This is a genomic window from Paenibacillus sp. J31R34, from assembly GCF_059383715.1.
This window is the reverse complement of record NZ_JBXENU010000001.1, coordinates 461,371-576,713: the sequence shown is the minus strand read 5'-3', so window position 1 is coordinate 576,713 and position 115,343 is coordinate 461,371. Positions and strand designations below refer to the sequence as shown.

At 46.3% G+C, this 115,343-nt stretch carries 92 protein-coding genes and 2 pseudogenes (1 of these 94 running past the window's edge); 17 read left to right on the top strand and 77 right to left on the bottom strand.

Features of this window, described 5'->3' with window-relative positions; translation table 11 throughout:
• Positions 1–175 precede the first annotated feature (175 nt).
• Positions 176–1,225: an NAD(P)/FAD-dependent oxidoreductase gene (locus AC50YG_RS02415; protein ID WP_494824451.1), complete on the bottom strand. Its 1,050-nt coding sequence runs from the start codon at positions 1,223–1,225 to the stop codon at positions 176–178.
• Positions 1,226–1,477: 252 nt separating this feature from the next.
• Between AC50YG_RS02415 and AC50YG_RS02410 the strand changes: the two genes are divergently transcribed.
• The 6 genes from AC50YG_RS02410 to AC50YG_RS02385 all read left to right on the top strand — a co-directional run bounded on the left by AC50YG_RS02410 (position 1,478) and on the right by AC50YG_RS02385 (position 7,810).
• On the top strand, positions 1,478–2,365 hold the full coding sequence (locus AC50YG_RS02410; protein ID WP_494824449.1) for a serine hydrolase domain-containing protein: 888 nt from the start codon (positions 1,478–1,480) through the stop codon (positions 2,363–2,365).
• Between the two features lie 119 nt (positions 2,366–2,484).
• Positions 2,485–4,038: a spore germination protein gene (locus AC50YG_RS02405; protein ID WP_494824447.1), complete on the top strand. Its 1,554-nt coding sequence runs from the start codon at positions 2,485–2,487 to the stop codon at positions 4,036–4,038.
• Positions 4,039–4,090: 52 nt separating this feature from the next.
• Positions 4,091–5,260 (top strand): Ger(x)C family spore germination protein, encoded by a 1,170-nt coding sequence (locus AC50YG_RS02400; protein WP_494824445.1) that lies wholly within the window; start codon positions 4,091–4,093, stop codon positions 5,258–5,260.
• Between the two features lie 21 nt (positions 5,261–5,281).
• Entirely contained in the window at positions 5,282–5,527 is a 246-nt protein-coding gene (locus tag AC50YG_RS02395; RefSeq protein ID WP_494824443.1) for a hypothetical protein, read from the top strand.
• A gap of 27 nt (positions 5,528–5,554) precedes the next feature.
• On the top strand, positions 5,555–6,649 hold the full coding sequence (locus AC50YG_RS02390; protein WP_494824442.1) for a GerAB/ArcD/ProY family transporter: 1,095 nt from the start codon (positions 5,555–5,557) through the stop codon (positions 6,647–6,649).
• A 66-nt stretch (positions 6,650–6,715) separates the two neighbouring features.
• Positions 6,716–7,810 carry a GerAB/ArcD/ProY family transporter gene (locus AC50YG_RS02385; RefSeq protein WP_494824440.1) on the top strand — a complete coding sequence of 365 codons (1,095 nt, stop codon included), beginning with the start codon at positions 6,716–6,718 and terminating at the stop codon, positions 7,808–7,810.
• Here AC50YG_RS02385 and AC50YG_RS02380 read toward each other — a convergent pair.
• The 3 genes from AC50YG_RS02380 to AC50YG_RS02370 form a co-directional block, all read right to left on the bottom strand.
• Positions 7,800–8,939, bottom strand: coding sequence for an SGNH/GDSL hydrolase family protein (locus AC50YG_RS02380; RefSeq protein WP_494825271.1), 1,140 nt, complete (start codon positions 8,937–8,939; stop codon positions 7,800–7,802). The two genes, AC50YG_RS02385 and AC50YG_RS02380, sit on opposite strands and share 11 nt — an antisense overlap.
• 13 nt (positions 8,940–8,952) lie before the next feature.
• The gene (locus tag AC50YG_RS02375) at positions 8,953–9,372 is read right to left on the bottom strand and encodes a GNAT family N-acetyltransferase (protein ID WP_494824439.1); all 420 of its coding nucleotides are present in this window, start codon (positions 9,370–9,372) and stop codon (positions 8,953–8,955) included.
• Positions 9,373–9,472: 100 nt separating this feature from the next.
• Complete coding sequence (locus tag AC50YG_RS02370) at positions 9,473–10,081, bottom strand: metalloregulator ArsR/SmtB family transcription factor (protein WP_494824438.1); 609 nt, start codon at positions 10,079–10,081, stop codon at positions 9,473–9,475.
• Positions 10,082–10,336: 255 nt separating this feature from the next.
• On the opposite strand from AC50YG_RS02370, the gene AC50YG_RS02365 reads away from it, so the two are divergent.
• Complete coding sequence (locus tag AC50YG_RS02365) at positions 10,337–11,110, top strand: siderophore biosynthesis protein (RefSeq protein WP_494824437.1); 774 nt, start codon at positions 10,337–10,339, stop codon at positions 11,108–11,110.
• Here AC50YG_RS02365 and AC50YG_RS02360 read toward each other — a convergent pair.
• The 12 genes from AC50YG_RS02360 to AC50YG_RS02305 all read right to left on the bottom strand — a co-directional run bounded on the left by AC50YG_RS02360 (position 11,107) and on the right by AC50YG_RS02305 (position 27,698).
• Positions 11,107–11,898 (bottom strand): uracil-DNA glycosylase family protein, encoded by a 792-nt coding sequence (locus AC50YG_RS02360; protein ID WP_494824436.1) that lies wholly within the window; start codon positions 11,896–11,898, stop codon positions 11,107–11,109. The genes AC50YG_RS02365 and AC50YG_RS02360 overlap by 4 nt on opposite strands.
• A 19-nt stretch (positions 11,899–11,917) precedes the next feature.
• Positions 11,918–15,049: a hybrid sensor histidine kinase/response regulator gene (locus AC50YG_RS02355; protein ID WP_494824434.1), complete on the bottom strand. Its 3,132-nt coding sequence runs from the start codon at positions 15,047–15,049 to the stop codon at positions 11,918–11,920.
• 94 nt (positions 15,050–15,143) lie between these two features.
• Complete coding sequence (locus tag AC50YG_RS02350; protein ID WP_494824432.1) at positions 15,144–15,704, bottom strand: GNAT family N-acetyltransferase; 561 nt, start codon at positions 15,702–15,704, stop codon at positions 15,144–15,146.
• A gap of 88 nt (positions 15,705–15,792) precedes the next feature.
• Positions 15,793–16,104: a hypothetical protein gene (locus tag AC50YG_RS02345; protein WP_494824431.1), complete on the bottom strand. Its 312-nt coding sequence runs from the start codon at positions 16,102–16,104 to the stop codon at positions 15,793–15,795.
• 166 nt (positions 16,105–16,270) lie between these two features.
• Positions 16,271–17,239: an ETX/MTX2 family pore-forming toxin gene (locus tag AC50YG_RS02340; RefSeq protein WP_494824430.1), complete on the bottom strand. Its 969-nt coding sequence runs from the start codon at positions 17,237–17,239 to the stop codon at positions 16,271–16,273.
• A 254-nt stretch (positions 17,240–17,493) separates the two neighbouring features.
• A complete protein-coding gene (locus AC50YG_RS02335) occupies positions 17,494–18,183 on the bottom strand; it encodes a response regulator transcription factor (protein WP_494824429.1) in 690 nt (229 codons plus the stop codon).
• A 138-nt stretch (positions 18,184–18,321) separates the two neighbouring features.
• Positions 18,322–18,825, bottom strand: a complete 504-nt coding sequence (locus tag AC50YG_RS02330) for a nucleoside deaminase (RefSeq protein WP_494824428.1) — start codon at positions 18,823–18,825, stop codon at positions 18,322–18,324.
• A 145-nt stretch (positions 18,826–18,970) separates the two neighbouring features.
• Positions 18,971–20,032: an HD-GYP domain-containing protein gene (locus tag AC50YG_RS02325; protein WP_494824426.1), complete on the bottom strand. Its 1,062-nt coding sequence runs from the start codon at positions 20,030–20,032 to the stop codon at positions 18,971–18,973.
• Between the two features lie 448 nt (positions 20,033–20,480).
• Positions 20,481–20,894: a GNAT family N-acetyltransferase gene (locus AC50YG_RS02320; RefSeq protein ID WP_494824425.1), complete on the bottom strand. Its 414-nt coding sequence runs from the start codon at positions 20,892–20,894 to the stop codon at positions 20,481–20,483.
• 87 nt (positions 20,895–20,981) lie between these two features.
• Complete coding sequence (locus tag AC50YG_RS02315; protein WP_494824423.1) at positions 20,982–22,928, bottom strand: AraC family transcriptional regulator; 1,947 nt, start codon at positions 22,926–22,928, stop codon at positions 20,982–20,984.
• A gap of 374 nt (positions 22,929–23,302) precedes the next feature.
• Positions 23,303–25,489 (bottom strand): alpha-galactosidase, encoded by a 2,187-nt coding sequence (locus tag AC50YG_RS02310; RefSeq protein WP_494825269.1) that lies wholly within the window; start codon positions 25,487–25,489, stop codon positions 23,303–23,305.
• Positions 25,490–25,712: 223 nt separating this feature from the next.
• Complete coding sequence (locus AC50YG_RS02305; protein ID WP_494824421.1) at positions 25,713–27,698, bottom strand: beta-galactosidase; 1,986 nt, start codon at positions 27,696–27,698, stop codon at positions 25,713–25,715.
• A 115-nt stretch (positions 27,699–27,813) separates the two neighbouring features.
• Here AC50YG_RS02305 and AC50YG_RS02300 point away from each other — a divergent pair, with 115 nt between their 5' ends.
• Positions 27,814–28,656, top strand: a complete 843-nt coding sequence (locus AC50YG_RS02300; RefSeq protein WP_494824419.1) for a helix-turn-helix transcriptional regulator — start codon at positions 27,814–27,816, stop codon at positions 28,654–28,656.
• Between the two features lie 265 nt (positions 28,657–28,921).
• On the opposite strand, the gene AC50YG_RS02295 is transcribed toward AC50YG_RS02300, so the two are convergent.
• From AC50YG_RS02295 to AC50YG_RS02185, 23 genes are all read right to left on the bottom strand, one after another.
• The gene (locus AC50YG_RS02295; RefSeq protein ID WP_494824418.1) at positions 28,922–29,380 is read right to left on the bottom strand and encodes an OsmC family protein; all 459 of its coding nucleotides are present in this window, start codon (positions 29,378–29,380) and stop codon (positions 28,922–28,924) included.
• Positions 29,381–29,505: 125 nt separating this feature from the next.
• Entirely contained in the window at positions 29,506–31,062 is a 1,557-nt protein-coding gene (locus tag AC50YG_RS02290; protein WP_341277968.1) for an ABC-F family ATP-binding cassette domain-containing protein, read from the bottom strand.
• 154 nt (positions 31,063–31,216) lie between these two features.
• A complete protein-coding gene (locus AC50YG_RS02285) occupies positions 31,217–33,190 on the bottom strand; it encodes an ABC transporter substrate-binding protein (protein WP_494825267.1) in 1,974 nt (657 codons plus the stop codon).
• Positions 33,191–33,668: 478 nt separating this feature from the next.
• A complete protein-coding gene (locus AC50YG_RS02280) occupies positions 33,669–35,381 on the bottom strand; it encodes an ABC transporter ATP-binding protein (protein WP_494824417.1) in 1,713 nt (570 codons plus the stop codon).
• Positions 35,374–37,038, bottom strand: coding sequence for an ABC transporter ATP-binding protein (locus tag AC50YG_RS02275; RefSeq protein ID WP_494825265.1), 1,665 nt, complete (start codon positions 37,036–37,038; stop codon positions 35,374–35,376). The genes AC50YG_RS02280 and AC50YG_RS02275 overlap by 8 nt, the downstream gene beginning before the upstream one ends.
• A 112-nt stretch (positions 37,039–37,150) precedes the next feature.
• Positions 37,151–38,404 (bottom strand): ATP-binding protein, encoded by a 1,254-nt coding sequence (locus AC50YG_RS02270; protein WP_494824416.1) that lies wholly within the window; start codon positions 38,402–38,404, stop codon positions 37,151–37,153.
• Positions 38,401–38,655, bottom strand: a complete 255-nt coding sequence (locus AC50YG_RS02265) for a phosphopantetheine-binding protein (protein ID WP_494824414.1) — start codon at positions 38,653–38,655, stop codon at positions 38,401–38,403. Before AC50YG_RS02265 ends, AC50YG_RS02270 begins: the two co-directional genes overlap by 4 nt.
• A 14-nt stretch (positions 38,656–38,669) precedes the next feature.
• Positions 38,670–39,449, bottom strand: coding sequence for a helix-turn-helix transcriptional regulator (locus AC50YG_RS02260; protein WP_494824412.1), 780 nt, complete (start codon positions 39,447–39,449; stop codon positions 38,670–38,672).
• A 135-nt stretch (positions 39,450–39,584) separates the two neighbouring features.
• Entirely contained in the window at positions 39,585–40,784 is a 1,200-nt protein-coding gene (locus AC50YG_RS02255; protein WP_494824410.1) for an acyl-CoA dehydrogenase family protein, read from the bottom strand.
• A 24-nt stretch (positions 40,785–40,808) separates the two neighbouring features.
• Positions 40,809–41,987 (bottom strand): nucleotidyltransferase family protein, encoded by a 1,179-nt coding sequence (locus tag AC50YG_RS02250; RefSeq protein ID WP_494824407.1) that lies wholly within the window; start codon positions 41,985–41,987, stop codon positions 40,809–40,811.
• The gene (locus AC50YG_RS02245; RefSeq protein ID WP_494824405.1) at positions 41,984–42,925 is read right to left on the bottom strand and encodes a phosphotransferase family protein; all 942 of its coding nucleotides are present in this window, start codon (positions 42,923–42,925) and stop codon (positions 41,984–41,986) included. Before AC50YG_RS02245 ends, AC50YG_RS02250 begins: the two co-directional genes overlap by 4 nt.
• Positions 42,918–43,382, bottom strand: a complete 465-nt coding sequence (locus AC50YG_RS02240) for a hypothetical protein (protein WP_494824403.1) — start codon at positions 43,380–43,382, stop codon at positions 42,918–42,920. Before AC50YG_RS02240 ends, AC50YG_RS02245 begins: the two co-directional genes overlap by 8 nt.
• Positions 43,363–43,962: a D-sedoheptulose-7-phosphate isomerase gene (locus tag AC50YG_RS02235; protein WP_494824401.1), complete on the bottom strand. Its 600-nt coding sequence runs from the start codon at positions 43,960–43,962 to the stop codon at positions 43,363–43,365. Before AC50YG_RS02235 ends, AC50YG_RS02240 begins: the two co-directional genes overlap by 20 nt.
• 26 nt (positions 43,963–43,988) lie before the next feature.
• Entirely contained in the window at positions 43,989–45,170 is a 1,182-nt protein-coding gene (locus AC50YG_RS02230) for a glycosyltransferase family 9 protein (RefSeq protein WP_494824400.1), read from the bottom strand.
• Positions 45,160–46,020: a class II fructose-bisphosphate aldolase gene (locus AC50YG_RS02225; RefSeq protein WP_494824399.1), complete on the bottom strand. Its 861-nt coding sequence runs from the start codon at positions 46,018–46,020 to the stop codon at positions 45,160–45,162. Before AC50YG_RS02225 ends, AC50YG_RS02230 begins: the two co-directional genes overlap by 11 nt.
• Positions 46,021–46,051: 31 nt before the next feature.
• Positions 46,052–47,014 carry an ADP-ribosylglycohydrolase family protein gene (locus AC50YG_RS02220; protein WP_494824398.1) on the bottom strand — a complete coding sequence of 321 codons (963 nt, stop codon included), beginning with the start codon at positions 47,012–47,014 and terminating at the stop codon, positions 46,052–46,054.
• Positions 47,001–47,642 carry an HAD family hydrolase gene (locus AC50YG_RS02215; RefSeq protein ID WP_494824396.1) on the bottom strand — a complete coding sequence of 214 codons (642 nt, stop codon included), beginning with the start codon at positions 47,640–47,642 and terminating at the stop codon, positions 47,001–47,003. Before AC50YG_RS02215 ends, AC50YG_RS02220 begins: the two co-directional genes overlap by 14 nt.
• 4 nt (positions 47,643–47,646) lie before the next feature.
• Positions 47,647–49,122 (bottom strand): PfkB family carbohydrate kinase, encoded by a 1,476-nt coding sequence (locus AC50YG_RS02210; protein WP_494824394.1) that lies wholly within the window; start codon positions 49,120–49,122, stop codon positions 47,647–47,649.
• Positions 49,123–49,188: 66 nt separating this feature from the next.
• Entirely contained in the window at positions 49,189–50,136 is a 948-nt protein-coding gene (locus AC50YG_RS02205) for a ribose-phosphate diphosphokinase (RefSeq protein WP_494824392.1), read from the bottom strand.
• Between the two features lie 3 nt (positions 50,137–50,139).
• The gene (locus AC50YG_RS02200) at positions 50,140–51,174 is read right to left on the bottom strand and encodes a hypothetical protein (RefSeq protein WP_494824390.1); all 1,035 of its coding nucleotides are present in this window, start codon (positions 51,172–51,174) and stop codon (positions 50,140–50,142) included.
• Between the two features lie 41 nt (positions 51,175–51,215).
• Positions 51,216–52,166 (bottom strand): ADP-glyceromanno-heptose 6-epimerase, encoded by a 951-nt coding sequence (rfaD, locus tag AC50YG_RS02195; protein ID WP_494824387.1) that lies wholly within the window; start codon positions 52,164–52,166, stop codon positions 51,216–51,218.
• Positions 52,167–52,206: 40 nt separating this feature from the next.
• A complete protein-coding gene (locus tag AC50YG_RS02190; RefSeq protein WP_494824385.1) occupies positions 52,207–52,752 on the bottom strand; it encodes an HAD-IIIA family hydrolase in 546 nt (181 codons plus the stop codon).
• A 21-nt stretch (positions 52,753–52,773) separates the two neighbouring features.
• Complete coding sequence (locus AC50YG_RS02185; RefSeq protein ID WP_494824384.1) at positions 52,774–53,946, bottom strand: nucleotidyltransferase domain-containing protein; 1,173 nt, start codon at positions 53,944–53,946, stop codon at positions 52,774–52,776.
• Positions 53,947–54,290: 344 nt separating this feature from the next.
• Between AC50YG_RS02185 and AC50YG_RS02180 the strand changes: the two genes are divergently transcribed.
• From AC50YG_RS02180 to AC50YG_RS02165, 4 genes are all read left to right on the top strand, one after another.
• Positions 54,291–55,343: a hypothetical protein gene (locus AC50YG_RS02180; protein ID WP_494824382.1), complete on the top strand. Its 1,053-nt coding sequence runs from the start codon at positions 54,291–54,293 to the stop codon at positions 55,341–55,343.
• A gap of 90 nt (positions 55,344–55,433) precedes the next feature.
• A complete protein-coding gene (locus AC50YG_RS02175) occupies positions 55,434–57,029 on the top strand; it encodes a DUF1349 domain-containing protein (protein WP_494824380.1) in 1,596 nt (531 codons plus the stop codon).
• A 256-nt stretch (positions 57,030–57,285) separates the two neighbouring features.
• Positions 57,286–57,945: a bifunctional transcriptional activator/DNA repair enzyme AdaA gene (locus tag AC50YG_RS02170; protein ID WP_494824378.1), complete on the top strand. Its 660-nt coding sequence runs from the start codon at positions 57,286–57,288 to the stop codon at positions 57,943–57,945.
• Positions 57,942–58,475, top strand: coding sequence for a methylated-DNA--[protein]-cysteine S-methyltransferase (locus tag AC50YG_RS02165; protein ID WP_494824377.1), 534 nt, complete (start codon positions 57,942–57,944; stop codon positions 58,473–58,475). Before AC50YG_RS02170 ends, AC50YG_RS02165 begins: the two co-directional genes overlap by 4 nt.
• 57 nt (positions 58,476–58,532) lie before the next feature.
• Here the strand turns inward: AC50YG_RS02165 and AC50YG_RS02160 are convergent.
• The 15 genes and pseudogenes from AC50YG_RS02160 to AC50YG_RS02090 form a co-directional block, all read right to left on the bottom strand.
• Positions 58,533–58,730 (bottom strand): annotated as a pseudogene (locus tag AC50YG_RS02160) (ABC transporter permease); the annotation flags it as partial.
• Positions 58,708–58,974: pseudogene (locus AC50YG_RS02155) on the bottom strand (ATP-binding cassette domain-containing protein); the annotation flags it as partial. The pseudogenes AC50YG_RS02155 and AC50YG_RS02160, both read right to left, overlap by 23 nt.
• A gap of 11 nt (positions 58,975–58,985) precedes the next feature.
• The gene (locus AC50YG_RS02150) at positions 58,986–59,852 is read right to left on the bottom strand and encodes a pentapeptide repeat-containing protein (RefSeq protein WP_494824375.1); all 867 of its coding nucleotides are present in this window, start codon (positions 59,850–59,852) and stop codon (positions 58,986–58,988) included.
• A gap of 14 nt (positions 59,853–59,866) precedes the next feature.
• A complete protein-coding gene (locus tag AC50YG_RS02145) occupies positions 59,867–60,196 on the bottom strand; it encodes a PadR family transcriptional regulator (protein ID WP_341277974.1) in 330 nt (109 codons plus the stop codon).
• 155 nt (positions 60,197–60,351) lie between these two features.
• Positions 60,352–65,967 (bottom strand): X2-like carbohydrate binding domain-containing protein, encoded by a 5,616-nt coding sequence (locus AC50YG_RS02140; RefSeq protein ID WP_494824373.1) that lies wholly within the window; start codon positions 65,965–65,967, stop codon positions 60,352–60,354.
• 118 nt (positions 65,968–66,085) lie between these two features.
• Positions 66,086–67,753, bottom strand: coding sequence for an extracellular solute-binding protein (locus tag AC50YG_RS02135; RefSeq protein ID WP_494824372.1), 1,668 nt, complete (start codon positions 67,751–67,753; stop codon positions 66,086–66,088).
• Positions 67,754–67,851: 98 nt separating this feature from the next.
• Positions 67,852–68,775 carry a carbohydrate ABC transporter permease gene (locus tag AC50YG_RS02130; protein WP_473761458.1) on the bottom strand — a complete coding sequence of 308 codons (924 nt, stop codon included), beginning with the start codon at positions 68,773–68,775 and terminating at the stop codon, positions 67,852–67,854.
• An 18-nt stretch (positions 68,776–68,793) separates the two neighbouring features.
• Entirely contained in the window at positions 68,794–69,729 is a 936-nt protein-coding gene (locus AC50YG_RS02125) for an ABC transporter permease (protein WP_473761460.1), read from the bottom strand.
• A 351-nt stretch (positions 69,730–70,080) separates the two neighbouring features.
• Positions 70,081–71,724, bottom strand: coding sequence for an extracellular solute-binding protein (locus AC50YG_RS02120; RefSeq protein WP_494824368.1), 1,644 nt, complete (start codon positions 71,722–71,724; stop codon positions 70,081–70,083).
• Between the two features lie 33 nt (positions 71,725–71,757).
• Positions 71,758–74,067 (bottom strand): AraC family transcriptional regulator, encoded by a 2,310-nt coding sequence (locus tag AC50YG_RS02115; protein ID WP_494824367.1) that lies wholly within the window; start codon positions 74,065–74,067, stop codon positions 71,758–71,760.
• Positions 74,068–74,247: 180 nt separating this feature from the next.
• A complete protein-coding gene (locus tag AC50YG_RS02110) occupies positions 74,248–76,572 on the bottom strand; it encodes a glycoside hydrolase family 95 protein (protein ID WP_494824365.1) in 2,325 nt (774 codons plus the stop codon).
• 52 nt (positions 76,573–76,624) lie between these two features.
• Positions 76,625–77,542 (bottom strand): fumarylacetoacetate hydrolase family protein, encoded by a 918-nt coding sequence (locus AC50YG_RS02105; RefSeq protein WP_494824364.1) that lies wholly within the window; start codon positions 77,540–77,542, stop codon positions 76,625–76,627.
• Positions 77,543–77,583: 41 nt separating this feature from the next.
• The gene (locus AC50YG_RS02100) at positions 77,584–78,357 is read right to left on the bottom strand and encodes an SDR family NAD(P)-dependent oxidoreductase (RefSeq protein WP_494824362.1); all 774 of its coding nucleotides are present in this window, start codon (positions 78,355–78,357) and stop codon (positions 77,584–77,586) included.
• A 17-nt stretch (positions 78,358–78,374) separates the two neighbouring features.
• Complete coding sequence (locus AC50YG_RS02095) at positions 78,375–79,472, bottom strand: mandelate racemase/muconate lactonizing enzyme family protein (protein ID WP_494824360.1); 1,098 nt, start codon at positions 79,470–79,472, stop codon at positions 78,375–78,377.
• A gap of 22 nt (positions 79,473–79,494) precedes the next feature.
• Positions 79,495–80,274, bottom strand: a complete 780-nt coding sequence (locus tag AC50YG_RS02090; RefSeq protein ID WP_494824358.1) for an SDR family NAD(P)-dependent oxidoreductase — start codon at positions 80,272–80,274, stop codon at positions 79,495–79,497.
• A 219-nt stretch (positions 80,275–80,493) separates the two neighbouring features.
• Between AC50YG_RS02090 and AC50YG_RS02085 the strand changes: the two genes are divergently transcribed.
• Entirely contained in the window at positions 80,494–81,357 is an 864-nt protein-coding gene (locus tag AC50YG_RS02085; protein ID WP_494824356.1) for a helix-turn-helix domain-containing protein, read from the top strand.
• 143 nt (positions 81,358–81,500) lie between these two features.
• Here the strand turns inward: AC50YG_RS02085 and AC50YG_RS02080 are convergent, their stop codons facing one another.
• The 10 genes from AC50YG_RS02080 to AC50YG_RS02035 all read right to left on the bottom strand — a co-directional run bounded on the left by AC50YG_RS02080 (position 81,501) and on the right by AC50YG_RS02035 (position 94,976).
• Complete coding sequence (locus AC50YG_RS02080) at positions 81,501–82,376, bottom strand: aldo/keto reductase (protein ID WP_494824355.1); 876 nt, start codon at positions 82,374–82,376, stop codon at positions 81,501–81,503.
• Between the two features lie 97 nt (positions 82,377–82,473).
• Positions 82,474–82,890, bottom strand: a complete 417-nt coding sequence (locus AC50YG_RS02075) for an RrF2 family transcriptional regulator (protein ID WP_494824354.1) — start codon at positions 82,888–82,890, stop codon at positions 82,474–82,476.
• A 219-nt stretch (positions 82,891–83,109) separates the two neighbouring features.
• The gene (locus tag AC50YG_RS02070; protein WP_494824353.1) at positions 83,110–84,180 is read right to left on the bottom strand and encodes a polysaccharide deacetylase family protein; all 1,071 of its coding nucleotides are present in this window, start codon (positions 84,178–84,180) and stop codon (positions 83,110–83,112) included.
• A gap of 139 nt (positions 84,181–84,319) precedes the next feature.
• Complete coding sequence (locus AC50YG_RS02065; protein ID WP_494824352.1) at positions 84,320–86,365, bottom strand: beta-xylosidase family glycoside hydrolase; 2,046 nt, start codon at positions 86,363–86,365, stop codon at positions 84,320–84,322.
• Between the two features lie 674 nt (positions 86,366–87,039).
• A complete protein-coding gene (locus AC50YG_RS02060) occupies positions 87,040–89,142 on the bottom strand; it encodes a WD40/YVTN/BNR-like repeat-containing protein (protein ID WP_494824351.1) in 2,103 nt (700 codons plus the stop codon).
• Between the two features lie 70 nt (positions 89,143–89,212).
• Positions 89,213–92,341 (bottom strand): hybrid sensor histidine kinase/response regulator, encoded by a 3,129-nt coding sequence (locus tag AC50YG_RS02055; protein WP_494824349.1) that lies wholly within the window; start codon positions 92,339–92,341, stop codon positions 89,213–89,215.
• Between the two features lie 204 nt (positions 92,342–92,545).
• On the bottom strand, positions 92,546–93,415 hold the full coding sequence (locus AC50YG_RS02050) for an AraC family transcriptional regulator (RefSeq protein ID WP_494824347.1): 870 nt from the start codon (positions 93,413–93,415) through the stop codon (positions 92,546–92,548).
• 97 nt (positions 93,416–93,512) lie between these two features.
• Entirely contained in the window at positions 93,513–94,034 is a 522-nt protein-coding gene (locus AC50YG_RS02045; RefSeq protein ID WP_494824345.1) for a hypothetical protein, read from the bottom strand.
• A gap of 15 nt (positions 94,035–94,049) precedes the next feature.
• A complete protein-coding gene (locus AC50YG_RS02040; RefSeq protein WP_494824343.1) occupies positions 94,050–94,448 on the bottom strand; it encodes a DMP19 family protein in 399 nt (132 codons plus the stop codon).
• A gap of 3 nt (positions 94,449–94,451) precedes the next feature.
• Positions 94,452–94,976 carry an SMI1/KNR4 family protein gene (locus AC50YG_RS02035; RefSeq protein ID WP_494824341.1) on the bottom strand — a complete coding sequence of 175 codons (525 nt, stop codon included), beginning with the start codon at positions 94,974–94,976 and terminating at the stop codon, positions 94,452–94,454.
• Between the two features lie 140 nt (positions 94,977–95,116).
• On the opposite strand from AC50YG_RS02035, the gene AC50YG_RS02030 reads away from it, so the two are divergent.
• From AC50YG_RS02030 to AC50YG_RS02015, 4 genes are all read left to right on the top strand, one after another.
• The gene (locus AC50YG_RS02030) at positions 95,117–95,986 is read left to right on the top strand and encodes a hypothetical protein (RefSeq protein WP_494824338.1); all 870 of its coding nucleotides are present in this window, start codon (positions 95,117–95,119) and stop codon (positions 95,984–95,986) included.
• A 57-nt stretch (positions 95,987–96,043) separates the two neighbouring features.
• On the top strand, positions 96,044–97,090 hold the full coding sequence (locus AC50YG_RS02025; RefSeq protein WP_494824337.1) for an aminoglycoside phosphotransferase family protein: 1,047 nt from the start codon (positions 96,044–96,046) through the stop codon (positions 97,088–97,090).
• A gap of 71 nt (positions 97,091–97,161) precedes the next feature.
• The gene (locus AC50YG_RS02020) at positions 97,162–98,028 is read left to right on the top strand and encodes an AraC family transcriptional regulator (RefSeq protein ID WP_473761499.1); all 867 of its coding nucleotides are present in this window, start codon (positions 97,162–97,164) and stop codon (positions 98,026–98,028) included.
• A gap of 103 nt (positions 98,029–98,131) precedes the next feature.
• Entirely contained in the window at positions 98,132–99,238 is a 1,107-nt protein-coding gene (locus AC50YG_RS02015; protein ID WP_494824333.1) for a glycoside hydrolase family 88 protein, read from the top strand.
• 462 nt (positions 99,239–99,700) lie between these two features.
• On the opposite strand, the gene AC50YG_RS02010 is transcribed toward AC50YG_RS02015, so the two are convergent.
• The 13 genes from AC50YG_RS02010 to AC50YG_RS01950 form a co-directional block, all read right to left on the bottom strand.
• Positions 99,701–100,972 carry an IS110 family RNA-guided transposase gene (locus AC50YG_RS02010; protein WP_494824331.1) on the bottom strand — a complete coding sequence of 424 codons (1,272 nt, stop codon included), beginning with the start codon at positions 100,970–100,972 and terminating at the stop codon, positions 99,701–99,703.
• Positions 100,973–101,100: 128 nt separating this feature from the next.
• Positions 101,101–101,328: a DUF896 domain-containing protein gene (locus tag AC50YG_RS02005; RefSeq protein ID WP_494824329.1), complete on the bottom strand. Its 228-nt coding sequence runs from the start codon at positions 101,326–101,328 to the stop codon at positions 101,101–101,103.
• 21 nt (positions 101,329–101,349) lie between these two features.
• Entirely contained in the window at positions 101,350–102,486 is a 1,137-nt protein-coding gene (locus tag AC50YG_RS02000) for an NtaA/DmoA family FMN-dependent monooxygenase (RefSeq protein ID WP_494824327.1), read from the bottom strand.
• 1 nt (position 102,487) lies between these two features.
• The gene (locus AC50YG_RS01995; protein WP_494824325.1) at positions 102,488–103,516 is read right to left on the bottom strand and encodes an LLM class flavin-dependent oxidoreductase; all 1,029 of its coding nucleotides are present in this window, start codon (positions 103,514–103,516) and stop codon (positions 102,488–102,490) included.
• Positions 103,517–103,541: 25 nt separating this feature from the next.
• Complete coding sequence (locus tag AC50YG_RS01990) at positions 103,542–104,648, bottom strand: Gfo/Idh/MocA family protein (RefSeq protein WP_494824323.1); 1,107 nt, start codon at positions 104,646–104,648, stop codon at positions 103,542–103,544.
• Between the two features lie 111 nt (positions 104,649–104,759).
• Positions 104,760–105,185 carry a MarR family winged helix-turn-helix transcriptional regulator gene (locus AC50YG_RS01985; protein ID WP_494824320.1) on the bottom strand — a complete coding sequence of 142 codons (426 nt, stop codon included), beginning with the start codon at positions 105,183–105,185 and terminating at the stop codon, positions 104,760–104,762.
• Between the two features lie 506 nt (positions 105,186–105,691).
• Positions 105,692–107,890 carry a LamG-like jellyroll fold domain-containing protein gene (locus tag AC50YG_RS01980; protein ID WP_494824318.1) on the bottom strand — a complete coding sequence of 733 codons (2,199 nt, stop codon included), beginning with the start codon at positions 107,888–107,890 and terminating at the stop codon, positions 105,692–105,694.
• Positions 107,891–107,941: 51 nt separating this feature from the next.
• Complete coding sequence (locus tag AC50YG_RS01975; protein WP_494824316.1) at positions 107,942–110,611, bottom strand: LamG-like jellyroll fold domain-containing protein; 2,670 nt, start codon at positions 110,609–110,611, stop codon at positions 107,942–107,944.
• Between the two features lie 27 nt (positions 110,612–110,638).
• Positions 110,639–112,624, bottom strand: coding sequence for a glycoside hydrolase family 127 protein (locus AC50YG_RS01970; protein WP_494824313.1), 1,986 nt, complete (start codon positions 112,622–112,624; stop codon positions 110,639–110,641).
• Complete coding sequence (locus tag AC50YG_RS01965; RefSeq protein ID WP_494824312.1) at positions 112,611–113,846, bottom strand: NAD(P)/FAD-dependent oxidoreductase; 1,236 nt, start codon at positions 113,844–113,846, stop codon at positions 112,611–112,613. Before AC50YG_RS01965 ends, AC50YG_RS01970 begins: the two co-directional genes overlap by 14 nt.
• A complete protein-coding gene (locus AC50YG_RS01960; RefSeq protein ID WP_494824310.1) occupies positions 113,843–114,175 on the bottom strand; it encodes a (2Fe-2S)-binding protein in 333 nt (110 codons plus the stop codon). Before AC50YG_RS01960 ends, AC50YG_RS01965 begins: the two co-directional genes overlap by 4 nt.
• Positions 114,175–114,447, bottom strand: a complete 273-nt coding sequence (locus tag AC50YG_RS01955) for a (2Fe-2S)-binding protein (RefSeq protein ID WP_494824308.1) — start codon at positions 114,445–114,447, stop codon at positions 114,175–114,177. Before AC50YG_RS01955 ends, AC50YG_RS01960 begins: the two co-directional genes overlap by 1 nt.
• A gap of 110 nt (positions 114,448–114,557) precedes the next feature.
• Positions 114,558–115,343, bottom strand: the 3' portion of a protein-coding gene (locus AC50YG_RS01950) for an aldehyde dehydrogenase family protein (RefSeq protein WP_494825263.1). The gene runs 651 nt beyond the window's last position; only the last 786 of its 1,437 coding nucleotides appear in the window; its start codon lies beyond the right edge, outside the window; the stop codon is at positions 114,558–114,560.

The window sequence follows — 115,343 nt, the reverse complement described above, 5'->3', positions numbered from 1 at the left end:
TATATAAATGTTCAGCATATTCCGGTAAACGATATGAAAAGTAACAGTAGTCAAGCAGCTTCATGGCTAAATTCGTTATGCATTCAGCAGTTCATGCCTGTATGCAACAAAAAGAACGGTGTTCCAATGCTCACCGTTCTTTTTGTTCACTATTATTTTTAATCTATTCGGCTGGCTATTCGCTCTCTTCGTCCTCCGTTACGCCTAACGCGCGATTTTTTTCTTTAAACTTCTCATTATGCGAGGATACATAGGCCATCATCGGGGCTTCCGGGTCCAAATATTGCTTGGCGCTATTGAGTGCCATAATGCCATCCGTAAATGTGCCAGCGATCAGCTCAACTTTACTGCCATAGGTTACGAAATCGCCTGCGGCAAATACGCCCGGCAAATTCGTTTCCATATGTTCGCCGACGGTTACATGCCACGCTCCGAGGTCAAGACCCCAGCCCTCCACTGGCCCGAAATCGCATTTCATCCCGTGATTGACGATCACCGCATCGATCTTCAGCAGCTTACGTTCGCCTGTTTCCAAATGAGCGATGGTCACCTGATCAATGCTAGACCCATTGCTGCTTTGCAGCGCTTCTACGGTATATGGCGTACAAATTTTCACCGGGGAGCTTCTCATGTTCGAGACGTTTCGCTCATGACCGCCGAATTGGCTGCGGCGATGTACAATGGTGACGCTTGCTGCAATCGGCTCCAGTTCATTCGCCCAATCAACTGCCGAATCGCCGCCTCCCGAAATGAGCACATGCTTGCCGCGGAAGCCTTCCAGCTCCTGAACGGTGTAATACAAATTCGTTACTTCGAAACGGTCTGCTCCTTCGATTTCCAGCTTGACCAGCTTGCGGGCTCCATAACCTATGGCCAAAATAACGGTTTTCGTATGATGCTGCTCGCCGCTCGATGCCATCAGCACAATCGTGCCATCCTCCTGCCGCTCAAAGCCTGAAATTTGCTGGCCAAGTACGATCGTTGGCTCGAAGGTTTTCGCTTGCTCTACTAATTGAGCGATCAATTTTTCTCCACGGATCGGGGTTATACCCCCTACATCCCAGATCATTTTTTCAGGATAGGTTAAAATTCGTCCTCCGAGCTCCGGCTGTGATTCGATCAGCTTTGTTTTCAAGTCGCGCATGCCGCTATAAAAGGTTGTGTACAATCCAGCCGGACCGCCACCGATTATCGTTACATCATAAAGCTCCAATTGTTTATTCATCTTCTGCCGCCAGCTTCTATAAGTTCGCTGGTAGTATAGATTCATTTTCCGCTGCTGACAATGGACACAACTGCTTGCCTTAACCAGATAGCCAGCCTTAAAGTACAAAGTAGAAAGCATCGTTCCATTTGTTTCTTTTCCTCCAACCCCCTATAATCGAAAGAACATATAGATGAGGAAAGTAGGAAAATAAAGATGAACCTGTCATCATTGCTCCCGGCTATTGAGCCGCTGGATTTAAGGAGTTGCCTGGTGTCACATAATGGCAAGCTTATCATCGAGCATTACCGAAATGAGCGTACGAGAGAAGAAATTGCAAAAGTTAATTCCTGTACCAAAAGCGTCGTTTCTGCGCTGATTTGTATCGCGATGGACAAGCAGCTTCTGCCGGGGGCATCGACGCCCGCCGCTTCATTTTTCCCCCAGCTTGCTGAAGATTCTGATCTGCGAAAACAAGCGATCACGCTGGAGCATCTATTGACGATGTCTGCTGGCTTCAACTGGACGGAGTTCGGCGGGCAAAACTCCTTCCCCCGGATGACGCAAACGCCAAACTGGATTCAATTTGCCTTGGAGCAGCCTTTGTCGGAGGAGCCTGGCTCACGAATGGAATACAACTCTGGCATCTCACAAATGCTGTCCGCCCTTCTCGCACAAGCAAGCGGCATGACCACTGCTGCATTTGCCAAGCGTTACCTGTTCCAGCCTTTAGGCATTTCCCAATATGAATGGGAACATGATCCACAGGGCATTCATACAGGGGGCTTCGGACTAAAACTGCTGCCTGCCGATATGCTGAAGCTGGGACAGCTGTATTTGCAGCAGGGTGCATGGAATGGACAGCAGCTTATCTCTCAAGCTTTAGTAGAACGCTCCGTCTATCCTGCAATAGCCGCTGAGTCTCCTCGTCATGGCCAGTACGGCTGGCATTGGTGGGTCGATTCTTATTCAGCAGCTGCGGACTCCGCTTCGCCTTCTGCTTTCGATTTTTATTATGCTTTAGGATTTGGCGGACAGACGATTACCGTTGTCCCCAGCCTCCATATCGTCGTAGTCGTCACCAATGACAGGCTGAAAAGAGGCAAGCCTCCAGCGGATGTTTTCCGCCAACACATTGCGCCGCTGCTCATACAGCAATAATTTGAAAACCAAGACAACTTCCCTCGCGGACGTTGTCTTTTTATGTCGTATAGTTTTCCAGAGCGCAAGCCATACTGGTAAATGTAAGAAACCAGGACATGGAAACTAGGTGAGCGAACATGACAACCGAGAATGGACATACGGGGACCAGCACTCAGGATACGATGCCGTCCGTGCCACAAAGTGGACAATCAGGCAGCGGGGATGGGAAACAACCGATTAACTCCACATTGGAGGACAATCTTCGTTATCTGGAATCTGTCTTTGACCGCAGCTCCGACATCATCTTTATGCATTGGCACTACGGCCCCGAAATGAAGCATAAAGCTTGCTCGATCTACTACAGCTCGCTCATTCAGGACGATACTATTAACTATATGAAAATATCGCTGCAGGATCTTGTAGCGCATGAAGTCGGACCCGGGATGGAAGCCGGAATTGACGAGGTCCGTTTTTTTTTCGAAAACCATGGCCCTTCCGGTAAAAAAGTACAGCTCGTAAACGATTTAGATGCTGTCGTAGGCAGCATTTCCAGCGGACAGCTGCTCATTTTATTCGATGGATGGAATCAGGCACTCAGCTTTAAAGCCCAGTCCGTTGAGACGAGACAGGTCAATGAGCCCGTCAATGAATCGGTCGTGCAGGGGCCTCGGGAAAGCACCGTTGAAAACCTGCAGAAAAATTTAGGACTGCTGCGGCTGCGGCTGAAAACGCCGAAATTCAAAATTGAGCTCATGAGCGGCGGCGGCGATACAAACACAACGATCGCATTCGGTTATTTGGAAGGCAAAGTGGATAACGAAATGCTCGCCGAGTTTAAGAAGCGAATGGAGCTCATTAAGACGGTCGATGTACTGGAAACCTCCTATATCGAGCAGCTTATTGAAGATTCCAGCTATTCTCCTTTTCCCCAGCATCGCTATACAGAACGAACAGACATGGCTGTGGCAGCGCTATTAAACGGCAAAATCGTCGTACTCGTGCAAGGAACCGGCGGCATGCTGATTTGTCCAGGCATGTTTACTGAATTTTTCCAATCCAGCGAGGATTATTACCAGCGTACGGTAATTTCCACGATGATACGCTGGCTGCGAATTATTGCCTTTATTATCGCGTTGTCGCTGCCCAGCGTCTATATTGCGCTATCGACCTTTCATCCCGAGCTTATCCCGACCGTCCTGCTGCTTGCGGTACTGAATGCGCGTGAGGGATTGCCACTCCCCGCTTTCTTCGAGGCACTGCTGATGGAATTTTTCTTCGAGCTGATGCGTGAGGCTGGGGTGCGTCTGCCAAGAACGGTAGGCTCTGCTGTCAGCATAGTCGGGGCACTCGTCATTGGAGACGCAGCGATAAGCGCCGGGATCGCTTCCCCCATTATGGTTATCGTCGTCGCGCTGACAGGGATTGCCTCCTTCTCCATTCCACAATACGGCATTGCTATTGCGCTTCGCATTTTACGCTTTCCGCTTATGATCTCCGCAGCGCTGCTCGGCGGGTTTGGGATGATGATTTGCTTTCTGTTTATTTTGCTTCATCTATGCAAGCTGAGATCGCTTGGTCAGCCTTATATGGCTCCGCTCGCACCTTTTCGACTGGTCGAGCTTCGCGATGTCATTATGAGAATCCCGCTTAAAAGGCTGCTGCATAAGCCGCAAAAAATGCATCGGCAATAAGTACCTGCTGCCAGCCGCAGCAATCTAAAAATATGAAAAAGAATGGATCGATATGAGAAAACAAACGGGCGATTTCCCCCTTCCAGCCTCACTAATCATCATGCTGACACTACTCTCAACTGTGCTTACGGGCTGCTGGAGCAAATATGAGCTGACCGAGCGTGGATTTGTGATGGGCGTCGCACTGGATGAAACGAAGGATGGAAAAATCGAAATGCTGACGCAGATTTATCGGCCAGCCTCGGTTGAAACCGGCAAGTCAGCGACAACCCAAACGTCCAGCGTCAGCATTCGAACGCATGATGACACGGTGATGGAGGCGATTCGAGACATACCCATTCATTTGGGTCGCAAAGCCCAGTGGAGCCATACCAGAATCATTATTGTTGGAGAAAAGCTGGCAAGAAATCAGGATTTGGGCAAAACACTGGATATTTTTTACCGTGATCATGAGCCGCGCAGCAGCGTTAAGCTGCTCATCTCCAAGGGCCCAGCCCACAAAATGCTGGAGAAGCAGCCGCTTATTGAACAAACGACGGCGCAGCAAATTTTGCGAACAGAAGAGTTTTCTTATCTCAACGCAGCTAAAACGATGGACACCACTCTACTTAGCTTGCTGCTGCAAAGGGAAAGCGCTCATCCCGACGCTGTCCTCTCCTATGTATACAATGAAGCTAGCCCAGAGGAATCGATGTCCACTGCGGGGCTTGCCCTGATCAAGGATGGCAAGCTTAAAAAAATTATGCCCCCGGATAAAGTGGAAGGGCTGCTCATGCTGCGTAACGACTATCATTCCGGCGTGCTAGAGACACCCTGCTCAGGCATGAAAGGGGAAAAGGAAACCGCCGAAGTGCTCTCGCTTCAAACGGCGATGACAACGAAGATCCATGACGGTCGGCCCCAGGTGAGCTTTCATATTAAAGGAGAGCTTGCGATTACCGAACTGAAATGCTCATCGATTATATCGTTCGAGGATGAACAAAAATTTATTGAGAAATTTTCAGCAGCCATTCTTCGGCAAACGGGGGGAACGCTCCGTTTTTTACAAAAAAATAAGCTTGAGGTTATTGGTATTGGCAACCAGTTGTACCGTCAAAGCCCAAAAGAGTGGCTGAAGCTGCAGCAAGACTGGGATGAGCAGTTTGCACAGCTGCGGATTGAAGTTAAAGCGGAGCTTAAGCTTGTGACAGGCGGAACGATAAACAGCAGGCCATCCTCATAACTAGTAGAAAGGACAAATGCGATGTGGGAAAGAACGCTGGTTGTGGCAGTAGTTTTTGGGGGAATGCTCATTTATGACAGCATCACGCTGCGCGGGAAAACAACGAAGAAGGATAAGTGGATCTATGCCTTAATAGTATCTGCTTGCCTTTACATGGCCATTGATTATGTAGTAAACAAGGACTGGCCCGATTATTTTGACATCGTTGAGCAAATTTTGGACGGCCCCGCTAAACAGATTAATAGCATGCTGGGCGGACCTGGTTAAGAAAACAAGGAGAGGAGTTCCTTTGAATTGAATGTTCAAAAAGTCAGTTCTTTTCAAATAGCTGTGCTCCTCTATGTATTTTTGACTGGGGCTGCGGTCATATATGTACCTGGTCCGCTAATTGGCATAGCTGGTGCTGGCGCATGGATATCCCTGCTGTTTTCTGGCGCAATTGGCTTTATCATTCTCATGATGCTGTTTTATTTAAGCCGCCGCTTTCCTGGTCGGGATTACGTTGACTACAGCCGAGCGTTAATTGGCAACGTACTGACGATGCTTTTTGGTCTTGCAGCCATCTCTTATCTATTGCCTATGCAAGCTTCTATCATCGAAGGTGTTGGCTTGTTTATGGTTAGCGCCATGATGAGAGAAACGCCCTTATACCTTTTCTCCTCCCTTGTGTTTCTCATTGCCGCTTATACGGCACGCGCGGGAATTGAGGTAATAGCACGCATGTTCTCCCTCATCATGCTTGTGACTACTTTCTTCATCATCATCGTACTTGTATTTGCGCTCCCTGAATACCAGCCGGAACAATTGCTCCCCCTTTCTCCTAAAGGGATGCTGCCGATCACTTACGGAGCTTATTTTACGTTCGGGCTTCCTTTTGCCGAGGTGACTATGTTTGGGATGCTGCTGCCATTCGTAGCAGGGAACACGTCGACAAAGCGGCTGCACCTATCCCTATCGCTTGCTCTAGCTGCCAGTATAATCACACTTTGCGCAGTGACGGTATGCATATTAATGGTATTTGGTCTGACAGCTTCTTTCAACCCATTCGTTCTATATTCCGTAGCCCGGCTCATTGAATTTCAAGAAATTATACAGCGTATTGAATCCGTTATCGGCATGTCGCTCATTCTCGGTTCCTATATGAAGGCAACCATTTCTTTATACTTGCTAAGCTTGTACATCACGAAGCTTTTCCGGCTAAAAGACAACAATACGCTCATTATGCCGCTTGCGCTGTGCGGCTTGCTATTGGGGCTGGTCACTTACGATAGCAATACGCATTGGAACAATTTCTTAATGGAATTTTATCCACTATGGATCGTGCTTGTCATCGTTGCTCCGCTGGTCCTTGTCACCGTTGTGGCAATGCTTCGGCCAGCGAAGCGATAAAGGGCAGATTTAAAGCGAACATTCGTTGATAAAACGGGGCACAGCTAAGAAAGGAGAGAATTCGGCTTGAATAAACAAAAGGTCAGTTCTTTTCAAATGGGCGTGCTTTTCTTTGTGTTCATGACCGGCTCCTCGATCATTTTTGTGCCTGGGCCGCTGATTGGAAAAGCGGGTGCTGCTGCCTGGCTCTCCTTGCTGCTGTCTGGATCAATCGGGTTTGGCATTCTAATGATGCTGCTGTATTTAAATCGCCGATTTCCCAGCCTGGATTACATTGACTACAGCCGCAAGCTGATTGGCAACGTCCTGACGGTGCTGTTAGGGCTGCTGACCATCTCGTATTTGCTGGAAATGCAAGCGGCTATTGTCGTAGGCGTAGGCCAGTTCATGATTGGGGCGATGATGAGAGAAACACCGATGTACGCCTTTACTTCCCTTATTTTTCTTATCGCTGCTTTGACAGCACGTGCAGGGATAGAAGTTATAGCCCGCATGTTCACCCTGATTATGCTGTTAACTTCTTTTTTCATGGTCGTCGTGCTGCTGTTTGCCATTCCTGAATACCGACCTGAGCAGCTGCTTCCGATCCTGCCTAAAGGCATGACGCCCGTCATGGCAGGAGCCTACTATACGTTTGGCTTCCCTTACTCTGAAGTGTTTTTGTTCGGCATGCTGCTGCCCTTCACTGCGGGGAAAAAACTGAAAAAAAAGCTGATGACGACCTTGTCTATCTCCTACGCGGCAAACCTGATCGTACTCTGTGCTGTGACGGTGTGCACATTAATGGTATTCGGCACAAGCGCAGGAGCTGGGCCCTATATGCTGTACTCCATAGCGCGGCTCATTGAATTCCAGGAAATTTTCCAACGGGTGGAGTCCATTATTGGCATGTCGCTCATTCTCGGCTCATATATGAAGGCGACGCTTTCCCTCTATGTGCTCAGCCTCTTTATGGCAAAGCTTTGCGGCATGAAGGACAACAATGTCATCATTATGCCGTTAGCTTTGACAGGCTTTCTGATGGGGCTCGTCACTTACGACAGCAGTACCCAGTGGGGACACATTGTAACAGAAATTCATCCGATATGGACGGGACTCGTACTGCTAGTTCCGCTGCTTGTCGTATTGGTTGTCGCGATGTTTCGGCCAACTAAGACATAGAAGAGGAACGTAAAACTTCTTTTAAATAACCCGTCAGCTCTCGGGCTGCTTCCGCATGGGCTAATTTGCCGGGATGCTGTCTTGCTCCCCATGTTTCGTCCCTTGTATTGGGAAGCTGAAAAATGGATACCTGCTTATCCCCTGTTTGCATGCTATAAGCGTTTACAGCTCGGTAAATAGCTGGCATCATCGGTAGACCCAGCATGCCGTAGGCCCATATGATAGGCGCATTTGGGTTATATGCTCTAAGCTTAATAAGGAAGCGCACAACCGCCTCCTCAAATGTTATTAGATCCTCATCCTCAAATGTCCCATCTGTCTTTAATCGCTGCTTGTAAGCTTTGCCAGTCGCAGTGTCCACCCATTCCGGAGAATGAAAAGCGCCGCCATCATTCGATCCCAAATTCACGACGACGACATCCGGCTGCCAGGAGTCAAAATCATTTTTGTCAAACGCGCCTAAAGCTTTATTGTTCTCGCCAGTAAGAAGGCCGCAAACCTGTTCGTAATAATCAGGAAGATTGGCATGCGGATTGTTATCCCAGCTTGTAAGCACGCCCCATCCGCTTTGAGAAAGGACACGGTACTCTGCATTCAGCGCTTCCGCTGTCATTGCCGTATAATTGTCAACGGCGCTAAACCACATCGGAATCCAGTCCGTCTCGGCTCTCGCTCCAATGGCCCCTTCTCCAGAGGTAATGCTATCGCCTATAAATTCGATGCGATATGGCTTTGCTTCAATCGGGGCAAATTCGCCGTCAGCCTTCACAGCGTGAATCTGCAAGAGGCAGCTGGAATCGGCGCTCATCGCCTGTACATCCTTTACGATGCGAACATTTTTAATCGCGGCCTTGTTCATGCCTCTAAACATACAAACCCAGTACCTGCCCGCCGTTAACATTTGTCTGCTCACCGGCATACCGTTAATCAGGATGCTGATCCAAGGCTCATACTGGTCGTAATTCACCTCTACTTCTATCCAAAGCTCAGACCCCTGTGCATTTAATTCAACGGAGCTTCCCGTCCAAAATAACGTTAATGGAGAGAGTCTGCCTGTCGTTCTTCCATGAACCTTAAGATGAGCGATATCCGATAACGCTTGTACCTTTAACTGTTCCTCTTTTTGCATCATATGCGCCTCCTCATTTCTTTTTTTCGTAGATATCAATTTGATTATTATGATTATCCAGCCCATCGCTAATTTTATGAAAGCCATTCTTTTGCCAAAATGAAGCTCCTTTATGGTTGCCATGCTGAACACAAAGTCTGACTTTATCTATACGTTGTGCTGGCAATTCGTCATCTAATAATTTCAATGCTAGCGTTCCAATTCCTGCCCTTTCATGCTCCTTATGAATAATAAGCAGTCCAATCCACGGATGAAGATCATTCGGATTTTGCGGGAGATACGTAATCATTCCAACACATGCGTTATTTTCAATCAAGTGAAACATTTTTTCGCCATGTTCGAGATTTTTCTCATTTTCTTCCCTAATATCTTCGTCTGTTTGAAAACGCTTACCAATGACTAAGAGATTAAACTCAGGCTGTGAATTCATCATCGTCTTTTGAATTTTTATACTCTCTGTCGATAGAGGGTCAGTTACTAACTTTAAGTGAATCAGCTTCTACACCTTCCTTAGCTTAAAATGGAGCACGGTCTCACGCCAGCTTCTCCCATTTCGCCCACATTTCAGGCGGATTCAGTTCGTAAATTTCGTTTTCCCTGAACATGAATTGGTGCATGATAAATTCTCTGCGTATGGTGGCGAAATCCTCGTGATAGCTTTTAATGAACGCATTGATTTCTTTTTCGCTGTATTTTCGGCCTGTCTCTAGCTCTGATACCAGGTGCTCCAAGACAATTAGCTTTTTCTTGAGCTGTGCGGGGATGTGCTTCAATTTATTGTCTAGCGTGAAAAAGTTTTTAACAACAGAAAGCTGAAGCCGCTTGTTTTTGTCATCCTCCAAAATATCCGTACCTCCTTTTGTTTTTGTGTTTTTATAAATCAGCTCGGCAGCCGCTGTGGCACTGTTTTTGATAAAGTAATCATTTAAAGTAAAAAAGATCGTGTTTTTCTCTCTTCGCTCATTAATCAAGCTTGCTTCACGCAGCTTTGCTGCATGATGGGTAATCGTAGCCGGGGAGACGCCTAGCTTTTCGGCTAAAACCTGACCGTTAAGCTCTCCTTCCGATAGCAAAATTAAAATTTTGATCCTTGTTGGATCGGCAAGCGCTTTATGGTAAGCGACCACTTTGTCTAATTGCATTTTTTCACCTCCTGATCGAATAACTGACGCATGTCATTAAACTTATATCTAATTTCGCTGTTATATAATTTAATAAATGTCTAATTAGATATTATCTTAATTAGCTTCTCAAAGTCAACCGAAGAGGAAATTTTTGCGAATCTTTTGAACAGCCTGTTTTTATTTTAGCTCTGGTCGTTTAATATAAGAGGAGTTCCCTCTTTCCCCTTTATAATGAAATAAAACCTAATGAATAAGTTGGAGGTATGCTGCCGGATGAACATTCCTGAAGCCTTTATAAAACCGTTTCCCGCGTATGAGGATGTTTTCTATGACGATATTGAAAATCATCGCAAGCACTTTTTGCCCATTTGCTCCATTCATTTGAAATGCATCGATCCTGAGCTTGATGAATGGCTGCATGTCGTATCAGCCAAGGAAATTTATGAGGGCTGTGTGGGTGACAGCACGCAAAGCTACCATACCCTTTTTACGAAAGAAGATATGCTGGGGTTTGATGTCATAGATGGAAAATACAAATTTGAGGCAGACTGGAATTACTTCACCTTGCATCAGCAGCAGCATTCAGCAGACTCTGAGTTCGATGAGGGCTTGAAGGCGGCCTATGAGCAAAATGATCTGGATTATCTTATCCGAAAGCAATTTTACCAAAACAATCAGAAAATTTACCCCTATTCCCGATTTAGCGAAGAATTCTCCTCGGCCGAGGAACTGCTAGCGGATTTTAACAAAAAGCAAGCGGATGGTTGGGGACTGAGCTACCCCGAGATTAATGGAATATGGGATGATATCGCGTTTATGTCCGATGAAGCCCAAGAATTTATGCAAAAATATAATGAATCGATAGAAGAGCTGCGCAAGTTCGAAAACACCAATCTATTTCATGTTCCCAAAAAAGCAAACGGAGAGGTCTTTGATTATATCGGCTCAATAACCGGCTATTATTTTCAGGCCTATGGCGCAGATAATGTATTTTTGTTTTATGATAAAGAGCTGCGCAAGGCTGTCATTTGCTTTGAATACACCTAAGCCAGTCCCTCTCTTTCAGCAGCAAACGCGGCGACCTTCGCCTCCATCTGCTCTCTCTCATCAGCGAACTGCTTGTGGCGGTGGCCGTTAGCCCCGGAAGGATGGGGAAATCCCCACAAGCAGCGCTTTTCCTCTAGCATATCCCCCAGTTCCTTGCTGTCAACAAGCTCTTTGAGCATCGTTTCCACCGTTTTACCTAAAGGAATAATAAGTGGTTTATGCAACAGCTTCAGCTCAGCCTTAATAAATTTCAGCGCATAATCATGCAGAAAAACATTGCCCGCAAGCGGGGGGTTATGCCCCGTGTAATTTTTCCCAGCTACGAATACCGGATATTTGAGCAGCGAAGTCGTATGCAAGAGCGGATTATTTTCAGCAAATAGAGCCTCGCTTTCTGGAAGCCCAAAATACTCTGGCAGCTTCAAGCTGTCCAGCATGTGCATCAGGTTGCGGCGCATCGCACCGGAAAATCTGGCGGCGATTTTGGCGGCTTTGCACACCTCGTCCGAGGGTTTATTTTGCTCCAATGCGAGCTTTGCCGTTCGGTAGGCCAGTTCCATCTGGGTCCAGCCGGGCGTAATGCCGACAATTAAAAGGCTCGCCGATCCATTCCGATACTCATTATGAGGGGCGTAAAACATTTCAACCTCCCCCTCACGGTCGATAAGCAAATCCGGAACGAGCAAATCAGCAGGCTCATATCGGGACTTCAGCGGCAGCGATTTTATAAACGGCTCATAGTGCAAATACTCAGTGGATAAAGACAATGGCAAACCTCTCCTCTCCATTCCGCTGTAACCCTCCTGCTTACTTCCTCACCGTAAAAGACACCGTTGTGCCTTGGCCTGATACACTTTGAATAAACAAGCCTTGTCCATACATTTGCTTCAATCGCCGATCCACGTTTAGCAGCCCAATGCCTTGTCGCTCGCTGGCACTTCTATCCAATAGCTTATCCAATACCGCCGCATCCATGCCGACACCGTCGTCTATAATCGCAACCTCCACCTGATCATCGCGTTCGGACACTTGCACTGAAATACTTCCGCCCGCAGCACGCTTCATCACGCCATGCCTCACCGCATTTTCGACTAATGGCTGGATCGTCAACGGCGGAAGCATACTTTTCAGACTGGCCTCCACCTGCCAATGTAGCTGCAATTTATTGCCGAAGCGCTGCTGCTCAATATATAAATAGGAACGGACAAAATCCAGCTCCCGCTCCAGAGGAATCAGCTGCTCTGAATTTCTAAAATCAAAGCTCGACCGCAAGTAGTTGCTAAACTCCAAGAGCAGCACATGCATTTTGTCCAAATCAATGACACTCAGAGCCGCAATCGCATTCAACGAATTAAGTAAAAAATGGGGCTGGATTTGCGCCTGCAGCCAGGCCGCTTCCATACGAAGCCGCTCATTCATCGATCGATTCACATGGATTAAAGCGAGCACGCGCGATTTCAGCTCTAGCGCATTGGACGGCTTCGTCACATAATCATTCGCTCCCGACAGGAAGCCTGCGGCAATATCCTCCGCCCGATTGCGTGCGGTTAGCTGAAGAATCGGCAGCTCCGAGAGGGCATAACGCTCGCGAATGAGGCGCGTGAGCTCATATCCCGACATATGAGGCATCATAATATCGGTAATAACCAAATCCCACTTTCTCGAATCCAGCAGAGCTAGTGCTTCCTTGCCGCTTGTGAGCGACACAATGTCAAAATCTCGCACACCAAGCATATTTTCGAGCACCAGCAAATTAACCGTGTCATCATCTACCACTAATATAGCTGGACGATCTTTCGTTTGGGTTGGTAGGGGTAGATGCCTATCGCCATTGTGATCTATTGATTGCTCCCCTAGATAGGCTGTGCTTGTGACATTGGCCGCGGCAACGAGCATTTCCGCAGACGGAACGGACGGCAGAAGCTTATGATCATGGTCATGGTCGCTACTCTCTTCTACGGCAGCCCCCCTTTCTGCCAGCGGAAGCGTAAAAGTAAACACCGAGCCTTGCCCCGGCTGCGAGCGAACCTCAAGCGTGCCGCCGTGCAGCTCGACCAATTGCTTGCAAATGCTAAGTCCAAGCCCAATTCCGCCGCCAGGTGCAGCGGTCATGCCCGAATCTCCCTGCTCATACGGTTCAAAAATTGTGCGCTGCGTCTCCTCATCCATCCCCATGCCTGTATCAGCTATGCTTATGTATGCCATTCCGCCCTGCTGGATCGCATGGATCGTAATATGTCCCTCGCTCGTAAATTTAATCGCGTTGTGCAGCAGATTAAACAAAATTTGAATGAGGCGATTTTCATCAGCAAGGACATGGGGAAATGCATGCGGAATCGTATTGGTCAGCCGAATAGGCTTGCCTTCCACCATATAATGGAGCATGTCGATTACGCCAGCAGCGACGCTCTGTACCTGCTGGCTGCCTCGATTCAGCCGAATACGCTGTTCTTTCAGTTGGGTCAAATCTATCAGATCATTCAACATAAATGACATCCGGCGGCCAACCGTTAAAATAAGCTCCAATTGCTTCACGCTTTGGTCACTGAGCGCCTGCTTGTCTCTATCCAGCACAATTTGCGTCATATTCAGCATGCCATGCAGCGGATTTCGCAGCTCATGGGACGTGTTCGCCAAAAAATCATCCTTTTGCTTGTCCGCCTGCTGCAACTCCTCGGATAACTGCTTCGACTGGGCGAAGGTATGAATGTATTGCTTAAACCAATACGCTACGAACCCGAGAAAGGAGACGACCAGATCGACAGGGTAGTAGGAGCTTTCTACGCCAATTGCATCCTTCGCAACGCTCCAAATGATATTGTTCGACATCGCAGCCACACCGAGCAACAGCGCAATCGCATCCTTATCGCTTCTCATCGCGGTTCGCAAGGTGATGACCGGATTGACGAGGAAGGGAAGCAAAATATAAATACCGAGCAAGCCAGCTACCGCTAATACATAAGAGGCTGGCGCAAACAGCACATATACCGCCAACAACATGCCGAGCGATGTATACCAGCGAAAAATTCGCACATTCCGGTATTCGGTTAATAAGCGCTTCGTAAATTCCAGCATAAATATTGCAGCACCCATATAGGAAAGAAACTGGATTTTTAAGCTCCAATCATCGTTCATTGGCAGCCAGACCATCAGCAGCATATCGTCCGATACTAGGAGCCAAAGTGCAGAGAAGGTCATAGCGCCGGCGAAAAACAGCAACCCCGGCTGCCGCAAGCCAATAAAATACAAAATAAAAGCATACACGGTATGCAGTAAAAAAATAATAACGACCATCATTTGCAAATGGAGGCCAACTGCCGTTTCCTTGCTTACCGCTTTCTCCGTGCCAAATGAAATGAAACCAAGAATGCCTCCGGAGCTCGCTGAATCATAGTTCGCGACTTGAATAGCAATATCGATCACTTGCTTGTCGGATGTGAAGGACGCTGAATAAGGCACGTTACGTGCTATGTAGCTTTCCTCCTCTGGTGCTGGCTGTCCTGCTTGAGCCACAAGCTCTCCGTCCACATACACGGCGGAAGCCGACGGAATGTTCTTCAAGCGGATGCCGTACGTTTGGCTTTTAACTGAATCGATGAATATACGCAGACGATACGTTCCGTAACCATACGCTGAATCCGCCTGCGGGGACAACACCGTATTCCAGTTTCCAGGCACCTGAATGAACGCCTGCCCTTCGGCTGCTGCTTCCGCCTTTTCTGGGCCACGCATTCGTAATTGATGAGCATAAAATTCCCATTCGCCATCCAGCCTGATGGCCTCCGAGTCTGCCAGATTATACCCGCGCAAATCCAATTGCCCTTGCACGATAGCAGGATGATCAGGAGGGATGGTCATATAAATCCAAATTAAACGGATCGATATGAGCAGACAGAGGAACAGGCCAGTGACGAGAACTATTTTTCGTTTAGTTAGCATAATTTCACAGGTATTCGACAGAATTTGCTAATTTCCTTCTTATTAGCCTGCCTGCATTAGAATTACTTTTGACCTATTCATAAACAGCCGTTATTTAATGGATTCTTACATCTGGAAGCAGCTTTTCATAAATGCTCCAGCCACTCGCTTCGCCTTTATACGTATAACCACATTGCTTGTAGAAGCGGTTAAGCTTTTCATTGTTTGCGATACAATCCAGCTTAATCCGGTCTTTGCCGGAATATTGGATACCCCGTTCAACCCAAGCCATCATATCGCTGCCAAGTCCTTTGCCGGAAAACTGGCGATTAACGACTAACCGGTGCAAAAAGATCGCGCTTCCCTTGCCTGCTTCCGCTTCCCCCCAAAGCTTCCGATCCCAATCGCTAGGCTGCTGCTGCAAAATAACAGACCCCGCCAGCTCCTCTCCCCCTGCTTTGCGAAATGCAAAAACCTCGCCACGCGCTATCGCCCCTGCAAGATTGTGGCTATCCTCTCCTTGAAGCAGGCCGCCCCACTGCGTTGAGCCCATACTGCTAAGCCAGCGAGCCGTTTCCATAATCAGCCCACGTACCGCCTCCTCATCCTCGGGACCCGCTTGAAAAGCATATATGTCGTCGTTAACGGACGGATTTATTATTTTTAAACTTTCCATTGTGCACCTCGTTAGTAGGAATTTTTCGAGTTATAGTTCTATACATTGAATAGGAGTTTAATATAACATAAGACGATCAACGAATAAATTACTTATCCTCCTGTTTTTCAAGCTGCTTCTCCAATTGCTGTTCAATTTCTTCATTAATTTCTTTAATTTCCTGCTCGCTCAGTTGATTGACTTTGTTCAGCTCCGCTTCAATTTTAAAGTCCTCTGCTTCTTCCTTGCCCATAAGTCCTAAATAGCTTCTAATTTCCTGCAAATCCTTGTGAATATGAAGAGTTTTGCGATAATTCAAAATCACAATAGCAAAAGTGATGCTCCAGATCAAAATCGCACCCATGGGTACATAGCTTGAAATCAGCAGCCCAATTAAACTTAACACCACGACATACATCACAAACCTTCACCTCTTTTTCCTTTTTAATGATAGTTTAACTTAATTTATATGTAGGAACTACCCACTTCCTTACGGAGAAAAAAACGAAAGCAGACAAAAAGAAGCTACCGCCTCCTTCTGCCTGCTATCGTTCAGCTTTATTTTATGATGACATGGCATACATAAGCTATACGATCGTTTTATACTCGGTATTAACAGTAAATGTGTTCACGCCGGTATATTTCCCTGAAGCCGTTTCGGTTGTTTTCCCATTCGGGTACTCCACTTCAAACGTCACCGTATAGGGCACATCGATAACGCCCTGCAATAAAATAGCGGAAACCTCGATCGTTGCACCTGCTGGCAAAACGACTGGAACCTGCAGCGAAACCTCCTGGGACTCGTCTTGTGTCTTGGATTCCGAATAGCTGCGCGAGCCCTCTACCGAGATTTTCACACCTGTATCGCCTACAAGCGGCAGCCCCGCTTTAAACTCAAGCGTTTCCGATACCTTCAGCCCTCTCTCCCATTTGAAATTGTACGTTTGGCTTTTGGAAAATTTCAATGTAACTTGCTGCGTTTGCTGGACATTTGAATGATTGGTCACAAGCTGTTTGGCTGCTACGATTGGTACACTATTGATCACAATTTTGCTGTCCATTTGAAATTCCATTTTCTTGATTGTAATCTTCTTGCGATCGGGTACGAAAACCCATAATTCATTGATCTGACCGTGGCACCATTCCCACGTCACAAGCGAGTCGCCGCTTTTAAATGGGCCGTTGCCAGGAATATTAAGCTTCTGCTCCCAATCCACATAGCTGTTAATCGCATTGTGCGTTCCGGCAACATTGTCGTCACGCCATACCATAAGACCGTTGACGTCCGCTTCCGTAACGAGCGCCTGATAAATCTTTGAGCCCTGCGTGGAGTCCTTTCTTCCAATGCACTTGCCCGTCGCTTTGTTAACGAGTGCATAGGCATTGTCATCTCCAGCGCGCACCTTTCTTTTTTCCCACAATTGATGTTCATTTCCGTACACCTGTGGCAAAATCGTTATGCCTTCCCCACTCTCAGCCGCTGTAATAACAAGCAGCTTATTATCCGAAGTCCTCGCCTTAGAAACAATTACCTGATATTCAATTACATCCGCCATAATCCTTCATCCACCTTCCGCTCTATTTGATAAAGAATCCTCTTCGTTATCTATTCAACGTTTGCAATCGTGGATGCTCGCAGCTCTTTGACTTCTTATCATTAGCTACATCTTGGAGTAGATCACTCAGAGAATCTAACCTTTACAGAATAATGGCAGAATGTGTCAGGGAAATGGCAAAAAAATATAGACATTACATTTGCTTGGCTTAACCCGACATTTTATGAATGGACGTGCAAAGCAGCAACCCTCGCTTACTCTTCTCGTTTGGTATAAAACTGGTACCCCGTTCTCCGCAAGGTGCGGATTTCTCCTTCATCCGGAGGCAAATGCAGCAGCGCCTGACGCAAGCGTTTAATGGCATGATCCACTGCCCGGTCGCTCCCGTCGTAGCCCGTGCCCCATACCTGCTCGATGATTTGCTCCCGATGAAAAATTTGATTAGGATGCTCCGTCAAAAAAAGCAGCAGCGCATAGTCCTTCGGCGTTATCGATAGACATACATCGTATAAGTAGACGCTTCTGTCGTTTAGATTGATTTTCAGGCTGCCGTACTGGATTTGATTTTCCGCAATTAAAGCATGCGTGCCTCTCCGCAACACAGCTTGAATGCGTGCTACTACCTCCTGCGGCTCGAACGGCTTGGTGATATAATCATCCGCTCCACTGTTCAGACCTGCCAGACGGTCAGCAATCTCCCCTTTAGCTGTAAGCATAATGACCGGACAGACGCTGCTCCTCCGCACCTCACGAAGCACCTCCCAGCCGTCCATTTCCGGCAGCATGACATCGAGCAAAATAAGCGCGGGCTGAAGCACAGCCAGCTGCTCCACCGCCTCTTTCCCTCTGTCAAAAATAATGCTCGCAAAGCCTGCCTTTCGTATATACGCCGCCAAAACGCGGGAAATAGCCGGCTCGTCTTCGACAATCATGATCGTTTGCAAGATTAGGCCTCCTTGGGGGAGCAATGTTACTTTCGGATGCGATGGTAGCGTTGTACTCTTCAACAAATAGGGAGCAGATGCCTCAGCAGCTTGCTCCCTAATATTCTAAATTTCCCAATCGCTGCTTACTGGAATTTTTCAGCCCTTTGTGTTGTGCGAAAAATAGGCAGCCAATACACTAAGACTTTCCTCCCGTAATATCCCAGCTGTGAGATCAGGCTTATGGTGAGAATTTTCAAATACGATTTGAGAGCAAGGGCTTCCTTGCTCGCCCAATATACTGCACAATTCCATGTTGCTGGCGCTATATACCAGTCGCCCCACATTTGTCCAAACCATCGCACCGCTGCACATATAACAAGGCTCACAGCTCGAATATAATGTGTATTCATGTAAATCCGTAATGTGGGTTTCTTCGCAAAATCGCCGCAGCAGCCCTGCCTCTGCATGAAAAGTTGGGTCGGTTGCCGAATAAATTTGATTTTCATTTGTAAATACAATTTCCCCGTCTTTAACGAGTATGGCTCCAAAAGGTTCGTTTCCGTGCTCAACCGCAAGCTTAGAAAGCTTGATTGCTTCTCTCATAAAAAACTCGTCTTGACTCATATTCATTTCTCCTTTTATGTAGCGTTCCATCACCATTCATTGAGCTCAAATACTATCTATTTTAACACATACAAACCATCCATTTTGCATTAGTTTCGAGGATTGGAATAGTCGGCTATTAACAAAAAAATAAGGGGCCTTCATGGCCCCCTCGTAATGCTTAAGTTATATGCCAGTCCTCTTATCCGACAATTTCAATTATTTTAATATCATCAAACTTACTAAGATCAATAAACTGATTATTTTCAAGCGCTATAAATGGTCGAGTCGGGTAGTTATAGTTGTTTAGTAGAATCGTTCCTCTTCTATTGTCTGATAAAACAACCTCACAACCGATTTGGGTGGAGAGAAGCATATCCAGAAACGTCAGCCCAATGCCCGAATCAAAGCGATTTAAAATAATTTGTTGATGAATTTCTTCGATGGCTTCAAAAAATTGCAGCGCAGCCCGATAAGGTCTTTCTGAGATGATAGCCATATAAAAATCTGTCAAACCTACAATTTTGCTAAAATGATCCAGTTCATCCCCCTTCAGACCACTTGGATAACCGCTGCCGTCCTCTCGTTCATGATGCTGAAGAGCGACCAGAGCAACCCGAGGCTCAACGCCCGATTGGAGTAATAGCTCGTGTCCGAGAATCGTATGCTGCTTTATAATCGCGTATTCATGAGGGTCTAGCCTTGACTGTTTGGAAACGATTGCAGTTGGCAGCTTGACCAGTCCAATATCGTAAAGACTCGCCGCAGTCGTTAGCAAATCCAATTCGTTTTCTTTCAGTCCAAGCCGCTTACCTAAAGATGTCGCAATAACGGCCGTTCCTATACATTGCCTGTACCGGTAATCGTCCTGTTCCTTAAGCTCGGAAAATAACTGAAATAGATTATATCGCTTCGCTATTTCCTTTATAAAGGGAAGAACTTCTCGTTCAAGCTCATCGACAGGAACAATGCCGTTTTGGCGAACGAACTGATCCATATCGTTAAAATGCTGCTTAGCCCTTTCATATGATTCTCGGATGGATGGCTTTTGTTTAGGTGTATGCTCAGTAACCTCCTGATTCAGCTCAGAAGCATTCGCATCGATAGTTGTGACTTCCCCAATTTTGATCCTAAATTTAGCAAGTCTCTCGGTGTGACTTTTTAGAAGAATAGTTCCCTTTCTGATTAAAAGCGTTCCCTTTGTGTCGCGGATGCTTTTCGTTAGTATTTTACCGATTAATTGTTCATAATCTTTAACTAACAATGATAGTTCCTCCCTAAGTGGATTACCTATTCTCTAATGTGGATTTCTGAACACTGGTTAAAAAAATATTCGGAAATATATCTGGAATACATTAGCAAAATAACAAAAATGATCTATAAGAATCATATTTCTAGAATTAATCACCAGTTAGAACATGACTTTAAGACCATTTCCTTATTTTTTTATAGGTATTAGGAACCAATCTATAAATTAGAGCTGCACCTCGCAGAGGAAGCCTTCATAGCAAATTTATTTTAGGGCCGTCGTCAATCCAACTCCCTGCTCATTTCTAAAGTTTAATCTGCTGCACCGGATTTTAGGTAGAGCGATGCTAGTTGCAACAACTAAAATAAAGAAAAAAACAGGCTTTTCTCGGTAACAATCCGCAAAAAACCTGTCCTCATATAGAAAATATTAAGTTCCTCGTTGGCGTAGTCGAGCCTTACTGCTATAACTTCAGGCTCTTAGTAAGGATGATTTCCAAAGGCTCATCTTCAAGTATTAAGCATCCTGAATCTCGATAACCTAATTTTCTATAAAAATGCTGAGCCCCTTCATTAGCTAAAGTGGAGGTCATAACCAAGTTAAAACCGAGCTTCTTCATTTCATCTTCCCAAAAAAGAACTGCTTTCTTCCCTAATCCTTTACTTCGATATGTATCATCGATCCAAATCATATTCATAAAAGGTGTGTTATCCCAAAAATAGCTGTGCCGCATCCACCCAACGATACTATATTCTTCATTCTGTAGAATATATATCTCATTTCCCCTAATTTTCGGTAATATTAAGTTTTCTAATATATGGTGATCATGTTTTCTAATATATTCGTAGTGTGAATCAGTTGCAGCAATAATCCTCATTATAATTACTCCTCTTCATTATTTAATTGCAATTTTAATACTCTCCTGCTAATACTACTTGCAGAAGCTTTAATACCCTATTCTTTATCATTTGGTTTGAGGTACATTCGTCAGCCAATCAGCCAATTCTTCTGTCTGCATCAGCACCGACAACGGGTCAATAAAATAAGAGCGGATGTTAGGCCAGGCATAAAGTCTGCCATTTTTGACTGCTTCCAGCCCTCCCCAAATCGGGTCCTCGCGAAGCTCCTCCACTGATTTCTCGGTAGTCAGGATAATATAGTCTCCAGCATATTGCTCCAATACTTCCATTGAGATATCCTTGTATTTAGCTTCCTTAACTGCTTCATCATAGGATGGAGGCGAAATCCGTCCTAGATTCTCATAAATAACTTTTCCGCCACGGCCAAACTCACTGCCATAAATACTTAATGTTTTGTCTGTTTCCTGCATGATACTAAAGGTTGCATCGGCAGGTATCACTGCTTGGACCTTGGCACTTGCAGCAGCGATTCGCGCATTATAATCGGCAATCCATGAAGAGGCCTCCTCGTCCCGTCCAAGCAGATCTCCAAAGAATTTCACTTCCTCCTCAATGGACGTGAAGTTCCCATAGGGAATAGCAATCGTTGGTGCAATTTTACTGTACTTTTTATATTCTTCCTCATCCGATGTCATGACGACAATCAAATCGGGATTAAGCTCTATCAGCTTTTCAAAGGAAACATCGCTGCCGGAAGAACCAACAATCTCAATATTGTCCGTTAAACCGTTAAAATACGGGTTGTCCATGATACGCGTCGTAGAGGCGATGGGATTAGCCTTTACGGCTAGAAGACTGCTCAAATATTGAATCGCCACAATGCGTTCCGGCTTTTTGGAAACTTCCACCTCGCCGAAAGCGGTATTCACAATTTTGGTATCTGTTACCGGCGTCGCTTTCTGAGTTAGTGCTGAAGAATTAGAGCCAGCAGTTGCTGTTTCCGATGGGGACTGTAGATTCACATTCCCCCCTCCGCAGGCTGTAATCAATAAAGCTATACAGATAAGAAGTGCTGCCATCATATTTTTTCTGGATGCTCGGTACATGTAAGACTCTCCCTTTTCTTTATATTGATAACAATTATCATTATCACTATAGCATGGAGAAGTAGACTCTGACATGGACAATCCCCACTTTTTATATGGATAATACCGAACACCATCGTTATCTGACAGCTTTTTTTTAAAATGGCTGGGAGAAAGACCAACGTTTTTTTTGAAAATACGATTAAAATAAAACACATCCCCATAGCCTACACTCTGGGCAATATCACCAATCGAAGCATCTGTGTTTTGCAGCATATGACACGCTTTTTCAATACGAAGCCCTATTAAATAATCAATTGGGCTGTGCATCGTTAATTCCTTGAATCTACGGGCCAAATATTGGGGGTTGTAGCCAAATTTCTTCCCTAGCAGCTCCAGCGTCAATGGCTCATCCACATGCTCATGCATATACTGAGCTACTTGCTTCACAACTTCTGTCGGAAGGAGGTTCATTCCTAGCTGCTGCTTTTGCTGAAGCATTTCCAGAATAAATGGAAAGAAGAGTGTTTTCGCTAAAAATTTATCTTTCTCCGTCGATCGATTCCAAGCATCCTCCATCCGCTGTAGCATCTGATAGAGCCCTACAGGCTGAGCGGGAGCAAAAGCAAATATTTGCTGAAAAGGTGGAATTCCGCCCTTGTCCAGAAATTGCCTTCGGCGCAGCGGAAAGTCGCCACGATATAGCACCATATAATATTCCAAATATTCCGCTGCTTCAATATCCAGTCGCATTCCCTTGCTGCCATGCAGACAATGAAAATGCTCAACAGGATGAATAAGTCCATCCATCCGTATCGTCGCTTTGCCCTTATACAGAAATAAAAAGGCACTTGCAGGCAAACGGTAGCTGCTTCTGGACTCTCCCACATCTAGAGTATGCAGGCGGATGTCAGCCAGCTCAATATGTATGTGATTCCATGCCTTGTACTCTTCTTGCTGCTTCATCCTGTGACAAAAACTCCTTCCGTAATCGCTTTATTAACTTGGATAGATCAGTCTTGCATACCTGCCCTGAGTATAGCAGTTTCAGCAAATCTTTCAAAGACTGCGCTCATATACGGTTATTCGACTAGGACGTGTCTGAAAACTCATTAATGAGTTTTCAAACACGTCCTAGTATTCTCTAAATACTTAGTTTTCCGATGTATTTACCTATAGTATCAATCATAACTAAATCGGGATAATTGGTATTCGTTTCCAAACTATTTTATAATAAGCTGAACAAGTAACCTATCGATACTAAAGAAGTCAGCATAGAATAGTCTCTATTTCTGACTACTAGAAAAATTGTTTTGTTACTAGTTTTTATTCCATAGGGATTACGTATTGGATGCCTTAACTGCTTTAAGTCTGAACCATCCACTTTCATAATCTTTCTGCAGATAAGCAAGATGCAGTCCCAACTGCATGAGCCTGTCTCCCCCATAATAGCTAGACTCTTCCCCACGATCACTTGACCAAACTTCGTAATCAAGTTCCGGGTTAAGCCCATCTAGCCGTAAGGTTTTTCGCGGTGCGTTCGGCACGGCCATCACTTGGAAATAGTACACAACGGCTTCCTCTTTGTCTTCGGATACAAACATCCAAGCCGATTCGTTCCCTTCAAACGGACTCTTTAGGCGATACAAGTCGCCCTTCTGAACTAATCCGCGAATCTGCTTATAGGATTTGACTTGGTTTTTGACAATCTCTTTTTCTTCATCACTGAATTTGGTTAGATCAAGCTCATATCCAAAGTTCCCGGACATGGCGACGTTCCCTCGAAAATCAAGTGGCGTTATCCGGCCGACTTGATGATTCGGAACGGCTGATACATGCGCTCCAATTGCGCTTATAGGGTAAACAAGGCTGATACCATATTGTATTTTTAACCGTTCTACAGCATCCGTATTATCGCTTGTCCAAGTTTGAGGCATGTAGTAGAGCATTCCGGGATCGAAACGGCCCCCTCCGCTTGAGCAGCTCTCAAACAGAATATCCGGATATGCCGTGGTGATGCGTTCCAACAGCTCGTACAATCCTAGAACATAGCGATGGGCCGTCTCCGATTGACGTTCAGGCGGCAACATTGCGGAACCGATTTCCGTCAGCGCACGGTTCATGTCCCATTTTACATAAGAGACAGGCACGCTTGAGAAGATCGCTGAAAGGGAGTCGTAAATGTAATCTCGAACTTCCTTGCGAGTATAATCCAGCACGAGCTGCCATCTTGCTTCGCTGCGCCTGCGCTCAGGAACATGAAGACACCAGTCCGGATGCTTTCGGTAAAGATCGCTGTCCGGCGAGATCATCTCGGGCTCAAACCAGAGTCCGAATTTAATCCCTAGCCCATTAATGCGTTCCGCCACGGCCGAAAGTCCGTCAGGCAGTTTCCGGCGATCCTCGTACCAATCTCCAAGTGACGAATTGTCGGAATCCCGTTTCCCGAACCAGCCGTCATCCAAAACAAACAGCTCTATTCCTAGCTTTGCACCCTCATCTGCTATTGATACCAACTTATCGGCATTAAAATTAAAATAAGTAGCTTCCCAGTTGTTGACTAGAACTGGCCGTTCTTCATCCCGGTATTTCCCTCGGCATAGCCTTGTACGATATAAACGATGATAAGTACGCGACATCTCTCCCAATCCTTGCTTGGAGAAAACCATAATAACTTCCGGCGATGTGAAACTCTCATCTGGATTTAGCAGCCATGTAAAATCAAAGGAGTTTATTCCCATACTAATTCGCGTAGAGCCAAATGAATCCACTTCTGCTACCGCTTCAAATCCGCCGCTGTACACCAGACTGAAGCCGTAAGCTTCACCATTGTGCTCAGTCGTTTCCGGTGTGACTAACGCAGAAAATGGGTTTAATTGATGGCTGCTCATTCCTCTCTTACTGTCGATTCGGGTCTCACCTTGATGAAGCGCTCTACGGGTAATATTGCCTTCCCGAGCCCAGGCTCCGGAAAGATAGATGATCTCCAAGTTTCCTTTGCCACCGAAGTCCACACTTGCGCTTAGAGCACGGAGTAGCCGAAGCTTCTTGCCCCCCTCATTGCTCAAACGTGCAGAACGGACGATGACATTTCGATCAGCGAAGATCGTATAGATAAGGACAACTTTTAGACCCGAATAAGCATCCTTCAGCTCCAACTCCAATGTCTCTGCTTCGTCTTCATTCTCTACATAAACGGCCGGAAGTCCAGCTAACAACGGTTTTCCCTTAATGAGCTTGTAGCCTGCGTACTTTAACTCCGTAATTCTAGTTCCATCCTCAAGTTCTACTTGATAAGCCGGGTTGCGAAAGTCCCCGCTCCCATATTGAGGGTATTCTTGAAGCAAGCGATCCAATCCGGCCTTCTCGGGAGTGTGAATTAATAAATCCGTCATGGATTCCCGATGCTTCAGTTTGTCTCCCCAATATACATGAATAGGATATCCGTCCACGATTTGAATAAGATAACTCATTCCGGTGGACTGCAGGTGAAATATCCCCCTATTCTCTTGAACAATGATGCCCATATAAAATACTCCTCTCGCACTATCCATTAAAAGTTAATCTCCACAAAATAAATATGGTTTTAAGCTGGTTTAGATTAATAGAAGCTTCGCCAACTATACAGTACTAATATATCAAAAAGCATTTCCGGACAGAAAACCCATGATAAACCATAGTGATAAAGAGCCGTCTCTCAGGTGTTACGCCCAGTGAGACAGCCCTTCGCAAAGATGCAACCCGCTGATCTTATAAAGTTAGAATATCTACTCCTAGAGCTGGGAGCGTCATTTTCTGCTCCAATTTCTCGCTGGTTAACAAGCTGCGATAGGGAGTGTCAAGCGTAATCTCACGTTCCTCGTTCGTCAAGTTGATCAGAAACAGGAAGCTTTCCTCCCCCTTTGTTCGAATCGATAGCTCGACACCTTCCGGCAACTGGAGCTTAGGCGCCAAGTCCTTTTCCTTTAATATGCCTTCGAACAGCTGATAGAAATACGATGGCTCCGGCCAAGTGCCGACATAATATACTTCACCTTCACCAAGCTTATTGACAGTAATCGCCGGCACCCCCTCGTAAAAGTCGTTGTCATACCAGGCAATCGGTTCCGCTCCTCGCAGTTCCAGCAGATCGCACCATTGCTTCGCAGCGAATGTCTGGCCCTCCGCGTTCCGAATCCGGTGCTCGCTGTTGCCAATTGCATCATATTCACTAACGACAACACCCGCCGCTTCCGCCAGCAGCCCCGGCAGAGGCAGCATCTCACATACATTCCTCATGTTCTTCACGCCTGTCCGATTGGAGAGGACGACTGTGCCGCCCCCGGCTGCGAATCGCTCCAGCCGCTGCGCTGCTTCTTCACTTAACAAAAAGAGGGAAGGGACAATGACCAGCTTGTAGCCATCGAGCTCCTCGGTCCAGTTGATAACGTCCGTACCGACGCCCATTTTCAGAAATGCATTATGCATGGAGGACAAGTTGTCGATATAGTGCATTCCCCCCTCCGCTTGAGCCTGAAGGGAAAGCGCCGTATGCTGATCATGCGAATGTAGAATCGCAACCTGGGTAACGATTGTTGAGCCGGCCAGCCGTTCTCCTAGCCGGTTCACCTCGCAGGTAAGCTCCGCGAACTCCCTGAACCTGCGTCCAGGAACATTGCTATGGTCGATAAGCCCATGCCAGAACTGTTCGGCTCCGACGGCAGCACTCCGCCAGCGGAAATGGACGACCATATCGGCGCCGCGGGCGATTGTCTGCCAGGAACGGGCCCGGATCAGTCCAGGATAAGGAGTGCGCTGAATCGGCATCCAGGCACCCTGCGCTCCGCTCAGCTGCTCCATTACCCAGAAATTGCGGCGCTTGATGCCGCGAACCAAGTCCAGCGTCAGCGCTCCGTTCCTCGGAAACCGATCGCCATAATCGCGATACAGCTCATTCGGATAATAATCAACAGAGACGAAGTCCAGCTCTTTGTAGAGATCATAATAGTCAAGGTTATTCGGGTATTGCCACATGTTATGCGTAACAAATTGGCCTGGACAGTTGCTGCGTAGAATTTCAAGCTGCCATCCCAACAGATAGCCTACGCTGTCCGAGCAGAACCGCTTGTACTCCAGTAGATAGGAAGGATTCATCGGCTTGCTGGTACCGAGCGGCGTCGTTACCTCGGCCCAACTGCTGTACTCCCCGCTCCAGACGACCGTACCCCACTCCCGGTTCAACTCTTCCAGACTGGAATAACGCTTCTGCAGCCAAGCGACAAATGAACGATTGCACGTATCGCAATGGCATTCCTGGTAGTGCATCTCGTTATCGATTTGCCAGCCAATGACGGCTGGATGCTTCGCATAGCGCAGTGACATCGCTTCCACAAATTTGGAGCCCAGCATTCTCAAGGAATAGCTGTTGTTGCAACGATGTCCACGCACACCCTTCCGGATTATTTGACGGTGCTCATCCATTGGCAATACATCTGAATAACGGGTTGTCATCCAGTTGGGCGGGGTATTGGTAGGTGTGCATAAGACGATCTCCATGCCGCGCGCGGCAAATACTTCTATAGCCGCATCCAACCATTCAAACCGATAATCACCCTCGTTCGGTTCCATTCGGCTCCAGGCGAACTCCGCCATTCGTACAACAGCAACACCCGTCTCTTGCATAAGCGCTGCATCCTTCTCCCATAGCTCGGGAGCCCATTGCTCTGGATAATAATCAATTCCAATCTTAATCGCCATCCTGAGATCTCCTTTATTATCAATATATTGCGATTATATGATATATTAATTGGAGTGAATATCTTAAATAATTAATACGATATAATAATATTAAGAAAATAGGAGGATTGGTGACATGCCTCACCCTAATCGTGCTTTCCCGGTACTATCCTCCCGAGACAAGCTGCTCCCTTTTTATTTGCTTGGCATCGGTCTGCATCATGAACAGGAGCATATACGCCGAGACCCAGGTATCCTGGACTATCAGTGGATTCAATGCCGCAGTGGCGAGGGCAAGCTCAAGCTAAGTGAAACGGAGCATATCGTCAAGCCAGGCATGGGCATGCTGCTGTTCCCCGGCCAGCAGCACGAATACTATGCTTTATCGGGGAGCTGGAAAGTCGATTGGATCATCTTCGATGGCAGCGGGTCAGCGGGCTTGTTTGAAACAGTCGGCATTGTAGACACATGCGTATTCACGCTCGCATCGCCCGAATACCTTCTTTCCCGAATGCGGGAACTGCTGCAAGCTGCTCTTACGCCGCAAGAGCAAACGTTAAGCAATTACGCCTGCTCCGCCATCCTCTATACCTTATTGACGGAGATTATTCAGCGCGTCTCTGTCGAGGGCAGCGATACTGTCGGGCAGCAGTATGAGCGGTTAAAGCCGGTCCTGGACTATATTGATCAGCATTATGCCGAAGAGATTACCTTGCAGACGCTCGCCGGACTGATGTGCGTTACACCGGAATACTTCTGCCATTTGTTCAAGAAGACGACAGGCATTCGTCCCATCAGCTATGTCAATCAGGTAAGGGTTAACAAGAGCAAGGAACTGCTGCTCGACAATGTGCAGCGTGGGATGCAGGATATTGCTCATCAAGTCGGCTTCGAATCTGCCAGCTATTATGGAGCAATCTTCAAGAAGCTGGAACGGCTCACACCCGGCGCCTTCCGCCGCAGCTATCAGAAGTCGTAACATATATAGGATATCCATTTTTTACTGGAAAGAACTTTAGTCTTAGATTCGAACAAAGGCGATCATCCCCGAAGGAATGATCGCCTTTATTATCAATCGAACCTATATTTCAAACAAAAAACTCCCGCCAACATACCAGCAGAAGGTTCTTTGAATAATTGATTCACGCAAACATCCTTTCAATGGAAGGTACCTGTAAATCAAAAACTAGCTGACCCCCTATGATTCCGTTTGTCTTTCAATCCCCTTTGACAAATACAGCACATTACACCGCATTAACCCCTATTATCACAATACTAGGCTGCGTCTCTATCAAGACATTGCCTGCAACTGCTCTCGAGATCATACAGGACTCTTCTGCCCGATGTGCCAGCCGCTCTACCTTCATCCGTTCTGCCTCGGACGTATCCACCTTTAGCACAATTCGCGGTTTGTGTACAATCCGTTCGTATGTAAACACATTATTCGTTACATCTACAATCGCTTCAGACTCCAGAGTCAGCTCCTGCGGTGTAATATCCGAACGCTCGAGCATCGCTGCAAGGGTAATCAGATAACAGGTCGCTGCTGCCCCCAAAAGCATTTCGTCAGGGTTGGTACCTGTTCCTGGCCCGCCCATCTCCTGCGGAATCGAAATGATCGTTTTTAACCCGCCGGCATTGATATGTCCTTCACTGTTACGCCCACCATTCCATACCGCTTTCAGATGAAAAGGGTGTTTCATCTCCCTCATTCCTTTCGATAGCTTTGTTTCAAGCTCGGATTCATCGTATAAATGGTTCATTCCTCCAGTAAAAAAAGGCCGCCTCTATGAGGGCAGCCCTGTATTCCTGTATTCCTGTTTTACCATTAAAATACTTTCGTTGTCCAATCTTCGCAGTTCCACGTATCCGTCACAATATCGCGGTAAAATTCGGGTTCATGGGAAATCAGCAAAATGCTTCCCTTATATGCTTTCAGTGCACGCTGCAGCTCATCCTTTGCATCCACGTCGAGATGGTTGGTCGGCTCATCCAGCACGAGCAGATTCGTCTCGTGGTTGATCAGCTTGCACAAGCGGACTTTGGCTTTCTCTCCGCCGCTTAGCACCACGATTTTGCTCTCGATGTGCTTGGTTGTCAGGCCGCATTTGGCAAGAGCCGCCCGTATTTCAAACTGTGTAAAGGACGGGAACTCCTTCCAAACTTCTTCGATACAGGTGTTGTTGTTCGTTTCCTTCATTTCCTGCTCAAAATAGCCGATTTCTAGCAGATCCCCTAGCCTTGCTGAGCCTGAAATCGCTGGTATTTGGCCGAGAATACTGCGCAGCAGCGTTGTTTTACCAATCCCGTTCGAACCGACCAACGCTATTTTTTGTCCCCGCTCCATGCTCAGATTCAACGGTCTCGACAGTGGTGAATCATAGCCGATGACGAGATCCTTCGTTTCAAAAATAACCTTGCCGGAAGTGCGCGCCGGCTTGAAGTTGAACTGAGGCTTTGGTTTTTCCCTAGCGAGTTCTATAACGTCCATCTTATCGAGCTTTTTCTGCCTAGACATCGCCATATTACGCGTAGCCACGCTGGCCTTGTTGCGTGCAACGAAGTCCTTCAATTCCGAGATTTCCTGCTGCTGCCGTTTAAAAGCAGATTCAAGCTGGTGCTTTTTCGCCTCGTACACCTGCTGGAAATACTCATAATCCCCCACATAGCGCGACAACGACTGATTTTCCATATGGTAGATCAGGTTAATGACGCTGTTCAAGAACGGAATATCATGCGAGATTAAAATAAAGGCATTTTCGTATTCCTGTAAATATCGGGTAAGCCATACGATATGCTGCTCGTCGAGATAATTCGTAGGCTCGTCAAGCAATAGGATATCCGGTTTCTCTAGCAGCAATTTGGCCAGCAGTACCTTGGTGCGCTGACCTCCACTGAGATCATGAACATCCTTGTCTAAACCGATATCCGTAAGTCCAAGACCGCGAGCCGTTTCATCGATTTTGGCATCAATCATATAAAAATCCTGATTCGTTAGCGTGTCCTGAATCGTTCCGACATCCTCCAGCAGCTGCTCCAGCTCCTCTGGAGAAACATCACCCATTCTGCCATACATATCGTTCATTTCCTGCTCCATATCGAACAGATATTGGAACGCACCGCGCAGAACATCGCGCATGGACTGTCCCTTTGTCAGCACAGCGTGCTGATCCAGATAGCCCGTCCGCATGCGTCTTGCCCACTCAACTTTACCATCGTCCGGCTGAAGCTTGCCTGTGATGATGTTCATAAAGGTGGACTTCCCTTCACCATTGGCACCAATCAGACCGATATGCTCGCCCTTCAGAAGGCGGAATGATACATCGCTGAAAATTGCCCGGTCTCCGAAACCATGGCTCAGCCGCTCTACATTTAATATGCTCATCAATAACACCTATTCCTTTATTAAAGTATTCTCGTCAAATTATAAAGGTTATAGCCCCACAACTCCATACCGATTTTAAAAAAAATATAGAATATGGGATAAAAAAGCCAGAACCGCATACTCACGGCTCTGGCTTCTCCCTGTCAAACACCAATCATTTCCCAATAAAGCTCTTCACAACAAACTCCAACTGAGCGTCCAAAGACAAAGGGTCGCTGAACATAAAGCCTCTTCCTTCTTCGCGGAATACGCGATTGTTTTTGACTGCGTCCAGTTGCTCCCACATGCTGCCTTCAAAAACAGCCTCTGGATTTTCCTTGCCCGTCCACTCGCTTATAAAAATATAATCTCCTGCATATTCGGGCAGCAGCTCCAAAGACAGCTTCGCCCAGCCTGTACCACTGTCGATCGCTTCTTTCTGAATAATAGGCGGCGCCTTCAACTGGAACTCGCCATAAATAATCTCGCCGCCTCTTCCCAGCTTATTGCCGTAAGCATAAAACTCTTTAGCGCTGCCAGAGTCAAAGATAGCAACGGTTTTGTCACCCACAGCCGCTTGCACCTTCGGCTTATAATCGGCTATCTTTTTATCCCAAGCCGTAATCCAGGCATTTGCCTGCTCCTCCCGGCCCGTCATTTTCCCGAATTCCAGCAGCTGCTGCCTTACAGGCACGCCATAATCGACAACTACCGTCGGAGCAATCTGGTTCAGCTTGTCGAGAACAGCTGGGTCGTTCCATACGATAATGAGATCCGGCTGCAGCTCTAAAATCTTTTCATACGCAATCCCATCGCCTATACTTTCGACCCCATCCAGCTTTCCTTCCGTATAGCTGTTAAAAGCCTCTTCTCCCGCACCAACCGGCTTAATGCCGAGTGCCAGCAAATGGCCAACAAAGGCGCCCGCTATAATAACGACACGCTGCGGATTTTTGGGAATTTTAACTTCGCCATTCACTGCCGAATAAGTCACCATTTCCGCTGCGCTCGCTGCACCACCGTTAGATGCTGAGGCCTGCACTTGAGTGCTTCCATCTGTCGTTGCTGCTGGTGTAGATGACGCAACTGGTCCATTATTAGAGCTGCCTGTTCCTGAGCACGCGCTAAGTAACAGCGTAAGGCATAATAGTAAAGTGACCCCCATAGATGATTTGTGTCTGTACATCGATAAATCTCCCTCTCTTTTATATCGATAATGGTTCTCATATCCACTACCAATATAACGTTGCAGTCTGCGCGGGAAAAGGGACGATCCAACCCTAATGATAGGATAATCGAACCCTGCTTTCTTTGCTTTATCCTGATCCTTGAATTGCTTGGGAGTCATCCCGGTATGTTTTTTGAAAATTCTCGTGAAATAGGATACATCGTCATAGCCGACACCGGCAGAAGCCTCTTGCACAGTCATATCTGTTTTCTGCAGGTATTCCATGGCTTTGTTAACACGCTCTCTTATCACATAATCTATCATGCTTATCCCCGTTTCCTGTCTAAATTGTCTGGATACATAGGGGACGCTGTAGTGAAAAATCTGCGCGATCGATTCGCGGGTTACAGGCTCATGGTAATGCTCCTGAATATAGCGAACGACCTGAGCTGCAAGATCAGGTCTTTTCATGCCAATTTGCTGATGCTCCAGCTGCCATAGCAGTTCATAAACAAATTGATAAAACAACGTTTTAACATGAAATTTTTCTAACGCGCGCGAGCTCTGCCATTCTTTCAGCATTGTATCCACCTTGTCAAATAAAACAGCAGCATGCAGTGGAGCCAAACTATATTGCAGTTGAAACGGATTATACCGCTCCATGAGCTGCAAGATTTCTCGCCTGCCAGTCGATGGAATCGTTGCTTTATAGAAGATCAAATAATATTCAAACTCCGATTCCGTTGGAAAAATATCCAGACAGGTCCCTTTTCCACCGTGCCATAGATGGAAGCGCTTCGCGGAATGTTCGATCCCGTCCAGCAGCACCTGAGCCTCGCCGCGAATGGCATATAGGAAGACACTTGACGGAAAGAGGTACGACCGCAACTCCTCGCCATGCATCATGCTGAAGTGCCTTACGTCGATCACCTTGATAGCAGCAGCATTCCATAGCTGGATATGCTCTTCCGCATTAAGCATGACAGTCAAGTGATAAGCCCCTTTTTATGTAGAATCTTATGTCGCATATATAATTATTGATAACTATTATCAATAACGAGAATTATAATTCATTTGCCCGCAAACCTCAATGGATTCGGCTAGACAAAAAAAGAAAACAGGATGAAATTTGGATGCATTTAGTGAATCTCGATAATCTCACTTTATCAAAGGAAGCGGATGTTCAGCAGCACACCGCCGCGGGCAATCTGCAGGTATACGTTGAAGATATAGATTATCTTTAGCGGGATGAGCGGGAGATTGTAGTGAGGATTCAGTGTTAGCGTTATTAAGTCTGAAAGAGTCGCGGAGCGAATAAGCCCGCCAGTTCAGAGGGTAGGATCAAGCGAGCGCAGACGGCAGGGCTGTGCTCGCTTGATGACGCGAAGATCGTTGAACAAACAATTCTGCTTCACCAAGACCGGCAGATTGACTTCATATTCTCTTTTGCTGCGCACTGTCAATAACCGGCCTGGGCCGAAACCAGTCGAGTGTAGGCTTGCCCCTGGCTCAATAATTGCTTATGCGTTCCCTGTTCTGTGACGTAGCCGTTCTCCAACACATAGATAATGTCTGCATTCAAGATTGTTGATAATCTGTGCGCGATAATAATCGTTGTTTTTCCTTTGCGCAACTGATCCAACTGCTGCTGCACCCGCCTCTCCGTCTCCATGTCCAGCGCAGAAGTCGCTTCATCCAAAATTAGGATTTCGCTATCTGTAAGCAGCGCGCGGACAAGTGCAAGGCGTTGGCGTTGGCCGCCAGATAATTGAATTCCCCGTTCTCCCACTTTGGTTTCGTAACCTTCTGGCAATGAAATGATAAATTCATGAATTTCCATCCTTCTGCACATCTCCTGCATGATGCCCTCTGCAATATCACGCCCCATCATCAGATTATGACGGATAGTATCTGGGAACAAATAAGCCTCTTGAAAAACAATCGTTATTCGTTTGCTCCAATCTTGGTGTTGAATCCTAGACAACAGTTGTCCGTTAACTGCAATTTCGCCCTGATTCGGTTCATAGAAGCGGACAAGCAGTTGTGCAATCGTCGATTTCCCGCCACCGCTGGTGCCTACAAATGCAATTTTCTTCCCGATCGGCAAGCTAATGTCCAGTCCCTGAATAACTGGCCGATCTTCCGCATTGTATTGAAATACAACATGCTTAAAGACAAGGGTGTTAACAGAATCCTCTAGCACTTCCACGCCATCCAGCAATGTTTCTCCTTCCAGAACTTCACGCACACGCTCCACATATGCCATACTTCCAGCAAGTCCCATAAAAAAATTGTACACTTTTTCATAGGATTGCATTAGTTGAGTGGAAAACTGAAAGATAACAACCAGCCAGCCGATGGAGAGCTCTCCCTCTATAACCTTGACTCCCATATATCCCAACACAAGCAGTCGAATTCCCCAAAGCATCATCATGGACAGCAGCGCCTGTCGGTTCGAGAGGCCAACCTGCCTCATGAGATTGTCAAAATGGATAAGCAGCTTATTGCGGAAGCGCTGGCTCTCCCATTCCTGACGATGGAAGGCAATAACTTCACGCGAGGATGCTACCCCTTCTTCAATAGCAACCAACACCTCTGTGCTGCTTCCAGCACTCTCTTTCTCAGCATGCTTTATTCTGGGGGCAAAGTATTTGCCTAAGGCGATATAGGTAGCACTAACACCTATAATGATCAGGAGTAGCAATGGACTCGCTAGTCCAATAATAATCGACAAGATGATTGCTCCGCTTATTTCCATGATGCCGTTAGGCAGCGTGTTGCCCACCAGATCCGCACATCGATTAATATCATCAGTTAAATGTGTCACATACTTCCCTGTTCGCTCTTCACGAAAACGTCTCACGGGAATGCGGTGGAGATAATGCAGCATATCGTTAAGCTGCATTCTTTGCAGCCTGAATATGGCTTTATTTCGAACCAATGCCGCATAGAGATGCAGTACATTATACAAGACAGCCAAGCAAGCAAGACCCGCCATTAAAACAAACATCTTATCAAAATTGCGTTTCACAAACAAATCGTCAATAATAAATTTTTGGATGCCGACAACACCAATATTGGCGATCATCTCCAAAATAAACAACGAAGTCGCAAAGGCCAAGTATCCCTTGACTTGACTGGCATATTTCCAAATCCATGCTCGATTACTCACAGGGAGCCTGCTCCTTCCCGGCAGCCAATTGCCAAAATGCTCCTTGTTGCTGCATTAACTGCTCGTAGCTTCCTTGCTCTACAATTTCTCCATGATCAAGAACTACAATGGTATCAAAGTCTTTAATTGTAGATAATTGGTGGGCAACAGCAATGATGGTTCTTCCTTTAAATAAACGATGGAGAGCTTCATGCACCACCCGTTCACTGATATTATCAAGCGCTGCTGTCGCCTCATCCAGCAGCACAATACGCGGGTTCTTTATGAACATGCGAGCAATGGCAATACGCTGCTTCTGTCCTCCGGACAGCTTCACTCCCCGCTCGCCAACATAGGTTTCGTAGCCTTGAGGGAACTGCTCAATGAATTCGTGAGCAAATGCTGCCTTGGCGGCGGCTTCAACCTCCTCATCGGTTGCATCAGGAGCGCCAAATCGAATATTCTCTTTAATTGTTGTCCCGAACAAATAGGTTTCCTGGAATACAAACCCCATCGATTCTCTAACCTGCTTCAGCGTCAATTGGGTCAAGGGAACATCGTCCAGCCTGATTTCGCCTTGCGTCGGGTCGTAGAAGCGGCCAATTAGCTTGAGCAGCGTGGATTTGCCATTACCGCTTTTCCCAACAAAAGCTATCTTTTCCCCTGGCCTGATTTTTAACGAAAAACAACGAATCAGTTCCGACTGCGCTGGGTAACGAAACGCCACTCCTCTAAATTCAAGCTTACCTCGTATCACCGGGAGTTCTCGCGTCTCCTTGCTCTCCCTGATCTCCGGCTTCTCTCTTATAAAGGAGAAAAGCCTTTCAACTTGGTTCATAATGACCTTCTGTTCGGAGGTCATGGTTACAATGAACGTAACATCTTGAATCACACGGAAATAATAGAACATAAAGGCCACCAATGCACCGGTGCTGATCGCATCCTTGCTCAAGAGGTAGGAACCATATACGAATACAGCGATGGCTCCGAACTGCACAGACACACGGCGCACAAGTCCTCTGGCATAACTCATCAGATGTAGCCGGTTTGTTTTTTGCTGCATTTCACTTTGCCTAGTTATGGCTTGATGCCGGTCCCAATCCTGACCATTGAAAACCCTTAATTCGAGTAGAGCAGACACTGTATCATAGATTTTTTTATGAAAGGCTGTTCTCTTGACCTGCGCTTCTCTCCCTAGACGAGCTGCTTGCTTTTCAAAATAAGGACCAATTAAATAATAGGACAAAAAACATGGAATGACGACCAAGCTTAAACCAACGTGAATAGAAATCATTAATACAGAGCAAACCACAAAAGTTACTCCTGTTATCACCAGACGGGGAAAGTAATGATGATATATTTGTTGCACCGCACCAACTTCAGAATTGAATAAAGATAATGTTTCCCCAATCGGATTTTTCTCGTAATATGAAAAACCCAGCTTTCGCAAATGTGTAAATAATGCAAATTGCATATCCCGTGCTGCCTTTTCCTGAATAAAGCGCTGCAGTTTATTGCGCAGGAGTGTTGCCAAAATCATAAACAAGACGAGCACGGATACAATACCTAGCGCATGCAGCCATACATCAAGCTTTCCTTCTGGAAGAAGGCTGTCAATAAAATACTGAATAAACTTTGGAACGAGCAGTTCGACTCCAATGATGAACAGGCTAAGAATAATAAATGCAGCAACTTTTCCCTTATAAGGTTTCAGAAAACGAATAACCCATAAATACGACCGGACTGAGGGTGAAGGATGAATTACAGACGCCTCCTTGCAAGCTTGAATCCTACTCTACTTTAAAGGTATGCAAAAGCTTGATCTGTTCCTGCAGCACTTCCCTATCGCTTCCGCAGAACAAAACACATATACGATAAATAGTTTTAAATGGATTCTGCAATTTTTTGGTGGCAAACGTGTAGATGAACTTTTCATAGCCAGGAAGAGTTGGAATATGCTCATCCAGCAAGCGCTGGATGCTTGTGAAATCATGGCTCGTCTTCGATTCAAAACGGGTATAACTGCTTACAACGTATCGATACGCTTGAAAAACCTCACATATGAGAGGCAATAGATATGTAACTTGAGTGAAGCGTGCATTCAGTTCAATAATTGGAAATAATTTATTGTCCCGGTCAATAATCGAATCGACGCCACAGATTCCTTGGTATCCTAAGTTGCATAATATGTGACCAAGCCGAATCATCTCCGACTTATAGTTTTCGATGATGGCACGATCATAGACTGGAGAAAAGTTCGTGCCCAAATACACCCCCTGGTCGTCCACCTGCTGTTCGGTTATACTTAGAATCGTTGGGCCGCTTTGATCCAAATATAACTGACAATTAATACTTTGCTGCACCGGATGCCAGCCCTCCAATAACAGATGGAACTGTCTGCTCCTCTTAAGCATAAACTTCAAGAGCATCTCAAAAGACGTATCACCTTCAATAACCTTCAATCCTTTGCCGGATGAGCCATAGGGGACCTTCACCACACAACGTTCAAACCCACGACGCCTGAGATGGGTGTAGGCTTCTCTCAAGCTTAGTTCATCTGTACAGAAGAAGCCTTCGGTTACAGTAAAATCATTTGCCTGGGCGAGCTGCCGCGTATAGAATTTATTGTTGATCCGTTTCACTAGGTCAGGTTCGGAGCCAAATAGTCGCATCCCTTCCGATGCATTGCGGATACTAGTAAACACTTCCTCAGAATTAATATAAGGAATAAAACATGTATCCGCTTGCAGATATCGGCTAAAACTTTCTTCTCTAGGAATGACCTTAATTTGAGGAAGCTTGATTCCGAAGTCCGATACATAAATTAAAAAGCCATCATCTGGATGATGGCGAAAGAGTACGGTATCATCACGCTGCGCAATAAATAAAAGCTGCTGCTCCTGTTGAATAACGAGCTCCAACTGATTTGGATCACTGATGCTTGGAAATACAACGGCATCATTCCAATATTGCTCTTGATTCACGTTATAATACCAGAGGTTGCGATTATGAAACAGATGTTTAGGATTCGTGTGCCATGTCATGAGATCAACACCAATTTTTCTGTTACTCGGTCTGTAATCTTCTCCACGGTGGAGAAATTCTCGAATAGCAGCTCTTCATCCTCAAACACAATATTAAAAATATCCTCTAATTCAACGACGAGATTAACGGATCTTAATGAGTCTAATCCCAGTTGGCTTAAATCCTCCTGCTCACCTAGCTTCTTTCCTTGTAGTTCCAGCAGTTCATCCAACATTTCTAAAACCTTTTGTTTGACCTCATCTAAATTCATTGAAAGCCCCCTAATTACCTCAAAATGGTTTTGTTGAGCATGTATTTTACTCGAAACTGGCTTGGCGTGATATGATAATATTTCTTGAACAGTTCTGAAAACTGGGAGCCCGAAACATACCCGAGCCTATTTGCGATTTGTCCGATAGTCAGACTTTCAGCAATCAGTAGCTCCTGCGCCTTTTTCATCCTCAAGTGCTGAACAAACCTCATAGGTGAAACCTTAAAAACCTTGGAGTAGGTATTGCTCAAATAAATCGGATTGCACTCAATCAGCTCGGCCAACTCCTGCAAAGTAAGCGGTTTCTGAAAATTATCGCGTATATAGCGATTAACCACGATTAAGCGCTTATCCATTTTACCTGAGCTTTGTTTGGCAAAGCATTTCTTGTCGGAACTATGAGTTGTCATTTGCTCGAGAATAGCCGGAATGGATTCTGATAGCTTCCTGTTCATCTGTACGGGACATGTAACATGATCAAAAACAGCAGACACCTCATGGAAGATGTGAGGATCTTTATAAATATGGCACTGATTTCTTGCAATTTCAGCTCCCGTATAGTTGAAGACAAATCCTCTTAGAGAGAGGAATTGGTTCCGGTAATTATCTATCATAAACTTGCTTCCAACTATAATCGTTCCTTTTTGAACTTGTTCAGCCTTATTACTCCATTTCACAGCGCCTGCGCTTCCAAATTGTAAATACGCCAAGGTGCCGTTATGTAAATCAAAGGACATTGTGCTTGATGGAGTAATGAACTCTTGTTGCTTTATTGAACAAATTTTCATTTCCATTTTGATCACCCTGAATAGTAGCATACAGTATAAGCTCAATTGTAGCAGGTTATGGAAATACAAACAACGACTCACTCTTTATTACCCGATGTTATCTGTGAATTTAGATAAATTACATATTATTATTTTTGAAAATCATACCCAGCGTACTTTAGGTCTAATAATACCAAAAGACCTTTTAGCCAGTACCTCCTTCAACAAATCTTCTGAAGGCTGATGAAACGTCGCGGCGCGAACATCTCTATATAGTTTCTCAAGGAAACTTGACTCCAGCATTGAGGCAGAACCTTCAATTTCCATAGCTTTCCATACGATATCATTAGCATTAGTAGTTACAAAATACTTTGTCATAGCTGCCTTCTGATGCAACTGATCTGAGAATTTCCCGGATTGGTTTTCTTCTTCTGCTTGTAAAGCATACATATACAACTGATTATAGCTTGCTTCAAATTTAACCTTCATATCAGCATACCTAAACTGATGACCAGGCAAGAAAGCTATACTCCTTTGAGAAATAGGATCTTTTTTTTCCTTCATGAGCGTGGTAACATACTCAATCGCTGCCTGGGCAATTCCCAGATATACAGATGAGATGGCCAGCCTTGACCAGAAGAGCATACTCGGTGTATCTTCGATTCCAAAGCCTTCCCTTCCTATACGTCTGCTCTCTGGGACAAATACATTGTTTAGTTTAATATTATGACTTCCTGTCGAGCGCATACCTGATAATTTCCATGTTGAATCCACCTCTACACCTGGATCATCCCTATCCAATATTAACGCTGTGAGTCCGAATTGGCTGCCTTTCACACCATGATGGCAGCCAAATACAGGTAAGTATTTAAATCGCTGAGCACCAGATACTGTCTTTTTAACACCATTTACAATATACCCCTGATCTACACTCTCAATCCGAATAGGGGTACAGTTCGTAAAGTCTTGATCTCTCTGTACAAAAGTAATATTCGGCTGGTTAAATGACGACATAAAATGACCATTATTACTAATATCGGTAAATATCTCATTCAGCTTTGAATGATTCTTGAACTCTCTCAACCCTGCCAAAGTATAGTAATGCATTGCCAAACATAAACCTGTTGAAGGGCATGCTGCCGACAGCTTCATAATGAAATCGCTTGTATCACGAAAGGAATAACTCCTCCCTCCGAATTGATGATCTAAAGTAAGGCAATGCAGTTGATGTTGAATAATGTCATCAAAATTTTCATCTGGTAATTGCTCATGCGTATCATACTTGAAAATATTATCTCGAAATTTCTTTATAAGATGCGAAATAATGTCCTTTGTATGCGTTTGTTCTGATAGCTTCACCATTGATAATCCCCCAGATATATAAGTTTAGGAAGAGAACTCATTCAATCCTTTTTTAAATTTGTTTGATTCCGCATATAAGATCTCATCTTGTCCTTTTATTTCATCTCGGTGTTTTTCTCCAAATAATCTCTCATGAAAAGGGGTCTTCCAAAAAAATTCGCCCTTTTCCTCAAACCCATATCTTTCAATGAAAAATTCATCATCAAGTGCAATCTCATCCAAAAACCATTGTGGTATGGGAGTATCATAAATATATCGAACATAGTACAGTGTGTAGTACAGCAGTTGATTTACTTCATAATCTAAAGAAAAGCGGCACAGTGATGCCCAATCCACATTCTGATTCATAATGCATAAGTGAATATCTAGAAAATGAATAAGCTTTAAATCTCGACCAGTTGCAATATCCTGAATACGTGTCATATCTCTAAATAAATGCGCACATAACTGCAGCAATGTGAACTCTGTTGACAAAACATTAATTGTAGTCGCTCCGCCAAAATGAATCGGTATTTTCTTAATATCTTCAAAAATAATATCATGGGGCACTACTTTTCGAATGAGTTTCGATCGACCTATAATATCAAATTGGATATCAATATTGATGACTGGACAGAAAGGCTCCTGAGTCCGTTTTATAAAGGGTACCAACTCATGGGTTGACAACCGATAGAACTTTTTTAATTTATTTGATGCAGGCTGCATAGTTTCTGCATTCAGCGATTGAACAAATCCAATATCCATCAATCGCTGGGCAACCTGACTAAGTCCCGACTCCTCGACTAGCAAATCAATATCGTTATTATATCGAAGAGAGTAGTCTGGATATAAGGAGTGATTAAGGTGCAGTCCCTTTAATGCTGCATAACGCAAACCCTGCGCTTCGAAATCTTTTAGGATGGGAATAACCTCTTGATATAAAAAATGATTACGTAGGGCATTTGCTTTCTTCTGGTTTGCAAACAAGCTGGCCCATGCTTTGTTTTTATAAATAGAAATATTGTACTTCTGTGCAGTGTAATGAATGACATTGCATATTTTATGTTTAACCGCATAATCATATAGCTTTAACCACCTGAATTCATCCATTTCTCTGCAATTATGTTCAATGTGCTTGAGAGTATCTCCATCTATATGCATCTTGGAGAGCAAAATTAGTAACTGCTCCTCAGGTCTAAACAAATGAATAGTTGCTGTATTCATGCTTTTCCTCCGCCGTTATTGGATTCACAGGCTAAATACCATTTCGTTGGTAGTATCCTAACATATTGTTGATACCACTGAATTTGAGGGCTGTTCAAACTTCCGATAAAACTCTGGTTTAAAATGGATGTTGGCGGTCTGAATTTGTTATTCCCATTAATAGCGTGAAGAAGCCAGCCTTTAGTCAATTCAAAATCCAATCGGCATAACTCTTCAAGTGGATCTCCGGATTTCGCTCTTTCCCAATCAATAATCCCAATGATTCTCCACTTATCTCCAATGCGATCGACAAGAATATTATTAGCTCGAACACCCAGATCATTATGAACAAGTGACTGTGCCTCATAGTTGTCTGGAAATATAGTGAAGGCCTGATCTATTAGCTCATGTATTTGCGTCCGGTAGTTGGTACGAGGCCTTTTTATTAAATACATTTGCAGTTTATCGATGAGATAGGCTCTCCATGGTCGAAATGGCCTATGGTCCAAAATATCAGCAGTAATCTCACCTGAATATGGCAAACGTACATCATGAATTTTACGGAGCAATTGCTGCAACTCTTGCATCAATTCAAGCCGCTCTTTTCCAGATATTGTCCAAAATACCGAGTCCAACGGAATACCAGGAAGACATTCCATGACGATAAATGACTTGCCTTCAATCTCGCCAACCTCACTCACTTTCGGAACGAAAAGCTCCTTTTGACGCAGCAACGTTAAAATCCCGGCTTCTTTCAAGAATGCATTACTCCCCACTTCACACTCCTTCACCTTTTTGTCCTTCTCCATTTTCACTATCCATTTTCCTAATCGCGAGCTAACAATAAAGACTTCATTGTAAGGTCGATTGGCAAGTAGCTCAATGGAAGGTGAGGCACCATAAAGAGAACGGGCTAATCTATGAATGGGATGAGACTTTTCCCGGCTCCAGCTACTCATCTCCACACACCCCTAAAATACATTGCAGCCCCTTGTTAAGTATTAATTGTTCATCTACCCCCTCGATCAAGAGACTGTGTTTTGTTTGTACCATCCAATATTTATCGGTCATATTCCACTCATACCGTCCTTCTTCTCGATCAATCCGTCCATATTGTTGGGGTTTAGTTATAAAATCAGGAAGAGTTAAATCCTCACATTGATGAAGAAATAAAGTCAGCTCAGCTCCAAAATCCTTCTGGGTCTTATGGACAAATGAAATAGGAAAATTAGAGAGCACTTCAATTTCTTTTGTTAATTCATGGAATATTGTCTTATATGTGTATGGATAGACTTCATGCAAAGAGCGGCCTAGGAGCGTATTCTGTATAGCCAATCGCTGAGCTGAATTAAGAAATCCCCAAAAGTAATGAGTCTCCATAACCCCCAGCATTTCATCAATCTGATTTACTGACATTTTGAACCCTACCTTTTATAGCATAATTAAGTTCAGTTTCTATTGACTCGCACATGATATGACCGATAAGAATATGCATCTCCTGAACACGAGCTGTCGTTCTGGAAGGAATACTAATTATAAGATCACAATATTTCCCCATCCTGCCTCCGTCTTCGCCTGTGAGCCCAATTACGAAAGCACCTAGTTTCTTTGCTGTTTGAATGCCTTCAATAATATTAGGACTATTCCCAGAGGTTGATATGGCAATGAGAACATCTTGATCTGTGACAAGTGCACGTATTTGTCGTGAAAAGATCGCCTCAAACCCATAATCATTCCCAATAGATGTAAGAATTGATGTGTCTGTAGTGAGCGCTATAGCAGGCATAGGTGATCGCTCCTTCTGAAACCGCCCAACAAGTTCAGCTGCAATATGCTGGCAGTCGGCAGCACTCCCACCATTTCCAATTAAGTAAATTCTATTGTTGTTTTCAATAGCTTGTTTACAGATAGAGCATAGTTGTTCTATTTCTTCTATTTTCTCTATTTTAATTTTATTCGCAAGTTGAACATGTTCCATTATTATTGTAGTCAACATATTTACAGAGCCTCCAACGATATTAGCTAACCGATCGACTCGTCAATTATTTGAGATACTTTACTCCACACTTCATCGACTTGGATGCAAGAAATACATGGCCCGGGCTCCTCTTCACCAACTGGGTAAACACAGTTCCAGTTGCAGCCAAAACATTCCCAATTTTTCATCACAACTTTTGTCACCGGCTGGTTAGTTTTATTTTCCGGATCATAAGGCAAAAACCGATGAGGGTGAAATCCGCCAACAATACACACGGCCGATGTTCTCACTGCCTCCGCAATATGAACAGCACTCGAATCATTCGTAACGATCATTTGAGCATTTCCAATGATATTCGTTAGATCAGACAAACTGGTTTTTCCAACATAAGATACTAAGGGGGGGATATTATTCAATTGCTTTCCTTCCAACCATTTCTCTTCCTTCTCCCCTCCACAAATCACACCAAGCCAGCCCGTTTTTTCATGAATTTTTGCTGCCACCTCTAGATAGCGATCAAAGGGCCACTGTTTAATCGGCCTTCTGCTTCCAGGAAATAAAACATAGTATGGAGATGAACCAATTTCCGGATAGCTGCTAGCATCAACTGGATCTTTTCTCATAACCTGAATGGATGACTGAAATGATGTATCTCCTAGAGCTCTTACAAATTCTGCATTTCGTCGCAGCTCCATTAACTGTTTTTCAGAGCTTTGAATTAATTGTGTGTACCATCGGTTTGAAATAGCTCGTTGCTGTTCCGTGATATTGTTTGTATCTCCTTCGAATCCAATGCTCAGCTTTGAAGCTGCCATTCTAACAATTGCATCTGAATATGAAAATTCCCTGGAATACATGGGATTAATGACAATATCGAATTGACTTCGCCAAATACAAAACAATACTTTGAATCGATAACGTATAGACTGATTAAATAAATTTCGATTAATAGCAATGATGTTGCTTATGAATAGATTTGAAGAAAAAACTTCTTCACACTCTCGATCACAAATAAGGGTTATTTCATATTTATCTTCAGGAAATATATTTCTGTATGCTGAAAGAGCATCCAGCCACAGTATGCAATCTCCGATTGCATCCAAACGAACTAAAAGCAGTCGCTTCCTGCTCTTTTTAATCGAATAAAAATTCTCGCAAAAAGATAATACATTTCGTAATAACGTATCCATGTAGTACCATTTATTTGCAAGTTTTCTAGGTAGCATTGCTAAAAGTATCCCCTTTTCCATGAGAGCCAAAAGCCTTGATTTTTTCCGTTACTTTTATCCTCACAGCCTCTTTAGCTGACATTAAGTACATTCTAGGGTCATAGCAATCCGGCTGAGTTAACATCTTGCGTAAAATTTCTTTAGAATAAATACGCTTCAATTCACTTGAAACATTTATTTTACTAATACCACATGTAATACATTTTCTTATTTGAGAATCACTAACTCCAGATCCACCATGTAAAACTAATGGCAATGGTAAATGGGAAGCAAGCAGTCGAAGACGCTCAAAATCAATTGCAGGCTCTTGATCATGAATACCATGCACTGTTCCAATTGCCGGAGCTAGTGCATGAACTTGAGTTTTTTGCACGAATTTAATACAATCATTCACTTCTACAAGCAGCGACTCCCCCCCTTCTCCTTCAGAACGAATTTCCCCAAGCTCCGCCTCAACACATACATCAAAATACGATGAAACCTCTACTACTTTTTTCGTAATGTACACATTCTCATCAAATGATTGAGTTGAGGCGTCCACCATAACAGAGGTGTAGCCAGCACGAATACAGGCCATAATGAGATCAAAATTAGTTGCATGATCCAAATGTAAGGCAATCGGCACTGTCAATTTTTTAGCTGCACTTTTAACAGCTGCGACGATATAGTCCATTCCAAGATGCTTAATCGTTCCTTCTGATGTCTGTATTATGACAGGAGCCTTCGTTTCTTTTACTGCTTCTTCAATGGCAAGCAGCATTTCCAACGTATGAATATTGAAAGCGCCAACCGCATATCCTTTCGATTTGGCATGCTTTAAAATAGGTTGGGCTGATATTAGCGGCATAATCTTCGCCTTCCTTCTTATCTAACTATACTCACTGATTAAGAGTTGTCAGTCCTACTCGAAGCCCCCCTAACTCCTGTGCTAATCTTATTATCCGCTCCGTTTCTTTTACATAGCGGCAGATATGTAGGGGCAACGATTCTGGTGTATGAGTTCCGCATAATACACCTACAATGGAACAAATCGTATCTGAATCCCCACCATATGAGATTGCAGTTTCAATACCAAGCTTCGCATCCCAACAACTAGCTGATACAGCTAATGCAAAGGGAACTGCTTCCGTAACTTTCTCCCCAAAGTCCTCGTAGAAACGATTAGTAGACCGAAAACTATCATGACCAATACAACATGCATGTTCAATCTCTTTCCACAAAGGTGGATCGCCATCTTCCTCTCCATATCCAAATTTATGTGCCTCGAACGCCCCCTGTATAGCGAACTCAATGACTTCATATTGTTTATGCCCTTCAAGCATGGCACTAATTGCAAATGCAATGGCTAATGCTCCAGCGATGCTTGATCGGCTGTTATGTGTAATTTGCGTTGCTTGCAGTACCTCGGTAATTAATCGGGCTCGATCATTTATAGTGAATACCATTCCAATCGGAGAAATCCTCATTACTCCACCACAAGAGACTGAGAGGCGGTTCAAGAAAGGGTCTGGATTGACTCGCAAGCGGCCACTTGAGGAGTCATTCTTCATGTAACGATGCGGTAAAGACAAAAGACGGTCAACCAGTTCAATTCGATTAATAGAATGGCAAGCTACAAGAGTTTCTGCTATCATCAATGTTTGATAGGTATCATCTGTAACTTCAGCATATTTCCATTTCGTACGAGCCGGCGACGAAGGAATGGGTTCAAGCAGCACTGTCGGTACTGAACCATAGGCTTGAAGTAGTGTCTCAAAATTGTACCCAACACCTAAGACGCCGAGTGCATCACCACATGCAAGGGACAGCAACCCAGAAGTGATTTGATCAACAGTCCTCATGGCTCCTCCACAGATTATGTGAATGTTGTTTCTTTATTCGAATTTTGATTGTACGCATATTAGCCCTAGCAGCGGCCTCTAGTCCAATTGTTGTATCCTCAAAAGCAAGACAGTCGGAAGGATCTACATCCAATAATTGTGCTGCTTTCAAATAAATTTCTGGATGCGGCTTGGAATGTCTCACTTCGTCACCAGTAACGATGACATCAAACAGATCGACGACATTTAACAGATTAAGTATTTTGAAGACCGATTGCTTTGATCCATTAGAGGCCAGCGCAATTCTGTATTTTCTGCGAAAACGAAATCGCAGCTCGTATAATAAAGCTGAATTCGCAATGACGTATTGGTCAGCAAAATGATCAAATATTGCTTTTTTATCTTGGTGCAGCTGAGAAATATCCACCCCACTATTTCCATCTGTTAGCACCTGAAGCATTCTTTTGCCACCACTACCCGCATACTTGTGAAATAAAATACGATCGAATTCTATACCATGTTTATGGAATGCATAAGCATACGCCATCTCATGAGCTGTCATTGTATCCGCAAGAGTTCCATCACAATCAAAAATCATGGCTGCCGCCTCTTCCGAACTATTCATCTTCGATCTAAAACGGCTCCTCATTCAGTTATACCTCCATACATCTTTCATTAATTTGAATAATTCTATCGATGATATTAGTTGTAGAATACTCGCTTTCATATTCAATTAGCTCTACACTTGCAGCATATTCCCGGCCTACAATCTCATTTATGCTATAATCACCACCTTTAACAATAACATCCGGTTCGATTTGCTGAATGAGCTTTAAGGGGGTTTTACTATTAAAGATCACTACAGCATCAACTATACTTAATGCGCTTAAAAGCTCCGCTCGCTCCGTTTGACTGTTGATGGGGCGTGTAAGTCCTTTAATGCTTTTTACAGATTCGTCTGCATTCAAAGCAACCACCAGCCTATCCCCTAACACTCGTGCTTGTTTCAAACATTTAAGATGTCCGGCATGGAGCAGATCAAAGCATCCATTTGTAAAAACAATCTTCTCATTATTCGCTCTCCAACATTTCAGCCAAATGGAGAGTTCCTTCATGTCAACAATTTTATTTTGTTCGCCTTCCATCTCATAAAGCGCTTTCAATAGTTCATTAATATGAACGGCTCTTGCTTCATGTTTACTAATTGATAATCCTGCCGCAATATTAGCTGCAGTAAGAGCATCTAGTAACGGTAGTTCACAACTAATCATAAATGTCAGCGTGGCTACAACGATATCTCCAGCACCTGTGACATCAATAATCTTAGATGCAGTAGCTGATAAGTGTCTTGTCGGTTCATCATTCAACAGGTACATGCCCTGCTCAGATTGTGTAACCAATATATTTTCAACGCCAAGATTTCTTCTTAATTTATCAATTTCCTTGAAGTATTCAGAATCACAAATGGAGGCTTCCGATTTCAATGCCTCTAGTATTTCCTTTCGATTGGGCGTGATACAATACGCTCCGGCATACTTGGTCCAGTCTGTCCCCTTAGGATCAATAATTACGGGTTTATCATACTGTCTTGATAACTTTATTATCGTTTGAACCACCTGTGATGTGCATACTCCTTTACCATAATCAGAAATGATTATGGCCTTAACATCAGCATGTTCTTGCAAGCAGCCTGTTATCCAGTGAATTAAATCTAATTGCTCATTTTCATCAATATCACTGCAGCTTTCTTTATCCACTCGCAAGACTTGTCTATTTCCCTCAATAATTCTATTTTTATTTGTTGTACTTCTTGAAAAGCGTCCAACACCAGAACCATTCATACCCAAATCATTGATCATTGAATTTAATTTTTTCCCCTCTTCATCCTGACCAACATATCCACCTACAAGCACATTGCATCCCAATTTACGCAAAATTGCAGCTACATTAGCGGCTCCTCCAGGTAAAAATTCTTCTCTTTGAGTGTGAAAAATAGGCACGGGGGACTCTGGAGAAATTCTTGTAGCATTTCCATATGTATACTGGTCTAGTATAAGATCCCCTACAACGATAATTTTGAAAGGCCCTGATTCCTGCATAGCTTCTATTATTCTCCTAGTTTGGCTCAAGCACGATCCCCCTTATCATTTCATTAATTAGTATTTAATTAATAAAACAAATAATAACAATTTTGATTAGACTTTTTTTATATTAAATAATTCGCTAATTGATCCACCGCATATATTCGTTCGAATTGCCTCTGCTAACAGCCTCGACACAGATATTGTTTTAAGCCAATGTGGCGCCTCGTCTGGAACAGCTATAGAATCTGTAACCACGACTTCTGCAATATTTTCTTGGTCTAACAACCGCAGTGCCTCACCTGAGAACAGGGCGTGTGTTGCACAAACATATGCCTTATTTGCCCCGCGCTGTTTTAGTCCATTTACTACATTAACAATCGTTGAGCCGGTATCGATCAAGTCTTCAATTATGATTGGCGTGCAGCCTTCTACATCTCCAATAATATGGGTGATTACTGACTGGTTGTGAAGGGGTCTTTTTTTTATCATTATTGCAAAGGAGCAATGAAGAGAATTAGCTAGTTTTTCAGCAACCTCTGCCCGACCTGCATCTGGTGATACAATTATGGGATTAACAAGATTTTCATTTTGAATATATTCGCTAAATAAATCTATAGCTGTTAAATGATCGACAGGGATATTAAAAAAACCCTGAATAACAGGAGAATGCAGATCTAATGTAATCACACGATTGGCCCCTACATTGGATAAAATATCTGAGACCATCTTAGCTGTAATCGGTTCACGCGGCGCAGTTTTTCTCTCCTGGCGCGCATACCCGAAATACGGAATAACAACATTAACTGTTTTTGCTGAAGCACGCCTGGCCGCGTCAATCATGATGAGAAGTTCAATCAGATAATCATTGACTGGGTACGAAAGGGACTGAATAATATACACATCATGATTGCGCACACCTTCCTCATAATTGACATAAATTTCTCCATTTTTGAATCGGGATAATTTCACTTCTCCTATAGGTTGATTCAAGAAAGAGCATATTTTTCGAGCCAGCTCTGGATTGGATGAACCAGAAAAAATCTTAACTTCATGAAACATTGTTTAAACCACCTTTTCTAAAAAGCTCCTAATGATCAAATAAGCAGCATCGGAATCCGAGCCTAATATGATTTCGAAAAATTCTACATTATTAAACAAAGAATCCAAGTCATTTTTCTTCATATTTTCGCCTTCAGTGCGTAAAAGCAGCCAATCAGGATGGTCTTTATCCTCATCAATGATATGCTCACCTATTCTACTCAGGCCCTCACTTCGATCGAGCACCTTTATTTCCGAGTTTGCTTGCTTCAAATTCACTTGGGGATACCCGATTAGCTTCAGCGTCGAAACTGCTGTCATACGGGTATCCAAAGCCTTTTCAATATCCTCCATCGATATTGCTATTTTAGGCTTGCTTGAATCATGGGCGTTTATCTCCTCAGGAAGTAAGCCGGAATAACGTCGAATAGAATGCAATGTTCCTCGTCCAATGAGACATATTGTTGGCCAGCCGTTAATTTGTAAAGCATCGCTTTTCGGCCTTACTTCCAAAACATCATTTGTTATATAAGATGCCTCTTTATGAGCTATCATTGTTAATAGAGCTGTAGTCTTTCCTGCCCCTTTGTGACCAAGAAATGCAATACCATTTTCCTTATACTCAAATGAGCTGGCATGGAGACGGAGTCCCTTCCCTTTCTCTAGTTCAAAAGTAAACAATTGCCTAATTGCTTTTCTTACTAATTCATAGATAATTGTAAGGTCGCTTCCTTTAATATAAATATCATTTCCAGTTCTTTCGAGTAAAAACTCTTCTTTCTTCCATATGTGAAGACTGTTTTCTTTTACCAAAATGGAAGCTACCTCACCGTGCTCAATAAAATGAAGTTGAAATTTTTCTGCATTCAAAGGAGTGAATGGAGTTTGGACCAACTCGACACGAATATTCCAATCGCTGATTTTATTAATGGTTTTAACAACTGAATAGCTTAAAAGCATTTTGTTTATTATTTTTTCAAATAGTTTTTCATTATTTACGATTAGACTGATAGAACAATCCAAATTTGATACAATAGCTTGTCTAGAAACTTGAGACATTATATCTCATCCTTTCATTCATGCAATTTTATCCATTTAATTTAACCAACATGATGCTGCAAGTAATAGACATAGTCCTCAACCGCACCCTTTAAAGGAGTGAAGCCATCCTGATACCCGTTATTCACCAAATTTTCGTTGATAGATTTTGTGAAAAATTGATATTTATCACCTAAATGCTCGGGAAAATCAATATATCTTATGCTCCCTTTCCCTATTTGCCGAATAAGCTCATTGGCCACTTCATTGAAGCTCGTCGCCATTCCTGACCCACAATTGAAGATGCCGCGGACTCCAGGGTTCTCTAATAGAAACAGATTTACTTTCACAACATCTTTTACATAAATAAAGTCCCTTCGCTGTTCGCCTGGTTGAAATCCGCCTGCTGCTCCAAATAAGTTGATCACTCCGTTATTACGTAGTTGGTGATACATTTGAAAAATCATTGATGCCATCTTTTGTTTGTGATTTTCCCGTGGTCCAAACACGTTAAAATATCTGAGCCCTACTATTTGGGATTGAGTCTGAGGGAGCATACGTCTTACATAATTATCAAATAAAAGTTTCGAAGCACCATAGGCATTGAGATAACCTTCATTTTGCTCATTTTCCTTAAAATCATGGGTAGAAGTATTATAAACTGCAGCTGAGGAAGCATAAATCAAAGGAACATGCTGACGGATGCAATAATGCAACACATCCTTACTGTAGTGATAATTTCGTTCCAGCATTAAATCTGCATTGGTTTCAAGCGTATTTGCACATGCTCCTTGATGGAAAATGCCTTGTATATGCAATACATCATTCCGAATTATTTTTTCTCTAAATTGAACCGGATCAATAACATCGCAAAATTTCAATGAGTTTAGGTTTTTGTACTTATTACCGCTTTCAAGCCAATCCACAATTAATATATTTTCATAACCCGCTTCATTCAAACCTTTAACAAGATTGCTTCCAATAAATCCCGCTCCTCCAGTAACGACAAACATTTCAAACACCCATCCTTATTATCCGAATAAAACTAGAACGTCAATCATGAACGATATACTTCACCGCTTCTAAAAGGTTATCTGCAATGTAGTCCGGTTCCGTTTCCAGCCATGCTGTTCTGTAAGCATTTAAAGACTCTTCTCCCCAACCTGTTCTCACAAGTATTTTACTGCAGCCAGCTGCGTGAGCAGCTAGCATGTCGGTTGATCCAACATCTCCGATGACAATACAATAATTCAAATTGAGTTGAAAGTTTTCTGCTGCTTGATATAACATACCAGGGGAAGGCTTTTTACAATGACATGTCTCCTGCTGCCCGTGTGGGCAAATATATTCGCCATCAAACCCCATACTTCTAAACTCATTCTCAAAATCACCAATCGAGGCCCTGCCTGTGGAGATACGATGCTGATTAGTAAAAGCAAATATCTTTATATTATGTTCTTTCAAAAGCTTAATTGCAGTTTCAGCAAATGGGAAAGGAGTAAATTCCCGAGGATGTATAAAATGTCCTGTACCTCCAATTGTTCCGTCTCTATCAATAAATACTGCCTCAATGTCCTTTAATGCAGGCATTTTTCTCATTTCATCAACTCCATATTTAGTTCAAGTAACCTTTTGATTTTTATTAATCCACTTTAGATAAACAGCATACTCATGTGTAAACGGACAAGTATTTAGAGTGAGTTTCTTATTTTTTTCGTTTGCTCTGTGATAAAGATAATAATCAAGTACTTGGTAGCCCGCTGGAGATAAAGATTTAATCGTATGAACTTGCAAATCGCTGGTTCCGTATTCTAGCAATGCCAAAGCAATAATTTCATTTTTCAATTCCAAAAATACAATTTCTTTCGATTCCTCAAAATATAAAAAAGGATTTATTTGTATGTATGATAATTTATTTTCGTTCAAAAATTTTCGAATGCGCTCTCTATCCCCATCACGATAATGCCATGATTTTCTTCCGCGTAAAAAAATCATGTTATCAAGGTCGCAATCCTGCTTGGTTTGATCCATAAACCATTCCAATACAGGAGGAAGCCCCTCTGCTATGAACGTTAATTCCTCTAACTTGGAATTAGAATTCCAAGCTTCTCTAAGTTTAAAAGCTGAATCTATTTGCGGGAAAATATGAGGATATATCGATCGAAACTTTAAAACCGCTTCACTCTTATTCACTGGAATCCCGTGTTTCACTAAAAGTAGTGTTCTTACCAATTGAATATATAAAAGCGGGATAACTTTATATTTCCCATGCGGCGCATACTGATTAACTGAACCTCGCTGGCTAGAAATGGGTTCATAAATATTGTGGTAGAGATTAATACGATCATAACAGCTCTGCAAGAAAACATTTCCAATCATTTCACGACTTAATTTAAAATAAGCATTCTTTAGCCATTCAATACGATTTAGACCGTATAGCAACTTACCATGCATAACAATTTCAAGTGTAAAAGCAATAATTCTATACTTCTCAGCAAAATAAAACTCAGAATCGGTAACTGCATGATAGTCCTGCTTAAAAATAGGAATGAGATCGAGGATTTGGTCCCCTCCCCCAGCCATTACACCTTTATATCTGCTATTTGCTTCCTCCATAATAAAATTCAATTCCTTCAACAAAGCAACATCTCTATCTTCAGAAAATACTACAATATCCAAGTCACTCCAGTCTGGATTATATCCTTCATAGGCCGCACTCCCAACAAGATACAAACTAATATTGGAATATTTTTCAAGACGTGTAGTAACAAACTTCAATAGTTCGAGTGGCATATCCTCACCTCACGGATTGTCGGTTTCTCCAAATGATTGAATTGAGAACTAATATAGTATTTTTTTCTTTAAAAAACAATACTCTTTTGTATAATTAGATACAATATGTATTTTTAGATGATAAATGCATAGATCGGATCTTTGTTATCAAGTAAGAATGAGCACCTTGAGGATTATTTCAAGAATTTATATTCTCAATTAATCAGAAACAAGTTTCATGAAATGGGTTTCATTATAGCTGTTTACATTCACATATTATTAGTATATTATGATGCGAAAGGATTTCTTTAGAAATTTTTTACCTAATTTTTAATGTATAGAATATCTATCTGGAGGTGGTCCAATTGAATAAACATACTCTCCCTATAGCCGTCCCCCCTATTTATGGCTACCTTTGCAATGCTTACCCACTTGCCATTGCCCTGCAGTACCAGAAAGCGGAAGCTTGGTTTTTCAGCAACTACATTCAACTCATATGTTCCGGCAATTTTCCTGAGGGCAAATTTTTCACCTTCTACAATTCCTATTTTGAATGGGATCGTCTATTTCTGAGTTGTCCCTTCATCCAGTTTCAAAAAATCCATTATAGCTTTATTGAGAAATATGATGGGAACTTAATAAATTTTATATGCAATTCTATAGACAAGAATGGCTATATCTACATGTATATAGACGAATACTACATACCAGACAAGCAAGCCTATAATAAAAAATATTCATTACCTCACGAGATGCTAATCATTGGGTACAATCGACAAGAACAAAAAGCAGTTGTTGTGGGTTACAATTCCAAACGAGTTTTCGGTACACATGAGGTGGGTTTTGAGGAGCTTAACACTGCGTTCCAACAGTGCGATAAGTCGAATCCCATCAGAGAATATATCTATGTATTAGAATTTGATCACGACTTCCACTACCCTTTTGACCTGCAGCTTGTCATACAATCATTAAAAGAATATCGTTATAGCTCCAACTCTTCTCTACATTATCGGGCACTGAATCCTCCAAACGACTGGTGGATCTACGGGATGTCGGTATATGAGCCTATTTTACAATACTTGCAAAAAGACATTAAAATGCTCAAAAAACAAATAGATATACGGATTTTCCATACAATATGGGAACATAAAAATATGATGGTACAACGAATCAAGTATATGATTCATTATAATCATGTGAGCCATGCAGATGATATTTTGAAAACGTTTACTTCCATTCTAGAGCAATCCATCATCGTCAAGAACCTCGTTTTAAAATATAATCTGACCATGAACAACCGAATATTGAATCGTATCCTGTATCATCTCAATGAGATCAAAACTAGTGAGGAAACAGTGATCGATCAATTCATTAACTTGATAGAGAAAGGTTATACTTTCAATCGGGGATACAGATAACAATAATTTATAAGGTTGTATTTAGAATAGTAATACCACTACAATATATTTATCTTACTTATTTATTAACTATCATAGGAGGATAAAGAATTGAAAAAGCAACTGCCATTTCAAATTGATAACATTTTCAATTCCTATTCCTATCATGCATATATTTCTTCAATACTTTTGGAGAATTATATGCATGATAGTCCAAATATTAGTTTTAAAGATCTTAATGTGATTCCTCCTAGCCAACATGCTGCGTGGTTTCAATCCACCATATCCGATGATCATAGTCTACAAAACGATCAAAAATCTTTTGCCCTTCAACATTTGAACCATGCTTTTTGCCATGAAGGAGACATCAGCGGTCTACGAGACAGTTTCAACTTTATCCATACCAGCCTATCGGGTCACAATGGATTAGAAGTTAAAATTGAGCGCATAAAAAGAACTTCTGTCTGGTCGAAGGCCGGTTTGATGTTAAGAGAGAGCCTGGCCCCTGATGCAAAATATTTGTTTCTATTCGCCACCCCCTCCGTGAACGGTGTTGTTATCCAGAGCAGAGATTCTAATGGGGATGAAACCACATTCGAATTGGTAAGCGATATAAACCCTCCTATATGGTTGAAAATGGAGTGCTGCGGTGATCAAATCAATCTATATTGTGGTAATGACAAGGAAAAGTGGAGCTTCACAAGAACAGTACCTTTCAACTTTAATCCCGGAGCCTACATGGGCTTGGCTTCATGCTCTCCTGCAGATAACGCTTTTCTTAGTTGGTACTGCTCCAACTATATTCAATTGTATAGTTATAAGGACTTTAAAATACACCAAATACCCTTTGATTTTAATGTCGGACTACATAAAGATAGACATTTTTTTGCTTATTGCCCCTATCTCATGACACAGTACTTAGAGTACACCTTAATTGAAAAGCTTGAAAAAAACAAAATCGACATCGTTGAACTCATGATTAGTTTTATTGATGACGGAAATTATGTGGATTTAGACTTAAATGAGATGTTTGTGCCGGGTCGCAGAGCTTATAAAAAATATTTTCGGGCGCATTCAAATTTATTATTTGGCTACAATCGTGCAGATGAGACTTTTGATATAGCAGGCTATGCAGAAGGAAATATTTTCCGAATAGGTATGCTCACATTTACAGATTTTAGACATGCCTTCATTAGGCATAAAGAAAGCAATGTAATATTACTCCGTGTTCACCATTACTACAATTATGAATTAAATACATATATGATAAAAAAACAGCTCGAGGCTCATCTTAACTCGATAGATTTTTTCTCCTGCTTGTCTGCCAACAGAAATTACGAGCCAAATATCGTATATGGATTAAATGCGTATGATAGCTTAATCGAAAATTTTTCTTCTCATCAGAAAGATATTCGTCCCCTTCATGTCGTCTATGAACATAAAAAGCTTATGTTAATGAGACTAGCTCATTTGCAGCGTAATGGCGTTATAGCTGATAATGTATTTGAATTTCTATATGAGGGATATAAAGAACTAGAAAGATTATCATTAATATGCAGAAATGCACAGTTAAAAAATAGAATCAGTAAAAACCAACAAAATGTCGATATCATTCTTAAGCATATTTATACAATAAAAATCCAAGAGAGCAAGCTACTCCCCCTCTTAATTGACAGTATTAAAAAGTCGGGTCAGGCAAGCAGCTGAATCTGTGATACAGATTTTATGAAAATTAGGGCAGCCAGTTTTACTGGCTGCCCTATTATTGCTGTTGTTTTTTTGCATTAATACCCTCACTGTTGAATTGCTTTCACCTCCGGGCAGACCTATTACCAAAACCAACTCGTTTGGTTGAAATAGCTGTATAAATCATACCTCAGGATTTCGTTATCTTGCTATTACATTCCAGATTGCACACATATACCCCCATTAACGGTTATACTAACCTTAGAGGTGAACGACAATGTCCGACGAATGGAAAGCGAATCCGGATCAGATTTCTGACAGCCTGCGCTATAAGGACGAGTCCATCCCGCCCGCGCCTGTGTCTAATGAACAATGGCGAGCCATCTTAGGCAATGACCCTTCATATGACGGTCAATTTTATTACGCTGTCAAAACGACGGGTATTTTTTGCAGGCCGTCCTGCAAATCTAGACCGCCCAACAGGGAGAATATCGGATTTTTTCTGACTGCCGAGCAAGCGTTGGCTGCCCAATTTCGTCCCTGTAAACGATGTAAGCCGACAGGGCAACGATTGCCTGATGAAGAATGGATCGCGATGGTGACCGAATATATTGATCGACAATATAAAGATAAGCTAACGCTTGCCACCCTTGCATCCATTTGTCATGGCACACCGTATCATTTGCACCGAACGTTCAAAAAAGTAACGGGCAAAACCCCCGTCGATTATATCCAGCAAATTAGAATCGAAAAAGCCAAGGCGATACTCCTCTCTTCCCCTACACCAATTGCAGAAGTAGGCGAATATGTCGGCTTGCTTAATACCCCTTATTTTATTACCATGTTCAAGCAGAAAACCGGGCATACACCAGAAGGCTACCGACAGTTGCATAACAATGGTGAAGTTACAACAAATAAAGGAGATCATCCAAAATGAAGAATTCATTTAACGGGGGCATATATTGGTCGCTGTTTAGTTATGAAGATTGGAGCCTGCACGTTGCAGCTACAATCGAAGGGCTTTGCTTTGTAGGTTCGCAGAAACAGCCATATGAAGAGTTAGCGAAATGGGCTGCGTCGCGTTTTCCGCATAGCCCTTTGATTCGGGATGATGAAAAGCTGCTTCCGTATAAAGCTGAGCTGGCTCAATATTTGCAAGGAACGCTTGAAACCTTTACGGTTTCCGCCGTATTTCAAGGAACACCTTTCCAAGAGGCAGTATGGCAGGCTCTTTGCAGCATTCCATATGGGCAAACCTGGTCCTATTCGGATATTGCCAACCATATTCAAAAACCTGCGGCGGTTCGAGCTGTTGGTGCAGCCATTGGTGCGAACCCGATACTCATTACCATTCCTTGCCATCGTGTTATCGGCAAAAACGGGACACTCACTGGCTATCGAGGTGGAATAGAAATGAAAACCAAGCTATTGCAGTTGGAAGGTTACAAAATAAAAAGCACCTCTTAGGTGCTTTAAGCTAAGCTGCTGCAGCGGCATTTAGAAAATTCACGGCATCAATGAAATTCACACCCGCTTCTTATACACCCACATTGCTAAAAAATATGCTGCGAATAAAATTCCGACGCACCACGCAAGCGCGACCCATATATCGTTACCCACCGGTTGATCTGATAATAGCGCACGGATGGCTTCCACGATTGAGGTCACCGGCTGGTTTTCGGCAAAGGCACGAGCGGCCGACGGCATCGATTCGGTCGGCAAGCTGCTCAGCCTGCTTTACATGCTCGGGGCTCGACGCAACATCGAATCCGTTTACTGTGGCGGTTCCGCTGTCTAGTTTGAGCAGCGTAGTTAGAATTTTGACAACCGTTGTCTTACCGGCCCCATTAGAACCGAGCAGGGCGAAAATACTGCCCTCCTCCACCTCGAAATCCACGCCCTTTAGGACTTTTTGCTGCTTGTAGGACTTTGTCATTCCAATCACTTGAATGGACTTATTTTTCATATTTCCCCTCCTTATATCACCTTAACTTTTGATAAATCGGCCTCCATGCCTTTGAGCACAGCAAAGGTCAGTTTATCCATCATTGCGCCGTCAAAGCAGATCGATTGGATTGCACGAAAATACCTTTTCGAAAAGGAAAATGCAGACTTGAAGGATACATTTTTGAGTGTAGCGCCCCTAAACGAAACTTCGTTTAATGCCGCTTTGTCAAACTTAACGCCGATAAAGGTCTGCCCATCCAGACATAGCCCGCTCAGGTCGGAATATTCGAAGTCCACGCCATTAAAGGAACAGCCTTCAAAGATTGTTTTTCTAAGGTCGGTCTTGCTTAACGTGACGTCGGTCAGTTTTACACCTGTGAATTTTGCTCCGTCCAGCCCAGACATGCTGAAGGTAGTGCGTACAAGGATGGATTGCTTGAAGCTAACATTCGTAAGGTCAGAGGTCGATAGAATGCAGTCCGTCAAATTTGCACCGTCAAAATTGGCTTCACGTACGTCGCTGCTCTTAAACGAGCTTCCGGTCAAGTCTGCGCCAGCAAAGTCGGAACCGCGCAATGCGCTAGCTTTAAATTGACCTTTATGGGCAATAACGCCAGCAAAGTCGCTCATTTGCAAGTTGCTTGCGCTAAGGTTTGTCAGCACCTGCCGCTCCAACGAGCGGGAGAGGTTGGCGACCTCCATTATCGTTTGTTCGATGTCGCCGATGCTCTCAATGGTCATGTTAAACGCTGTTTCATCATCCTTGCCCTCGGTTTTGAGATCATGATATCGCTCCTGCAAATCGGAGTGCAGGTCCGCCTTTAATTCGGTGACGCTTTTCACTCCATCATATGGCGTAAACACGCCATTCAAATAGCTGGTCAATTTCTGATTCATCACATCACATCTCCTTATAATAAGTTTTCTAGCACGCGCTTCGAATACTCCCAATTGCTTTTGTTGCGGTCGTAAGTCACTTTGCCCTTATCGGTAATCCTAAAATACTTGCGCCGCCCGCCCTGCGATTCATCCCCCCAATACCACTCGATATCGCCGTCTGCCTCAAGCCGCCGGACACTGGAGTACATCGTGGCTTCCTTTAATTCATACTCGCCGCCCGAGCGCTCGGCAATTAGTTTGACAATCTCGTATCCGTATCGGTCAGCTTCGGATAAGAGCCGTAAAATCATTGTATCGGTATGTCCGCGCAGCAGGTCGGATGTAATTTTGCTCTCACTCATATAATCATCTCCGTATTTGTATAATACGGCACACTACTATGTCTGTCAAGGTAGTATTTTCAATCAAATACTTTGTTTGAAAAGCGAAGATTATAATCATTGCCCCCTCCTAAAATAAAAAACGGGCCCCCTGACATCAGGAGGACCCGTTTCAACTATTCTTGCGATGCTGCAGCAATAGCTCCGAATGCCCAATGCGCAGCCGGGACATCCTTCCACGACGATAATGCCGAAGCGCTCGCATTTGGTCTGCCCAGCACTTTGTTGATAATTGTGGCTGCTTCTGCGCGTGTCAGCGCCTGATTCGGTTTGAAGGTGCCATCGTTGTAGCCATTTATAAAACCTTGAGCCTGCGCTTGCCTAATATCGCTTTGCGCCCAATGCCCCGCTATGTCGTCAAAGCCCTTGCCGGATTGTGAGCCCGAACCGCTGTTGAGCAGTTGCGACACAAGCCGTGCCATCTCAGCACGCGTGACCGAATGGTCGGCTCTAAACTCCCCATTGCCGTATCCCTTCATTAAGCCCATTCGGGTCATATCGGCTATATACTCCTCAGCCCAATATCCTGCTGCGACATCAGTGTACTCTATATTCGCCGCGCCCGCGTTGTGGCGCGTCAAAATACGGGACAGGATGGCGGCAATTTCCGCCCTTGTTATTCGATTGTCCGGCTTAAACGTGCCATCCTCGTAGCCTTTCATATAAGCAAGACCTAGACTGGACTGATCCAGCCCCGGAATATGAAGCAGCGTGAACAAGCTGAACTTTGTAACGGTAAATGCAAGTCCTTTGTCACCCTGATCGTTGTAAGGAACGACAGTCCCCCTGAGCAGTTCCTTCGTTCCGTCGCTATGCTCAATATATACGGCTAGACTTTGCCACTCTGCCTCATCAAGCTTGGTGCCCTTTAACGGTAGGATTATCGTAACTTCCGCATTTTGCAAATTGGTTTCAATGTTCATCGGACGCCCGACAACAGTTGCCTGACCATCACCGACGACGATGCTGACAGCTGCTTGGCGATTGGCCTTCCCAGCAAGCTCCTGCTGCTTAACAACGTCCTTCATTGGTGCCAGCTTAAAATACAGCTCATCCTGCAACCGCGATAATGGGCCGCTACCGACCGCAATAACAGCATTTGCAGTTGATAACTGCAGGCCAACCTCCGCTGTCGTCAAGCTTTTGACTGCTTCCTTGGGCAGCTTAAGCGTCGTTTCCTCCACTTCATCCAGCGTGTCTGGAATGATAATGTTCACAGCCTTCGCACCTGATGCAGCTGCGCTGTCTGCGGCTTTGCGAGCCTCGTCAGCCGTCAGCGAAAGCTCATCTTGCTTGCTGCCGCTAGCCTGCTTGGTTCGATTGACGGTCTTGTTGATTCCATTCCCTATATCAACTGTAATCAGCTCCGAGGATGGAGCTGTACCGTTTCCCCCCAATGGGGGAGGAGCATTGGTTGCCCCTCCCCCTCCGGTTTGCACGGGTGTTGGTGCGGCTGTAGGCGTTGCAGTAGGTGACGTTGGCGTTGCTGCGGTCTCCGTTGGTATTGCAGTAGGTGCCGTTGCTGTCGCTGTAGGCTCCGTCGACGGCGCTGTTGACGGCGTGCCAGTTGGTGTCGCCGATGGCTGCGGCTGACCGCTCACTGCAAACTTCACGCCGTCAAGCAGCATGTAATTTCCTGATTTTTTCACTGCTTTAATCGTATGAGCCGTATCAGTCAAGCCGGTCACTGCGTAAATCTCCTGCTGCGTCAATCGGCTTGCATGGACGGCGCTAACCGTTTGTTGAAAGATGTTATCGATGTAAATATCCATATCTCCCTGAACATCCGATTTTGGCGCAATCAGGGAAACCCCTGTGCCCGTAAACGAAAATTCGGCATAATCCCCATTGGTCATTGTACGGTGGAGATCGTTGTAATAATCGCCACGGTAAGAGATGGCTAAGCTAACAGCGCCATCAGGCTGAGCTGCCAAATATTCCTTCTTGATCGTAATATCACTGCCCGACACCGTATAATCCACACCCGCCGTGAGCGTTGCATTTCCGTTTTTCACGCCCAGCAAATTGCTTCCGTCAACCTGAAGCGTTGTTGTTATATCTGCCTGCGCGGTTTTGTCGAAGCTGCCTGTATCCGGGCTGATCATATCGGCCATTCGGAATTTCAATTGGTCGAGCAGCATGTAGTAGCCGGATTTTTTGACCGCTTTGAGCGTATGCTCGCCCAGTGTCAGGCCTTCTGCGACAAATACGGTCTGATTAATCTGGCGGCTAGGATAATACGTGCTGACCGTCTGCTGGAATACGCCATCGATATAGATGTCCATATCGCCTTGGGACGAGTCTTTTTCAGTTATAAACGTAATGCCTGTGCCCTCAAACGTATATTCCAAATAGTCGCCCGTCGTCTCCGTGTAATGGACATCGTCCTTATAATCACCGAGCCCTCTGTTGCGTCCATGCTGCCAGGCGCCCTTATATGAAATCTCGCTGTCATCGTTGTTGACGGCAACATAGCGGCCTCTCGACGTATCGCTAATTGCAACGGCCAGCGTTTGCGAAGCACCGCCACTGAAGGACAACGTCAAATTCGTCATGCCATTTGGCATTTGCGCAAGATAGCCCTTGCGGATCGTGAGCTGGTCGCCGAAAAGCTGATAGTCTGTTCCCTCTTGCAGCGCTGTCGCGCCATTAGCAATTTCAGTTAGCGTATTGCCGTTCAAACTAATGATCGTCGCAATATCTGCTTGTGCCGCCGCTTTATGATCAAAGCTTAGTGTGCTTGGGCTTATCGTACTGTTCTGCCCAGTGGTGTCGGTGATCTCGACGGCCAGCGTCTGCGGTGCCCCCGCACTAAAATCAAAGCGCAGGCTTGTTGTGCCTAAGGGCTGACTGGCAAGGTACGCTTTTTGAAGAATCACATCGTTGCCGGATACGGTATAGTCCGTGCCTGCTGTCAGAGCCGCTGTATTGTTGCTGATGCCCGAGAGCGTGTTTCCGTTCAGCATCAATGCCACAGCAACGTCTGCCTGGGCGGATGCTTTTTTGTCAAAGCTCGCTTCAAAAGGGCTAATCGTGCTGCTTGCCGCCGCGGAATCGCTAACAGCTACAGCGAGCGTCTGCACAGCGCCTCCTGCGAACGAGAACGTCAAGCTTGCTGTACCAATAGGCTGTCCCGCCATATATTCCTTCGTCACAGTAATGTCATTGCCGGACACTGTATAATCCGTGCCTACTGTCAGCGCTGCTGCTCCGTTCGAAATGCCGCCAAAACCGCTGCGGGCTCCTGTCATCGTAAAGACCAAGTCTGCTTGCTGCCCCGCTGCCTTGTCGAATCCGCCACTCGGGGCGCTTACAAGATCAGGCAACAGTATTCGCAGCTTATCGAGCAGAAGGAAATAGCCTGATTTTTTCACCGCTTTAAGGGTATGCGTATCGTCAGCCAGGCCAGTGATATTAAACACAGGCTTCTGCGCCAGTCTTCCAATATTGTACGTGCTGATCGTACGTTGAAATTGATCATCCATATAAATGTCGATTGCGCCCTGAGATGGATCAAGCTCCGTAATGAACTCAATTCCCGTTCCTGTGAACGTATACGAAAAATAATCGTTGTCATTCGCTTCGGCATAATGCACATCATCCATATAATCTCCAAGTCCACGATTCCAGCTGCGGTTCCAACCGCCTGTGTAGACGATTGATGGATCATCATCGTTCAGGGTAATTGATCCGCCAACTGCTGTATCCTGAATGACAAGCGATACCGTCTGTTCTGCTCCGGCGCTAAAGGTGAAGGTGAGTGCCTTCGTTCCCGCCTGCTGCACAGCAAGCCACGCTTTCTTGAGCTTTAATGTATTGCCGCTTACAGTATAGTCGGTTCCCGCAGCGAGCGTATTTCCATCATGCTTGACGTCTGTCAGCGTATTGCCATTCAGCGCCGTTGTTAGCTCCACATCCGTTTGCGCAGACGTCAACAAATCGAAGCTGACCGTTGACGGTGTTACCCTGCTGTCTCTGATCGTCGAATCATTTATCGCAACAGCTAGCGTCTGCGGCAAGCCGCCACTGAATGTAAAGGTCAAGTTTAATGTACCGACCGCTTTGGCCGCCAAATATTCTTTTTTGATTGTCACCTCGTTCGCATTCACCACATAATCCGTACCTGCCGTTAACGCTGTCCCGCCCGCCGAAATACTGGAAAGCGTGTTGCCATTCAGCGTCAATGTCGTGGCGCCATCAGCCTGCTCGGATTGTTTTTTATCGAAGCTGGCCGTTGAAGGAGTGATGGCGCTGCTCTGCGCTGCCGCATTGCCTACATCAATAATGAGGTTCTGTGCGCCGCCGGCAAGCTCCTGCCCCCCATTGCGCGTCCATTCCCCTGTATACTTGAAGCCGGTATCGTCATCGTTAGCAATCGATGTTCCGCCAAGCGACGTAACCTTCAGCAATCTCGAACCATGCGAGGCCAAATTTGCCGAACTGAAGCCGGTGTTGAACGTACCCAGTTCCTGATGCGTCCACAAGTCGCGCACCTTGGCTGGCCCCTCAAGTCCGATCCCGCTCCAGTCCACGCTCACTGTCGCCGCCGAGCTGCCCAGATTGAAAAGCCCAACTGTATAGGTGCCATCACCGTTATTGGCATACCATGCCTGCTGCTCGGTAGCTGTAGATACGGGATGCCCAGGACGGCCCGCCTGATTGACGGCGATGACCTCTTCGTTAGTCAATAGTTCTAGGCCATAAGCATCGAGGTTGGTCATATCATTGCCAATGTACAATTGCGCGGATGACAGTGCCCAAAATGACATAGCCGTCTTGCGTTCATCCTGCGTTAGGCCATCCATCGAACCATTTCCAACATTTAAGGAATCGAAGTCGTTCCAGCCGCCTGGCCCGGCATGGCGCCAAAACTGTTCCGCTTTCGGGAAGAGACGGGCAATGCTTGACCATACCGTCAAGCCTCCAGTGCCGCAATAACACTCTACATCCCAATCTACACGCCAGCCGTTGGCGTATTGTTTCCAGTAGTCGATGTATTTGATGTCCAGCGCCCATGAAAGCTCCAGCCAGATATCGTGCGGCTCAAGCGCCTGCGACCATGCTTTGACGTCATCTCGCGCATCAAGCGACAGGTCCGATATGCCAGAGCCCGGCGTCACACTGTCGAACTTGAGGAAGTCGATCCCCCATTCGCCATACAAATTGGCAATCGAATCAATATATTTCTGTGCGCAAGGCTGATTGAAATCGATTTTGTAGCCGAGCCCCCAGTAATCTGACTCTTGCAGCGGCTGCGCTGCAATATCCTGCATGGAGCAGCCCGGCGCAGCGTAAATCGGCAAATCCTGATCATACGCCTGCGGCGACATACCTGGAATACCGTACAGCCCTACCTTTTGGCCGTTATCATGAATATGGTCGATCACTTCCTGCAAGCCGTTTGGATAAAGGGTCGTACTTGGAATCGGTCGGCCGTAGCCATCCATGTCACCATTCCAGGCTGCGTCGATATTAATATATTCATAGCCGTAAGGCTGCAGCTTCTCGTGCATCGCATCAGACTGCGCCTTGATCTGCTCAGCGGTAATCCAGTGGCCGTTGTTCGTATACACCTGCATGCTGTAGCTGCTCCAGCCCATGTAAGGCTTCTCGGCGAGTCCATTGTCCGCAGCTTTCGCTACGTTACCGTAAGGCGCTACCAGTCCGAGCTGCATCGAAAGCAGAACGACAACGAGCAGCCAAGGCCGTATTTTTTTCATGAATGGGATCATAATTAAGCTCCTCTGTCAGAAAATAGGACCAGGTCATTATCTCGCAATAATAACCTGATCCTGTGAGTTCGGCGTTGCAGATTCTGATTCATCCACAACATTTGCTATATCCGCAGTATTACTTGAACGACGTGTCATAAGCTTTCTGCAAAATTTCCAAATAACGATCGATTTTCAGGTCCTTCAAGCCTTTCACATAAGCGTCCCAGTCCTTCTCCAAGCTTTTGTTGCCGGTAATAAATTGCAATGCGTTCTGCTCAATGTACGATTTAAGGTTCGTTTGCAAAATGCTCACTTCATCCACCTCGTTCTGATCGACCCAGATCGACCACAGCGGGAACAGCTCCTTCGGCTCATGACCCTGGTACAGCAGGGTGGCCTGATACAATCTGCGCTCATAGCTGGCGGAATCATAAATATCCGTTCCTTGAACAAAGCTGTCCCGGTACTCCTTCGGCATAAAGAAATGAGCGGTTCCGCTCCAGCCCGCATTGCGAGGGGCTTCGCCTTCAGCGGCAGGGATCGTAGCAATTTGCGGCGTTACGCCTTCGCCAAGCGCAACCTCGCCATCCTTTGGTTTTCTCCAGTCAATGCCTTCCATGCCGGAGGCGCCATTCGTCTGGCCTTCTTGCGTGAACATATAATCGACCAGCTTAATTAAGGCGATTTGCTGCTCCTCGGATGCTTTATTCGTAATCACAAACTTGGCACCAGGAGCTACGCCGCCCCCATCATGCGTTGCGTAGGAGCCATGTGGTCCAGTAAGCGGCGGTACAGGGTTGTAATCGGCTGAGTTTTTGTTGCCCGTGTCGATATTTATGAAAATAGCAGGGTGCATGCCCGCTCCCGCTCCCAAAATTTGCGAATCGCCGTTTTCGCCGATTTTTTTGAACGCTTCCGCGTTTTGTGCGAATGCGCCCGGATCAATCAGCCCTTCATCATACAAGGATTTGATATAGCCCAGACCTTCTTTCCATTCGGGCTTTATCGCCGCCGATTCAACCTTGCCGCCCGTCAGGTTCAAATAGTTGCGATCGTCATCGTAGACGAAGCCGTTCATCAGAAATGGAATAACTCGTACGCCAAAATCCTCGATCGAGCCGCTGAGCGGCACTTCGTCGGCCATTCCGTTGCCGTTCGGATCCTCGGTTTTGAACGCCTTGAGCACCGCTTTAAATTCCTCTGGCGTCTTCGGCATTTCAAGCTGGAGTTTATCCAGCCATTTCGTGTTGATCCACATTTTGTTCGGATACGAGCAATGGAAACATTGGCTGTATGCGACAAGGCCGTAAATATTGCCATCAGGCGCCGTGTTAAACGCTTTCAAATCTGCGTCTTTTTCCATGGCCGCTTTGATGTTCGGAGCATATTGCTCAATCAGGTCGTTCAACGGCACAAGCACGCCCTGCTTGCCATATTTCAACACATCAGCCTGCGAAAATTGATCGATGTAGCCCGGAAGCATGTAAGCATCCGGATAATCGCCGCTCGCGAGTGAAATTTGGCGTTTTTCCTTCGCCCCGTCCGGCGGCGTCGTATCGAACTTAAACTTAATATTGAACTTCTCTTCGACGAATTTGGTGAACTTGTTAGTTGTCAGATCGATGCCCGACTCCTGCACGGCAAACATTGTAATTTCAACCGGTGCGGTGCTTCCCGTCTCTTCCGATTGCGAAGCAGGCGCATTGGTCGCGCTGCTGGCGGGCTTATTGTTCTGCGAGCATGAAGCAAGCATCATGCTAACGACCACTGCGATGGCGAGCAGGCCTAACAGTCTCTTCTTCATTGTTGTTCGCTCCCTTTTCATCTCATAATAATAGTTGTCTTTCTTACATTTGCGCTTTCAATACCAAGCCTCACCTCCCTTCATTCTCCAGTTCATCATCAGCCCTTGACCGAGCCGACAAGCATGCCTTGCACAAAATACCTCTGTACAAACGGATAAATAATAAGCACCGGCAGCGTAGCTACGACGATCAGCGAGTATTTCAACAGCTCGGATAGCTGCTGACGCTCCACCTGCTTAAGGGCGTCCGTCACGCCTGCGGTATTGTTCATAATGATGATGCTGCGCAGCACAAGCTGGAGTGGAAACAGATTGGCTGATTTCAAATAGATAAGGGCATCGAAATAAGCGTTCCACTGGCCCACCCCATACATCAGGAACAGCACGGCAAGTATCGGCTTGGACAGTGGGAGGACGATGCTGCGCATAAACCGGAGATCGCTGCAGCCGTCTATTTCCGCCGCCTCCATCAGCTCATCGGGAATCGACGACTGGAAGAAGGAACGGGCGATGATTACCTGCCATACCCAGATCGCATTCGGAATGAGCAGCGCCCAGCGCGAGTCGATCATGCCAAATTCCTTGACCACCATATAAGTTGGAATGAGGCCGCCGCTGAATAGCATCGTGAACGTGATCAGCATCATAATAACGCCACGGCCAAAAAAGCTTTTGCGTGACATCGGATAGGCGATCATAACCGTAAGCGTCACGCTGATCAGCGTTCCCGCCGTCGTATAGAACAGCGAATTGCCGTAGCCCGTCATAATTTGCGGGGTATTGAACAGCACCGCGAAGCCGCGGAAGGAAATATCGACGGGCCACAGCCAGACACGGCCGGAAGTCACAGCTGCCGGACTGCTGATGGAGCTGCTCAAAATATAAATAAGCGGATAAATGACTGCGAGCAGCACAAGTGAGAGTACCGTGTAGATGATGAATAGAAATAACCTGTCACCGGCCGATTCTCTGATTTTCAGCCTGAACGGCTTTTGCTGCATTGCTGATTTTGTCGCTGCCATAGGCGTACTCCCCTTCTTCTACCAGATACTCGATTTCGTAAAGCGTTTGGCTAGGCCATTCACCGTAACCAATAACACCAAATTAATAAGCGAGTTAAACAAGCCGACTGCGGTTGCAAAGCTGTAATTGGCATTTAGCAGCCCAATTCGATACACATAAGTAGCAATAATTTCTGAATTGACCATATTCAGCGGATTTTGCAGCAGGTATATTTTTTCGAAGCCAATTGCCATCACGCTGCCCACATTCAGAATGAGAATAATCGTAATCGTCGGCAGCAGGCCAGGAATGTCCACATGCACAATCTTTTGAAAGCGCGAAGCGCCATCCACTTTGGCTGCCTCATATAACGTTGGATCAATGCCCGCGAGCGCCGCCAAATAAATGACCGCCGAATAGCCTGCCGTCTGCCAAATATCAGACCATACATAGATCGAGCGGAACATGCTGGCCTCGCCGAGAAAATTGATGGAGTCCATACCAAAAAAATTCAAAGCCACATTGGCAAAGCCCAGCCGCGGAGCGAGAAACAGCATAATGATCGATACCATCACGACCGTCGAGATAAAATACGGCGCGAAAGTAACGAGCTGGACGAGCCGCTTGAATCTTCCGCTGCCGACCTCATTTAACATGAGCGCCAGCAGTATCGGCACCGGAAAACCGGCAAGCAGCAGGTAGCCGCTGACGTAAATCGTGTTTTTGACGAGCGGCCAGAACATCGGATTGTCAAAAAACAGCTGAAAGTTTTTGAAGCCTACCCACGGACTGCCCCAGATCCCTTTAATGACGTTATAGTCCTTGAACGCCAGCACCGCATTAAGCATCGGATAGTATTTGAAAATAAGGAAAAACAACACCGGCGGTATAACAATCAAATAAAGCTGCCAATGTTTCCTTAAGCTTCTGCGAGCTTCCTCCGACACTCTTCGCTTGACACCGACGTTTAATATTCGATGCTTCCATACAACCAATTTCTCCAGAACAATCCCCCCTAAGTCGCTGTCTGACAATGAATGATAGCGCTTTCCATAGGTTTGATGATAGGGGATTCAGCCCTGCTTGCGACAGGTACACTTGCGTCGTTTAGCGTACAATAACGCCGTTTTAGGGGGGACAATTGCCCATGGGGCCGTACATTTGGCGGGGAGCCTAGGAAGAGTAGGTGGAGCTGGGAACTACAACGAGCGCTTGGTCTGAATTAACCTTTTGTCCCAGCCAATATGGCAATAATGGACATAAGAAAAAAACCGGCTCTGCTTCCAGCCGATTTACACGTTTTATTTTTTCATTATAGGAGTCTGTTATTTTTTATGAAGATCATAAGCCCTTTGCATGATCTCTACGTATCGCTGAACCCTCATATCATACAAACCTGCTGTGTAGCTGTCCCAATCCTTGTCTAAGTCCCAATCGCCTGTAATGAAGCGCAATGTGCTTTGCTCGATATAATTGGTTAAATTCGTATGCAATATGCCAGCCTCGTCCGCTTCGGCCGGGTCCAGCCATAACATCCAGATCGGAAAAATATCTGTAGGCTCATGTCCTTCATACAGCCTTGTGGCTTCATAAAGCCTGCGTTCATAGCCATCAGGCGTATACATATCCCTGCCCACCACCCAGCTATCGCGATACTCCCTAGGCATATATAGATGCGCCATTCCGCTCCAGCCGGAATTGGTCGACTCCGCTTCATTGATCAGAATTAGGCTTGTGAACAACGGCTTGACGCCGGCACCAAGCGCCTGCTCTCCGGCTTGCGGCTTGCGCCAGCCGATACCTTCCATACCATTTTGGGACGTCGTTTGTCCTTCTGGTGTATACATATAGTTGATGATTTCGATTAATTTGCGCTGTGCATCCTTGCTCGCCCGGGTTGTGATGACAAACTTGGCTCCAGGCTGCATACCGCCTCCTTGATAGGTAGCATAGGAAGCATAAGGTCCCGCAAGCGGGGGGATCGGCACATAATCGTTCAATCTCTCACCTGCGAAAATAGCGGGATGCATCCCTGCCGACGCCCCTAGCATAGGTGCTCCACTATTGTCGCCGATTCTTTTTAAAGCTTCCGCATTTTGAATAAAAGCTCCCGGATCAATCAGGCCCCCCTTGTAGAGCGACCTGATATACGCTAGCCCATCCTTCCAACGCGGCTTATCCGCAGCCGTCTCAACCTTGCCACCTTCCAGCAGCAAATAATGGCGATCATCATCATAAATAAAACCGTTCATCAAATATGGAATCAATCGGACGCCAAAATCCTCGGTCGAGCCGCTGAGCGGGACCTCATCAGCTAATCCATTGCCGTTGGGATCTGAGCTTTTGAACGCTTCCAGCATTTTCTTAAATTCCTCGGTTGTCGCCGGTACGTCCAGCCCCAGCTTCGCGAGCCATTTGTCATTCACCCACATTTTGTTCGGATAGGAGCAATGGAAGCATTCGCTATAGGCTGGCAGGCCGTAAATGTTCCCATCAGGAGCTGTGCTGAGCGCTTTGAGCTCCGAATGCTCCGTCATAGCAGCTTGCACATGGGGCGCATATTTCGCGATTAGCTCATTTAGGGGCAAAATTATGCCCTGCTTGCCGTACTTAAGCAGGTCCGATTGTGAAAATTGATCGATATACGCCGTCAGAAAATAAGCATCCGGGTAGTCGCCGCCTGCGAGCGATATTTGCCGTTTTTCCCTTGCCCCGTCTGCTGAAATAACTTCCCAATTGAAATGCACGTTAAATTTTCGCTCCAGATAACGAGTGAAATCATTGGTTCCAAGCTCTATTCCCGGCTCCTGCAAAGCAAATACATGCAGCTCCATCGGCGCTTCATTCTGCTCGCCTTCATCTCCGCTTACAGATTTACTCTCTTTAGTAGAGCATGAGACGAGCAGCAACAGCCCCGCAAGCGCAAGCATAAGCACAAAGACAGCAATGCCGCTGCGGCCCAGCTTCATCTTCCCTTCACTCCTTCGGCGCCTAATGGGCGTCTAAATATGGATGGACTGCCTGTAAGAGCTTGGCGCCACGCCCACTACCCGCTTGAACGCTCTGCGGAAGGAATGTGAGCTATTGTAGCCGACGCGTGAGGCAATTTCATCAACCGTACAGCCTTCTGTGCGAAGCAGCGAGGTGGCGCGCTCAATTCGGACCATCTCCAGGTAATCGGATACATTCATATCCGTCACCTCCTTGAATAGCTGAGAAATATATTTTTCAGGACGCTCAACCTTCTCGGCGATCCGGTATAAGGTCAGCTCGGAATCGCTAAAGCTTTCGGCAATAAATCGCTTGATGTCATTAGCCGTTTGGATATGGGCATTATTCTTCTTGCTGTTAATAATGCCGCACAATGCTTCAATAATGCCGTCGATCTCTTGCTGAATGTCCGGCAGCATATCTGCTGCCTGGATGCCAATCATTTGATTCCTCAGCGTAGGGAGCAGCTCCGATTGGACGAGCGCCTTCTGATCCAGCAGCTTAAGCAGCGTTCCCTTCAGCTCGCCGACAAGCTGCTGCTTCATTTCCGGAGCTAGCTGGTGCTGATCCGAATTTTTGTCCATCACCGCTGACATGATCCGCTTCGCTTCCTCAGCCTCGCCTGCACGAATCGTGCTGATCAGCCGCTGCTCCATGTCTAGTGGATAATAATAGGTCGCTGTTTCCCGGCCGGAATCGCTGAACCACAATATGCTTTGCTTGCCTGAGAGCTCTGTATACTCCAGCGTTTGCCCTGCCTGCTCAAACGAATGGCTAACATCCATCAGCGTTTGGAAGCATTCTCCAAACGCTGATGACAACGAAATCTTGTATTCGGAATAGGCTGTCCGAGCAAGCCCCTCCAGCGCTTCATTTAACCGCTTACGGTGATCGGCGCCGCCCGTCTGGGCTTTCTGCTCCTCCTGATTCAGCCAGAGCATAACTAAACGGTCCGAGCCAAGATCGGTCATCAACAAGCTTTCCTCGGTTTCGGACAATATCTGCTTCATAATCAGCCTTGCCGCTGAAAGCTCCTTTAATATATCGATGCTATCCATGCCAGAATAGCCGTTAATTCGCAAAATGCCCACGTAGCCCTCACCACCCGCAAGGTTAACGTCCGCTTGAGCCGCAGCAGCTACAACTTCCTCCAGCGTACGAAATTCACCTGCCAGCAGGCGCTTGAGAAAGCCATCCCGAACGAGCGGTAGCTGACGTTCAAGCTCAAGCTCCAGTTGCCGGTTGCTCGTAATCATTATCGAAATATTGCCCTGTAAAAAATCATATTCATTGCGCTCCGCGAAACCGTCCTTGCCGAAATGCTCCTTCATCACGCCAAGCAGCCGGTTAATCGGCGCACTGTTGCGATAGGAGAGCAGCAGCCCCGCCAGCAACCCGAGCACTAAAGCAATGCCGGTCACTAGCCAAGTCATATGCTTGATCTGATTCGCATTCTCCATCAGCACCTGACGCGGTATGCCTGCGCGATAAGTCCAGCCGCTCGTATCGGATTGAATCGTAATGACAAGATCGTCATGGTAAAATTGGCTGCGCTTTGTCTGGTCAAGCTCGGTGGACGTGGAAATCTCTCTTGCCGCTTCCTCCGTTATTCCCCGCAGCCCTACCGTATTCCCATCCGCATCACTAATATGAGCCCAACCGCCGTAGCGGTCTTCCAGTCCAGCAAGCAGATTGGAAATATGCTCCTCATCGATCATAACAACGACTGTAGCTGGTGAGGAACCGCTGAAGCTGTCGAGCGGCAGCGATTGCATATAGGTCACGACCGCGCTTTGCTTCTTATTGCTCATAAATGAACGGAGCGGCATCATCTCGCTGCTATGCGTTCTGCCAAGCACCTCTTCCTTCCACTCATCGAGCGAAAGATCCGTGTAGTGAAAATTTTGGTAATAATGCTCCGAACGGAAGTAGGCAGAGCCTTGGGTGAATATCACGTCATAATTGCTTAAATATATAAAATAATTTTGCAGAAAATCATTCGTCTGGCTAAACGGCGTAACCTGCCTCACCATGCTCCAGATGCCATAGACGTTGATTTCATCTCCATTTTTCTGCTCGTTCATAAGCTTATTCAGATCGGGATTCAAGGCAAGCTGGCGGGTGAAGCCTTCCACCTCCACCATCCTTCGCTCCAATATTTCCTGGCTTCGCTGCAGCTGGGTCACGCTATTTTCGATGGAAATGGATTGCGTTACCGAAATCGAGGTGCGATAGGACACATAACCCGCTATGCTCGGAATGATCAATATAATTAAGTAGGACACCAGAAACTTGCGAAAAATAGTCGTATATTTGGGCACAGCCAACCCACCCTTCTATATAATAGCGCTTTCATAAATAACGAAAGCATGCCCATCGAGCTCCAAAAACGGCCGCACCTACATCATAACCTAACGATGCGAAAAGACAACTACTTTATACGAGAGCGTAGTTGTCTTTATCGTTCATATAGTGGAAAACCAGACTACTGCCCCACTGTCCTACCGCTCTATAGCCATACGCTCCAATATTTGCAGCCCGGCATCAAGCCTGTAAGCCTGACCAGCCTCAAGCTCAACCTTCACGGCAAGCTCGCCGAACCGAACGATCGCCGGTCCCGAGGCGTGAGCGTAGAGCGTGGCTTCTGTCAGCCTATTGTTCTCCCATGCGGCATCTACCTCGATGCTGCCTTTCGCGCGCAAGCCCTTGAAGGAGCCTGACCGCCACGCCGAAGGCAGGGCAGGCAGCAGATGAATAGCTCCTGCATGGCTATGCAGCAGCGTATCTGCCACCGCCGCCGTACCGCCATAATTGCCGTCAATAATAAATATATTCGTATCTGCCCCGGCAACCCCCGCCTTGGAATACGTTAGCAGGTTATCAAAACAGAGCTCGCCAACTAGATGGTTAATGTGCCACAATGCGCGGTCCCCATCATATAGGCGAGAAAACCCGGTTGCAAACAATACCGCCGTAAATTCAATATCCTCCAGTTCATCGGTCATTCGACCCAGCAGCGTCTGCCTTGCGGCTGCGCTAAGCTCAGGCGTATCGCGCGGAGTGATGTGGTTGCTTGGATAAAGGGCAAACAAATGAGCAAGATGGCGATGCTCTGGCTGCGCCTCTTCGTAATCCTCCAGCCATTCCTGCAGCTGTCCTCTGCTGCCGACCTTCAGCGGGGGCAATAGAGCAATCGCATGCTCCAGCTTCGCTTGAAGCTCTATATCCGTTCCGAGTAATTTAGCCGCATCTAGACAAAAGTTGAATAAATCCCGTACCAGCACCTGATCCATCGTCGAGCCCATCGACAATTGCTGCGCTCCCTGCTCCCGATCCGCGGGATAAAAGCTGTTTTCTGGAGAGTTGGAAGGCCCTGTCACTAGCCAGCCATTGGCTGGCTGGACGTCCATATAATCAAGGAAAAAGGCGGCGGCCTCCTTCATAACCGGGTAAGCCTGCTCCGTCAGAAAGGCACGGTCCAGCCCATATTCATAATGCTCCTTGAGGTGCATGGCAATCCATAATCCGCCTGTGACATTAAGCCCCCAGCCCGTCTCCCAGCCAGGTGCCGCGAAGCCCCACGCATTGGAGAATACATGAGCGACCCAGCCCTCACAGCCATAGAAATCTTGTGCAGCCAGTCTCCCCGCATCCGCCAGCCGCTCAATGTAATGCATGAGCGGAACATGGCATTCTGCCAAATTGACGATTTCCGTCGGATAATAGTTCATCTGCGTATTAATGTCCAGATGGTAATCACAGCTCCAGGCCATCCGGTTCGCCTCGCCGTCATTCCATATGCCTTGCAAATGCAGCGGCAGCGGCGAATTTGCACGTGATCCAGCTATCGTCAAATAACGGCCATATTGGAAAAACAAAGAGATAAGCTCCGGATCGTCATGTCCCTCCTGCCGCAGCCGCCGCATGCGCTCATCCGTCGGAAGCGCAGCAGCCTCGGATGCTCCGAGGTCCAGAGCTACACGGGCATACAGCGAGCGGTAATCCGCTACATGCTCGGCTTTCAATTGATCATAGCCTTTGGCGATCGCGGCTGCGAGCTGTTCCCCGCTTCGTTCTTTCCAGTTCTCATCCGCTTGGCCGTAATCCGTATGCATCGCAAAATAAAGATAGGCTTCGTCTGCGCCTGTCACAACAAGCTTATCCGCCCTTGTCTGGACGCTGCCGCCCTGCACGACCAGCTTCACCAGCCCGTCGCACCATACACCGCATGTGCCGTCGCTATGCATATCCTCCGTTGCTTGCCCACGAAAGGCGATCGAATCATCACCTACTGCGACTGCCGAAAACTGTCCTGAGCGGTCCGTAATTCTGAGCGTGAAGCTGACGCTTCCTGCCTGCTCGCCCCCGAACCGCGCTGCAACGATGCCTTCTACATTAGTTGCAAAAGCTTCACGGGTGAACGTCTGGCCTTCGCTTGAATAAGACATCGCTGCCGTAGCTTGCTCCACGTCGAGCTCGCGAATGATATCATCACTCTGATGTCCGAACCGCAGCACCATATCGCAAACGGAAAGGTTGGTGCCGAAATTTTGCTTCTTCGGCTGCAGCTGCTCCTTAGCGAGCCGATCTCCCTCATTATAATCGCCCCGGTAGAAGGCTTCCCTCATCCGGTTAAGTCCCGCTTTTCCTCCTCCGTTTCCGGCTATCCGCTCCTTCTTCCCAGACCAATACGTCAGCTCCGTCATACACCAAGTTTCCCGCTCGCTGCCGCCATAAATAACGGCGCCAATCCGGCCGTTGCCAATCGGCAATCCCTGCTTCCAGTCCTCTCCCGGACCGTTGTACCAAAGCTTCGCTTGACTCACTATGCATCACCCTTCAGCTATATCGTTATGTCCCATTAAAGATCCGCCCCTGCTAAGCCTCGCTTACAAATCGGTTGGTCAAGCTGCCTAAGCCTTCGATTTCAATCGTTACCGTATCGCCATGGCGCAAGTAAACCCGCTGCTCCTCTGGCAGGCCGAGCACAACACCCTCCGGCGTTCCGGTCAAAATAATATCGCCCGGCGACAGCGTCATATGCTGTGAAATATAGCTTACAATTTCGGCGCAGGAAAATATCATATCGCTCGTATGTGAATGCTGCCTGACCTCCCCATTGACGGTACAGGTTATATCGAGCGCATTGGGGTCCGGGATTTCATCGGCTGTTACCAGATAAGGGCCAAGCGGACTGAAGTCATCGCAGCTTTTGCCGAGCAGCCATTGTGCCGTCCGCATTTGAAGATCCCGTGCCGACAAATCATTGACACAGCAGTAGCCGAACACATGCCGGAGCGCCTCGTCCTCGCTAATGTATTTCGCCGTTTGGCCGATGACGATAACAAGCTCCGCTTCATAATCGACCTGTGTCGTTACCCGCTCAGGCAACGCAATATCCCTGCCATGACCAGCAAGCGTGTTGTTAAACTTGTTGAACAGAATCGGGTAGTCTGGAACCCGCGCATTGGTCTCCGCTGCATGCTTTCTATAATTCAAGCCGACGCAAATGATTTTGCCCGGGCGGGTGACGCAAGGCCCCCATCTTACCTCGTCTTCCGCCAAAATAATCTCTCCACACGCCACACCCGGCTGCTCTGCCGCTTTCATGACGCGCTTTGCGTAAGACTCCAGCTGCGCAAGCGCCTGAGCACCGCCCGCAATAATCTGCATAACATCGGTTGGAACAGCGGCGCCCGGCAGCCATTGCAGTGCCGCTTGAATATCCAATATGCCCTCGTTCACCTTCAGACCGAGACGATACATTCCGTCCGTATCAATCGTTACCAGCTTCATTTCATCCAACCGCCTTTATAACAAAATGGTTTATGCATCGATTATGCATCCTTGCCGAAGACGACGCCTCCATCAATATACAGCGGAGAGCCCATCATGAAGGAAGACTCGTCGGAGGCCAGAAATAATACCGCGCTCGCTACATCCTCCGGCTTCCCCAATTGTCCGCCAAGCTGTCTCAGCTTGATGGCTGCAATTGCCGCATCCGGGTCCTCGTACGAGTTTTTCAAATATTGCTCTACAAACGGCGTCATGATCGTTCCAGGCAGCACAGCATTCACCCGGATATTGTATTTGGCATAATCGACCTGCATCGATTTGGCGAGTGACAGCACCGCCCCTTTGGTAGCCGAATAGGAAGCTCTTCGTGCGAGGCCCATCTCCGCAATACAGGAGGACATATGAATGATATTGCCGCTTCTGCGTTCCATCATATAGGGCAGCACGTATTTGGAGGGCAGGAACACGCCGCGCAGATTGACCCGAACGACACGGTCCCAATCCTCCGGTTCTATTTCATGTATAGCCCCTACCCCGCTAATCCCTGCGTTATTGAATAAAATATCGATGACGCCATATGCCGCTATCGCCTGCTCTACCATGGAACGCACGGAAGGTGCGTCCGTCACGTCAGCGTGCAGGAACAATGCCTCACCTCCAGCAGCTTGAATCGCTTTGACGGTTTCTCGTCCTTTCGCTTCATCAATGTCATTAACGATAACCGCAGCCCCTTCACTCGCGAACCGCTCTGCCGTCACTTTTCCGATGCCGGAGCCCGCTCCTGTCAACAGCGCTATTTTGCCATGCAGTCTCATCGCTTTGCTCCTTTCGGTTATCTGATGCGATATTGATCAAAATAACGAGGAATGATTTCAGTCGAAGCTCCCGGCAGCTCCGGCAGCGCATAAAACCCATTTTTGACCGTAGCCGGCTCTACAAAAATCGTCCTGATCCACGGAATGTATTCCAGCATGATCGCTCCAGATGTCGCAGCGACCAAATGCTGATGAATTTGCCCCATATCTCCCACATGCGGACAAATCGGGATATCATAGGATGCGGCAAGCCCCGCTACCTGCAGCCACTCCGTAATGCCCGCGACACGGGTCACATCGACCTGGCAATATTCAATCGCACCCTGATGGATATAATCGCGGAACGCATATTTGGAATAAACATGCTCGCCAAGAGCGATCGGCACATTGAGCGCATCGGCCAGCTTTCGGTGGCCCATAATATCGTCCGGGTTAAGCGGCTCCTCCAGCCAGAACAGGTCGAATTGCTCCAGCTTTTTGCCCCACGTCATCGCCGTGTTGATATTCCATTGCTGGTTCACGTCTATCATAAAAATAGTTTTGTCGCCAATGGCCTGACGGACCGCCTTCACCCGCTCGTAATCCTCATGCGGATCAGACTTGCCCACTTTAATTTTCACCCCTGTGAAGCCCTGCTCGACAATGTCTGTTACATCCTTCAGCAAACGCTCCAAAGGCCAGTTCAGCCAGCCTCCGTTCGTGTTATAGGCTTTAATTCCAGTTGACTTATGCCCGCCAAGATACTGCCACAGCGGCTTGTTCGAGGCTTTCGCCATAATATCCCAAAGTGCAATATCTACTGCTGCAAGCGCCATGTGGGCAATACCCGCGCGGCCAATCCAGTGCATTTTTCCATAACGCAGCATATCCCATATTTCCTTCACCATAAAAGGGTCCTTGCCGATCAGCTCAGGGGCGTAATAACGCTCAATCGTATCGACGATCATATCATCTCCATGCGCACAAGTGCCTGTGTAGCCATAACCAACATAACCCTCATCTGTATAAATCCGAACGCCAGCCAGCCCCCAATGCGTAGCCACGTTAATCGCATCGGTAATCGGCGGATCAATCGGAACATGCAGCACGAAGGTTTCTACCTTTGTCATTTTCATTTTCACGTCTCCTGCCTGTCAGTTAGTAGCCTAGCGATGCGCCGCCTTCGACCGGGAGCGCCACACCCGTAATGAAGGAAGCCTGCTCTGATGCCAAAAAAAGCACGGCCTGCGCAATCTCAGCGGAATTGGCCGGACGTCCAAGCGGGTGCATTTCATCCAAAGTGCGCTTCGCGGCTTCAGCATCGACTTGCTGCTGCACCCACTCTTCCAGCAGCGGCGTCATTACGCCCGCTGGACATACACAGTTGACCCTGACGCCGCTTGGAGCAAAATCAAGGGCCAGCGATTTGGTCATAGCAATAACCGCTCCCTTGGAGGCAGCGTATACGGCATTGTTCCGCTGACCGACTAGGCCATTCAGCGATGCCAGATTGACAATAGTGCCTTTCGAGCTGCGCAAATGGGTGATGGCGTGCTTGATCATTAGATAAATGCCTTTTACATTAACGGCATACAGCCGGTCGAAAGCCTGTTCGTCGATGTCCTCGATGGGCTTCGGACAGATGATGGCAGCATTGTTAATGAGCACATCCAGCCGTCCAAACGTTTGCAGCGTTGAAGCTATTAGCGAAGCAACAGACTCCTCCCGTGAGACATCGGCCTGGAGCGCCAATATTTTTGGAAGCCCTTTCAAAAATTCATTTGTTTGAAGCAGTCCATCCGCCACTCGCTGTGCCTCCGCAGCATTCAAATCCGCTATGACGACGCATGCCCCTTCGGCAGCGAACATCGCTGTGCATGCCTCACCGATACCAGAGCCAGCGCCCGTGACCAGCACGACCTTTTGGTTAAATCGCAAAAGCTTACCTCCTTGGACGGGGTCATCTATTGAAGCTCAGAACCTAGTCGCTTCTGTTTTTTCTGTTGTTAATAAATCCACATAACTATCAACAGAACTTGGCTTAACATTGCAGTTATTGTATCATTGATGTAGCTATTCGTATTTGATCAGGCGGCCATTAATTTGACGATTCATCCGCTAATTTTTTAGTACAAGGATAGAAAATGAGGTGCTCGCATGAAGCTTTTGAACGAGATGACCCCCTATGTCGGCGACTGCATGAACTACTTGTATGATGGCAGCTCCAATGAGAAGCTCCGCGTCTGCAGCGTGTATGCCTTTCATCTATTTACCGACGGACCGGGGGAAATGGAGATTAACGGAGTACGCTACCCGATTGACAGCCGAACGCTTATTTTTCTAAAGCCGGTTGAGCCCCATGCCTTTCATATTACACCCAGCCATCCGCTGCAATCCTATAATCTCTATGCCGATTTATGGGATGATAAGGAGCCGGTTTCCGCCAATCGAACCTTTATTTATGCGCCAGAACCGTTTGAGCTGCACGAAACCTCACGAAACGTTCCTTGTGACGAGCTCGACCGTTTGCCACGCGTCTATTCGCTGCAGCCCTACCCTGAGCTGTATGAATCTTTCGTTATGCTCGCTAAGCTTTATCATAATGCGGCGTTCTACCGGATGGAGATGATTAATAGTCTGTTCTATGCGTGGATGCTGAACTGGTACAATACGGTTCACATTCATCAGCCAACCGATTATCGGATTGTCCGTTTGCTCGCTCACTTGAACGACCATCCAGAGCAGCGCGAGCCGGTCGAAACCTGGTGGACATTTTGCGGTTTGAAGCGCACCTACTTCCATGCCCTGTTTCTGCGTGAGACCGGCCTAACGCCCAAAGCCTATCATCACAAGCTGCTGATGAGGCGGGCTTCCAATCTCCTGCTGGAAACCGAGCTGAGTGTAACCGCCATTGCTGAGCGGCTCGGCTATCCCTCCATCCACCCGTTTACGCGCCATTTCAGCGCCTGCTATGGCGTCAGTCCGAAGCAGTATCGACTTCAGCCGCAAGCAAGAGCGTAATGATACCTTAACGTTGGGGCTACTTCGCCCACGCGAATAGGCCACCTTTTGCCCGGTGGCCTATTCGTTGGTTTATTATTTATCTAATGATAATCCAATACGCTAGCCATATGCCGAAACTGATCAAGCAAATCCAGCTGCATTTATTTAATAAAAAGCTTCATCAGTTTATTATAGATAGGATGAATCATATAACCCGTTGGATTAACCGAATACCTTTTGCCTATATTCAGCTGGTTGATCTGCTTCATTTCATCACTGGTCAGCTCAAAATCAAATATCTGACTATTTTCTTTCATTCTTTTTGGGCTCGATGATTTTGGAATAACGATGATGCCTCGCTCCAAGTGCCAACGTAAAATGACCTGAGCCACTGTTTTATGATGATAATCAGCTATTCTTTTTAAATCCGGATGCTCCAATAACGCTTTATTCCCTTGCCCTAGCGGCCCCCATGCCTCATGCAAAATCTGATGTTCATTGAGATACTGATGCAGGTCATTTTGGGCAAATTGGGGATGCGTCTCAATTTGATTGATCATCGGTGGGATTTTAGCATGCTTCATTAATCGTTCAAGGTGTTGAATCTCAAAATTTGCAACGCCAATCACTTTGATCTTCCCTTCGGAGTACAGCTCTTCTATCGCTCGCCACGCTTCCAAATCATTAGGTGCGGCAAAATGAATCAAGTACATATCCAGATCATTTACCTTCAGCTTTTTGCAAGTTTGCTCAAAAGCCTTCCTGGTCGCTTCATAACCAAGATCTGTATTCCACACTTTAGACGTGATAAAAAAATCCTCACGCGGCAGACCGCTTTTCTGTATTTCTCTTCCTAATGCTTCCTCATTGCCGTAAATTTTAGCGGTATCAAAATGCCGATATCCGATTCGAATCGCCTCGCCGATCGCCGTTTCAAACTCTTTTGCTTTCGTTATTTTGTATACTCCAAATCCCAATTGCGGAATTTCAACCCCATTGATCGCTCTTACTGTTCTATTTTCAAAAGTCATATTCATGCTCCTCTCGTTTGATAAAACTAAAAAGTGATTAATGTAATATATTAAATATTAATTATATCTAGTTTATTTTAAAAAAAGAGAAGGTAACCCTTTTTCAGTTCAAAAAGTCGGTTAACCTCACTTCTTTTAAGTTATTGTGCATATCCACCTCAACGGTTTGCAGACTGGAGGCAATCTTTTGTTTGACTGCGTCTACTTCTTTCCCTTGAAGTGTGGTATCGGTATGAAGCTTGAACAGCGTTTTGCCAGGTTCGACCGCTAAAAAAACATCTAATAACGTAATTTCTGCTAGTGGCTTTGCCAGTAGAATGCCTCCCTTCGCTCCTTCTTTAGCAAGCGTCAGCCTAGCATTATTCAGATTCCTGATGACTTTAACCGTCGTTGGGACGGGAATATTCAATTGCTCAGAAATCACTTTTGTAGACAAAAAGTTAGAGCAGTTCTCCTCCGCAATGCTGTGAATATAGAGCAATATGGCAATTCCTTGCGATAGAGCTGTGGAGTATGACATTTCAAACTCATCCTAACTATTGGCTATTTTATGTATACTATATATTATTTATATTTAGTTTTCAATAGACATTTTGATATCCCTATTCCCAACAAAGGATTCGGCAGATTACCATGCTGTGAACGTCGAAAATCCCGGCGGGGAAGCTCCCGCCAGGCTTTTGTTATAAAGATTAGAATTCAAGTCATTAACGCTAAGGCTCCTTTACCGCTTCTTTTTTTAATTAATCTCCAAATAATCAAGGTAAGCATCCCATGTGCCGTCATCCGCTGTTACAATAAGCTCAATCACTTGATTTCCGGTTCCATGGCTGACATTGTTTAAGGTATAGACCGCTGGATTGCTCCCGCCGAAGTAGAACGTCCCCTTCGTCTGTCCACCGATTTTCAAGTCGACTCTGGCCATGCTGGAGTTGTTCGAAGCACCACGCAGTGAAAAATGATGAGTGCCGCTCGCAAAATATTGCGTGTATTTCACCAAATCATTGTTGGCATATAAAGCAACTCCGTTGAATGGCGAGCTGATATTCCCGGTGTACTGGCCGCTCTTTGTCATACTCTCAGCTTCCACTTTCGTACCTGCACCTGGAGACGGAATTGTACCGCCACCGTCAGGAGCAACCGCTCGGCCCGTGGTCGGCGAGATCATGCCGGTGCAAAGGCCGCGGCTCTTGAGGCTTTGAGCAATCTGCGGGATTGCTTGGCGCGTAGCCTGGAACTGGTCATGCATCAGGATTACGTCACCGTTTTGCAGCCTGCCCGTGGCGGCCACGATCTGGGCGGAGGTGGCACCGTTCCAGTCCAAGGAGTCCACGTTCCACATCACTTCTGTAAGACCGTTTTGAGCCACGACAGATTTCAAAGTCGAGTTGGTGGCACCGTACGGCGGACGGAACAGCTTCGGCGCGGTTCCGGTAATGGACTGAATCGCCTGCTGCGTCCGTGTAATTTCCGTCGTCATCTGCGAGCTGCTAAGTGCAGTCATTTGCGGATGGGTATAGGAGTGGTTGCCGATCCACATGCCCGCGGCCACTTGTTCCCGCACCAGAGACGGGTTATTTTGTGCGTTTTGTCCGACGTTGAACATCGTTGCGCGCAATCCAGCCTGCTTCAGCGCATTGAGCAGATTTGTCGTGCTTCCGGGATTGGGGCCATCGTCGAATGTTAAACCTACGTAGCCGTTCGGACAGTTCACATCAGCAGCACTGGCTCCTGGCACCATTGAGCTGGAAATTAACGTAACAGAAAGCGCCAAGGTCAATAATCCACTTACTAGTTTTGATTTAAACATCATGTACCTCCTAATAATAAAATACTAGTATAGTTTATCTCGTTCCTCCGTACCGCTGCAGCTCTCTCTCTATCAGGCATTTTCCATATCCGCAGCATTCCCACAGAATACTGCGGATGCATGCTTTACAGCCATCTCATTACTGCAATCTTAAATAATCAAAATCAACAAAACCACCCGTTGATTTAGTCGCATAATTGAACAGAGCAAAACGGTATCCCATAAAATGAGGCAACGTATAAGACATTTGGAGCGTATTGCCTATAGACGTCCAATTTGTGCCATCAAGACTGTAGGAGAAATAGGCTTTATCCGTCTGATTTGTGAAATCACAGAAAAGCTTAAAATACACGCGATCCTGAGTGACCGGAACATTTGCCACTTCAGTCATCGTTCCCGAGCTGGCATTTACCATCACAATGGACTTCGAGGCTCCGGACATCTTCACACCAACAAAGCCATATTTAGCCTGAAAAGCCGCAAGACCAGCATAATCTCCATCCTTCATGCCGCTTGTTTCCATCGCAATGCTTCCTGTAGATTGGGGACCAAATGTCCTTTGCGTAAGTGTATTTCTGGCATCAAGAATACTTGCGCTCAGCTTTCCTGTCGTCAGCCTCATAAATCCGGGCCGCTGTGCAAGGGACCATTTTGTATGGTCAGGATTGTGATTCCACTGCCAAACCTTTGCAAGAGTCGCCCCTGACGAAGCCATTCCTGTAAACGAAACATCGTCTACATAGAAATTCATGAGGTCATTTGCCTGATTTGGGGTTGAATTGTAGGGTGTCTCAATAAAAATAAAGGTTTGCGAGAGATCGGCACCAGCCGGAAGTGTATAGGTTCCTTGAATTGTGCCCCACTGGCCTTTGGTTAGCGTACTAGAGCCAAGAATGGATATCCCTGTGTAGCTTGGACCGTTTTGGATATTAAAGTTGAAGGTTTTAGTGGCGGGTCCGTCGGTATATTTAACTTTTGCGGAAAATTGATAGACGCCGCCTGCCGTCACTTTACCCGTAATGACTTGTTTTAGGCCCGCAGCTGTTTGCTGTCTGCCGCTAACAAATAGGCTTTTTGATCCGCTGACATAGTCTGTCGTAATTGCTGCGACCGTTGCCGTATTGTTATTCGTCCAAGGGCTTATGGTTGCATCTTCAAATCCTCCGTTTACAATGAGCTGACTCGGGGCTTGAGCCGAAGAAAACTCATCTGATGCATAAACCTTCTTCACCGGATATCCCTCAACAGGAAGATTCATTGTTAGAGGTGCCTTGCCGTTAACTCCGAATACCGGCCAATTATTTGCCCAGGTAACCGGAACAATATACGGCATACGTCCGATTGCCCCACTGTCTTTAAACAACATGGCATACCAAGCGCCAGTAGCCGTATCAACAATCCCTCCCTGTGCTATGCCTGAATCCTTTAATGAAACCTGACCTGTATAGGCTCCGGTCAAGCTGCTTGCACGATAGGTTAATTGTGTGCGCCCGCTTCCCGATGGCCAGCATATAAGGAATACATAGTACATTCCGTTGATCTTTTGTATGTGTGCGCCTTCGGCCTTGACTATGAAGCTGGACCCTGCAATGTTACTCGAACTCGGAATGATGATCTGATTTAGTCCACCTGATTTGATCGATTTTGCATCTGTGGAAAGCTCAATGATTCTAATATCATCACTGCCATAAACCAAAAATACACGATCATTATCAAAAAGCAGCGATGCATCATGATAATAGCTGCCAAGCACGGATGATGTCCAAGGACCCGTTTCTATGTTGCTGGTTTGATAAATATAGGTTCTGCCGGTAGAATTAGAGCCGAAGGACACATAATAGATTCCGTTATTATATCGAAGGCTGCTTGCCCACGAGCCTCTTCCATACTCGCTTTGCCCGTTATTAAGATTTTGTGCATCATTGTTGGCATAGGTATCGTAAACATAATTTACGATTTCCCAGTTTACAAGGTCATAGGATTTCATGATGGGAACGCCAGGATTCATGTGCATAGTTGTGCTCGTCATATAAAAAGTATTGCCCACCCTGATCACATCATTGTCTGGAGCATCAGCATATACAAACGGATTTGTAAAAGTGGCAGCTGAAGAAATCGAGATGTTTGACATCATACCCATGAGTAAAAGTAAAATCGATAAAAAAAGAGATATTCGCTTATACATATTAAAATCCTCTCCCAAATAAATTTGTCGTTCATTAATTTCCAAATAATCTACGTAGGCATCCCAAGTCCCGTTATCAATTAAGATTATTTGCAGCTCCGCCAGTCGCTTGACTCAGCTCGGTTGTCATGCCCACCTCCTATATTTTTTCAAACTCCACTTTCCCCAACATATGTGATTCCGAAACCGAACCGCCCCTAGTATTTCTCGCCAAAGCCTTTGTAAAGGTTCGTGCTCCGATTGTTGGTTTTAATACCGTCTTCATTGGAAATATGGCCTACACCACATTGAAAGCGCTTGCATTTGTCCGAAATAAAACACTTTGCAGGAAGCCAGTGGAATAAACACACATCGTGCAATTATGCTGCCAAGCGTTATTAATTGATAATTTTTTCTAAATATTGAAAACGTTTTCCATTCAATCCTAACATATTTTCTCAAAAGTTTAGTTATACTATTTTTGGATTTTGTTGTAATTTTTTTGTTCGTTATTAGGCGATTTCACTCGGCTCACATTCATTTGATCTGTAGCGTAAAAAAAGCCCACGGATGCTTCCTGTATAATGAAGTCACCGCAGCAACCATTACATGGGAAAAACAAACCGTGGGTTATAATTATCATTGGGCAACTCTTCAATGAAATGCGATTTTATAGACCTCGCAGCCTCACAAGCCTAATCCTTTGTTCCGGCCATAAAGCCGCGCCCGTTCGTGCCAATATATACTTTTCCGTATTCCTGACGGTCTGCCACCATAACCTGAGGCTCATTTCCGATTTGCATTTGGGGCGAATTAATCTGTACCCATGTGCTTCCCCTATCATCCGAACGGAATATTCCCTTTATCCCGCCAACCTCTCCATATATAAAAGCTGCTGGCTGTGTCTGTCCTGGCGCCGCTTTGCCGAATGCAAACAATCTAGCCTCCTTGATCTGATCCAGCTTAGTAAAAGAGGCTCCTGAATTAGCTGAGACATGCACGCCATTAGCACCTAAGCTAATCCAGAGCACGCCTTCCATTCCGGGAGCCGCCTCAATCTTCACAGGACTTCCCCCTGGCAGTGGCGTTTGGTTAGCGATGGACCAGCTTTGTCCTGCATCCGAGCTCACATGCAGATAGCCCGATTTATAGGCATAAAACTTGCTTCCGTCCACCCGATCAGCAGCTATCGGATGATTGTATGAAAATATCATACTCCCGCCCACCGTACCCGTCGGCGCCCCTGTCATAGCCTCCCATGTAGCTCCCCTGTCTGTTGTCCTCACTGGACTGCCAGATTGGGGGAACCATAGAATCGTATTAAGATCTGTAGCGGAATAAGCCAGTCTGCCCAGCTTAGAGCCCGCAGGTACAGGGCGGGCTTCCATTGTCAGCCCATTATCTGATGAAACGAACATGCGGGTAACTGTTCCATACCAGTCATCACTCCCGATAAAGGCCATATATTGTGGATTAGCTTCGTGATAGTCAACACTAACCATCTCCCGCATCGAACTCATGTCCAGCCTCGCTGCAGGCGAAGCATTCACATCCATATGACGAAAGCCAATAACATCGGCTACACCCGTGAATAGCGGTGCTCCTTCTGGCGGCGCAGCTCCTGTGAGGGCAACCACCTCTTCATGACCTTTAGATAGGGTCTCCCATTTTGTCCACAACGTCCCGATGTCCTTTGTTCGGTAGACGCCAAACCAGTCTGCGGAATAAACGGTTCCGGCATGATGAGGGTCAAACACGACAGTAGAAGTGGCTGAAAAAAACATATTGGGCTGCCACCAGCCGGGTTTGGAGGTTTGAGCCTTGTTCACTAGCGTCCAGCTCTCTCCCTTGTTGATGGAACGATACAACGGAAGCTGGGCTCCGCCTGTCCTGACCGCTGCCAAGAGATGGCTGTCATTATGAGGATCAATATCAATGCCGTAATAGGACGTATATGCTGCATTAGGCGTAATATTGCTCCAGCTTCCGTCCTTATACCTATGCACTCCATTATTGGGCGTAGTTACATACAAAGACCCATCCTGTCCCGCGGCCAAACGAGCCGGATGTGCAGGACTTCCCGGAATCAGATTCCAAGTAGAGCCATCGCCTCGTGTCTCATAAATTCCAATTCCCATTACACCGACATAAAGTGCTGTCTCTAGGTTAGCTGCCCCGGGAACGCTACCGAAGATCAAGCTGCGAATCCCTTTGCCGCTTGTCCCGGCGGGAACCTCATTTACTTTGGACCAGGTTTGTCCTGCATCCTGACTCCTATACAAGCCGTCATATCGGGTACCCGCATACACCATGTTAGATAGACTCGGGTGAACTGCAATGCTCTCCCCCATGGCCCGCTCCACATTGCCGTTAGCCTCATTGCGCTTGTTCAAATTTGTTCTGGACCACGTATTTCCGCGGTCGGTAGATTTCAGAATATCACTGGGGGATGCGCTCCCTGTTTTTCCAGCTGATACATAGACGATATCAGGGTTTTGTGAATCAAGCGCAATACCATCAATTCCATACAAATTGCTCTGCTCCGGGCCCAGTCCGTCCATTAGCGGAATCCAGCTTGAATCATTCGGGTCCAGACGGTATGCCCCGCCAACGTCAGTGCGGATATACACCAGATCCGGTTCAGACGGATGAATCACAATTCCTGTCACATACCCTCCTCCCCCGATAGATACATTTTTCCACGTATAGCTTTCCGATGATACCGCATACGCTGTGTTGCCGGGCAGCAGCACAACAACAACGGTCAACAACGTACCAAGCATTTTTCTCCAGTCCATATCTGTTCCCTCAATTCCTGCAAAATTAGAACGCCATCACGTTCCCTGCCTATCACATTCTGCAAAACTTCTACTTCCCAAACCTTGAAATCCCAAACCCTACAACAGTCCCCTCACCTACTTTACTCTCAATATTCAACCCTCGACCATAAAGACGAGTCAAGCGGCTATGCGTATTCAGCAGCCCAATCCCGCGATTTTCTCTTCCTGCCGGTTTCAACAACCGGCTAATCTGCTCCTCATCCATTCCAATCCCCGTATCCCTCACATAAAATTCCACCGTATCCGCTTGCTGTACAATACGAATGCCCAGCGTTCCGCCCTTGCGCTGGCTTAGCAGTCCATGCCTGACCGCATTCTCTACTAACGGCTGAATGATAAGCGGTGGAATCGGCATGTCCTTATCAACATCCTCCTGTATTTCCCACTCGATCTTAAGCCGCTCGCCAAAACGCTGCTGCTCAATATATAAATAATTTTCCACCAGCTCAAGCTCCCGCGACAGCGGTACCAGCTTGCCTGTGGTGAGAAAGTCAAAGCTAATACGCAGGTAAGATGTAAACGCTTCTGCTAGATTTCTCATCTTATCCGCATCAATTTCGCTTAACGCCAAAATCGAGTTCAAAGCATTAAACAGAAAATGCGGCTGGATCTGCGCCTGCAAATAAGCGGCCTCCATGCTTAATCGTTCATTAACCGCCTGCTTGAGCGATGAAAGAGACCCCGCCCGATACCTTAGCTCCAGCGCATCTACGGGCTTGGTAACATAATCGTTCGCTCCCGCCACAAAACCGGCATAAATGTCTTCCGGCTCGCTGCGCGCAGTCAGCAAAATAATCGGCAGCTCATACAGCGTAAAACGCTCGCGAATTAACCGCGTCAGTGCATACCCTGACATGCCTGGCATCATAACGTCTGCAATAACAAGGTCCCACTGCTCACGGTGGAGCTTGTCCAATGCTTCTTGCGCGGAAAACGCCATTTCAATATGGTACATATCCGCGGACAAAATATGAACCAGCACCTTCAGATTGACAGGATCATCATCAACGGCCAGCACACGAATTCGTTCAGCACCTCCTTCAGACTTTAAAGCAGGCAGATCGACTTTGGTTAAATCATAACGGGCGGCTGCTATTGCGTCCGCTCCTGCTGCAAGCTGTGCGCCGACAGACGCCAGTGATTCCGCTTCCTTTTTCACAAGAATCATCGGTTGAGTCAGCGCGTCTTCCACACTGTCATCAAATACGGACAAGTTAAAGCTGAACATACTTCCCTTGCCCGGCTGGGATTGGACGAACAGCTCGCTGCCATGCAATTCGACCAAATCCTTGCAGATACTTAGCCCGAGCCCAATTCCCCCTCTGCCAGAAGCGCCTTGCTCGTAGCGCTTGAAAGCACGCTTTTGCATCAGCTCATCCATACCCACTCCTGTATCCGTTACACGTATCTGCACTTGCCTGTTTATGAGCTCAGCAGCCAGCTCCACGCTTCCCTCTTGGGTGTATTTCAATGCATTGTGCACCAAATTAATAATAATTTGCACTAATCGTTCTTCATCGGCATAGACACGCGGCAAATTTTCCTTAATGTCCATCCGCAGCTTAACCTTCGTGCCCTCGGTCAAAAACCGCAGCATATCCAGCACACCAGCAGCTACTGACTGAACTTTCACCGCGGTCATTCGTACTTGAATCCTTTTATCCTGGAGCCTGACGACGTCCAGCAGATCATTCAGCATAAGCGACATCCGGCGGCTGATCATAATGAGCAGCTCCATGTCGCGCTGGCTTTGCCCATCCAGCATGTGTTTTTTTCTTGTCAGCACGCTTTGGGCAATGTTCATAATGCCGTGCAGCGGCGTGCGCAGCTCATGCGACGTATTGGCGAGAAAACGATCCTTCAAGCGATTCGACTCCGCCAATTGGGCGTTGAGCGAAACATTTTCATGCCAATTGTGATAATATCTTTTAAACCAATGGGCCGAGAAGCTGGTAATCGCAGCAATTAAATCGACCGGATAAAACATATATTGCGACGTTCCGGCGTAATACACCGTTCCCCACAATATATTATTAATGACACATACGACGGAAAATAAGAGAAATAATGCGCCTTCTGCCTGATTTAACACCATTTTCATAAAATAATAGGTCGTCCAGAACAAAGGGAGGTAATACAGCATCATGTATAGCCCCGATTCTATCGAATACAGCACCAGCTCTAGCGGTCCCATTGCGACAAAAATCGTATACGCCGCTAGTAGGCAGACATAGCTATAAAACAACAGGCCTTTGCGGGTAACCCCAATAAAAGCCCTGCCCATCATGAGCAGAAAGAAAGAGAACCATGTGTACGCATAAGCTTTCAGCTTCAACGTCCCTCCAAAATCAGTAGGGATTAACTGGAATAAAAGCCCATGGTGATATACGGCAACCGTCATGGCCGCTGCAATCATCATGAGAAAAAACATAATAAATTCTGTTTTTCGAACATTAATCAAATAAATGATCAGCGCATATAACGCATGCAGCAGGAAAATGACAATGACGATTAGCTGAAAAGCACTGGAATAGGTATAGATTCGGTCAATGCCTTCTTCTGTGCCCATCTGTACAGAACGAATAATGCCGCCGTTCAGCGGCGCTTCATAATTAGATGCTCGAACGAACAAATCCAGCTCCACTTGATTTTCACCGTCATAGCTCACCTTGAATGATTTATTTTCGGAAACATGTCCTTCCTGCCCCTCGGCAAGCTCGCCGAACTTGGCCAGCAGCTCCCCGTTAATCTCCACCTCCGAAGCGGTATAAATGGATTGAAACCACACGCTAAATGGCTCCACCGAAGGCCGATCAAGCAAAATCCGCACATAATACGTTCCGTATCCGTATGCCTCTTGATCAGCATGGTCAAAGGCCGCATTCCATTTGCCTGGCACCTGAAGCAGCTGTCCCTTAACAGCGCTTTCTACATTAGACGCGCCAACCCATTGCCCCGCATAAAATAACCATTCTCCGTCCAGCAGAAACGGCTTGGATTCATCCAAATCTACACCGCGCAAATCCAGCACGCCTTGCTTTACCGTTGGCGGTTTCTCTACGGTGAGCTGATTTTGCCAGCTCCAGCGCACAGCAATCAGCAGCAAAACAAAAAATACCAAGTAAATCACGTGGCTTAACTTAATCTGTTTTCTCAAAATGATTATAAACCCCTCATTTACCGTTACATTCTATTTCTCTCAAATATAGCGCATGCCGCTAAAAATGAAAATAGTGGGAATCATAGATGCTGCCTGGAGCGTTGTCCCTAACCTTGATTCAGCAATCTCAACGAATGCAAAAAGGGAAGCCCGCTTCCTTCCGGCTTCCCTTTCATATACGCTGCATCAATCGCTACTGTCTTACATCCGCTTTCTGACCGGTATCCATATCTCGCTTCTAAACGCTGCGGACGTGATGTCCTTATGCTCATTCCACAAAAGCTCCGGCCCCTCCACTTGCTCATAGCTGGAAGACGGGAACCACTCCGAATAAATGCGGCCCCAAATTTCTTGAAGCGTACCCGGGAATGGCCCGACTGCTTCAAATACGGCCCAGGAAGATGCTGCAACCTCCAATTGTGAAAATGGCACCGGACACGCGAGCGTTGTGGCCACGCCAATATAATGGTCCAGCTCGCCCTTCTCCTCCATCCGGCCTTCCGAGAAATTCGCCGAGCCGCTAATCATGCCATAAGGCTCGATATTGGATAGCTGCTTGAGCACAGTTATCTTTTGCTCATCCAAGCTTTGCCACATTGCCGCGATTTCCGGATTAACCCCGTTAAACTGGATGGGCACCCGCTTGTGAATGCCTACGATGCGAAAATCCGCTTTTTCCTCGATGCGATAATTCATTTCGACTCCTCCTTTAACGATTAACTGGAAGGTCATGCGAGGGCAAACCTTTAACGATGGTCCGCTGCTTCTTGCTTCGGATGGCGTAACCCCATGGTAAAGCTGAAACGCCTTCGTAAATGCGTCCGGTGATTGATAGCCATATTTCATCGCAACGTCGATGACTTTAACCTGGCTTTGCTGCAGCTCAAAGGCAGCCAGCGTTAGACGCCGGCGGCGAATGTACTCAGACATCGTAAGCCCAGCAAGGAATGAGAACATTCGCTTAAAATGATATTCCGAGCATAACGCCCGCCTTGCCGCCTCTTTAAAATCAATCTCCTCCGTCAAATGTTCTTCCATATAGGCCAATGCCCGGTTCATGTGCTCAAGCATCTTTAGTTGCCCTCCCTTCCACACTTGTAGAGTATCAAATTCGCCCCGAAGGAGTCCGACAGTTCATGCACCAAATTGACGGGTTCGTTTAAGGTTTTTAACAATCAAACGTAATAATCAGACGTAGCTCTGATGGTTCTCTCCTTCCAACCAAACGGTTGACGACATCCAAGAAAGCACGGCTACATTCCATATAATTTACGGTATCCATATAAACTTTTCCGTCCATCGTTTCGTCTTCGTATTCAAACACTTGGTTCCAATCGTATTCTAAGATTTCTTTAGCGGTAAACCAAGTCGTGCTATGGTACTCACCATATTTTATTTGAAGCCGAATTTCTGGACTAACATCGTCAGGCAATCCGCGCGGCTCACTGATAAAAGGCATTTGGTCAGGGTTCCGAATATTGGCGAGAATGGCGAAGAGATCATAATTCCGATCTTTAAAAATCATATCCTCCCTCTCGACTACCCAAGGCGCCTCTTCGTTACGTTCTGAAAAAAGAATGACCCAACTGTTTTTAGTCCATTTATCAATTGAAATCCATGTTCCCGTTTGATCTATACCTGAATAGCGATACATTTTTTGCTCTACGAAACAATGAATATCGGTCCCCATCTATTTCCTCCATGATTAAGGCTTCAACTGCAACAAAAGATGATAATGCGCATAAGCCTTCTCGGACAGCTTGTCCTCATACGCCCAAAACTGCTCATCCTGCTCTTCGAGCGCATCGCTCTCTTCCTCCGTCAGCACCTTCGGGATGTCCCAAAGCGCTTCCAATCGCGGATCATCCTTATAGGTATCAATCACCGCATAGCAGCCTGTGAGAATATCCAGCGCTTTTGGCGCTGCAATGGTGTTTAAAGCACGAACGGCGTGCAAATAAGCTTCATATCCCCAGTTGCAAAAAAACTGCAAAAACCCGCCGTTATACATATCGGCTTCCAGCAGCCATAAAGCCGCGACTTCCTGCTCAGCTTCCGTTAGGGAGGCCCAATCTCCGCCAGCCTGATTTTTCTTGTCCGTCATCACTCACCACTCCAAAAAACAATCCTCAATCAGCGCCTCAAATGAGTCTGCCAATGGCTTCATTTCCCCATTATCATGATAGCAGATGAGAACCTGCCCAGCCGGATTAATGATAATAGGATCGCCGGAGCCATCCATCGATATCACATAGCTGCTCTCCAAAAGCTCGGCAAGTAAACTTCCTTCAAACTGCTCTCGAAACTCCAGCGTCAAATCAACAACCGTTTCTTTTCCAATGCTGGAGCCATTCGAGAACGCATGAACAGCCAGACCCGCATACGCACCGCCAAATTTCTGGATAAAATGAATATAGTCCGCATGAAAGCTTACATTTAGCCGCTCCTGTGCCATTGCGATTTCTTCTTGGCTGGCAGCAATGCCGACTAAAGAAAGATTATCCTCCCGATAAAGGAACGCCTTTAATCGTTCCATAAGCTCTTCTTTCATATTATCCATGCCCTCCTTGCCGATAATAACTAGCTTTTGTGCCATTTTAGCTTCTACTATATCCTGCTTCCTGCTCACCATGCTCTTGCTTCCTATTGTACCATCCTATTAGCGTATTCTACCAATTCTTCCTCCCCGATTTGCCTTTTTCCATGCGTTGCTATTAAGCTTAGGTTTGAAGGGCATTCTACATCATTTATAATAGACAAGGAGTCTACATAATGGATAAAAAACTGATGAAAGCGCTCAAAAAGCTTTATAAGTATGCCAATTCCCACTACAATCCAGATCGCAGCATCAGTTTATATAACACGGATATTTTGGAGCCAAGTGAGCGTGAACTGCTTGAGCATTATAAGTGGGAAGCTAATAAAATCGAGCTGCTTACCCATGACGAGCTGAACCGCAAGCTCATTTCGCTTCAATCCAATGAAGCATTTTCATGGGGCAGCATTGCTGGCGTATTCATTGCCGGCGTTGGCGGCAGCTTTCCAGCGGGTATCTCTTCTTTAATGAACTATAAACAGATGATTCATATGCAGGAGCATCCGTATGAGCAGGCGGAGCGTTTCGTATGCTGCAAATATTGCGGATTCAGCAAAGACCAGTACGAGCATCTAACGTATATTCGGTACGCCATTCATTTGGGCAATGCCTATGATTCGACAGTGGGCGCATATGCCCATTTGACCGAGTTAGCTGAGTTGACTGAGCATGGCCCTATTGTACCAACGGCTGAGGATATTCAAAAGTTCTCCCAGCTTCTGCACTTCATTGATGAAGCCGAGGACGATGAAACGCCCGGCAAATTGGAGAAGCGCCTTACCGCAGCGAAGCTTCTGAAAGGAACACCTGGCATGCGCCGCAGCATTCTGAAATCCCTAGCATCGGTAGGGGTACTGCCCAATACGGTTCTCCCCCTCACTCCTGATTCTTGGACGAATATGGAGGACATTTTGAACGGCGAGCTTCAGCTAAGCAATACGAAAGGACGCTCCGATATGGAGATGCCATGGGCAGGCTGGAAGGGCGAGCTAGGCGTAGACTGGGATAAAGCGCGGCAGTTGTTCGGGGAATATATTTCAGGCTAATCATATGCAAAACTATTCGGAATTGACCAAAATATGCCGCGAAAGCAGGGTGCAGATATGCAGGTACAACTGGTTGAAAAAATAATTGCGGAATGGGCGTCAGTGAACGCCGATGCCCTTGGTTTAGAGCCAAATCATATCCATGCTTCATATATTTATAACCCTGGTGGCTTCGGCAACTTGTCTGTCCGGCTGACGGACGGCCGCACTCAGCTTCATGTCAAGCTGGCCCCACCTAGCAAGGCTGCGCGTCTGCGGCAATGGGCGGGCGTCAGTGATTATCTTGCCGGGAACTACACCGCGCCCAGGCTGGTCCATGCAATTGAGTACGAAATCGTGCCGGGATATCCCTACGGACTCGTTTTTGAATTTATCGAGGAAGCGATCCCGCTTATGGAAACACGGAATCCTGAGGTTGCGCTAACGGGTGTCATAGAGACCATCGCTAAGCTCCATCGCGACGAACGTCTTCGCGGAATGCTGCCTAATACTGAGACTCGCACTTATTCGGAGGCGTTCGAGGACGAGTATATTACCCGGTTTACGGAGGATCTCGAAGAAATCCGAAATTCGCGCGAGCTGCTCCGTGATTTTGTATCGGACGAGACGATTTTGTGGTTTGGGGAAGAGGTTCAGAGGCTGCGGGACATCGTTCGGCACACCCCTGCATTTCTACACCCTGCGAGTGATGTTGTTCATAACGATCTGAACAGCAACAACGTATTGACATGCGACAATTACGGGTTCCGGATAATCGACTGGGACGACTTAACTGGCCAGGGCGACGCGGCGATGGACTACTCGGTACTGCTTTGGCCACTAACGCATAACCCGTCCTGGCCGATATGGAGAGATAAAGTTCTGGCACAAGCCGGGACTGCGGCCCTCGAACGATTGGAACTGTATTTTCGGGCGAAGCTGCTCGATGACGTCATCGACGTGCTGGCTGATTATGTTGAGGCTGAGCAGGTTCCGGAGCACCGGGAGGAAGCTCAGCGCACGGCAAGGGCTGTGCATCTTCATTCGTATCCGCAGTATCTCGCCAAATATGGTTTTGATAGTGGACAGCACTTCGCAACAAAAAAGAGAGGTTCCGAATCATAGCTTTCTTCCTCTGTATAAGGCTATAATTTAACCGAATCCAAATGTTTATATTTTGTCATCGCGGAGGGCTTATGAAGCAGCTGTTCGAACCTGTTCTTTTTCAAAATCAGCAGTCGCTCGTGTGGAATTATAATCTGTACACGAACGACCATTACAAAGGTTATTACCACTGGCATCAATGCTGTGAAATTATGTACATCCATCGCGGCCAGGGGCATATTGTCGTCAATCAGCAAATGTACGATATTCGCGGAGGCATGCTGTTTTTCTTTCAGCCTTATCAGCTGCATCGCATTTATTCGGACGTTTCAACGGAAAAGCCGTTTCATCGCTCAATTTTTTACATCGACCCCTATGCCGCTGAGAAGCTGCTGCTTGGTTTTCCCAATCGGAAGACGATCTTTTCGGCTCTATGGCAGGGCACAAATGATCGGTGCGGCTTTGATCTGAGCGAGCGAGCCGAGGTTATGGAATGGATGCTGCAGTCTTACGACTGCAATCAGCAGCCAAACGGTTCGATTCATCATGAAAATGTTGAAAATATTACCATGCTGCTGCTTCAGCTCGTAAGCTGCCTGGAAATGGGCGACAGCACTCTTCTGCCTGCCGAGCAGCATCGTTCGCTGCGCTATTCCGAGCGAATGATGCGCTGGATCGAGGAGCATTACCATGAAGAAATCCATTTAGAGCAGCTGGCGGCAGAAATGCATTTGTCCAAATCCTATATTTCCAGACTGTTTCATCAGGAAACCGGTAGCCGGCTTGTCGATTATTTGACTGCCCGACGCATTAAGCAGGCTTGCCGGCTGCTGCGCACGACCGACTTGTCCGTTGAGCAGATTGGCATTGCCGTCGGTTTTCCGAACGCCTCCTATTTTAACCAGCTATTCCGCAAAGCGCTTGGAACCACTCCACTCAAATACCGCAAAAATCAGTAATGACAAAATATAAACATTTCTTTATATTCAATTGCAACTTTCCGTGTCTCAAACGGGCTATACTCAGGTCACCGCATATTCAAAAATGATGGAGGCCTGTACAATGACTGAGTCCTATTGGCAAGAAATAATAAAACGGCTGGACAGCAAGGCTGAGCGCATGGTTCAGCAAATCGGCGACAAATGTCCGCATTTTGCGGGTAAGGACGGGAAATTTGACGATATTGGGTCCGACTGGTGGACGACGGGCTTCTGGCCGGGGCTGCTGTGGATTATGCATGATATGACGGGCAAGCCAGCATACAAGGATGCTGCATGGCATTGGGATGAAACGCTAGAGCAATGGTTTATTAAGCCGACGGTTGAGCTGCATCATGATGTTGGCTTTCAGTTTTTGCCGACTGCGGTTATTAAGCATACGCTCACCGGCGATGAGGATGCTTTGCGCCGAGGAATCGAAGCAGCGAACTTCCTCGCTGCCCGTTACAATCCGGTCGGCAAATTTATTCGGGCCTGGAATGAGGATAAGTATGGCTGGGTCATTATCGACTGCATGCTGAACATATCCCTCTTGTTCTGGGCGAGCAAAGTGACCGGAGATCCGCGCTACAAGCATATTGCAATCAGTCACGCCGAGACGACGATGCAGCACGGCATTCGTCCAGATGGCTCCACTAAGCATATTATTTCCTTCGATGCTGAAAATGGCGCCTACCTCGAAAACTTGGGCGGCCAAGGCTATTCGCCGGAATCTTCATGGAGCCGCGGTACGGCATGGGGACTATACGGTTTTACAAATACGTATCGCCATACTGGAGATGAGCGGTTCCTAGATACGGCGAAGCGCATCGCCCATTATTTTATCGCTGGCCTGCCGGAGGATCAGGTGCCGTATTGGGATTTCCGTCTCGGAGACGATGAGCGCCTGTTTCGGGACAGCTCGGCGGCAAGCATCGCCGCATCTGGCCTGCTGGAGCTGGCGCAGCTTGTGGCACCGGGCGAGAAAAGCTTGTATACGAATGCAGCGGAGCGGATTTTGCGTTCGTTGACGGAAAATTATGCGACATGGGAGCAGCCGGAGCATGAGGCGATATTGCTGCATGGAACGGGCAGCGGCACTAGCTTTATCGATGTATCGCTCATCTATGGCGATTATTATTATGTCGAGGCAATTGCCAAGCTGAACGGCTGGAAGCACCGCATTTTTTAACAACTATCCCAACATTAAAAACAGCGGCAAGCCGGAGACGAGTAATATCGTCTTAGACTGCCGCTGTTTTATTGAGCTCCCTCGGTACGATTCATTTTTCTCACAAATGCTCGCTTATTCGCAGGATTTCACCCTTACCAAAACTACAGAATGAAAGTAAGTGAACCCTTGTTGTAGACCAGGCCAACATGAAGGCGTGAGGAAATAGAGGGGGCGGTTCACGCCCCATTTTTTACCATATACTGCACACTTTCTCCACGCCGCCCTGAAGGTTTTCACTCCCATGTCTCAACGGGTCTTTGCCCTCTCATTCCTTCGTTACGCCTGTCCAAGGGGTGGAGGCCGGTCTTGCTAACGTTACGGGTCGATGCCCTTTGGTTCAATACACCCGGTACCCTGTGCTTTCTTTTTGAAATCCTGCGAATAAGCCAACATTTGTACGACGAAACGGTAAGTTATTGCTTAAGCTGCTTGCTGAACGGGCATCGTTTTGTGAGGATTGTAGGCTTCGTTGCTGCGGGCCATTCCAACGAGTATTCGGGCTAATTTACCACACAGTTTCATAAGCGATCTCATTTTCTTCATCTTTTTCACCTGTACATTGTACGCATGCATTGCTTTGAATTCCGGGTTATTCCCAACCAAACTCATGGTCATCATGTAAATAAACCGACGGAGGCGAGATCGTCCACGTTTACTAATCTTCATCTGTCCTGTCCATTTGCCTGAGCTTGCTTCTGCAAGGTTGAGACCTGCATGCCGAAGCAGTGCATTACCATGCGCAAAGCCGCTTAAATCCCCGGCCTCTCCAAGAATACCCGCTAGTGAGATCGCGCTAATCCCTTTGACAGCAAGCATTAATTTAGCAAAAGGGATGCGATCTAACACCGTAATAATCTCTGCCTCAACTACTTGCAGTTGTTGACATGCAAGGTCGTATTCGGCGAGGAGTTGCTTTAAATGAAGTTTGTACGCACACGTAGCTTGTTTAGATCCAACTGAATGACGAGCAAGAGTGATAAGGACTTGGGCCTTTCTTTCACCAGGCTGACGCTTCATGAGGGATTTCCACCCTCGTACCACGTCATGAGGCTGTAATTTCCCTAGTTCTTCAGGTGTCGGGAAAAGACGGAGCGTGGCCAATGAACTTCTGCACATAAGCCCTTTAAAGACTTGTCGCAGTTCTGGGAACACCACGTCAACCCAACGATGGATTTGATTCTTCGTACTAACGAGTCTCGTTACGACGGAGTCCCGATTTGAGAGAAAGACTCGAAGTTCTTCAAAAGCCTCAGGTGTGTCGCGGATGAACGCGTAGTAGCCATTCTTAACCATGTCCGCAATAACTAGGGCATCCTTCTTGTCACTCTTCGATGGGGTATTATCGCGGTTCTCCTTATTCTTTTTCACCAAATGAGGGTTGACCAGAACAACTTCAATTGGATGCTTTGAAAGCCATCTAGAGATATTAAGCCAGTAATGACCGGTAGGTTCCATGCCAACAATGACCGAGTTAAGATTATGAGCTGCTTGCAAGGAAAGAACCCAACGAAGAAGAACTTGAAACCCTTCTTCATTATTTGAGAAGGATAGTGGATGACCGATGACGATTCCGCGGAAGTTTACTGCACGAGCGACATGCGTTAGTTGTGCAATGTCGATTCCGACGACGAGATGCTGAGGGGTAATTTTTTCAATGAGTTGATTTTGTTTGTCTTGGGATTTAAACTTCATAGTAGAGCGTCCTCCTGGATGATGGGATTTTTAGGGCTATGACCCGTTGCGTACTCCCATCGTACCGAGGCGCTCTTCTTTTTGCAAAGCTGATAATTAACGCTCTACAGGAATGCTAACGTTCCTCGTTAGTTCAAGAGCATACGTTTTTTTTCATCAACTAACTTTGACGGAGTAACATCATTACCCTCAGAATCGACTACCGAGACAGCTAACATAGTGGTCATGAACTGTCCACGAATCATCTGCAAATAATCTTGCCGCAGTTTCAACTGCTCTGCTTTCTCGTTATCGGTTAGTCCTTCTTTTGCTTGTTTTCTGCTCAGTTCGTTTATTCTATTAAGAAAAGGAATCATCGTTTTCATCTCCAATGTTGTTTATGATAGGGTTGCATACCTATTCTCTGGGTAAGGAAGTCCCAGGTTTCCCCGCAAGGTGCGGGACTCATATTCTCTTCGGAATATTCCTTTTTCCTGTAGGATGGGGACGACCAGATCAATGAAATCATCCAATCCCGAAGGATGCTCCTGTCTTAGGAGCAGCAGGTCCATTGCCCCTGCTTGATGCCAATGCTCAATCTTATCTGCCACGGTCTCTGCCGATCCGAAAAATGAGGGCTTAGGTGTGCGATTTCCTAGCGGCGACAGCCTTTGCAGCTCCTTGAACTTTTCATTCGCCTCAGCTTCTGTTCTTCCGACGATGATATGTTGGGTTGGCATAGTCAACAGGTCTTCCGGCGATCTTCCTGCAAGGGCTGCTCTTCTTCTTAATTCCATACTGAATTGATTAGCATAATTAAAATCATCCCCATTTACGAGTACGCCTTCAGCATGCTTGGATGCGATATCCATAAAATCATCAGAAGTACCTGCTTGAAAAATAACGGGTCTTCCTTGTGAAGAACGACTAATATTTAATGGGCCGTCTACAGAGAAATATTTTCCTCTATAGTTCAGTGGATGCATCTTTCTTGGATTGAAGAAAATACCGCTCTTTTTATCACGGATAAAAGCATCATCTTCATAGGAATCCCATAGTCCTTCTACAATTTCAATAAACTCTTTCTTCAAAGGGTATAAATCAGCTTTAGAAAGATGCCTTCTGCTGTAGTTAGCCAAACCGCCAGGATTAGAAGTGATGGCGTTCCATGCTGCCCTCCCGTTGCTTATTTTATCGAGAGAGGCCATCTGCCTAGCCACTGTAAATGGATCTGCGTAGGATGTTGCAATGGTTGCAGCAAGTCCAATATGGCTCGTTACCATACTTAAAGCGGATAGTATCGTTACACCTTCAAACATACTTAGATAATGTGGAATCATACCAGGGCCTATATGGCTTACATCTGCTAAAAAAACCATATCGAATTTCCCTTCTTCAGCCATTTTTGCTTTTTTCACATAATGATCTACACTTTCGCTCGCATTAGAAGGCATGTCGTGATGGCGCCATGCCGTATAACTCCAACCTACACCATCGACAATTGCACCGATTTTAAGTTGTTTTTTATTTCGCATGTTACCCCTCATTTCTGTTAAGGCCAAACTCTTTAGCCAATAATTCAAAAGCTTTTAGCCGCGCAGCCTGTTCGGGATAAAAATCAGCGATCATGATTTCGTCAACCCATGCCTCTTTCGCTTTTTCCCTTAGCTTTTTCGCCACATTTTCGATACTTCCGATGACGAATCGTTCACGGTTGTACTCCCGAGCTCTTTCTTCGTCAGGCGTATACCGATGAGCTGCCGCTTCTTCTAAGGTAGGAAAAGAAATAATAGATGATCCTGTAGCCATCCTTGCCCACATGAGTTCTAACGGACCGCTCAAATACTTTGCCTCTTCGTCAGTCTCTGCAGTAATAACAGCGATAGCCATCATACTTTTAGGCTCCTTCAGATTCAACGAGGGAATGAATTTCTCACGATAGGCTCGCAAAATTGGTACTGCCAGTTTCGGAGCCAAATGGGCAGCAAATGCAAAGCCGAGCCCTTTTTCTATCGCAAACTGTACCCCTCCCTGACTGGAGCCCAGCATATAAAGCTCAGGAATCAAGGATGGATCACCAGGAGGCTTGATGTTACGGTAAGGATGTTGTTCCGGGAAGCTTCGCGAAAAAAAAGAAAGTAAATAATCTAATTGGACAGGGAAATCATCTTGCGAGCCCTGCAAGGCCATTGCCGTTAAACGATCTGTCCCAGCGGCCCTTCCTAAGCCTAGATCTACTCTTCCCGGATATAGCGCTTCAAGCAAGGTGAAGTTTTCTACCACTTTCAATGGACTATGATTAGGCAGCATCATTCCTCCAGAACCAACACGAATGTGCCGGCTCTGGGAGGCTGCATGCAAGCTTAGCAAATCGGGAGAAGTGCTGATTTGACTCGTTGTATTGTGATGTTCCGTAAACCAGTACCTGGTATAACCCAGTTGATCGGCTAACTTAACAACCTCTGTTGTATTAGTAAGACTTTCTATAGGATTGCTATGCTTGTATACATGAACGAAATCCAATATCGATAATTTTAAGTTTTGTTCATTCATCGTTGAATGCATTGGGTATACTCCTCTTTCATATAAATCAGCTTAAATGCTGCCTCGTTCCTGTAAGTGAGGCTGTTTCAATTGCGCTAAGAAGTTTATGATGGCGTAGAGCATGGGCAAAATCAGGGGTAGTGTAAGTGCCCTCACGCAGATCTTTAGCGAACTGTGCATAAATCCGAGCTGTATTATTTGGTAAACCAGCAGGAAGCTTTTCATCAAAATAAGATGCAGGAACAGTCAAGTCTTCCATACGCTCGTCTTGATTTCGCCCGCCTTGCAGCTTTAATTCAGCCAGTTGGAGATGGCCCGTCGGTGCTGTTATGACAAGATCGCCTTTTGTACCATTGATTTCCCAACGCATATTGTCGCCACGAGAAATTCCTCCGCGATAAAAGGTAGAAACAGCCGCACCATTCGTCAGTGTCCCCATAATCGATACATGGCTCGGAGAGGTAAAGGGAATGTTAGTATGATCATCTGTTAATAAGGCTTCGGATTGATTGGTTACCAACTCTGCAGAAATGGTTGAAAAATCGCCAAGCATATACTGTAGGGCGTCAAAGGTGTGCATAATCGGAACAGACAGAACGGTTACGCCATTATTTTTATCATAAACATATGAGTTCCCTCGGTCGGTAACCCCCGTCCAACCCATTCCTGATCCCACCAGGGTCGTACTTTGTACATCACCAATGTAACCATCTAAGATCAGATCTCTTGCGTAGCGAATGATTGGACTATAACGTGCCTGTAAGCCAACAATTGTGCGTATTCCAATGGATTCTGCATGAAGAGTCAAGCTTTCTGCTTCTGCTAAGCCATTGGCGAGCGGCCACTCTGAAAAAACCATTTTGCCTGCATCCAATGCAGCTGATATTATTTCATGATGATAGGGAACTTTTACAGTGACGACAACCAAATCTACGCCAGGATGGTTTATTAAATCCAAGTGGTTATCGAATCCGGGTACACCAAACTTTCTCTCGGCTTCTTTCGCAGTCGTTTGACGGCTTGTACTTACAGCTCTCAATTCGTACTCGTGGGATAACGCCTTAATAGATGGGATGTGTACATTAACCGCCCAACTGTAAGGATTAGAGGGACTTGCTCCGACAACACCAACACCAATTTTCTCTGTAGTCACGTATAATCGTCTCCTTTTTGCAATAAATTTGTTCTTTTCTAAAAGCTAATTTAATTAGCTTACTAAATATTTGTTTAGCCTACTAAATAAAATACTAAAAAAAGAGAGAGCTTAAAATAAGTTACTCTCCATTTGCTTCATAAGACGCCTTAATAATAAGCGTTCTTCCGTTAAAATTGATTTGAGTAATTTTTCTTGCTGCTGTCTCCATTTGATTCCAATGGGCTCTTCTAGTTCTTTGCCTTGTTGGGTTAGAAAAATTCGCATAACCCTAGCATCTTTATCATCACGTTTACGGTAAATAAATCCGTTTTGTTCCAGTGATTTAACCATATTCGTTACCGTAGGCGGTTCACAATTCAGATGTTCACATAGCTGCATTTGTGTCACTCCATCGCCTAACCACAAGCGATAAAGCAAATTATCCTGACCTACATAAAGGTTAAGCTCTCTTAGACTTTCGCTGTAATCCCGGCGCATTCGAGCTGATATTTTATCTAACAGCTCCCGAATATCACAATCCACCTTATCATCCATGCGGCAACCCTCAAATAGCTGTAATTTATTTAGTAAGCTAAATATATCACGATGAAATTCCTGTGTCAACTTACCCTAGGTAAAGAGCTTATTATGTATCCTATCTCATGAAAATGATTTCACCACTTTTAAATTATTTAGAACAAGACTTTATTGTAATGAATCACCTGGTTTCTGCGACCTTTCAATGCTCGGCCGAGTATAGAGATTTACCTAATACCTTAATAATCTAATCCCTGAATATTTTAGCTAAAATGAAGATCGTCGAGATAAGCTCCTAACTGGATTCACCTCCGTTAAATAAAAAAATCCGCCATCTAAGCGAACTTCATTATTCGAACTAAACTGAAATGATGCCCTCTGGACCATTCATCGCTAGACCCGCAAGGGCTTTGCAATGAGCTTCCAGAGGGCATTTCACTTACAGGAATGACACTAAGAACAAGAGCTTTAATTTTGGCTTTGGCTTTGGCTTTGGCTTTGCTTTGAGTAGTATTGCGTTGGTCTTAGCTGTTAAACAGTGTGGTCATTTCCGCTGCGCTGAGCGCCCGATTATAAATTCGGAAATCGTCGAGTCCACCGTTTAAATACGGGTCTCCCGTATATTGCGAACGGCCCAAATAGTTAAGCGTCGTATTGCCAAGACTCGATGGCTTAAGCGTCATATTCGTATTGGTGCCTACGAGTACGCCATCTACGTACAGACTTGCCGTATTACCCGAGAGCGTTACTCCGACATGCTTCCATACCCCAGTCGGAAACGCCGTCGTCGTTGAAATCCGCTGCTCTCCTCCACTGCCGCTATTCGTAATGGCAAATCTTAAGCCTGCGCCGCCCGGCCTTGGTGTTAAGAACATGTTCGCCGTTGTACCCGTACCAAAGTCAAAAATTCTCGTCCAATCGGATACCGCGTTCAGCTTCACCCAAGTAGCAATGGTGAAATCATTCAAGCTGTTCACAATGCCTGCTGGCAAGCTTCCATATCCAGTAGAACCGTTAAAATTGACGGCGCCCGACGCATGCCCGGCTGCCCAAGTGATGCCGCCGCTCAGCGCAGCTGTTTTTCCATTGCCTGACGCATCAGCGGCCGTTGCTCCGCTTGTTTCATTAAATAAATATTGGGCAACAACATCGCTGACTGGCCCGCCTCCGCCTAAATTAATCGTAAACGATTGGGTGACAGGCGTGCTTTGCGTGTCGTAATCCCTTAGCTGAACAGTGAACGTATAGCTGCTTTGAGGGGCACTATTGTCGATTGTTCCTGTAAGGGTACCTTTGAAGCGATCAAACGTCAGCCCTGGCGGCAGCGAACCGCTCGTTACATTCCAATCATAGAAAGGCACACCGCCCTTGGCTGTGAGCTGCTGCGAATAAGCTGCGCCCTTCGTTCCGTTAGGCAGCGAGGTTGTAACAATAGAAGGCGCTACGAAAGGAGACAGATTTTTATTGATTTTCCAGCCCGCATTTTCGGCGATCAATAAACTCAGCTTCGTCATCATCCAGCGCTGGGAAGGAAACTTGTGGTTTCTGCCTCCACTCTGGCCGCTGATTCGATCCCAATAAAGGGAATTGGCATCCGAAATATGATAGCTGGAATCTAGCGGAACCGCGTTCCCTTGATATGCGATGACTTCCGCATCATTGCTACCGCCGGCGCTATGGTAGTTCACCATGCCGCTCCAACTGCTGTGGAAGGCAACGGCATGGCCAAACTCATGGGCGATTAAGCCTAATACATCTGTTTGGCAGTTTGAGGTACAGGAAGCTCCTGGCATTTGAGCTAAATAATACTCTTCATCATTCAAGGAGGAAAACGGTGTAAACCCGGAATAAAAGTCCAAAATCAGTCCATAAGAGCGGTGAATCGGACCCTGAACCCCAGCCCGTTTGTGGTATTTGCCGTTATCTGCCGGATAGCCCGTTGAGTAAGGATCGTTTAAGCCGCGCAGAAAAACCCATACGCCATTATAAGCGGCATTATTGGTAGCGCTAATCGGATTCAGCCAGTTGTCGCCTGGAATTGAAATATTTTCAGTGCCTGAAGCTACTGTGTCATATGGCGTCTCGTCAAAGAAATAAAACCAGTCCTTGACCCCCTGCTCGGTAGCCGCCTTCACTCCTGCATCTGCAAAGATGCCCGTAATCGTATCAAAGCGGTAATCAAAGTTGATAGGCAGCGAAGGTTCGGCATTATCATCCTGATCCAGCACGCGAATCGGAATCGTTTGCGTGCTCTGTGTATTATTGCTTTGAACGACCTGCATGCTCAGCGTGTAATTTTCGATTTCGTTGGGCCCGCCAATTCGATCGGGGTGAATCGCTAATTCAAAATCCAGCTGCTGGGATGCATTCGTAAAAGTGAGCGTTTTCGCCGAGCCCGTTGCCGATAGCGTACTAGGCTTATTCATCATCAGCCGGGTCGTTCCCTGTGTACGCAGGTTAATCGTAACGGGGAAAACAGCGCTAGATGGTGGCTTAACCGTGAGCTTCACAGATGGATTCGCAAGATAACCCTGCCAATCGACCAATTCAATACCGTTGTCATTAACGGTCCGCCCGAATATGTCTACTACTTCCGCAAAATTGGCCGCCGCATAAACCGATTTCTGCGGAATCGTGCCTATAACGCCTATTAGCAAGGCCAAACAAACAACTGCTGACATCATTTTTTTAACGGCCACGCGGTTCGTACCTCTTTTCAACATCGCCAAGCCTCCCTTTTATTTGTGAATTGCCTGCCTTCTGCCTTCTGTCTTCTATTCGTCTGTTTCCGTCACGCGGATGACCTTCCACTGCTCAATGCCCGTTGAAGCTGTCGGCTTTGCTTTCATCGATAGCCGAATTTTGGTCGTCGTCACCGGATCAAAGGTGGTCACATTATACTGGTCCGGCAACACGCCATATGCAGACGGATTGGAAACATGCGTCCAATTCGTCCCATCCCAATATTGGATGTAGAACGACTCCGGCAAATCAATGCCGTCATTATCATCAAACCAATAAACTTCACTTGACGATAATGTAAAAGGCTGGTCAAAATCATATTGCACCCATTGCTCGGTTCCGTGCGAGTCCCAATTGCCATACACCGGATGGCCTCGGTCTGCAGAGCTCTCCGGTTCGTACTCGTCATTCAGCCCTACCAAGCTCTCCCAAGGCGAGACGTAGGAAGTCGTAATGCTTCCCTCAATCGCCACATTAGGATTTACTGGCGCTGGCGGCTCAACAACTGGAGGCAATGGCTGATCTGCTGCAAGACTGGCAATCTCGGCGGCAGACAAAGCGCGATTATAAAGCTTGATCTCATCCAAAATGCCATTCCAATAACGTTCATCGCGTTGAGACTTTCCAACATAATGGTGCTCGCCCTTTAAAATGGATTCGATCGCTCCCAGGGTCAAATTAGAGGTTCTCGCTGCTTCCATCCCATTTACATAAAGGATCGCCGTATGACCAGATGCCGTGACCGCCACATGCTGCCATTTTCCAGAGGTTATGCTGCCCCCTAAGATGGTTGCTTCCTCCTTACCCCCTTTTCTCGAAATCGTAAAGCTTAAGCCGCCTTGGGAATCTGTGGATAGTGCCATATACTTAGAATCCGATGTGCCAAAATCAAAAATCCGCGAGCTCGTGTCATAGACCGAATTCGTCACGCCAACTGAGCTTGGAGAATAGACACTATCCGTCACATTCACCCATGAAGAGAACGAGAACGCTTTTGCTTTTTTCAGCATGTCACGTGGCAGTTCAACATAATTGGAAGCCCCATTAAAGGCTATCCCACCCCCTCTCGCCCCATCTGTTCTGCTTGCATGCAAGGTCGAGATATCGTACCCCGCTCCCGAATAATCTAGGGAGATCGCCCCGTCTGCTTCATCAAACAAATAGCTTCCTAAAAGCTCGCCTTGGCCCACATTTAATGTGAATGTCTTTTGAACGGGGGTTCCAAGCTCATCGTAATCGCGAAGCTGTACCGTAAACGAATAGCTGCCCTCTGCTTGCACAGACACTTTTCCAGCGATTTTGCCGGTGAAGCGGTCCAAGGTCAGCCCTTGTGGCAGCGAACCATCTGCAATCGTCCAATCGTAAAAAGGAACCCCGCCCTCCGCTTGCAACTGCAGCTCATAATTTTTCCCCTGCTTCGCATTTGGAATCGGCATGTTTTTAATGGATGGACTCAGGAACGGAGTCAGCTTATCGTTCAGCTTCCAGCCTGCTTTTTCCGCAATTAGCAAGGTTAGCTTCGTCAGCATCCAGCGCTTATTGTGAAAAAGATGCGTCCTTCCGCCATTTTGACCGCTGATCCGATCCCAATAGGGCTCCTCTCCCGGAATATGATAGGTGCCGTCGAGCGGAACGGGCCCGCCTTGATAGGCGACAATATTGTCTGCCGTGCCCCCGCTTCGCTTATAAGCAGCTACCCCTTTCCAGTTACCGGAAAATACGAGCGCATGGCCAAACTCATGCATAATGAGGCCGTATACATCCGTAGACGTATTTGACATTTCCGTGAGGTACCATTCCTCGTCATTCAAAGATGTAAATGGCGTCGCCGTATCGTAAAAATCAAGAATCGTCATTAATGAACGATGAAGCTTATCCGGAATCGTAATGCCGCCGCGCTTATGATATTTTCCATTGTCCGTCGGAGCACCTGTTGAATAAGGGCCATTCAGCCCTCTTAGAAAAATCCACATCCCGTTGAATGCCTCATCATTCGTTACTTCAATGTGGCCATCAAAGTTATCCTCGGGAAGCATGCTTACTTCGGAGTTTGCAGGAACCGTATCAAATGACTCCATATCAAAAAAATAAAACCAATCCTTAATGGCCTGCTCGCCCGCCTCGCGAATTGCAGGATCACTAAAATAAGGCTGTATCGTATCGAATCGGTAATCAAATTTTAAAGGAAGCTCGGGCTCCTTCTCGTCATCCTGATCCCATACGCGAATAGGCGTTGTCTGCGAACGAACAGCTCCTAACGCATCGGTAATCGTCAGCTCAAGCGTATAATGCTCGATTTCGCCGTTGCCGCCTATCCGATCCGGATGAATTTCCAGCAGGAACGGTTTGCGCTCGCCAGCAGCATCAAAGGCCAGCGTTTTTTGGGCACCTGTCGCGCTGAGTGTACTTGGCCGGTCCATCATCAAGCGGGAGGTGCCTTTAGCTTTAATGTCTATGGTGAGCGGATAAGCGGCATTGGCAGGCGGAATGACGTTCAACTTAACATAGGGATTGGCAATATAGCCTTGCCAGTCAACCAGCTCAACGCCGTAATGATTAACGGTTCGGCCAAAAATATCTTCAAGCTTCGCTTCGCCGCTCGTTAGTTCCGGCTGAGCAGGCTTAGGCTTTGCAGCAGCGGGCATAGCAAAAAGCGAAACGAATAACATACAACAAATGACGAATGAAATCCCTTTTTTCATCATCAAGCCTCCCTCTACTTCCGCATATTAGCTTTCCCGAATCCACACCGCCATTTCTCCTTCACCACGATTCGCCCAAGCATAATAAGGGACAGCCCGAATGGTGCAGGAATGCTGCCCTCGCCTGCGAGATTCATATAGCCTTTGGCTGCTACCCGGCTGTTCGCCCCGCACGGCCTGCCCTTCAATGACGACGATACCGCCGAGCAAATCAGGCTTAAAATGCGCGGCAAGCGTAGCTTGCTCAGGCAGCGCAATATGCGATAAGAACGCCCCATTATCCGCTTCCTCCAAGCAATACACAACAGGCCCCCGCTGCAAGGCCACTTTGCCTGCATTCGCCCGAACATCGGGATGGGCATATAGGCGCTTGATTGCCATGGGGAATTTTAGCGCAATATGATCTCCCGTATGCCAGATGCGGTTTATCGCAGCATAACCTTTGTGGATTTGCAGCGAATCTGGCGGTATCGCTTGACCATTTACGTTAATCGCTGCATCGTCGCACCAGTCTGGTATGCGAAGGGCGATCGTAAACGCTTCAGCACGCTCAGGCGTCACGTGAATGGCGACCGTTTCTTCCCAAGGGAAATGGGCTTGCAGGGAAAGACTTACGTTTTGCCCCGCCACCTTCAGCGTAGTCTCGCTGCCGATATATTGATGGATATAAACCGCAAACTCGTTTTGGGAATAAATATAAGAGCCGAGTGATGCGATAAGTCGTGCAAGATTGGGCGGGCAGCAAGCACAGCCGAACCATTTTTGCCGGGAGGGCTTCACATGCCGTGTATCCGGACGTTTGCAGGCGGCGGGCCATACTTCCAGCGGATTGACATAGAAAAAGCTTTTGCCATCCAGCCCCATGCCGCTAATGGTTCCGTTGTATAAAGCCCGCTCAATGACGTCTGCATATTTGCTGTCCGGATCAAGATGGAGCATGCTCTGCGCCCAGAAAACAAGGCCGATAGAAGCGCAGGTCTCGGTATAAGCGGTATCATTAGGCAAATCATAGTCGAATGAAAAAGCTTCCCCTTCGTGATTCGAGCCAATGCCTCCTGTTACATACATCTGCTTTTGCGTCACGTTTTCCCATAGCCTTTTGCAGCTTTCGAGCAGCGCTGTATCATTCGTCGCGCCAGCCAAATCCGCCATGCCGGTATACATATATACCGCCCGCACGGCATGCCCTGTCGCCACCAGCTGCTCCCGAACAGGCAAATGGGCTTGATTATATTCGTAATTGTTTTTGTATAATGAATAGTAGCCTTCACGCAGCAGCGATTCTCGTCCCCGTTTCTCAGCACGCTTCTCTGCTTCCGCCTTGAAATAATGAGGCTCTTGGCCGCGCTCATCAATAAAAAACTGGCATAGCTTCAAATAGCGCTCCTGGCCCGTTGCACTATAAAGCTTCATAAGAGCCAGCTCTATTTCCTGATGCCCGGGATAACCTCGCAGCTTGCCCTTTTCTGCGCCATATACCGAATCGATATGATCCGCCAGCTTGCAGGCGATATCCAGCAGCTTGCGCTTGCCCGTCGTTTCATAATAAGCAACGGCTGCCTCTATCAAATGGCCCGCGCAATAGGTTTCATGATTATCGCGTTCATTCGTCCAGCGCTGGTCCTGATTTTGTATCGTAAAATAAGTATTAAGATAACCATCCGGCTGCTGGGCTTTCCCCAGCAAATCTATCGTTTCATCCGCAAGCTTTTCCAGCTCCGTATTGGGATCGGCCTGCAAGCTGTATGCGACAGCCTCCAGCCACTTGGTTACATCGCTATCTTGAAAAACATAGCCGTAACACGCTCCTTCCGCTTCGCCAGCCGCTATGCGGTAATTTTGCAGCGCATGGCTGGGGGAAGCGCCTTCAACCCGGTCATTAATGGCCTCCCATTGATAGGGAATGACCTCATCACGAACGAGACTTCTATAATGGGACCAAAAAGGGTCATGAATCTTAACGGACTTATACGAAACCTTTCGCCATTTTTCGTTGCTTTCAATTATTTTCAACGTTGCCACAGCCTTTCGCCCACATTTGGTAGACTTGCTCTCTCGCCTTTGGAATGCCCGGATGAAACTGGATTAAAGCGGAAGCACGCACTTGCTGAACCTTTTGCAGCGCCTCCGCTAGTTTTGCATCGCTTTGCCTGCCCAGCAGCCCCACATCTCTGCAAATGGAAGTGGCTGCAAGCCGCCCCTGCGCCATGGCTACAAGAGCACTTTCAACACCGGTTATATTGCCGGCTACATACAGCCCAGCTACTGGAGTCTGCATCGCTTCGCTATGAAGCGGAATATGGCCGCCGAGCTCTTTCATATAAACAAAGGGACAGCCGGCAACCGAAGCTAACTCGGCTAATGGATATAGACCACCAGCAAGAGCGACGAAATCAACCGCTTCCTCCCGCTCGCTTCCAGCAATCGTTTCGCCGCGTCCATTTACGTCGGCAAGCGTCACCGATTCCACATGGTCCTTGCCATTGATAGCTACAGCCGTTGTCCGAAGCTTTAATGGAATATCCCATAGCTTGATGCCACCTTTCGGGAAAAAATGGGATACCACTCCCGCCATATTTAGAGAATGGGCTACTTTACCACCCATTCTCATAAATGCCGACGGTGCTAAATGGGCTAATCCGAGCAGCTTTTCTACATTTTCTTTAGGCAAAGCGTCTGTTCCAGAAAGCGGACTTTGCGTAGGCAGTACGATGGATGCGATGGATACCCCGCTTACCGATAGCTCACGAGCGATTGCCATCGCTAGCACGTTAACTCCGATAATGAGGCCGCGGCGCCCGGGTTTGACGAAATGTACATTAGTCATCACTTGCGCTGCGCCAATCGACATGACACCTGGCAGTGTCCATCCGGGAGACGGCTGCGGAATCTCGGCACCGCCCGTTGCCAGCAATACGTTAGCTGCCGTGATGGAACCGTCTGACGTTCTAATCACCCAATGTTGATCGTTTTGCCACATGCCGTGAACGGATACGCCGCAGCGGATATGAACACCTAGCGTGCAGCACTGCTCGATGAGATGATGGGCGACCTGTTTTCCTACCCACCAGTGGCCCTTCTCTTCATGAAACTGGCCGAGCATGCGTCCGCCCGGTTCGGGAAATTCATCCAATATCGTGACATTTAGGCCGTTTTCAGCAGCTACAACAGCTGCCGACAAGCCAGCCGGCCCAGCACCAACAATAATGAGATCAGGCTGGCTCTCCTTCGTCATAGCAGCTTCCTCCCTGTTATTTTGTTTGGAAGCTGCTGCCCCTCAGCTATACACATTCCTGCTTCAAGCGGAGTAAGACAGGAACGTACCATTCCTTTTCCTTCTATGCTCAGGCGGCATTCCATGCAATGACCAATGGCACAATAAAGCCCACGAGCATGCCCCGATTCCTCATGCCTGCGCAGCGTCCGAACACCGGCTGCGAGCAGCGCCGCCGCTATTGGTTCTCCCTTTAGCCCTGTCATTGGCTTCCCATTAAAGGAAAAAGCAACAGGTTCACGCGGCGTCTGCCAACAGCCAAGTATCGGATGGTTCTCAATCCTTTCCATTACGCTTCATCCTTTGCTAGCTGGCCAAACGTTATAGGCCGAATAGGCGGACGGTACGATAATAATTCAGCGTCACGAGGATCATCTGGATTTTTCACATGAATCCATGTTTCTACAAGGGCTCGGCAAACCCGTCCCTGACAAGCGCCCATCGTAGCCCTTGTTTTCATCTTCAGCTGGCGTGAAGTGCAGCTTCCCGACGCATAAGCTTCTTCCAATTGCCCCATGGTCACTTCTTCGCAGCGGCAAATGACTAAGGATGAATGCTTCATTATATAAACCTCCCAAGGTGAAACGGCTATCGTCGTCCTTTGGCGGCGCGGCGCGTTTCATTCCGAGAAATATAGAGAAGGAATAGAAAAATCACATACTTTTCTATATTTTAAAAATAACGGATAGCGCATGTTTTTAATTCCGTATAGAAATCCAAAGCCGCTTGCCCTTGCTCGCGCGAATGCGAGCTGGAAAGCTTCATCCCGCCGAATGGGGACTGATATTCGACGCCCGCTGTTTCCTGATTCACGCGAACCATGCCTGCCTGCGCTTCATCCAAAAACCGATGGGCATAGGACAAGCTTTGCGTAAACAGCGAAGCGCTTAGCCCAAAAATCGATTGATTGCATAAAGCGATGGCCTCCTCGAAATCAGATGCCTGAAGCAGCGCTGCAACTGGCCCAAAAACCTCTTCCTGAATAAGGGGATGCCCTGCATCCAAGCCTGCTGCCACGATCGGCTGAATATAATACCCCTCGTTTATTTCAGCAGCAGCCGGACCTTGGGCAACAATATCCGCCTGCTGCTGGGCCATATGGACATAAGACATGACCGTTTCATATTGGCTTGCGGAAGCAACGGGGCCTAAATAAGCGGTAGGATCTAGAGCTTGTGCCAGCTTGATCTGTGAAACCGCTGTACCGAGCGCTTTCGTAAACGAAGCATAAATGCCTGATTCGACGATAATTCGGCTCGTTGCTGTACATTTCTGCCCTGCCGAACGGAAGGCGCCGCTGACAATGAGCGGAATCGTCTTTTCAAGATCAGCGTCGTTTAAAACAACAGCGGCATTTTTCCCGCCCATTTCCGTCTGATATTTAATATTTCGCATGGCGCAAAGCTGGGCAATATGAGTGCCTGTTGATGTAGAGCCAGTAAAGTTTACCGCGTCGAG

Excerpts from the sequence above, each read along its gene's own strand:
- AC50YG_RS02045 (WP_494824345.1), bottom strand. The coding sequence starts at position 94,034 with ATGGGGACCGATATTCATTGTTTCGTAGAGCAAAAAATGTATCGCTAT.
- AC50YG_RS01995 (WP_494824325.1), bottom strand. The coding sequence starts at position 103,516 with ATGCATTCAACGATGAATGAACAAAACTTAAAATTATCGATATTGGAT.
- AC50YG_RS02315 (WP_494824423.1), bottom strand. The coding sequence starts at position 22,928 with ATGAAGCAGCAAGAAGAGTACAAGGCATGGAATCACATACATATTGAG.
- AC50YG_RS02060 (WP_494824351.1), bottom strand. The coding sequence starts at position 89,142 with ATGGACTGGAGAAAAATGCTTGGTACGTTGTTGACCGTTGTTGTTGTG.
- AC50YG_RS02295 (WP_494824418.1), bottom strand. The coding sequence starts at position 29,380 with ATGAAACACCCTTTTCATCTGAAAGCGGTATGGAATGGTGGGCGTAAC.
- AC50YG_RS02375 (WP_494824439.1), bottom strand. The coding sequence starts at position 9,372 with ATGATGAATTCACAGCCTGAGTTTAATCTCTTAGTCATTGGTAAGCGT.
- AC50YG_RS02100 (WP_494824362.1), bottom strand. The coding sequence starts at position 78,357 with ATGAGACTGCATGGCAAAATAGCGCTGTTGACAGGAGCGGGCTCCGGC.
- AC50YG_RS02395 (WP_494824443.1), top strand. The coding sequence starts at position 5,282 with ATGTGGGAAAGAACGCTGGTTGTGGCAGTAGTTTTTGGGGGAATGCTC.
- AC50YG_RS02150 (WP_494824375.1), bottom strand. The coding sequence starts at position 59,852 with ATGAATCAGAAATTGACCAGCTATTTGAATGGCGTGTTTACGCCATAT.
- AC50YG_RS01985 (WP_494824320.1), bottom strand. The coding sequence starts at position 105,185 with ATGGATGATAAGGTGGATTGTGATATTCGGGAGCTGTTAGATAAAATA.
- AC50YG_RS02070 (WP_494824353.1), bottom strand. The coding sequence starts at position 84,180 with ATGTTTAAATCAAAACTAGTAAGTGGATTATTGACCTTGGCGCTTTCT.
- AC50YG_RS02145 (WP_341277974.1), bottom strand. The coding sequence starts at position 60,196 with ATGAGTGAGAGCAAAATTACATCCGACCTGCTGCGCGGACATACCGAT.
- AC50YG_RS02025 (WP_494824337.1), top strand. The coding sequence starts at position 96,044 with ATGCAGGTACAACTGGTTGAAAAAATAATTGCGGAATGGGCGTCAGTG.
- AC50YG_RS02130 (WP_473761458.1), bottom strand. The coding sequence starts at position 68,775 with ATGGCAGCGACAAAATCAGCAATGCAGCAAAAGCCGTTCAGGCTGAAA.
- AC50YG_RS02140 (WP_494824373.1), bottom strand. The coding sequence starts at position 65,967 with ATGATCCCATTCATGAAAAAAATACGGCCTTGGCTGCTCGTTGTCGTT.
- AC50YG_RS02355 (WP_494824434.1), bottom strand. The coding sequence starts at position 15,049 with ATGCTAACTAAACGAAAAATAGTTCTCGTCACTGGCCTGTTCCTCTGT.
- AC50YG_RS02015 (WP_494824333.1), top strand. The coding sequence starts at position 98,132 with ATGACTGAGTCCTATTGGCAAGAAATAATAAAACGGCTGGACAGCAAG.
- AC50YG_RS01980 (WP_494824318.1), bottom strand. The coding sequence starts at position 107,890 with ATGTTGAAAAGAGGTACGAACCGCGTGGCCGTTAAAAAAATGATGTCA.
- AC50YG_RS02050 (WP_494824347.1), bottom strand. The coding sequence starts at position 93,415 with ATGCTTGAGCACATGAACCGGGCATTGGCCTATATGGAAGAACATTTG.
- AC50YG_RS02365 (WP_494824437.1), top strand. The coding sequence starts at position 10,337 with ATGAACATTCCTGAAGCCTTTATAAAACCGTTTCCCGCGTATGAGGAT.
- AC50YG_RS02250 (WP_494824407.1), bottom strand. The coding sequence starts at position 41,987 with ATGAATACAGCAACTATTCATTTGTTTAGACCTGAGGAGCAGTTACTA.
- AC50YG_RS02135 (WP_494824372.1), bottom strand. The coding sequence starts at position 67,753 with ATGAAGAAGAGACTGTTAGGCCTGCTCGCCATCGCAGTGGTCGTTAGC.
- AC50YG_RS02320 (WP_494824425.1), bottom strand. The coding sequence starts at position 20,894 with ATGAGGATTATTGCTGCAACTGATTCACACTACGAATATATTAGAAAA.
- AC50YG_RS02165 (WP_494824377.1), top strand. The coding sequence starts at position 57,942 with ATGAAGAATTCATTTAACGGGGGCATATATTGGTCGCTGTTTAGTTAT.
- AC50YG_RS02300 (WP_494824419.1), top strand. The coding sequence starts at position 27,814 with ATGCCTCACCCTAATCGTGCTTTCCCGGTACTATCCTCCCGAGACAAG.
- AC50YG_RS02205 (WP_494824392.1), bottom strand. The coding sequence starts at position 50,136 with ATGTTTCATGAAGTTAAGATTTTTTCTGGTTCATCCAATCCAGAGCTG.
- AC50YG_RS02360 (WP_494824436.1), bottom strand. The coding sequence starts at position 11,898 with ATGGAGAGGAGAGGTTTGCCATTGTCTTTATCCACTGAGTATTTGCAC.
- AC50YG_RS02330 (WP_494824428.1), bottom strand. The coding sequence starts at position 18,825 with ATGGTGATGGAACGCTACATAAAAGGAGAAATGAATATGAGTCAAGAC.
- AC50YG_RS02285 (WP_494825267.1), bottom strand. The coding sequence starts at position 33,190 with ATGCTTAATGCGGAAGAGCATATCCAGCTATGGAATGCTGCTGCTATC.
- AC50YG_RS02170 (WP_494824378.1), top strand. The coding sequence starts at position 57,286 with ATGTCCGACGAATGGAAAGCGAATCCGGATCAGATTTCTGACAGCCTG.
- AC50YG_RS02190 (WP_494824385.1), bottom strand. The coding sequence starts at position 52,752 with ATGAGAAAAATGCCTGCATTAAAGGACATTGAGGCAGTATTTATTGAT.
- AC50YG_RS02310 (WP_494825269.1), bottom strand. The coding sequence starts at position 25,489 with ATGGGCATCATTGTTCAAGAGAATAGGGGGATATTTCACCTGCAGTCC.
- AC50YG_RS02085 (WP_494824356.1), top strand. The coding sequence starts at position 80,494 with ATGAAGCTTTTGAACGAGATGACCCCCTATGTCGGCGACTGCATGAAC.
- AC50YG_RS02235 (WP_494824401.1), bottom strand. The coding sequence starts at position 43,962 with ATGTTGACTACAATAATAATGGAACATGTTCAACTTGCGAATAAAATT.
- AC50YG_RS01975 (WP_494824316.1), bottom strand. The coding sequence starts at position 110,611 with ATGAAAAAAGGGATTTCATTCGTCATTTGTTGTATGTTATTCGTTTCG.
- AC50YG_RS02265 (WP_494824414.1), bottom strand. The coding sequence starts at position 38,655 with ATGAATTTAGATGAGGTCAAACAAAAGGTTTTAGAAATGTTGGATGAA.
- AC50YG_RS02255 (WP_494824410.1), bottom strand. The coding sequence starts at position 40,784 with ATGGTGAAGCTATCAGAACAAACGCATACAAAGGACATTATTTCGCAT.
- rfaD (WP_494824387.1), bottom strand. The coding sequence starts at position 52,166 with ATGTTTGTCGTTACTGGAGGAGCGGGATTTATTGGAAGCAATCTTGTT.
- AC50YG_RS02200 (WP_494824390.1), bottom strand. The coding sequence starts at position 51,174 with ATGTCTCAAGTTTCTAGACAAGCTATTGTATCAAATTTGGATTGTTCT.
- AC50YG_RS02220 (WP_494824398.1), bottom strand. The coding sequence starts at position 47,014 with ATGAGGACTGTTGATCAAATCACTTCTGGGTTGCTGTCCCTTGCATGT.
- AC50YG_RS02350 (WP_494824432.1), bottom strand. The coding sequence starts at position 15,704 with ATGGAAAGTTTAAAAATAATAAATCCGTCCGTTAACGACGACATATAT.
- AC50YG_RS02305 (WP_494824421.1), bottom strand. The coding sequence starts at position 27,698 with ATGGCGATTAAGATTGGAATTGATTATTATCCAGAGCAATGGGCTCCC.
- AC50YG_RS02005 (WP_494824329.1), bottom strand. The coding sequence starts at position 101,328 with ATGATTCCTTTTCTTAATAGAATAAACGAACTGAGCAGAAAACAAGCA.
- AC50YG_RS02415 (WP_494824451.1), bottom strand. The coding sequence starts at position 1,225 with ATGAATAAACAATTGGAGCTTTATGATGTAACGATAATCGGTGGCGGT.
- AC50YG_RS02000 (WP_494824327.1), bottom strand. The coding sequence starts at position 102,486 with ATGCGAAATAAAAAACAACTTAAAATCGGTGCAATTGTCGATGGTGTA.
- AC50YG_RS01960 (WP_494824310.1), bottom strand. The coding sequence starts at position 114,175 with ATGGAAAGGATTGAGAACCATCCGATACTTGGCTGTTGGCAGACGCCG.
- AC50YG_RS02010 (WP_494824331.1), bottom strand. The coding sequence starts at position 100,972 with ATGAAGTTTAAATCCCAAGACAAACAAAATCAACTCATTGAAAAAATT.
- AC50YG_RS02260 (WP_494824412.1), bottom strand. The coding sequence starts at position 39,449 with ATGGAAATGAAAATTTGTTCAATAAAGCAACAAGAGTTCATTACTCCA.
- AC50YG_RS02225 (WP_494824399.1), bottom strand. The coding sequence starts at position 46,020 with ATGCCGCTAATATCAGCCCAACCTATTTTAAAGCATGCCAAATCGAAA.
- AC50YG_RS02245 (WP_494824405.1), bottom strand. The coding sequence starts at position 42,925 with ATGAGTAGCTGGAGCCGGGAAAAGTCTCATCCCATTCATAGATTAGCC.
- AC50YG_RS02380 (WP_494825271.1), bottom strand. The coding sequence starts at position 8,939 with ATGCAAAAAGAGGAACAGTTAAAGGTACAAGCGTTATCGGATATCGCT.
- AC50YG_RS02370 (WP_494824438.1), bottom strand. The coding sequence starts at position 10,081 with ATGCAATTAGACAAAGTGGTCGCTTACCATAAAGCGCTTGCCGATCCA.
- AC50YG_RS02075 (WP_494824354.1), bottom strand. The coding sequence starts at position 82,890 with ATGTCATACTCCACAGCTCTATCGCAAGGAATTGCCATATTGCTCTAT.
- AC50YG_RS02240 (WP_494824403.1), bottom strand. The coding sequence starts at position 43,382 with ATGTCAGTAAATCAGATTGATGAAATGCTGGGGGTTATGGAGACTCAT.
- AC50YG_RS02230 (WP_494824400.1), bottom strand. The coding sequence starts at position 45,170 with ATGCTACCTAGAAAACTTGCAAATAAATGGTACTACATGGATACGTTA.
- AC50YG_RS02405 (WP_494824447.1), top strand. The coding sequence starts at position 2,485 with ATGACAACCGAGAATGGACATACGGGGACCAGCACTCAGGATACGATG.
- AC50YG_RS02030 (WP_494824338.1), top strand. The coding sequence starts at position 95,117 with ATGGATAAAAAACTGATGAAAGCGCTCAAAAAGCTTTATAAGTATGCC.
- AC50YG_RS02095 (WP_494824360.1), bottom strand. The coding sequence starts at position 79,472 with ATGAAAATGACAAAGGTAGAAACCTTCGTGCTGCATGTTCCGATTGAT.
- AC50YG_RS02035 (WP_494824341.1), bottom strand. The coding sequence starts at position 94,976 with ATGGTGAGCAGGAAGCAGGATATAGTAGAAGCTAAAATGGCACAAAAG.
- AC50YG_RS01955 (WP_494824308.1), bottom strand. The coding sequence starts at position 114,447 with ATGAAGCATTCATCCTTAGTCATTTGCCGCTGCGAAGAAGTGACCATG.
- AC50YG_RS02215 (WP_494824396.1), bottom strand. The coding sequence starts at position 47,642 with ATGAGGAGCCGTTTTAGATCGAAGATGAATAGTTCGGAAGAGGCGGCA.
- AC50YG_RS02400 (WP_494824445.1), top strand. The coding sequence starts at position 4,091 with ATGAGAAAACAAACGGGCGATTTCCCCCTTCCAGCCTCACTAATCATC.
- AC50YG_RS02290 (WP_341277968.1), bottom strand. The coding sequence starts at position 31,062 with ATGAGCATATTAAATGTAGAGCGGCTGAGCCATGGTTTCGGAGACCGG.
- AC50YG_RS02270 (WP_494824416.1), bottom strand. The coding sequence starts at position 38,404 with ATGACATGGCACACGAATCCTAAACATCTGTTTCATAATCGCAACCTC.
- AC50YG_RS02040 (WP_494824343.1), bottom strand. The coding sequence starts at position 94,448 with ATGACGGACAAGAAAAATCAGGCTGGCGGAGATTGGGCCTCCCTAACG.
- AC50YG_RS02340 (WP_494824430.1), bottom strand. The coding sequence starts at position 17,239 with ATGGCGGATGTAATTGAATATCAGGTAATTGTTTCTAAGGCGAGGACT.
- AC50YG_RS02065 (WP_494824352.1), bottom strand. The coding sequence starts at position 86,365 with ATGTATAAGCGAATATCTCTTTTTTTATCGATTTTACTTTTACTCATG.
- AC50YG_RS02185 (WP_494824384.1), bottom strand. The coding sequence starts at position 53,946 with ATGCCACTCGAACTATTGAAGTTTGTTACTACACGTCTTGAAAAATAT.
- AC50YG_RS02080 (WP_494824355.1), bottom strand. The coding sequence starts at position 82,376 with ATGAATATGACTTTTGAAAATAGAACAGTAAGAGCGATCAATGGGGTT.
- AC50YG_RS02105 (WP_494824364.1), bottom strand. The coding sequence starts at position 77,542 with ATGAAGCTGGTAACGATTGATACGGACGGAATGTATCGTCTCGGTCTG.
- AC50YG_RS02120 (WP_494824368.1), bottom strand. The coding sequence starts at position 71,724 with ATGAAGCTGGGCCGCAGCGGCATTGCTGTCTTTGTGCTTATGCTTGCG.
- AC50YG_RS02020 (WP_473761499.1), top strand. The coding sequence starts at position 97,162 with ATGAAGCAGCTGTTCGAACCTGTTCTTTTTCAAAATCAGCAGTCGCTC.
- AC50YG_RS01965 (WP_494824312.1), bottom strand. The coding sequence starts at position 113,846 with ATGACGAAGGAGAGCCAGCCTGATCTCATTATTGTTGGTGCTGGGCCG.